This window comes from Curtobacterium oceanosedimentum (assembly GCF_040545555.1).
Taxonomy (GTDB): Bacteria; Actinomycetota; Actinomycetes; order Actinomycetales; family Microbacteriaceae; genus Curtobacterium.
In genome coordinates, this window is sequence record NZ_JBEPMD010000005.1 from 1 (window position 1) to 115343 (window position 115343).

103 protein-coding genes (1 of these 103 running past the window's edge) are annotated in these 115343 nt (G+C 71.1%); 67 read left to right on the plus strand and 36 right to left on the minus strand.

Annotated elements, in window-relative coordinates; translation table 11 throughout:
• Positions 1 to 1950: hypothetical protein (locus ABIC52_RS06525; RefSeq protein WP_354026911.1), on the minus strand; the 1950-nt coding region annotated here is incomplete at its 3' end.
• A gap of 254 nt (positions 1951 to 2204) precedes the next feature.
• Between ABIC52_RS06525 and dnaK the strand changes: the two genes are divergently transcribed.
• The 4 genes from dnaK (at position 2205) to ABIC52_RS06545 (ending at position 6283) form a co-directional block, all read left to right on the plus strand.
• Complete coding sequence (gene dnaK / locus ABIC52_RS06530; RefSeq protein ID WP_354026912.1) at positions 2205 to 4070, plus strand: molecular chaperone DnaK; 1866 nt, start codon at positions 2205 to 2207, stop codon at positions 4068 to 4070.
• A gap of 2 nt (positions 4071 to 4072) precedes the next feature.
• Complete coding sequence (locus ABIC52_RS06535) at positions 4073 to 4720, plus strand: nucleotide exchange factor GrpE (RefSeq protein WP_354026913.1); 648 nt, start codon at positions 4073 to 4075, stop codon at positions 4718 to 4720.
• A 24-nt stretch (positions 4721 to 4744) separates the two neighbouring features.
• On the plus strand, positions 4745 to 5749 hold the full coding sequence (locus ABIC52_RS06540; RefSeq protein ID WP_209825215.1) for a DnaJ C-terminal domain-containing protein: 1005 nt from the start codon (positions 4745 to 4747) through the stop codon (positions 5747 to 5749).
• 123 nt (positions 5750 to 5872) lie between these two features.
• Entirely contained in the window at positions 5873 to 6283 is a 411-nt protein-coding gene (locus tag ABIC52_RS06545) for a heat shock protein transcriptional repressor HspR (RefSeq protein ID WP_126891319.1), read from the plus strand.
• A gap of 153 nt (positions 6284 to 6436) precedes the next feature.
• Here the strand turns inward: ABIC52_RS06545 and ABIC52_RS06550 are convergent, their stop codons facing one another.
• Complete coding sequence (locus ABIC52_RS06550) at positions 6437 to 7093, minus strand: GntR family transcriptional regulator (RefSeq protein WP_354026914.1); 657 nt, start codon at positions 7091 to 7093, stop codon at positions 6437 to 6439.
• 146 nt (positions 7094 to 7239) lie between these two features.
• Between ABIC52_RS06550 and ABIC52_RS06555 the strand changes: the two genes are divergently transcribed.
• Positions 7240 to 8388 (plus strand): class I SAM-dependent methyltransferase, encoded by a 1149-nt coding sequence (locus ABIC52_RS06555; RefSeq protein ID WP_354026915.1) that lies wholly within the window; start codon positions 7240 to 7242, stop codon positions 8386 to 8388.
• A gap of 51 nt (positions 8389 to 8439) precedes the next feature.
• On the opposite strand, the gene ABIC52_RS06560 is transcribed toward ABIC52_RS06555, so the two are convergent.
• From ABIC52_RS06560 to ABIC52_RS06570, 3 genes are all read right to left on the minus strand, one after another.
• The gene (locus ABIC52_RS06560) at positions 8440 to 10446 is read right to left on the minus strand and encodes an Ig-like domain-containing protein (protein WP_354026916.1); all 2007 of its coding nucleotides are present in this window, start codon (positions 10444 to 10446) and stop codon (positions 8440 to 8442) included.
• Positions 10447 to 10589: 143 nt separating this feature from the next.
• Complete coding sequence (locus ABIC52_RS06565) at positions 10590 to 11420, minus strand: aldo/keto reductase (protein WP_354026917.1); 831 nt, start codon at positions 11418 to 11420, stop codon at positions 10590 to 10592.
• A gap of 80 nt (positions 11421 to 11500) precedes the next feature.
• A complete protein-coding gene (locus ABIC52_RS06570; RefSeq protein ID WP_126891309.1) occupies positions 11501 to 11899 on the minus strand; it encodes a pilus assembly protein CpaE in 399 nt (132 codons plus the stop codon).
• A 319-nt stretch (positions 11900 to 12218) separates the two neighbouring features.
• Here ABIC52_RS06570 and ABIC52_RS06575 point away from each other — a divergent pair, with 319 nt between their 5' ends.
• The 3 genes from ABIC52_RS06575 to tatA all read left to right on the plus strand — a co-directional run bounded on the left by ABIC52_RS06575 (position 12219) and on the right by tatA (position 17053).
• Positions 12219 to 14963, plus strand: coding sequence for a glycoside hydrolase family 2 protein (locus tag ABIC52_RS06575; protein WP_354026918.1), 2745 nt, complete (start codon positions 12219 to 12221; stop codon positions 14961 to 14963).
• A 72-nt stretch (positions 14964 to 15035) separates the two neighbouring features.
• Positions 15036 to 16502: a sugar transferase gene (locus tag ABIC52_RS06580; RefSeq protein ID WP_126891307.1), complete on the plus strand. Its 1467-nt coding sequence runs from the start codon at positions 15036 to 15038 to the stop codon at positions 16500 to 16502.
• A gap of 260 nt (positions 16503 to 16762) precedes the next feature.
• Complete coding sequence (gene tatA / locus ABIC52_RS06585) at positions 16763 to 17053, plus strand: twin-arginine translocase TatA/TatE family subunit (RefSeq protein WP_374109354.1); 291 nt, start codon at positions 16763 to 16765, stop codon at positions 17051 to 17053.
• A gap of 84 nt (positions 17054 to 17137) precedes the next feature.
• On the opposite strand, the gene ABIC52_RS06590 is transcribed toward tatA, so the two are convergent.
• Positions 17138 to 18319: an acyltransferase family protein gene (locus tag ABIC52_RS06590; RefSeq protein WP_354026919.1), complete on the minus strand. Its 1182-nt coding sequence runs from the start codon at positions 18317 to 18319 to the stop codon at positions 17138 to 17140.
• Positions 18320 to 18395: 76 nt separating this feature from the next.
• On the opposite strand from ABIC52_RS06590, the gene ABIC52_RS06595 reads away from it, so the two are divergent.
• The 14 genes from ABIC52_RS06595 (at position 18396) to ABIC52_RS06660 (ending at position 33976) form a co-directional block, all read left to right on the plus strand.
• Positions 18396 to 19790, plus strand: a complete 1395-nt coding sequence (locus ABIC52_RS06595) for an MFS transporter (RefSeq protein WP_126891305.1) — start codon at positions 18396 to 18398, stop codon at positions 19788 to 19790.
• Positions 19791 to 19843: 53 nt separating this feature from the next.
• On the plus strand, positions 19844 to 22012 hold the full coding sequence (locus tag ABIC52_RS06600) for an ATP-dependent Clp protease ATP-binding subunit (protein ID WP_126891304.1): 2169 nt from the start codon (positions 19844 to 19846) through the stop codon (positions 22010 to 22012).
• A 171-nt stretch (positions 22013 to 22183) separates the two neighbouring features.
• Positions 22184 to 22837 (plus strand): response regulator, encoded by a 654-nt coding sequence (locus ABIC52_RS06605; protein WP_194074867.1) that lies wholly within the window; start codon positions 22184 to 22186, stop codon positions 22835 to 22837.
• Positions 22834 to 24027 (plus strand): sensor histidine kinase, encoded by a 1194-nt coding sequence (locus ABIC52_RS06610; protein WP_354026920.1) that lies wholly within the window; start codon positions 22834 to 22836, stop codon positions 24025 to 24027. The genes ABIC52_RS06605 and ABIC52_RS06610 overlap by 4 nt, the downstream gene beginning before the upstream one ends.
• Positions 24024 to 24530, plus strand: a complete 507-nt coding sequence (locus tag ABIC52_RS06615; RefSeq protein WP_354026921.1) for a hypothetical protein — start codon at positions 24024 to 24026, stop codon at positions 24528 to 24530. Before ABIC52_RS06610 ends, ABIC52_RS06615 begins: the two co-directional genes overlap by 4 nt.
• Before the next feature lie 29 nt (positions 24531 to 24559).
• Entirely contained in the window at positions 24560 to 25033 is a 474-nt protein-coding gene (locus ABIC52_RS06620; RefSeq protein ID WP_354026922.1) for a hypothetical protein, read from the plus strand.
• Positions 25030 to 26070 carry an efflux RND transporter periplasmic adaptor subunit gene (locus tag ABIC52_RS06625; RefSeq protein ID WP_126891299.1) on the plus strand — a complete coding sequence of 347 codons (1041 nt, stop codon included), beginning with the start codon at positions 25030 to 25032 and terminating at the stop codon, positions 26068 to 26070. Before ABIC52_RS06620 ends, ABIC52_RS06625 begins: the two co-directional genes overlap by 4 nt.
• Positions 26067 to 26849, plus strand: coding sequence for an ABC transporter ATP-binding protein (locus tag ABIC52_RS06630; protein WP_354026923.1), 783 nt, complete (start codon positions 26067 to 26069; stop codon positions 26847 to 26849). The genes ABIC52_RS06625 and ABIC52_RS06630 overlap by 4 nt, the downstream gene beginning before the upstream one ends.
• On the plus strand, positions 26846 to 28030 hold the full coding sequence (locus ABIC52_RS06635) for an ABC transporter permease (RefSeq protein ID WP_209676436.1): 1185 nt from the start codon (positions 26846 to 26848) through the stop codon (positions 28028 to 28030). The genes ABIC52_RS06630 and ABIC52_RS06635 overlap by 4 nt, the downstream gene beginning before the upstream one ends.
• Positions 28031 to 28121: 91 nt before the next feature.
• Positions 28122 to 28676 carry a DUF2231 domain-containing protein gene (locus tag ABIC52_RS06640; protein ID WP_209676438.1) on the plus strand — a complete coding sequence of 185 codons (555 nt, stop codon included), beginning with the start codon at positions 28122 to 28124 and terminating at the stop codon, positions 28674 to 28676.
• Between the two features lie 164 nt (positions 28677 to 28840).
• Positions 28841 to 29629, plus strand: a complete 789-nt coding sequence (locus ABIC52_RS06645) for a DeoR/GlpR family DNA-binding transcription regulator (RefSeq protein ID WP_354026924.1) — start codon at positions 28841 to 28843, stop codon at positions 29627 to 29629.
• The gene (locus ABIC52_RS06650; protein ID WP_354026925.1) at positions 29626 to 30651 is read left to right on the plus strand and encodes a 1-phosphofructokinase family hexose kinase; all 1026 of its coding nucleotides are present in this window, start codon (positions 29626 to 29628) and stop codon (positions 30649 to 30651) included. Before ABIC52_RS06645 ends, ABIC52_RS06650 begins: the two co-directional genes overlap by 4 nt.
• A 93-nt stretch (positions 30652 to 30744) precedes the next feature.
• Complete coding sequence (locus ABIC52_RS06655; protein ID WP_209825231.1) at positions 30745 to 32874, plus strand: PTS fructose transporter subunit IIABC; 2130 nt, start codon at positions 30745 to 30747, stop codon at positions 32872 to 32874.
• Positions 32875 to 33187: 313 nt separating this feature from the next.
• Positions 33188 to 33976, plus strand: a complete 789-nt coding sequence (locus tag ABIC52_RS06660) for a DedA family protein (protein WP_354026926.1) — start codon at positions 33188 to 33190, stop codon at positions 33974 to 33976.
• 4 nt (positions 33977 to 33980) lie between these two features.
• On the opposite strand, the gene ABIC52_RS06665 is transcribed toward ABIC52_RS06660, so the two are convergent.
• The gene (locus tag ABIC52_RS06665; RefSeq protein WP_058729617.1) at positions 33981 to 34184 is read right to left on the minus strand and encodes a hypervirulence associated TUDOR domain-containing protein; all 204 of its coding nucleotides are present in this window, start codon (positions 34182 to 34184) and stop codon (positions 33981 to 33983) included.
• 201 nt (positions 34185 to 34385) lie between these two features.
• Here ABIC52_RS06665 and ABIC52_RS06670 point away from each other — a divergent pair, with 201 nt between their 5' ends.
• Positions 34386 to 35438 (plus strand): serine/threonine-protein kinase, encoded by a 1053-nt coding sequence (locus ABIC52_RS06670; RefSeq protein WP_161972660.1) that lies wholly within the window; start codon positions 34386 to 34388, stop codon positions 35436 to 35438.
• A 42-nt stretch (positions 35439 to 35480) separates the two neighbouring features.
• Positions 35481 to 36104, plus strand: coding sequence for a phosphoribosylanthranilate isomerase (locus ABIC52_RS06675; RefSeq protein WP_354026927.1), 624 nt, complete (start codon positions 35481 to 35483; stop codon positions 36102 to 36104).
• A gap of 102 nt (positions 36105 to 36206) precedes the next feature.
• Here ABIC52_RS06675 and ABIC52_RS06680 read toward each other — a convergent pair whose 3' ends face one another.
• The 3 genes from ABIC52_RS06680 to ABIC52_RS06690 form a co-directional block, all read right to left on the minus strand.
• Positions 36207 to 36965 carry an HAD-IIB family hydrolase gene (locus ABIC52_RS06680; protein ID WP_354026928.1) on the minus strand — a complete coding sequence of 253 codons (759 nt, stop codon included), beginning with the start codon at positions 36963 to 36965 and terminating at the stop codon, positions 36207 to 36209.
• A 29-nt stretch (positions 36966 to 36994) separates the two neighbouring features.
• Positions 36995 to 37420, minus strand: a complete 426-nt coding sequence (locus tag ABIC52_RS06685) for an acyl-CoA thioesterase (RefSeq protein WP_354026929.1) — start codon at positions 37418 to 37420, stop codon at positions 36995 to 36997.
• A gap of 86 nt (positions 37421 to 37506) precedes the next feature.
• A complete protein-coding gene (locus ABIC52_RS06690; RefSeq protein ID WP_126892178.1) occupies positions 37507 to 38100 on the minus strand; it encodes a nitroreductase family protein in 594 nt (197 codons plus the stop codon).
• Between the two features lie 179 nt (positions 38101 to 38279).
• Between ABIC52_RS06690 and ABIC52_RS06695 the strand changes: the two genes are divergently transcribed.
• Positions 38280 to 39203, plus strand: coding sequence for an AEC family transporter (locus tag ABIC52_RS06695; protein ID WP_354026930.1), 924 nt, complete (start codon positions 38280 to 38282; stop codon positions 39201 to 39203).
• A gap of 228 nt (positions 39204 to 39431) precedes the next feature.
• On the opposite strand, the gene ABIC52_RS06700 is transcribed toward ABIC52_RS06695, so the two are convergent.
• The 3 genes from ABIC52_RS06700 to ABIC52_RS06710 form a co-directional block, all read right to left on the minus strand.
• Complete coding sequence (locus ABIC52_RS06700) at positions 39432 to 40268, minus strand: exodeoxyribonuclease III (RefSeq protein ID WP_126892176.1); 837 nt, start codon at positions 40266 to 40268, stop codon at positions 39432 to 39434.
• Positions 40269 to 40319: 51 nt separating this feature from the next.
• On the minus strand, positions 40320 to 41663 hold the full coding sequence (locus ABIC52_RS06705; protein WP_126892175.1) for a M23 family metallopeptidase: 1344 nt from the start codon (positions 41661 to 41663) through the stop codon (positions 40320 to 40322).
• Between the two features lie 115 nt (positions 41664 to 41778).
• Positions 41779 to 43467 carry a hypothetical protein gene (locus ABIC52_RS06710; RefSeq protein ID WP_354026931.1) on the minus strand — a complete coding sequence of 563 codons (1689 nt, stop codon included), beginning with the start codon at positions 43465 to 43467 and terminating at the stop codon, positions 41779 to 41781.
• A 76-nt stretch (positions 43468 to 43543) separates the two neighbouring features.
• Between ABIC52_RS06710 and pyrE the strand changes: the two genes are divergently transcribed.
• Together pyrE and ABIC52_RS06720 are read left to right on the plus strand one after the other, a co-directional pair.
• Positions 43544 to 44095: an orotate phosphoribosyltransferase gene (gene pyrE, locus ABIC52_RS06715; RefSeq protein ID WP_058729844.1), complete on the plus strand. Its 552-nt coding sequence runs from the start codon at positions 43544 to 43546 to the stop codon at positions 44093 to 44095.
• Entirely contained in the window at positions 44092 to 46461 is a 2370-nt protein-coding gene (locus tag ABIC52_RS06720) for a septum formation family protein (protein WP_354026932.1), read from the plus strand. The genes pyrE and ABIC52_RS06720 overlap by 4 nt, the downstream gene beginning before the upstream one ends.
• 128 nt (positions 46462 to 46589) lie before the next feature.
• On the opposite strand, the gene ABIC52_RS06725 is transcribed toward ABIC52_RS06720, so the two are convergent.
• Positions 46590 to 47543: an aldo/keto reductase gene (locus tag ABIC52_RS06725; RefSeq protein WP_354026933.1), complete on the minus strand. Its 954-nt coding sequence runs from the start codon at positions 47541 to 47543 to the stop codon at positions 46590 to 46592.
• A gap of 91 nt (positions 47544 to 47634) precedes the next feature.
• On the opposite strand from ABIC52_RS06725, the gene ABIC52_RS06730 reads away from it, so the two are divergent.
• Together ABIC52_RS06730 and ABIC52_RS06735 are read left to right on the plus strand one after the other, a co-directional pair.
• A complete protein-coding gene (locus ABIC52_RS06730; protein WP_354026934.1) occupies positions 47635 to 48279 on the plus strand; it encodes a HEAT repeat domain-containing protein in 645 nt (214 codons plus the stop codon).
• Positions 48280 to 48629: 350 nt separating this feature from the next.
• Positions 48630 to 49946 (plus strand): calcium:cation antiporter family protein, encoded by a 1317-nt coding sequence (locus tag ABIC52_RS06735; RefSeq protein WP_354026935.1) that lies wholly within the window; start codon positions 48630 to 48632, stop codon positions 49944 to 49946.
• A gap of 349 nt (positions 49947 to 50295) precedes the next feature.
• Here the strand turns inward: ABIC52_RS06735 and ABIC52_RS06740 are convergent, their stop codons facing one another.
• Positions 50296 to 50985: a metal-dependent transcriptional regulator gene (locus ABIC52_RS06740; RefSeq protein ID WP_209825249.1), complete on the minus strand. Its 690-nt coding sequence runs from the start codon at positions 50983 to 50985 to the stop codon at positions 50296 to 50298.
• Between ABIC52_RS06740 and ABIC52_RS06745 the strand changes: the two genes are divergently transcribed.
• From ABIC52_RS06745 to ABIC52_RS06765, 5 genes are all read left to right on the plus strand, one after another.
• Complete coding sequence (locus ABIC52_RS06745) at positions 50984 to 51889, plus strand: CPBP family intramembrane glutamic endopeptidase (protein WP_354026936.1); 906 nt, start codon at positions 50984 to 50986, stop codon at positions 51887 to 51889. The genes ABIC52_RS06740 and ABIC52_RS06745 overlap by 2 nt on opposite strands.
• A 280-nt stretch (positions 51890 to 52169) precedes the next feature.
• A complete protein-coding gene (locus ABIC52_RS06750; RefSeq protein WP_354026937.1) occupies positions 52170 to 53969 on the plus strand; it encodes a phosphatase PAP2 family protein in 1800 nt (599 codons plus the stop codon).
• 143 nt (positions 53970 to 54112) lie between these two features.
• Positions 54113 to 54988 carry a L,D-transpeptidase gene (locus ABIC52_RS06755; protein WP_354026938.1) on the plus strand — a complete coding sequence of 292 codons (876 nt, stop codon included), beginning with the start codon at positions 54113 to 54115 and terminating at the stop codon, positions 54986 to 54988.
• Positions 54989 to 55117: 129 nt separating this feature from the next.
• Positions 55118 to 56014 (plus strand): UbiA family prenyltransferase, encoded by an 897-nt coding sequence (locus tag ABIC52_RS06760; RefSeq protein ID WP_354026939.1) that lies wholly within the window; start codon positions 55118 to 55120, stop codon positions 56012 to 56014.
• The gene (locus ABIC52_RS06765; protein ID WP_354026940.1) at positions 56011 to 57432 is read left to right on the plus strand and encodes a phytoene desaturase family protein; all 1422 of its coding nucleotides are present in this window, start codon (positions 56011 to 56013) and stop codon (positions 57430 to 57432) included. The genes ABIC52_RS06760 and ABIC52_RS06765 overlap by 4 nt, the downstream gene beginning before the upstream one ends.
• 83 nt (positions 57433 to 57515) lie before the next feature.
• Here the strand turns inward: ABIC52_RS06765 and ABIC52_RS06770 are convergent, their stop codons facing one another.
• Positions 57516 to 58313, minus strand: a complete 798-nt coding sequence (locus ABIC52_RS06770) for an HAD-IIA family hydrolase (protein ID WP_126890135.1) — start codon at positions 58311 to 58313, stop codon at positions 57516 to 57518.
• 137 nt (positions 58314 to 58450) lie between these two features.
• Here ABIC52_RS06770 and ABIC52_RS06775 point away from each other — a divergent pair, with 137 nt between their 5' ends.
• From ABIC52_RS06775 to ABIC52_RS06790, 4 genes are all read left to right on the plus strand, one after another.
• Complete coding sequence (locus tag ABIC52_RS06775) at positions 58451 to 59194, plus strand: TetR/AcrR family transcriptional regulator C-terminal domain-containing protein (protein WP_126890136.1); 744 nt, start codon at positions 58451 to 58453, stop codon at positions 59192 to 59194.
• Positions 59191 to 60057: a DUF3592 domain-containing protein gene (locus ABIC52_RS06780; RefSeq protein ID WP_126890137.1), complete on the plus strand. Its 867-nt coding sequence runs from the start codon at positions 59191 to 59193 to the stop codon at positions 60055 to 60057. The genes ABIC52_RS06775 and ABIC52_RS06780 overlap by 4 nt, the downstream gene beginning before the upstream one ends.
• Positions 60058 to 60115: 58 nt before the next feature.
• Positions 60116 to 60427: a DUF4190 domain-containing protein gene (locus ABIC52_RS06785; protein WP_126890138.1), complete on the plus strand. Its 312-nt coding sequence runs from the start codon at positions 60116 to 60118 to the stop codon at positions 60425 to 60427.
• A 70-nt stretch (positions 60428 to 60497) separates the two neighbouring features.
• Positions 60498 to 61199, plus strand: coding sequence for a TrmH family RNA methyltransferase (locus ABIC52_RS06790; protein ID WP_354026941.1), 702 nt, complete (start codon positions 60498 to 60500; stop codon positions 61197 to 61199).
• 34 nt (positions 61200 to 61233) lie between these two features.
• Here the strand turns inward: ABIC52_RS06790 and ABIC52_RS06795 are convergent, their stop codons facing one another.
• The gene (locus ABIC52_RS06795; protein ID WP_354026942.1) at positions 61234 to 62253 is read right to left on the minus strand and encodes a LacI family DNA-binding transcriptional regulator; all 1020 of its coding nucleotides are present in this window, start codon (positions 62251 to 62253) and stop codon (positions 61234 to 61236) included.
• A 280-nt stretch (positions 62254 to 62533) separates the two neighbouring features.
• On the opposite strand from ABIC52_RS06795, the gene ABIC52_RS06800 reads away from it, so the two are divergent.
• Positions 62534 to 63436: an endonuclease domain-containing protein gene (locus ABIC52_RS06800; RefSeq protein WP_161972546.1), complete on the plus strand. Its 903-nt coding sequence runs from the start codon at positions 62534 to 62536 to the stop codon at positions 63434 to 63436.
• Between the two features lie 191 nt (positions 63437 to 63627).
• Here ABIC52_RS06800 and ABIC52_RS06805 read toward each other — a convergent pair whose 3' ends face one another.
• Genes ABIC52_RS06805 through ABIC52_RS06815 form a run of 3 tightly spaced genes read right to left on the minus strand, consistent with a single transcriptional unit; the run spans position 63628 to position 67099 of the window.
• Positions 63628 to 65697 carry a YhgE/Pip family protein gene (locus ABIC52_RS06805; protein ID WP_354026943.1) on the minus strand — a complete coding sequence of 690 codons (2070 nt, stop codon included), beginning with the start codon at positions 65695 to 65697 and terminating at the stop codon, positions 63628 to 63630.
• Entirely contained in the window at positions 65694 to 66410 is a 717-nt protein-coding gene (locus ABIC52_RS06810) for a P-loop NTPase family protein (RefSeq protein ID WP_126890143.1), read from the minus strand. Before ABIC52_RS06810 ends, ABIC52_RS06805 begins: the two co-directional genes overlap by 4 nt.
• Positions 66407 to 67099, minus strand: a complete 693-nt coding sequence (locus tag ABIC52_RS06815) for a TetR/AcrR family transcriptional regulator (protein WP_354026944.1) — start codon at positions 67097 to 67099, stop codon at positions 66407 to 66409. Before ABIC52_RS06815 ends, ABIC52_RS06810 begins: the two co-directional genes overlap by 4 nt.
• Before the next feature lie 159 nt (positions 67100 to 67258).
• Here ABIC52_RS06815 and ABIC52_RS06820 point away from each other — a divergent pair, with 159 nt between their 5' ends.
• From ABIC52_RS06820 to ABIC52_RS06830, 3 genes are all read left to right on the plus strand, one after another.
• On the plus strand, positions 67259 to 70918 hold the full coding sequence (locus tag ABIC52_RS06820; RefSeq protein ID WP_354026945.1) for a S8 family peptidase: 3660 nt from the start codon (positions 67259 to 67261) through the stop codon (positions 70916 to 70918).
• Positions 70919 to 71055: 137 nt separating this feature from the next.
• Complete coding sequence (locus ABIC52_RS06825) at positions 71056 to 72180, plus strand: glycosyltransferase (RefSeq protein WP_354026946.1); 1125 nt, start codon at positions 71056 to 71058, stop codon at positions 72178 to 72180.
• 36 nt (positions 72181 to 72216) lie between these two features.
• Positions 72217 to 72387, plus strand: coding sequence for a hypothetical protein (locus ABIC52_RS06830; protein ID WP_153257418.1), 171 nt, complete (start codon positions 72217 to 72219; stop codon positions 72385 to 72387).
• A 79-nt stretch (positions 72388 to 72466) separates the two neighbouring features.
• On the opposite strand, the gene ABIC52_RS06835 is transcribed toward ABIC52_RS06830, so the two are convergent.
• Complete coding sequence (locus ABIC52_RS06835; protein ID WP_354026947.1) at positions 72467 to 72640, minus strand: Rv0909 family putative TA system antitoxin; 174 nt, start codon at positions 72638 to 72640, stop codon at positions 72467 to 72469.
• A 183-nt stretch (positions 72641 to 72823) separates the two neighbouring features.
• Here ABIC52_RS06835 and ABIC52_RS06840 point away from each other — a divergent pair, with 183 nt between their 5' ends.
• Positions 72824 to 74128: an adenylosuccinate synthase gene (locus ABIC52_RS06840; RefSeq protein ID WP_209680057.1), complete on the plus strand. Its 1305-nt coding sequence runs from the start codon at positions 72824 to 72826 to the stop codon at positions 74126 to 74128.
• A gap of 2 nt (positions 74129 to 74130) precedes the next feature.
• Complete coding sequence (locus tag ABIC52_RS06845; RefSeq protein ID WP_354027049.1) at positions 74131 to 74688, plus strand: arsenate reductase/protein-tyrosine-phosphatase family protein; 558 nt, start codon at positions 74131 to 74133, stop codon at positions 74686 to 74688.
• Positions 74689 to 74751: 63 nt separating this feature from the next.
• On the opposite strand, the gene ABIC52_RS06850 is transcribed toward ABIC52_RS06845, so the two are convergent.
• Positions 74752 to 75750 carry a nuclease-related domain-containing protein gene (locus tag ABIC52_RS06850; protein WP_354026948.1) on the minus strand — a complete coding sequence of 333 codons (999 nt, stop codon included), beginning with the start codon at positions 75748 to 75750 and terminating at the stop codon, positions 74752 to 74754.
• Positions 75751 to 75821: 71 nt separating this feature from the next.
• Complete coding sequence (locus ABIC52_RS06855) at positions 75822 to 76541, minus strand: CPBP family intramembrane glutamic endopeptidase (RefSeq protein WP_354026949.1); 720 nt, start codon at positions 76539 to 76541, stop codon at positions 75822 to 75824.
• Positions 76542 to 76694: 153 nt separating this feature from the next.
• Here ABIC52_RS06855 and ABIC52_RS06860 point away from each other — a divergent pair, with 153 nt between their 5' ends.
• The 9 genes from ABIC52_RS06860 to ABIC52_RS06900 are packed head-to-tail and all read left to right on the plus strand — an operon-like array spanning position 76695 to position 87637.
• The gene (locus tag ABIC52_RS06860; protein WP_126890155.1) at positions 76695 to 78143 is read left to right on the plus strand and encodes a tyrosine-protein kinase domain-containing protein; all 1449 of its coding nucleotides are present in this window, start codon (positions 76695 to 76697) and stop codon (positions 78141 to 78143) included.
• Positions 78144 to 78158: 15 nt separating this feature from the next.
• Positions 78159 to 79106 carry a hypothetical protein gene (locus ABIC52_RS06865; protein ID WP_209680044.1) on the plus strand — a complete coding sequence of 316 codons (948 nt, stop codon included), beginning with the start codon at positions 78159 to 78161 and terminating at the stop codon, positions 79104 to 79106.
• A gap of 13 nt (positions 79107 to 79119) precedes the next feature.
• Entirely contained in the window at positions 79120 to 80586 is a 1467-nt protein-coding gene (locus tag ABIC52_RS06870; RefSeq protein ID WP_354026950.1) for a sugar transferase, read from the plus strand.
• Positions 80586 to 81770: a glycosyltransferase family 4 protein gene (locus tag ABIC52_RS06875; RefSeq protein ID WP_354026951.1), complete on the plus strand. Its 1185-nt coding sequence runs from the start codon at positions 80586 to 80588 to the stop codon at positions 81768 to 81770. The genes ABIC52_RS06870 and ABIC52_RS06875 overlap by 1 nt, the downstream gene beginning before the upstream one ends.
• Positions 81760 to 82764, plus strand: coding sequence for a hypothetical protein (locus tag ABIC52_RS06880; protein WP_354026952.1), 1005 nt, complete (start codon positions 81760 to 81762; stop codon positions 82762 to 82764). The genes ABIC52_RS06875 and ABIC52_RS06880 overlap by 11 nt, the downstream gene beginning before the upstream one ends.
• A 21-nt stretch (positions 82765 to 82785) precedes the next feature.
• Positions 82786 to 84138 carry an oligosaccharide flippase family protein gene (locus tag ABIC52_RS06885; protein ID WP_354026953.1) on the plus strand — a complete coding sequence of 451 codons (1353 nt, stop codon included), beginning with the start codon at positions 82786 to 82788 and terminating at the stop codon, positions 84136 to 84138.
• A complete protein-coding gene (locus ABIC52_RS06890) occupies positions 84128 to 85393 on the plus strand; it encodes a hypothetical protein (protein ID WP_354026954.1) in 1266 nt (421 codons plus the stop codon). Before ABIC52_RS06885 ends, ABIC52_RS06890 begins: the two co-directional genes overlap by 11 nt.
• A 25-nt stretch (positions 85394 to 85418) precedes the next feature.
• Positions 85419 to 86576, plus strand: a complete 1158-nt coding sequence (locus tag ABIC52_RS06895) for a polysaccharide pyruvyl transferase family protein (RefSeq protein WP_354026955.1) — start codon at positions 85419 to 85421, stop codon at positions 86574 to 86576.
• Positions 86573 to 87637, plus strand: coding sequence for a glycosyltransferase family 4 protein (locus tag ABIC52_RS06900; RefSeq protein ID WP_354026956.1), 1065 nt, complete (start codon positions 86573 to 86575; stop codon positions 87635 to 87637). Before ABIC52_RS06895 ends, ABIC52_RS06900 begins: the two co-directional genes overlap by 4 nt.
• A 20-nt stretch (positions 87638 to 87657) precedes the next feature.
• Here the strand turns inward: ABIC52_RS06900 and ABIC52_RS06905 are convergent, their stop codons facing one another.
• Positions 87658 to 88788, minus strand: coding sequence for a glycosyltransferase (locus ABIC52_RS06905; protein ID WP_354026957.1), 1131 nt, complete (start codon positions 88786 to 88788; stop codon positions 87658 to 87660).
• On the minus strand, positions 88785 to 89348 hold the full coding sequence (locus tag ABIC52_RS06910; RefSeq protein WP_354026958.1) for an LbetaH domain-containing protein: 564 nt from the start codon (positions 89346 to 89348) through the stop codon (positions 88785 to 88787). The genes ABIC52_RS06905 and ABIC52_RS06910 overlap by 4 nt, the downstream gene beginning before the upstream one ends.
• Before the next feature lie 255 nt (positions 89349 to 89603).
• On the opposite strand from ABIC52_RS06910, the gene ABIC52_RS06915 reads away from it, so the two are divergent.
• The 5 genes from ABIC52_RS06915 (at position 89604) to ABIC52_RS06935 (ending at position 95697) form a co-directional block, all read left to right on the plus strand.
• Positions 89604 to 90854: a glycosyltransferase family 4 protein gene (locus ABIC52_RS06915; protein ID WP_354026959.1), complete on the plus strand. Its 1251-nt coding sequence runs from the start codon at positions 89604 to 89606 to the stop codon at positions 90852 to 90854.
• The gene (gene gmd, locus ABIC52_RS06920) at positions 90851 to 91879 is read left to right on the plus strand and encodes a GDP-mannose 4,6-dehydratase (RefSeq protein ID WP_354026960.1); all 1029 of its coding nucleotides are present in this window, start codon (positions 90851 to 90853) and stop codon (positions 91877 to 91879) included. The genes ABIC52_RS06915 and gmd overlap by 4 nt, the downstream gene beginning before the upstream one ends.
• On the plus strand, positions 91879 to 92850 hold the full coding sequence (locus ABIC52_RS06925; protein WP_354026961.1) for a GDP-L-fucose synthase family protein: 972 nt from the start codon (positions 91879 to 91881) through the stop codon (positions 92848 to 92850). The genes gmd and ABIC52_RS06925 overlap by 1 nt, the downstream gene beginning before the upstream one ends.
• A 111-nt stretch (positions 92851 to 92961) precedes the next feature.
• A complete protein-coding gene (locus ABIC52_RS06930) occupies positions 92962 to 94707 on the plus strand; it encodes a DUF4012 domain-containing protein (protein ID WP_354026962.1) in 1746 nt (581 codons plus the stop codon).
• A gap of 432 nt (positions 94708 to 95139) precedes the next feature.
• Positions 95140 to 95697 (plus strand): sortase, encoded by a 558-nt coding sequence (locus ABIC52_RS06935; protein ID WP_126890165.1) that lies wholly within the window; start codon positions 95140 to 95142, stop codon positions 95695 to 95697.
• 78 nt (positions 95698 to 95775) lie between these two features.
• Here ABIC52_RS06935 and ABIC52_RS06940 read toward each other — a convergent pair whose 3' ends face one another.
• Positions 95776 to 95904: a hypothetical protein gene (locus ABIC52_RS06940; RefSeq protein WP_284445394.1), complete on the minus strand. Its 129-nt coding sequence runs from the start codon at positions 95902 to 95904 to the stop codon at positions 95776 to 95778.
• Between the two features lie 52 nt (positions 95905 to 95956).
• Positions 95957 to 96847, minus strand: coding sequence for a VanZ family protein (locus ABIC52_RS06945; RefSeq protein WP_354026963.1), 891 nt, complete (start codon positions 96845 to 96847; stop codon positions 95957 to 95959).
• Between the two features lie 271 nt (positions 96848 to 97118).
• Here ABIC52_RS06945 and ABIC52_RS06950 point away from each other — a divergent pair, with 271 nt between their 5' ends.
• A complete protein-coding gene (locus tag ABIC52_RS06950; protein WP_354026964.1) occupies positions 97119 to 97445 on the plus strand; it encodes a hypothetical protein in 327 nt (108 codons plus the stop codon).
• Here ABIC52_RS06950 and ABIC52_RS06955 read toward each other — a convergent pair.
• A complete protein-coding gene (locus tag ABIC52_RS06955) occupies positions 97426 to 97572 on the minus strand; it encodes a hypothetical protein (protein ID WP_209680011.1) in 147 nt (48 codons plus the stop codon). The genes ABIC52_RS06950 and ABIC52_RS06955 overlap by 20 nt on opposite strands.
• Between ABIC52_RS06955 and ABIC52_RS06960 the strand changes: the two genes are divergently transcribed.
• Positions 97571 to 97900, plus strand: coding sequence for a hypothetical protein (locus ABIC52_RS06960; RefSeq protein ID WP_126890168.1), 330 nt, complete (start codon positions 97571 to 97573; stop codon positions 97898 to 97900). The genes ABIC52_RS06955 and ABIC52_RS06960 overlap by 2 nt on opposite strands.
• Positions 97901 to 97990: 90 nt before the next feature.
• On the opposite strand, the gene ABIC52_RS06965 is transcribed toward ABIC52_RS06960, so the two are convergent.
• Positions 97991 to 103018: an Ig-like domain-containing protein gene (locus ABIC52_RS06965; RefSeq protein ID WP_354026965.1), complete on the minus strand. Its 5028-nt coding sequence runs from the start codon at positions 103016 to 103018 to the stop codon at positions 97991 to 97993.
• Between the two features lie 134 nt (positions 103019 to 103152).
• The gene (locus ABIC52_RS06970) at positions 103153 to 103884 is read right to left on the minus strand and encodes an SOS response-associated peptidase (protein ID WP_354026966.1); all 732 of its coding nucleotides are present in this window, start codon (positions 103882 to 103884) and stop codon (positions 103153 to 103155) included.
• Positions 103885 to 103954: 70 nt separating this feature from the next.
• Between ABIC52_RS06970 and ABIC52_RS06975 the strand changes: the two genes are divergently transcribed.
• The gene (locus ABIC52_RS06975; protein ID WP_354026967.1) at positions 103955 to 104338 is read left to right on the plus strand and encodes a YchJ family protein; all 384 of its coding nucleotides are present in this window, start codon (positions 103955 to 103957) and stop codon (positions 104336 to 104338) included.
• A gap of 10 nt (positions 104339 to 104348) precedes the next feature.
• On the opposite strand, the gene ABIC52_RS06980 is transcribed toward ABIC52_RS06975, so the two are convergent.
• The gene (locus ABIC52_RS06980; protein ID WP_354026968.1) at positions 104349 to 105215 is read right to left on the minus strand and encodes a shikimate dehydrogenase family protein; all 867 of its coding nucleotides are present in this window, start codon (positions 105213 to 105215) and stop codon (positions 104349 to 104351) included.
• 58 nt (positions 105216 to 105273) lie between these two features.
• Here ABIC52_RS06980 and ABIC52_RS06985 point away from each other — a divergent pair, with 58 nt between their 5' ends.
• Positions 105274 to 106290 carry an iron-siderophore ABC transporter substrate-binding protein gene (locus ABIC52_RS06985; protein WP_354026969.1) on the plus strand — a complete coding sequence of 339 codons (1017 nt, stop codon included), beginning with the start codon at positions 105274 to 105276 and terminating at the stop codon, positions 106288 to 106290.
• A 272-nt stretch (positions 106291 to 106562) separates the two neighbouring features.
• On the opposite strand, the gene ABIC52_RS06990 is transcribed toward ABIC52_RS06985, so the two are convergent.
• Complete coding sequence (locus ABIC52_RS06990; protein WP_354026970.1) at positions 106563 to 106970, minus strand: DUF1304 domain-containing protein; 408 nt, start codon at positions 106968 to 106970, stop codon at positions 106563 to 106565.
• Positions 106971 to 107058: 88 nt separating this feature from the next.
• Here ABIC52_RS06990 and ABIC52_RS06995 point away from each other — a divergent pair, with 88 nt between their 5' ends.
• The 3 genes from ABIC52_RS06995 to ABIC52_RS07005 are packed head-to-tail and all read left to right on the plus strand — an operon-like array spanning position 107059 to position 108919.
• Positions 107059 to 107379: a chorismate mutase gene (locus ABIC52_RS06995; protein ID WP_058729807.1), complete on the plus strand. Its 321-nt coding sequence runs from the start codon at positions 107059 to 107061 to the stop codon at positions 107377 to 107379.
• Complete coding sequence (locus tag ABIC52_RS07000) at positions 107376 to 108497, plus strand: lactonase family protein (protein WP_354026971.1); 1122 nt, start codon at positions 107376 to 107378, stop codon at positions 108495 to 108497. The genes ABIC52_RS06995 and ABIC52_RS07000 overlap by 4 nt, the downstream gene beginning before the upstream one ends.
• The gene (locus ABIC52_RS07005) at positions 108494 to 108919 is read left to right on the plus strand and encodes a GNAT family N-acetyltransferase (RefSeq protein WP_126890174.1); all 426 of its coding nucleotides are present in this window, start codon (positions 108494 to 108496) and stop codon (positions 108917 to 108919) included. Before ABIC52_RS07000 ends, ABIC52_RS07005 begins: the two co-directional genes overlap by 4 nt.
• 59 nt (positions 108920 to 108978) lie before the next feature.
• Here the strand turns inward: ABIC52_RS07005 and ABIC52_RS07010 are convergent, their stop codons facing one another.
• The 4 genes from ABIC52_RS07010 to purS all read right to left on the minus strand — a co-directional run bounded on the left by ABIC52_RS07010 (position 108979) and on the right by purS (position 113442).
• On the minus strand, positions 108979 to 109899 hold the full coding sequence (locus tag ABIC52_RS07010; RefSeq protein ID WP_126890175.1) for a 2-hydroxyacid dehydrogenase: 921 nt from the start codon (positions 109897 to 109899) through the stop codon (positions 108979 to 108981).
• A 170-nt stretch (positions 109900 to 110069) separates the two neighbouring features.
• On the minus strand, positions 110070 to 112472 hold the full coding sequence (gene purL / locus ABIC52_RS07015) for a phosphoribosylformylglycinamidine synthase subunit PurL (protein WP_126890176.1): 2403 nt from the start codon (positions 112470 to 112472) through the stop codon (positions 110070 to 110072).
• Positions 112473 to 112489: 17 nt separating this feature from the next.
• Positions 112490 to 113185 carry a phosphoribosylformylglycinamidine synthase subunit PurQ gene (purQ, locus tag ABIC52_RS07020; protein WP_066657734.1) on the minus strand — a complete coding sequence of 232 codons (696 nt, stop codon included), beginning with the start codon at positions 113183 to 113185 and terminating at the stop codon, positions 112490 to 112492.
• A gap of 5 nt (positions 113186 to 113190) precedes the next feature.
• Positions 113191 to 113442, minus strand: coding sequence for a phosphoribosylformylglycinamidine synthase subunit PurS (gene purS, locus ABIC52_RS07025; protein ID WP_066652126.1), 252 nt, complete (start codon positions 113440 to 113442; stop codon positions 113191 to 113193).
• A gap of 146 nt (positions 113443 to 113588) precedes the next feature.
• Here purS and ABIC52_RS07030 point away from each other — a divergent pair, with 146 nt between their 5' ends.
• Complete coding sequence (locus ABIC52_RS07030) at positions 113589 to 114197, plus strand: PadR family transcriptional regulator (protein ID WP_354026972.1); 609 nt, start codon at positions 113589 to 113591, stop codon at positions 114195 to 114197.
• Positions 114194 to 115343: the 5' portion of a DHA2 family efflux MFS transporter permease subunit gene (locus tag ABIC52_RS07035; protein ID WP_209679997.1), read on the plus strand. 395 nt of this gene lie beyond the right edge of the window; the window shows 1150 of its 1545 coding nt (coding positions 1–1150); it begins with the start codon at positions 114194 to 114196; its stop codon lies off the right edge, out of view. Before ABIC52_RS07030 ends, ABIC52_RS07035 begins: the two co-directional genes overlap by 4 nt.

Genomic DNA, 115343 nt, shown 5'->3' on the forward strand with positions numbered 1-115343 from the left:
GACCGTGAACTGCTGCTGCCCGTAGCCGACCTTCGACGGGTCGATCGCCAGGTCGAACGTCGAACCCGTCGCGGGACCGGACGCGATCACCGTCTCGCCCTGCTTGACCGTCACGGTCGCACCAGCGGTGATGCCCTCACCCTTGATGTGCGCCCATGCGGACAGATCATCGAGGAAGTACCCCTCGACACTCGTCGGCACCCCGGGCTTCGAGGAGTCCACCACGGTGACGGAGGACTTGCCGGACGCGGTGAACGCACCGAAGTTGCTGGTGCCGCTCACGGTGAACGTGGCGTCGCCGGAGCCGGCCGCGGTGGCCTCGATCGGGAGGCTCCAGCGGGCCTTCTGGCCCGCAGCACGCGCCCAGCCGTCCTTCGTGTTCACGGTGACGGTGGCCTTCGCGCCACCGTCCTTCACGGTCACCGTCGCGGTCGAGTTGCCGTCGGTCAGCCACTGGCCGTCGCCGTCGAGGTACTGACTCGTCGAGGCGCCGTCCACGAACTTCGTGCCGGCGGGCGCGGTCACCTCGAACGTGGTGTCCTGCAGCGACGTGAGCGCATCGGTCGCCTCGAGCCCGACGAACAGGTCCTTGGTCTCGCCGACCTCCATCGCGACGTCGAACCCGAGTGCGTCGGTGGCGACACCGCCGTTCTCGACCGGTGCTGGTGGGACCTCCACGGTGATGTCACCGTGGCCGATGACCGCGGTGGTGCCCTTCGACACGATGTCGACGCTGCCGCCGGTCAGCTCGGCGCCGCCCTTCTGGCCCTCGAGGACCTGCAGCTTGAACTGGATCTTCCGGAAATTGTCCTCCCAGGTCTGGTCTCCGGCGATGGTTGCCGTCTTCCCGTCCTCTGCGACTGAACCGGACACGACGGAGCCGCTGCCGCCGGCGCCCTGGGCCGCGACGAACTTCGTGCCCTCAGGAGCGTGGAACGTTACCTCGCCCTGCTTCTTCGAGGAGATCGACCCCGACACCCAGTCGGTCGTCGAACCGACAGCAGTCTCTGGGACGTCGAAGGTGACCTTCGCGCCGGTATTCACGGAGTACGTGCCTTCCGCAGCCACTTCGTCCTGCCCGGCCTTCTTGATGGTCGCAGTCCCACCGGTGATCGTCGTGTCCGGCGCCGCGTCGTCGTTCACGCGCAGCTTGAACTGGATCTTCCGGAAGTCGTTCGCCCAGGTGTTGTCGCCCGAGAAAAACGCGGTCCGACCGCCGTCCTTGATTTCGCCCGTGATGGTCGACCCATTGTTCACACCCAGACCACGCGCTTCCGCAATGGTGGTCCCCTCCGGCGCGTTCAACTCGAGTTGGCCGACCGTTTTGGTTGAGATCGAGCCCTCGATCCAGTCCGTCGTCGTACCCGGGGCGGCCAGACGGTCGTTCTGGAACGAGAGGCTGGAAGCTTCCCCCTCTAAAGCGCCCACGAAAGGCCTGGAGGGCTTGGTCTTCGATACCACGAGATAGTCCAAACCGTACTCGATCGACTTTGTGGTCGTCAGCCAGTAGCCATGGTTGGATTTGAGATACCCGTCGACAACGGTCCAGAGCTCATCGTACAGCCCCCCCCGGTTGCAATAAATAGTGCTGATGCCTGCTACTCGGGGCGAGGTCGAACTAGAGGTGTAATTGTAGAGACACGCACCGGCGTCGTTCTGGAGCTGATAAACGGCAGTGCCGTTAGTCGTACCCTTCGGGACCTTCGTGAGGCGCGGGGCGGCGTCCTTTGCTGCTTCGTACGTAGCGAACGCCTTCACCTTGTACGCGGCGGTCCAGGCGTAGTACACCCCGTCTTCTTCCCAGACCAGCCACATTCGGTCTGCCTGAGTCGATTGCGAGATCTCGGAGTGGCGAGGCGCATCCGCCGCCTGGGCTGGTGGGGTCGTACCCACGGCGAGAGCTGAGAGAGCAACGCCGGTCGCGACGGCCCTCCGGAGGAATGACTTCATGTGAAGAGATGTCTTTCGGATCGAGGCCACGCGCGCTGGACAGCGCCGGGCACTGGTCATAGAACATAAGAAATATCACCTACTCGACTGAAGACCTTCCGAGTGTGATGACTACCCGAACCTGCGCCCACTCGACGCAACTTCTCCCTCCCGGACTTGACGCACGCGGCAGCCCGAGTAAACTTGAGTGCAGCGGACGCAACTCCGCGTAGGCTTCAGCAAGACCACGAACCCAACCGAAGGAGCACCACAACATGGGACGTGCAGTAGGCATCGACCTCGGAACCACCAACTCGGTCGTCAGCGTGCTCGAGGGTGGCGAGCCCACCGTCATCGCGAACGCCGAGGGGCTCCGCACCACGCCGTCGATCGTCGCCTTCACGAAGGACGGCGAGGTCCTCGTCGGCGAGACCGCCAAGCGCCAGGCCGTCACGAACGTCGACCGCACCATCGCGAGCGTCAAGCGCCACATCGGTACCGACTGGAAGGTCGACATCGACGGCAAGAGCTACACGCCGCAGGAGATCTCGGCCCGCACCCTCGGCAAGCTCAAGCGCGACGCCGAGCAGTACCTCGGCGAGGACGTCACCGACGCGGTCATCACCGTCCCGGCGTACTTCAACGACGCCGAGCGCCAGGCCACGAAGGACGCCGGTGAGATCGCCGGCCTCAACGTCCTCCGCATCATCAACGAGCCGACCGCTGCGGCGCTCGCCTACGGCCTCGACAAGGGCAAGGAAGACGAGCTCATCCTGGTCTTCGACCTCGGTGGCGGCACGTTCGACGTCTCCCTGCTCGAGGTGGGCAAGGACGACGACTTCTCCACGATCCAGGTCCGTGCGACCTCGGGCGACAACCGCCTCGGCGGCGACGACTGGGACCAGCGCATCGTCGACCACCTCGTCAAGAAGTTCAAGAGCGAGCACGGCGTGGACCTGTCGACCGACAAGATCGCGAAGCAGCGCCTGAAGGAAGCGGCTGAGCAGGCCAAGAAGGAGCTCTCGTCGCAGATGTCGGCGAACATCCAGCTCCCGTACCTGACGCTGACCGCTGAGGGCCCGCTGAACCTCGACGAGACCATCTCGCGCGCACAGTTCGAGCAGATGACCTCCGACCTGCTCGACCGCACGAAGAAGCCCTTCAACGACGTCATCAAGGAGGCCGGTGTCAGCGTCAACGACATCGCCCACGTGGTGCTCGTCGGTGGTTCGACCCGCATGCCCGCCGTGGCCGAGGTCGTCAAGAGCCTGACCGGTGGCAAGCAGCCGAACCAGGGTGTCAACCCGGACGAGGTCGTCGCCGTCGGCGCCGCGCTGCAGGCCGGTGTCCTGAAGGGCGAGCGCAAGGACGTCCTGCTCATCGACGTCACGCCGCTGTCCCTCGGTATCGAGACCAAGGGCGGCCTGATGACGAAGCTCATCGACCGCAACACCGCGATCCCGACCAAGCGCAGCGAGACCTTCACGACCGCTGACGACAACCAGCCGTCGGTCGCGATCCAGGTCTTCCAGGGCGAGCGTGAGTTCACCCGCGACAACAAGCCGCTCGGCACCTTCGAGCTCACCGGCATCGCGCCCGCTCCCCGTGGCGTGCCGCAGGTCGAGGTCACCTTCGACATCGACGCCAACGGCATCGTGCACGTGTCCGCGAAGGACAAGGGCACCGGCAAGGAGCAGTCGATGGTCATCTCCGGCGGCTCGTCGCTGCCGAAGGAGGACATCGAGCGCATGGTCCGCGAGGCCGAGGAGCACGCCGCCGAGGACAAGGCTCGTCGCGAGGCCAACGAGCGTCGCAACCAGGCCGAGCAGCTCGTCTACTCGATCGAGAAGCTCATCAAGGAGAACGACGAGAAGCTCCCCGCGGACGTCAAGTCCGAGGTGCAGGCGGACGTCGACTCCCTCAAGTCGGCCCTCGCGGGTGACGACGACGAGGCCGTGAAGACCGCGTTCGACAAGCTCAGCGAGTCGCAGGGCAAGCTCGGCCAGGCCATCTACAGCCAGCAGGACGCGGGCGCCGCGGCCGGTGGCGAGCAGCCGGCCGGCGACCAGCCCCAGCAGGACGACGAGGACATCGTCGACGCCGAGGTCGTGGACGACGAGGACGACAAGGACAAGAAGTAACGATGACGGATCCCAAGGACAACGTGCCCGAGGACCGCGAGCCCCAGGTCGAGGGCGACGCCACCAACGCGCAGGAGCCCGAGGACCTCATTGAGGCGGAGGGGCCGGACGTCGAGGTGCCGACGGACGCCCCCGCCGCCGGCGGCCCCGAGAGTGACCTGTCCCCGGAGGACCAGGCCCTGCTCGACGACGCGGCCCGCGGCATGGCAGAGGACGAGCTCTCGCAGGCCGACCGCAATCTCGTCGCCGACATGCGCGCCGACATGCTCCGCGCGCAGGCCGAGCTGGTGAACTTCCGGAAGCGCGTCGAGCGCGACCGCGAGGCGAACCGCGACGCCGTCATCGCCGAGGTCGTCCGCGCCCTGCTGCCGGCCCTCGACGACCTGACCCGCGCCGAGGCGCACGGTGACCTGACCGAGGGCCCCATGCAGGTCATCGGCCAGAAGATCCGCGGCGGCTTCGAGAAGTTCAAGCTGGTGCAGATCGGCGAGAAGGGCGAGCTCTTCGATCCGAACGTGCACGAGGCGATCGTGCAGCTGCCGACGCCGGGTGCGACCGACCAGACCGTGGCGGACGTCGTGGAGCCGGGCTACAAGCTCGGCGACCGCGTGCTCCGCGCGGCCAAGGTCGCCGTCGCGGTCCCCGCCTGAGGCTCGGGAAGGAGGTAGGGATTCATGGCCAGTCAGGACTGGTTCGACAAGGACTTCTACAAGGTCCTCGGCGTCGACAAGACGGCGAGCGACGCTGAGCTGAAGAAGACCTACCGGAAGCTCGCCCGGCAGTACCACCCGGACTCCAACCCGGGTGACGCTGCCGCCGAGTCCCGCTTCAAGGAGATCAGCGAGGCCTACTCGGTGCTCTCCGACAAGGAGCAGCGCGCCGAGTACGACCAGGTCCGCGCCATGGGTTCCGGCGCCCGCTTCACCGCGGGTGGCCCGGGCCAGGGCGGCGGCTTCGAGGACGTCTTCGGCGGGATGTTCGGCCAGCAGGGCGGGCAGCGTGTCCGCTTCGGCCAGGGCGGCGCCCGCGGCGGCGCCGGCGGCTTCGAGGATATCCTCGGTGGGATGTTCGGCGGCGGGCAGGGCTTCGGGCAGCCGTCCGGCGGCTTCCGCGGCTTCGGTGGACCGACGAAGGGGCGCGACGTCACAGCGTCGACGACGCTCGACTTCACCACGGCGATCGCCGGCGACACCGTCAAGCTCGCGCAGGGCAACGGCCGACCGGTGAACGTCCGCATCCCCGCGGGCGTCGCCGACGGGCAGAAGATCCGCCTGCGCGGGCGCGGCGAGCCGAGTCCGGACGGCGGAGAGGCCGGCGACCTGGTCGTCAGCGTCTCCGTGCGCAAGCACCCGGTCTTCGAGCGCGACGGGCAGCACCTCCGCGTGGACGTCCCCGTGACGTTCGTCGAGGCGGCGCTCGGCGCGACGATCCAGGTCCCCACCCTCGGTGGCGATCCGGTCAAGCTCAAGGTCGCCCCCGGCACACCGTCCGGCCGCGTCCTGCGCGTCAAGGGTCGCGGCGTCACGACCAAGAGCGGTACCGGCGACCTTCTCGCGACCGTCCAGGTGGCGGTGCCGTCGCACCTGTCGGACAAGCAGCGCGAGGCCGTCGAGGCCCTCCGCGCCGTCCTGCCCGACGAGGACCCCCGCGAGGATCTCCTCGCCAAGGCGCGCAGCTAGCGCTGCGCAACCAGCACGACAACCGGCCTGGAGGCTCGGCGCGGCTCCGTCAGGAAGTCGCACCGGGCCTCCAGGCTGGTTCTGCACCACGCGGACGACGGAAAGGAACCAGCCATGACCGACATGGACGAGAACTCGCCCGTCTTCGCGATCGCGGTGGCGGCGGAGCTCGCCGAGATGCACCCACAGACGCTGCGGCAGTACGACCGGCTCGGCCTGGTCGTGCCGGGCCGCACCCGCGGCGGCTCCCGCCGCTACTCGATGCGCGACGTCGCGCAGCTGCGCGAGATCGCGCGGCTCGGGTCCGAGGGGGTGTCGCTGGAGGGGATCCGGCGGGTGCTCGACCTCGAGAACGAGAACCAGCTCTTGCGTGACCGTGTCCGCGAGCTGGAGCGGGCGCTCGCCGATCAGCTCATCGCGCGGCCGGGCGCTCGTGTCTTCGCTGCGACGACGACCGGCGCCGCAGTGCCGTTGCGCGCCGGCATGCGACCGCAGCGGAACACCGCCGTGGTGCTGTACCGACCCCAGCGCTGACGTCAGACGTCCGGCGGATCGAAGAGGTCTCGACGGACGGCGTCGACCGCGGTGCACCGGGGGAGCGAGGGGCGGTCGCCCTCGGGGGAGCAGCGCTCAGGGCGGCGGGCGCGGACCGTCTCGATGACCGAGCGGACGCACGATGCGCACACGTCAGGACCGCCCGCGGTCGGGGTCGGGGAGCAGGTGGACCGTCCAGGTCGCCCGTTCCGCGAGTCGTCCGTCGCGGCAGTCGATCGCGACCCGGAGGGCCACGAGGCCGTTGCGGATGTGTTCCCACGGCAGCGCGGCCCGGATGTCGTCGTGCCGCAGGCGGTAGGTCAGACCGTCGAGGGTGCCGCTCAGGGCTGCCACGAGCAGGCGGTTGTCGCACGCCGCGAGGAACGTCCGGTAGACCGGGGTGATCGCGTCCGAACCCCACTGCCAGCTGGGCATCGCCATGCAGTCGAGCACGAGCCCGATGCGGCGGAAGAGCGCAGCGCGGTCGCGGTCCTCGAGGTCGCCGATCGTGGTGCGGACGACGCCTCCGAAGAGCAGGCCGAGGGTCTGCAGCGTCGGGACGAGTTCGTCGCGACGGGGGACCGTGACGCGCGTGTACCGGTTCGGGCGGAACTCGACGAGACCGAGGTGGCCGAGGTCCGACAGGGCTTCCCGCACCGGCGTCCGGGAGCATCGCAGCCGGAGTGCGAGCTGTTCGTCGTCGAGCAGGGTGCCCGGGCCGAGCGCCCCGCTCATGATCTCGTCGCGGAGGCGTTCTCGCGCCTGGTCCCGCAGCCGAGGGCGCACCCCGGCTTCTGGCGAAGCGAACATCGGCCCCTCTCGCTCGTCCTGCCGCTGCCTCGTCGTGCAACGGTCTCCTCCGAGCGTACGGGCTTGGGATACCAGCGGTACCGGTGATATACCGCTGCGGCAGCCCCGGTCTCGGATCCGCATCACCGTCTGGGTACCCTGGGGCCGTGCCATTCGACTTCGCCGACCACTTCCGGCGCTCCCCGGTCAACGACGAGCCCGACCTCGTCGCGATCGACGGCACCGACCGCTTCATGCTCGACGAGGCACCGCACGTGCACGGAGACGCGCTCCGGCAGCCCGGTGAGGTCGCCGTCGTCGACGACCGGTACGGGGTACTGACCCTCGGCGCGATGACCGTGCACGGTGCGTCGGGCATCCGCGTCGTGCAGGACTCGCTCGTCGGGGTGCGGGCGCTGCAGGCGAACGCCGGGACCTTCGGCCGCAGTGGCTTCGTGCTGACGGAGTCGCTCGAGCAGGCGTTCCGCGACGTCCGGCTCGTGCTCCTCCGGCTGTCGAAGTCGAACGACCGGCTCGACGAGCTCGCACGTGCTGTCGCACGGTGGGCGGCCCCCGACGTGGTGCTGCTCTGCGGCGGCGTCTCGAAGCACATGAACCTGTCCCAGAACGACGTCCTGCGCCGGTACTTCGGCGAGGTCACGGCGTCCCGCGGGCGCGGCAAGTCGCGGCTGCTCGTCGCCCAGGACCCGCTCCGTGCGACGGCGGTGCGCGCCGACGCCACGAACCCCTGGCCGCGCTCGGTGCACGTCGACGAGCTCGGGATGACGCTCGTCGCGCACGGCGGGGTCTTCGCGGGGACGTCACTCGACCAGGGCACCCGGGTGCTGCTCGACGTGATGGACGACGCCGTGCCGTCGGCGCGGGTCGCCGTCGACCTCGGGTGCGGGAACGGCGTCATCGCGACCGCGCTGGCGCGCCGCCGTCCGGCCGTCAAGGTGGTCGCGACCGACGTCTCGGCGATCGCCGTGGCGTCGACGCGGGCGACGGCGGTGGCGAACGGCGTCGCGGACCGGGTGACGGTCGTGCGGTCGGACGCGGGCGACGAGCTCGACGAGGGGTCCGCGAAGCTCGTGCTCTGCAACCCGCCCTTCCACGAGGGCACCACGGTGAGCACCGACGCGGCCGAGACGATGTTCCGGAACGCGGCCACGATCCTCCAGGCCGGCGGTGAACTGTGGTGCGTCTGGAACTCGCACCTGCGGTACCGACCCGTGCTCGAGCGGCTCGTCGGGCCGACCCGGCAGGTCGTGCGGACCGCGAAGTTCACGGTGACCGCCTCACGACGCGAGGCCTGACGCGGGAGAGCCCCGTCACGGGACGTGACGGGGCTCTCCGTGGGAACTGCTTCAGATGTGGACGGGCAGCTGGACGGACTTGCCGCCCGACGTGACCGTGATCACGTGGTCGCCCTTCGCGAGGCCGGTGAGGGAGAGCTTCCCCTGGCCGTCCGCCTTGATCGAGCCGACCGCGAGCTGGCGGTCGCCCTCGTGCGCCTGGAGGCCGCCGATGCCGGAGGGAAGACCCCACACGGTGATCTCCGCCGAACCGGTCAGGGCGCTGGTGCTGGTGACCGTCGCCTCGAGGGCGCTCGCGTCGTGGTCGCCGTTGCCGATGGTGAGGGTGCGCTCGACCCGCTCGCCACCGATGGTCGCCGTCGCGGTGACCGTGGTGGTGAGTCGCTCCGGGGCGGTGACGACGACGTTGCGGAGCTCCTCGTCGTCGAGCGTCACCTCCTTGCTCTCCCCGTTGGCGGTGACGGTGACCTCGGTACCTGCCGGGCCGCGGACGTCGACGCTCACGCGACCGGCGTCGATGCGGGTGGAACCGACGGTGAACGCGGTGTCGGAGGCGCCGTCACCGGGCTGCTCGGTGCCCTCGCCGGGCTGTTCGCCCTCGTTCCCACCGCCGGGCTGCTCGGTGCCGTCGCCGGGCTGCTCGCCCTCGTTGCCGTCACCGGGCTGCTCGGTGTCGCCTGCGGAGTAGGTGATCGTCCACGGTGCCGTCCGGTACTTGCCGGACTCGTCCTGGTACGACGCGACGAGCTCGTTCACGCCGGGGCGCAGGTCGCGTTCGAGGGAGAGCGTGAAGTCGCCGTCGGCGTCCGTCTTCGCGTCGCCGAGGTACTCGCCGGCATCCGGGTCGACGATCGACACGTTGCGGTACGAGCCCGGGGTGTGGCCCGTGATGGTCGGACGGGCATCGTGCACCGTCGAGCCGCTCGCCGGCGTGGTGATCTCGAAGCGCTGTGCCTGCTGCTCGTACGTCACGTCGAGCGACTGGCCACGGAGCCAGGAGCCGTCGGTCTGCTGGTACCGGAAGACGAGCTGGTTCTGCCCGGTGTTGAGTGCGCCTTCGAGCGTCACCTTCCAGTTGCCGTGCTCGTCAGCCGTGGCCGCGCCGAGAGCGGGACCGGCGGGCCCGCCGACGGACACGTGGGTGCCGGCAGGAGCCGTGCCCTCGATGGTGGGACGCGCCGTGCGCACGGTGTCGCCGTCGTGGAGGCTGGTGACCTCGCCGACGACGGTCTGGTCGCCGGGCTGCTCGCCCTGGTCGCCGCCGCCGGGCTGTTCGCCTTCGTCGCCACCGCCCGGCTGCTCGCCGCCGCCGGGCTGTTCGCCGTCGTTCCCGACCTGGGCAGCCGCCCAGTTGCTCTGCGTGAAGGCCTCGCGGTTCGGCGTGTCCAGCGGGACGGACTGGTCGACGGCCCGCACCCAGACCTCCTCAGCCGCGGCGCCGCCCGGCACCACGATCTCGAACGAGGCGTCGGTCCGCGGGGGCGCCGAGGTGACGACGTCCCGGCGGTCGAAGGACGCCTCGATCGTCGCCTCCGCGTTCGCTCGACCGCGGACCACGAGGTCGTCCCCGCGGCGCTCCGTGGACTCGATGACCGGAACGGCCGCGAAGGCGTCCAGGTGCGCTTGGGACGGCGTGCTGTACGACCCGTCCGCCCGCACGACCGCGGCGGTGACGACCTGCGGGCCGGAGACGAGCGGCGCGAGGTCGCACGAGTACCGCTTCGGGAGGGCCACCGTGGCGGTGCCCTCGCAGAGCAGACGTCCGCGCTGGTCGACGACCTTGAGCGTGCCGCCCTCGATCGAGCTGGTGGCGACCAGGCCCGGCGTCGCGAGACCGGTCTCGAAGACGGGGAGGCCCCCACGATCACCGACCGACCCGGCGCCCTGGATCGTGAAGATGCCGGTGGAGCTCGCACCGACGGGGTTCTCGGCGGTCGCGCCGGGGATCGACGGCAGGTCGGGACCGGCCGTCGCCGCGTTGGCGGCGGTGACGAACCCGGTGGAGGTGAGGACGAGTCCGAGTGCGGCTCCGGTGGCCGCACGGGTGAACTTGCGCATGATTCCTTCCTGTACCCGAACGGAGGCGTCGGGGACGGGAAGCAATGTTGTATGTTGAATACTGATTATATTCCCCATGCGAGGCGTACGAACGACGAAGCGCCCCGCCGGTCGGCGGGGCGCTTCGTCGTCGCGTCGTCGGATCAGGCCGGGACGTAGTCGAACGTGTCCGGGTCCGGGCCCGTGCGGTGGCCCTTGTCGAGCGAGGTGATCGCCGTCATGTCGTCGTCCGAGAGCTCGAAGTCGAAGATCGCGAAGTTCTCCTCGACGCGCGAGCGCGTGACCGACTTCGGGAAGACGATGTCGCCGCGCTGGATGTGCCAGCGGAGGACGACCTGCGCCGGGGTCTTGCCCGTGGCGCCGGCGATGCGGGTGATGGTCTCGTCGTCGAGCACGAGGCCTTGGGCGATCGGGGACCAGGCCTCGGTCGCGATGCCGTGCTCGGTGCCGTAGGCGCGGAGCTCGTCCTGCACGAGGTACGGGTGCACCTCGATCTGGTTGACGGCCGGGGTGATCGTCGTCTCGGCGGCGAGGCGGTTGAGGTGGTGCGCCTGGAAGTTGCTCACGCCGATCGAGCGGGCGGTGCCGGCGTGGTACAGCTCCTCCATCGCCTTCCAGGTCGGGACGAAGTCCGACACCGTCGGCAGCGGCCAGTGGATGAGGAAGAGGTCGGTGTACCCGCCGAGCAGGTCGGCCGACTTCTTGCCGTTCTCGGCGGCGAGGGCCGGGTCGTGGAAGCCGTTGTTGAGCTTCGAGGTGACGAAGATCTCCTCACGAGGGATGCCGGACGCCTCGATGGCCTCCCCGACCTCCTTCTCGTTGCCGTACATCTCGGCGGTGTCGATGTGGCGGTAGCCGACCTCGAGTGCGGTGAGGGTCGCTTCCTTCGTCTTCTCGGGTTCGATCTGGAAGACGCCGAAGCCGAGCTGCGGGATGGTCTTGCCGTCGTTCAGGGTGATGTTCGGAACGGTCATGACGCCATGCAACCAAACGCCCCTCAGGAGGCATTCCGGCAACACTCAGTCGGGCGCGCTGCGCGCGGGAACCGGACCGGTCAGGCGAGTGCCGCCTCGATGTACGCGAGCAGTGCGTCGCCGTACGCCACGGCCGCGTCGTCGCTCCGGAACTCCTGCGCGACCCCGCCGATCGTCGCCGTCACGACGAACCCCGCGGTGAGCGACACGAACGCCGACCCGAGCAGGCCGCGGAGCTGGTCCTCGCGGGGGAGCCAGAGCGACTCGGACGCCTCGACCGAGTCGAGCGCCCACTCCGTCGTGCCGTTGAACCCGAGCGAGGTGCCGCTCGGGTGGTCGTGGCGCTCGACGGTCATCTCGGACACCGTGTAGACGTCGTCGTCCACCCCCGGCTTGTCGATCACGAACCGGTCGCCCGTCGCCGGGTGCCAGCGGAGTCCGGCATCGCGCAGCGACCGGGCGAGTTCGACGGTGATCACCGCACCACCCTGCCACGCAGGACCGGAGGGCGGACGGGACCCGACGGGGTGCGTCGCCGTGAGGACACGTTCGTGCTGGCCGTCGTCGGGGACGTGGTCGTCGGCAAGGTCGACGTACTAGCATCGCCGAGCACCCCCGCGCGCGGCGAGCACTCGTCCGCGCGCGCGGACGCGACGACGCCTGGGCAACCGGTGCCGTGCCTCCCGGCCGCTCACGCGACCACGGGCGCGACCGCCGGCCGGTGTCACGGTCCCGGGGCGGCCACGAGCCGCCGCCGGGTCCTGTCCGCCCTCCCCGTCCGCCCAGCAAAGGACCCGCATGACCCTCGAGCGCGAGGAACTCCGCGACGACTGGACCGTGGCGATCGCCGGCGACCAGCTGCCGGCCGGAGCGCCGGCCGGGATCGCGGGTCGCACGATCCCCGCCACGGTGCCGGGGCAGGTGCACACGGACCTCGAACGCGAGGGCCTCGTCGCCGATCCGACCGTCGACCGCAACGAGGACGGCGCGAAGTGGGTCGGGCGGGCCGACTGGGCCTACCGGCGCACCGTCGACGTCGCACCGCGGGGGTTCGAGCGCGTCGACCTCGTCTGCGAGGGGCTCGACACGGTCGCCGAGCTGAGCCTCGACGGCGTGGTCGTCGGCACCACCCGGAACATGCACCGGCGGTACCGGTTCGACCTCAACGACGTGCCGGGTGCCGCGGGCGACCGTGAGCTCGAGCTGCTCTTCGAGTCGCCGTACCGCGAGGCCGGCCGGGTCGCCGCCCGCGCCGGCTCGATGCCGGGACCGTACGACGAACCGTTCCCGTACATCCGCAAGCAGGCGTCGAACTTCGGTTGGGACTGGGGCCTGACCGCGGTGACGAGCGGCCCGTGGCGTCCGGTCGCGATCGAACGCTGGTCGACGGCGCGGCTCGCCGAGGTGAAGCCGCTCGTCGACGTCGAGGCGGGCGAAGGCGTCCTCGACGCGCACGTCCGCGTCGAGCGGTCCGGGATGAACGACCTCGACCAGGACGGTGAGGACGACGACCTCGTGCTCGTCGTCACGGTCGCCGGCCCGACGGTGGACGGCGGGACGACCCGACAGCGTTCCCGGGCGCAGCTGACGCCGAAGGACGACGAGACGGTCGTCACGGTGCGCGTGCCCGAGGTGCGGCGCTGGTGGCCGCGCGGCTACGGCGAGCAGCCCCGCTACGACGTGACCGTCGAGCTGCAGACCGTCGACGGCGAGGTCCTGGACCGCCGGACGGCGAAGACGGGCTTCCGCTCAGCCCGGATCGACACCGCCGACGACACGATCGGCAAGCCCTTCGCCGTCGTGGTGAACAGCACCGTCATCGACGTCCGCGGCGTGAACTGGATCCCGGACGACGTCATCGTGTCGCGGGTGGACCGCGCGCGGATCGCCGACCGGCTCGGCGTCGCCGCGGACCTCGGTGTGAACCTCGTCCGCGTGTGGGGTGGCGGGGTCTACGAGTCCGACGACTTCTACGACGTCTGCGACGAGCTCGGCCTGCTCGTCTGGCAGGACTTCGCGTTCGCCTGCTCGGCCTACCCCGAGATCGAGCCGATCCGCAGCGAGGTCGTCGCCGAGGCCCGGGACAACGTCGCACGCCTGGCCGGCCACCCGTCGCTCGTGGTCTGGAACGGCAACAACGAGAACATCTGGCTGCACGACGCGGACGGCTGGGCCGACGAACTCGGCGATCGTGGCTGGGGACTCGACTACTACCTCGACCTGCTGCCGACCATCGTCGACGCGGTCGACCCGTCGCGCTTCTACACGGTCGCCTCGCCCTGGTCGGGTTCCGAGAGCCTGCCCGCGAACGACGTCGACCACGAGACGCACCACTCGTGGGACGTCTGGAACCGGCTGTCCGACGACCACTACCGCGACTCGGTGCCGCGCTTCGTCTCCGAGTTCGGGTGGCAGGCGCCGCCCGCGTGGCGCACGCTGCGCGACGCCGTCACCGACGAGCCGTTGCGCGTCGACTCGCCCGGTGTGGTGCACCACCAGAAGGCCGACGACGGCATGGGCAAGCTGGCGCGGGGAATCGAGCCGCGCTTCGGGTCCGTGGATCCGGCCGAGTTCGACCGCTGGCACTACCTGACGCAGCTGCAGCAGGCGCGGGCGATCGCCACCGGTGTCGAGCACTGGCGGACGCACTGGCCGCGGAACACCGGCGTCATCGTCTGGCAGCTGAACGACCTGTGGCCGGTGGCGTCGTGGTCGGCGATCGACTCCGCGGGACGGCTCAAGCCGCTCGCCCACGAGCTGCGTCGCCTGTACGACGACGTCCTGCTGGCGATCCGGCCCGTCGTGCGTCCGTCCGCTGACGACGACGTGGTGCCGACATCGTCCGGAGACCGGCCTGGAGGCGCGGACCGCGTCGACACGTCGGCTCCCGTCGACGGGGTGGCCCGGACCACCCCCGACACCGATACCGCCGACGGCGCCGCCGAGTCCGGTGGGCTCGTCGACACCCTGTCCCTCGGGGTGTCGCCCGGGTCGTTCGGGCACTCGCCCGTCGAGATCGCGGTGCGGTCCTCCCGCGGCGGGCGCGACAGCGTGGTGCGGGTCCGGCGCATGCACGTGTCCGGCAGGATCCTCGCCGAGGTCACGCTGCCCGTGCGGCTGTCGGAGGCCGGCGTCGCCGTCGTCGACCTCCCGGAGTCGGTCGGCGTCCTCGACGATCCGACCCGCGAGCTCGTGGTGGCGGACATGGACTGGCGTCGTGCGGTCTGGACCGCTTCGCCCGACAAGGACGTGCGGTGGGAGCCGGCGCGGTACCGCACGACGGTCGCCCCTGCTGCCGACGGCGACGGACACGACCTGGTCGTCGAGGCGGAGTCGCTCGTGCGGGACCTGCTCGTGCAGCCGGACCGCATCGCCCCGACCGGCACCGTCGACCGCGGGTTCATGACGCTGCTGCCGGGCGAGCGCGTGGGCTTCCGGGTCCGCGGGCTGTCCGACGCGGAGGCTGCTCGACTCACGGAGGGCGCAGCGCTCTGGTCCCTCACGGACGCTCTGACTCGGGTCGGATCTCGCACTTCACACTGATATACTGAACGGGTCCGGTGTGGCCGGACCCGGCACGGACCACCCCTGCCGGCCGTCGTCCGGAGGTGTTGGATGTCGCTCGCAGTGCATCGGCCGTCGGCGAGCACGCCCCGACGGAGCACCCCCGCGAGGGCCTCGCAGGGGTTCTCGCTCGTCGTCGGTGCGCTCGACCTCGGGTTGCTCGTCGTGGCGTTCGGCGTCGCACACGCGCTCCGGTTCCCGTGGGAGGGGTCCTCCCTGACGACCAACCCCGGCTGGACCGAGGTCGTGACGGCCCCCGCGATCATCCTGCTCTGGACCGCCCTGCTCTCCGGCTTCCGGACGCGCGACCCCCGCATCGCCGGCGTCGGTGGTGACGAGTACCGACGGCTCGTGACCGCGAGCCTCGTCGCCGCCGCAGCCGTGGCGGTGATCGCGTACGCGGTCCGTCTCGACATCGCGCGGGGGTACGTGGCCATCGCGTTCCCGCTCGGCCTGGTCCTGCTCGCCCTCGGGCGCAAGGTCGTCCGCACGGTCGTCGCCCGGCGGCGCGCCCAGGGACGGCAGCTGCTCGACGTCCTGCTCGTCGGCGACCTGGACGACGTCCGGTACGTCGGGCGACGCATCGCCGCCGCCCCTGCCGCCGGCTACCGGGTCGCCGCGGTCGTCACCGACTGCGCGGCCGTCGGCACGGAGGTCGCCCTCGGCGGTGGCACCTCGGAGGTCGTCGGCGGGATCGACGACGTGCTCGACGTCGCGACCTCGACCGGCGTCGCCGCCGTCGTGGTGGCCGGCGCGATCCCCGGCGGCCACGAGCGCCTGCGTCGTCTCGGCTGGCAGCTCGAGGGGTGCGGCGTCGAACTCGTCGTCTCCTCGCCCCTCGCCGACATCGCCGCGGGTCGCGTGCACGAGCGCCCCGTCGACGGGTTGCCGCTCATGCACGTCGAGACGCCCGACTACCGGTGCCGCCGGGGCAAGCGGCTGCTCGACGTGGTCGGTGCGACGATCGGCCTGGTGGTGCTCAGTCCGCTGCTCGTGGCCGTCGCCCTCGCCATCCGGCTCGACGACGGCGACCCGGTGTTCTTCCGCCAACGTCGGGTCGGCCGGGGCGGGCAGGAGTTCTCGATCCTGAAGTTCCGCACGATGTGCGTCGATGCCGAGTCCCGGGTCGCCGAACTCGCCGCTGCCAACGAGGGCTCCGGTCCGCTCTTCAAGCTGCAGCGCGACCCGCGGGTGACACGGGTCGGCGCGTTCCTCCGCCGGACGTCGCTCGACGAACTCCCGCAGCTGTGGAACGTCCTCACCGGGTCGATGAGCCTCGTCGGTCCCCGCCCCGCGCTGCCGAGCGAGGTCGCCGTGTACGAGGACTTCGCCGACCGGCGCCTGCTCGTCACGCCGGGCATGACCGGACTGTGGCAGGTCAGTGGCCGGTCCGACCTCGACTGGGTCGAGGGTGTCCGGCTCGACCTGCACTACGTCGAGAACTGGTCGTTCGTGCACGACCTCGTCATCCTCGTCAGGACGATCCCGTCCGTCCTGCGGTCCCGCGGCGCCTACTAGCCGCCTCACCGACCCCGGCCGCGCCTTGACCCGCGTCCGGAACGGCGCACCCCCGGAGAGCAGCGGCCTCCGGGGGTGCTGTCGTTCAGGTGGTCCTGCCATGTCGCCGGTCCTGCGCGTCCTGTCTGTGCGAACGGTGTCCGTTCCGGCTCCCGCCTGGGCTTCCGGTCGGGGGCGCGTTACGATGATCGGACGACGGACTTCCGCCCTCCCGGTCGACGATGACCGGTCGGGCGTCGCCAGACCCAGAACAAGGAGACATGATGCTCGGAAACCTGACGGGGATCCACCTGCTGATCATCCTCGGGATCATCATCCTGCTGTTCGGTGCGACCAAGCTCCCGGCGCTCGCGAAGGGCCTCGGCCAGTCGATCAACATCTTCAAGAAGGAGATGGGCGACGACAAGAAGAAGCACGACGACGGCACGGCGAACACCGTCGTGACCGACCCGGCCGCGCAGAGCACGGCACAGCCGACCGCGCAGCCCGTCGTGAACCCCGGCCCCTCGGTGCAGCCGAACGTGCACTCGACCGCCGAGCCCAAGAACTAGGACACCCAGCCCCGTCCTGTCGGCAGCCCCCGCGACCACCTCGGTCGCGGGGGCTTCGTCGTTCGGGTCCGGTCCTGCTCGGTGTCAGGGTGCCGTGGTCGGCGGGTCATCGAGTGCTCGGGCGGCTCGTCGGGTGAGCGCCTCGAGCGGACCCCGACGCCCGGACCGGTGCACGAGCAGCGCGGCGACGACAGCGGCCACGAGGAGGACGACGAAGGGTCCCCACCCGCCGAGGACCGGCAGTGGGTCGGGTTTGCCCGACCGGGACCACACGCCGATGACCAGGACGTGCGCGCAGTAGAGCGTCAGCGCGAGACGGCCGACGGCGCTGAGCGGGAGCAGGACCGTCGGGGAACGCCGAGCGACGAGCCCGAGGGCAGCGAGCACCGCGAGGGCGACGCCGAGGGCACCGACGAGTTCGAAGGTCGACCCGGCGTGCGGGGTCACGTCGAGCAGACGTGACCACTCGATGCTCGGGAACGGCGGGTTCTCAGCGACGACGTCGGGACCACCTGCGGGGGATGCGGGCGCCACCGGCGCGGAGCCGCTGACGCTGCCGCCGCTCGGGTCCACGGGGATCATCGTCCCGACCGGCCCGGTGATGCCGAGTGCGGCGCCGAGTGCGGCCCCGGCACCGTACCCGGCCGTGGCGAGCACGGCGCCCACCAGGAGCACCCGGCGCAGGACGTCGGTGCGGTCGAGCCCGAGTCGCGCCACGAGCACGCCCGCGAGGACGATCCCGAACCACGACACAGCGGGGTACCCGGTGAACAGCAGCCCCGCGATGCTGCTGCCACCGGTCATGTCGACGACGGCCTGCCCGACGAGGGCGAGCACGGGTCCGACGACGAGGGAGAGCGCCGCGGCGAGGACGACCCAGCGGAGTCGGAGCCGCAGGAACGGCAGCGCGGCGACGAACAGCACGGCGTAGGTCGGCAGGATGACGAGCACGCCTCCGGGCACCAGGGTCAGGAGCCCGCCGATCGCGAGGAGCGTCGCGGCGCGTGCGAGGACGTGGCGCCGGTCGCGGACCCGACCGGCCGGTCCGGGCCCGGTGGTCAGCAGGACGAGGGAGGCGCCGGCGCAGAGCGCGAACAGGATCGCGGACCGGCCGTTCACCAGGTCCGGCCAGCTCGACGGGTCCGACCAGTCGAACGCGGTGTGGGCCGCTCCGACGTGGGCGGCGAACATGCCGAGGACGGCGAGCCCACGCGCTGCGTCGAGCCCGGTGAGTCGTAGACGATGAGGTGGAGTGACGTGGTGCATGCGGTCGATGCTGGCGAGTGCGCTGTTTCGCCGGTGCAACCGGTCGCCGGGTGAGCCCGACGAGGATGATGGGCGCATGACCGCTCCGGCCGCAACGGCCCCGCTCCGTGACGACCGCCGGCTGGTGCTCGTGGTCGCGATCCTGGCGTCGTTCGTCGTCGGGCTCGACACGAGCGTGGTGAACGTGGCGCTCCCTGCGATCCGCCAGGACCTCGGCGGCGGGCTCGTCGTGCAGCAGTGGGTGGTCGACGCCTACCTCGTCACGCTCGGGTCGCTGATCCTCGTCGCGGGGTCGCTCTCGGACGTGTTCGGTCGGGTCCGCATCGTCACCTGGGGTCTGGTCGTGTTCGGCGTGGCCTCGGTCGTGTGCGCGGCAGCGCCCACCGGCGCAGTGCTCATCGTCGCCCGTGCGCTGCAGGGCGTCGGTGGCGCCCTCGTCACGCCGAGCTCGCTCGCGTTGATCATCGCCGCGTACCGGGGTCCGGCGCAGACGAAGGCGATCGGGACGTGGACGGGGTGGTCGAGCGCGGCGATGATCCTCGGACCGCTGGTCGGCGGCGTGATCGTCGACGGGCTCGGATGGCGCTGGATCTTCGTGCTCACCGCACTGCCCATCGTCGTCACGATCGTCCTGGTCGCGCGGATCACCGGCGACGTACACCCGGAGCGCCGACTGCGGATCGACGTCGTCGGCGCCGTGCTCGCAGTCCTCGGCGTGGGCGGAGTGGTCCTCGGGCTGATCGAGCAGGAGCGACTCGGTTGGTCGTCGCCGCTCGTGGTCGCAGCACTGGTGGTCGGGGCCGGCGCACTGCTCGCCTTCGTGCCGTGGGAGCGACACGTGACCCACGCAGGCAGGGCGCCGCTCGTGCCGCTCGCGCTCTTCCGGGCTCGCAACTTCACGGTCGGCAACCTGGCGACGCTCTCGATCTACGGCGCGCTCGGCATGGTGGGCTTCGTCGTGACCCTCTTCGTGCAGGAGGTCTGGGGTTTCCCGGCCTGGCTCGCCGGCCTCGCGACGCTGCCGCCGACACTCCTGCTCCTGTTCCTGTCCTCGACCGTCGGCGCCCTGGCCGGCCGGTACGGACCGCGATGGTTCATGGCCGCGGGGCCGGCGGTCGCGGCGGTCGGGGCTCTGCTCATGACCGGTGCCGGACAGGACCCCGGCGGGTACTGGTGGTCGGTGTTGCCGGGGCTGGTGCTCGTCGGCGTCGGGATCGCGACGATGGTCACGCCCCTGACGAGCGCGGTCCTCGGATCGGTGCCGGAGTCCGAGGCCGGGGTCGGCTCCGCGGTCAACAACGCCCTCGCGCGGATCGCGAGCCTGGTGATGGTGGCGCTCGCCGGGGTCGTCCTCGGTGGTGGGATGAGCACGGCGGGGTTCCACCGGGCGGCTGTCGTGATGGCCTTCCTGCTGCTCGCCGGATCGCTCGTCAGCGCGGTCGGGATCCGGAATGCACCGCTGCGCTCGTAAGTTGAGTGCAGTAGACTCAAGTACACCACCACCGCACGGAAAGGACGGACCGCATGGCGAACCTCCAGGGCGCTCCTGACTCGCAGGAACGGCAGAAGACCGCTCTCGAGCAGTACGGCGTCGACCTGACCGCGATCGCGCGGAGCGGCAAGCTCGACCCGGTGATCGGGCGCGATGCCGAGATCCGCCGCGTCTCCCAGGTGCTGACGCGCCGGACCAAGAACAACCCCGTGCTCATCGGCGAGCCCGGCGTCGGCAAGACCGCCGTGGTCGAGGGCCTGGCGCAGCGCATCGTGGCGGGTGACGTCGCCGACTCGCTGAAGGACAAGCGGCTCGTCTCGCTCGACATGTCCGCGCTCATCGCCGGCGCGAAGTACCGGGGTGAGTTCGAGGAGCGGCTGAAGGCCGTCCTCAAGGAGATCGACGACTCCGACGGCCAGGTCATCACGTTCATCGACGAGCTGCACACCCTGATGGGCGCCGGCGGCGGCGAAGGCTCCGTGGCGGCGTCGAACATGCTCAAGCCGATGCTCGCCCGCGGTGAGCTGCGGCTCATCGGCGCGACGACGCTCGACGAGTACCGCGAGTACATCGAGAAGGACGCCGCACTCGAGCGCCGCTTCCAGCAGGTGTTCGTCGGGGAGCCGAGCGTCGAGGACACCGTGGCCATCCTCCGCGGGCTCAAGGAGCGCTACGAGGCGCACCACAAGGTGACGATCAACGACTCCGCGCTGGTCGCCGCGGCGAGCCTGTCGAACCGCTACATCTCCGGTCGCCAGCTCCCCGACAAGGCGATCGACCTCATCGACGAGGCTGCCAGCCGACTGCGCATGGAGATCGACTCGAGCCCGGTCGAGATCGACGAGCTCAAGCGCAGCGTCGACCGGCTGCGCGTCGAGGAGTTCGCGCTGAAGCAGGAGAAGGACGATGCGTCGAAGGCGCGGCTGGAGACCCTGCGCGCGGAGCTCGCCGGACGCCAGGAGCGGCTCGACGAGCTCGAGCAGCGCTGGCAGGCCGAGCGGGCGAGCCTGAACCGCATCGGCGAGCTCAAGCAGCAGCTCGACGAGCTCAACATGCGCAGCCAGCGCGCGCAGCGCGAGGCGCAGTACGAGACGGTGTCGCGCATCGAGTACGGCGAGAAGCCCCGGATCGAAGCCGAGCTCGCAGCGGCCGAGCAGGCCGAGAGCGCCGACCGCATGGTGAACGACAGCGTCACCGACGAGGACATCGCCGCCGTGATCGCGCAGTGGACGGGCATCCCGATGGGACGCCTGCTGCAGGGCGAGACCGAGAAGCTCCTGCACCTGGAGTCCGAGCTCGGGCGGCGGATCATCGGGCAGCGCAGCGCCGTCGGCACCGTGTCCGAGGCCGTCCGCCGGACGCGCGCAGGCATCTCCGACCCGGACCGGCCGACCGGCTCGTTCCTGTTCCTCGGCCCCACCGGTGTCGGCAAGACTGAGTTGGCCAAGGCGCTCGCCGAGTTCCTGTTCGACGACGAGAAGGCGCTCGTCCGCATCGACATGAGCGAGTACGGCGAGAAGCACTCGGTCGCCCGGCTGATCGGCGCCCCGCCCGGCTACGTCGGGTACGAGTCTGGCGGGCAGCTCACCGAGACCGTCCGCCGTCGCCCGTACTCCGTCGTGCTGCTCGACGAGGTCGAGAAGGCGCACCCCGAGGTCTTCGACGTCCTGCTCCAGGTGCTCGACGACGGCCGCCTGACCGACGGGCAGGGCCGCACGGTCGACTTCCGGAACACGATCGTGATCCTGACGTCGAACCTCGGTTCGCAGTTCATGACCGACCTCACCCTGACGTCCGACCAGCGTGAGGAGGCGGTGCGCGAGCTCGTGCAGCAGGCCTTCCGGCCGGAGTTCGTGAACCGGCTCGACGACATCGTCGTCTTCCAAGCGCTCACGACCGAGGACCTCGGCCAGATCGTCTCGCTGTACGTCGACCGGCTGGCCCGTCGACTCTCGGACCGCCGGCTCGAGCTGGCCGTCACGCCAGCGGCGCGCAGTTGGCTCGCCGACCGCGGGTACGACCCGGTCTACGGGGCGCGGCCGCTCCGTCGCCTCATGCAGCGGCAGATCGACGACCGGCTCGCCCGGGCCATCCTGTCCGGCGACGTGCGCGACGGCGACACCGTCCGTGTCGACGTCGCCGCAGGCGGCGACGAGCTGACGGTCGAGCCCTTCGAACTCGCGGAGATCGTCGAGGAGTAGCCCGCGGCCGCCCCGCGGCACAGGTGACGCACTGGAGGCCCGGTGCCGGTCCGCGAGGCCGGCCCCGGGCCTCCGCTGCGTCGCGTCCACCGCGTCGCGCCGGCGGGCGGTGACGGTCGGCGTCCGGCTCGGTCCAGCATCTTGTCAGTGGTGGCATGTGGAATGTCAGCCATGCGTGTACTCGTGGTGGACGACGAGACCGCCCTCGCCGACGTCGTCGCGCGGGGGCTGTCCCGACAGGGCATGGCCGTCGACGTGGCGTACCGCGGCGACGAGGCGGACGAGCTCCTCGCGGTCAACGACTACGACGTCGTCGTGCTCGACCGCGACCTCCCCGGACTCCACGGTGACGAGGTCGCTCGTCGACTGGCTGAGCACGGTTCGCTCACGCGGATCCTCATGCTGACGGCAGCCACGGCGCTCACCGATCGTGTGCACGGCCTCGAGCTCGGCGCCGACGACTACCTGGCAAAGCCCTTCGAGTACCCGGAACTCGTCGCGAGGGTCCGCGCGCTGGGCCGGCGCTGCGTCGCACCGGTCCCGCCGGTGCTCGAGCGCGACGGGATCGTCGTCGACTCGAACCGACGCGTGGCGACCCGTGACGGTCGTCCGCTCGACCTGACGTCCAAGGAGCTCGGGGTGCTCGAGGTGCTGCTGCGCGCCGACGGACGCATCGTCTCGTCCGAGGAACTCCTCGAGAAGGTCTGGGACGTGAACATCGACCCGTTCACGGCGGCGGTCCGGGTGACCCTGTCGAAGCTCCGCAAGAAGCTCGGGCCGCCCGACCCGATCCGGACCGTGCCCGGGTGCGGGTACGCGCTGTGACCCGGCTGTGGAGCATCGGGACCCGGACGGCGATCGCCTTCGCGGTCTCGGCCATGGCGCTGACGACCGGGGTCCTGGTGTTCGTCAACCTCGCGTCCCAGTGGTCGTTGAGCGTCGCCCCCGACGGGTCGGGCGACGCCGGGGCGTGGAGTGGAGCGGTCAGGGTGACCACGGACACCGAGGGCGACCCCGGGGGCCCGACCGGCGCGGCCGGACGGACGATCACCCTCGTGCAGGTCGTCGCGGCGGAGCAGTGGCAGTGGTCCGCGGTCGGCATCGTGGGAGCCGGAGTGGTCGCCGGGTTCCTCGGCTGGGGGCTGAGCCGTCGCGTGCTGCGACCGATCGACCGGATCACCGCCACGGCGAACCGGATCTCGGCCTCGACCCTCCACGAACGCATCGCCCTCGACGGCCCCGACGACGAGCTCCGGCGGCTGTCGCAGACGGTGGACGCGCTGCTCGACCGTCTCGAGTCGGCCTTCGCGAGCCAGCGCCGGTTCGTCGCGCAGGCCGCCCACGAACTGCGCACCCCGCTCGCGGTGCAACGCGCCTCCTTGCAGATCGACCTGCGGGACGATGCGGACCCGAGCGAGATCGCGACCGTGCGAGCCGAGCTCCTCGAGCAGACCAGACGCACCGAGCACCTGGTGGAGTCGCTCCTGCTCCTGGCCGAGGCCGAGCGGGGCCTCGAGGAACGGACGTCGAGGATCGACCTCGCCGCGGTCGTGCGTGACGTGGTGGCACAGGTCGCCGCCGACGCGTGCCGTGCCGGTGTCACGGTCCACGTCGAGGCCGGCCCGAGCGCCCCCGGACTCACCGGCGAGCCGCTGCTGGTCCGGCAGCTCGTGGCCAACCTGGTCGACAACGCCGTCGAGTACAACCGTCCGGGCGGGGACATCTGGGTCCGGATCGATCCGCACGGCCTCCGCGTCGAGAACACCGGCGCGGTCGTCGACCCCGCCGAGGTCGGGACGCTGGTCGAACCCTTCCGCCGGGGTGGTCAGGCGGGGACGAAGCGGCACAGCGGGCTCGGTCTGTCGATCGTCAGCGCCATCGCCCACGCACACGGCTGGCAGGTGCACCTCGAGCCGCGGCCCTCGGGCGGGCTGCGCGTCGACGTCGGTGTTTCGTCCGTGCAACCGACGACGACACCCTCGCGAAACACCCCACCCGGTGCACTGGTGTCATGACGAACACGACACTTCCCCGCCAGCTCGTCCGGGTCGCCGCAGCGCTGGCCATCGTCGCCGCGCCCCTCGCGCTCGCCGGGTGCTCCGCAACCCCGGCCGCCTCCACGCAGGACAGCACGTCCGCCGTCTCCCTCGGGTCGCGGTGGGGTGACTGCATGCGCGACGCGGGGTTCGATGTGGAGGACCCGTCGGACGACCAGGTCCGCAGCGGAACCGTCGTCGCGCCGTCCGGCGTCGACCGGGAACGCTTCGACCGCGCCGCGCAGCACTGCGGTGCCGAGCTCGGCGTGAAGCCGGCCGACACGGCGCAGCAGGACAAGTGGAAGCGCCAGTACGCAGCCGTCGACTCGTGTGTCCGCGAGCGGTACCCCGACGCCCCGGAACAGCGGCCGGGGGTCGTCGACTACAGCGGCTACCCGCGCGCGCAGGAGCCCGAGTTCGACGAGACGCTCTCGGCCTGCATCGCGGAGCACGCGCCGGACACCCGACAGCTCGACCACTGACCGCCCCCACCGAGAAGGAGACCCCACCCATGCCCAAGCGCACCACCCTCACCGGCATCGCCGCTGCACTCCTGCTGGTCCCGGTCCTGCTGACCGGCTGTTCGGCCACCGGACCCGCCTCGCAGCCGACGGCGAGCCACGAGCCCTCACAGCGCGAGATGTTGGCGAAGCTGACGTCCTGTCTGCGCGACAAGGGGTACGACGTGGGAGAGAAGGACGTGCTCCCACCGAAGGGCGTCGACGAGGACGCGTACTACCGCGACTCGGACGAGTGCATGAAGGGACTCGGCATGCCTGCGGCGCAGGAGGCGAAGGCCAGCGACCCCGGGATGGCGGAGTACGCCCGCAAGCTCGCCGCGTGCATGCGGAAGGAGGGGTTCTCCGACTACCCGGACGACTTCGATGCACAGGGCGAGTACAAGCCGGCGGGTGACGAGCAGGCCTTCCTCGAGGCCGACGAGCGCTGCGCGGGTGCCGAGGGCGTGCAGGGGTTCTCGAAGTGAGCCCGACCACGAAGCGTGCCACGATCGCCGGAGCCTGCATCGTCGCGGTGCTGGCTGCCGGCCTCGGTACCTGGGCGGTCGTCGGCGGCCCACACCAGGAGTCCTCCGCCGCTGAGACCCGCCACCACCGTGCGACCGCCCCCGTGACGAAGGGCGACCTGGTCGACTCGAAGGTCTTCGCCGGGTCGCTCGGGTACGGCGCCGCCGTCGGCGTCCCCGGCGCCGCGTCCGGCACGATCACCTGGTTGCCGCAGCCCGGTCAGGTCATCGAGCGCGACCGACCGCTCTACGAGGTCGACGAGCGGCCGGTCCGCGCGATGTACGGCACCACCCCGCTGTGGCGCACCCTGCAGGAGGGGGAGCGCGGCGCGGACGTCCGGCAGCTCAACGAGAACCTCGCCGCGCTCGGGTACGACCTGTCCGTCGACGAGGTGTTCGGTCGCCGCACCCTCGCTGCGGTCAAGCGCTGGCAGAAGGACCGCGGGCTCGACGTCACCGGGACCGTGACGGCGAACGACGTCGTCTTCGTCGACGGCGCCGTGCGGGTCGAGTCCGTCGCGGCGAAGCTCGGCCAACCCGCGGGCGGTGACGTCCTGCAGGTGACGAGCACGAAGCGCGTGGTCAACACCACGGTGTCCCAGGCCGACGCGATGCGCTTCGCGGTCGGCACCACCGTGCAGGTCCGGGTGAACGGCGGCGACCCCGCCGAGGGGAAGGTCGTCGACGTCGAGACGGAGAAGTCACCGGACGGCAAGACGGAGACGGTCGTCACCGTCTCGTTCGACGCGGGCGACCAGGACGTGCCCGAGTCGGCGTCCGTTCAGGTCGTCGCCGCGGGACAGACCGCTCGCGACGTGCTCTCCGTACCCGTGCAGGCGCTCGTCGCGACCGGTGACGGCGGCAGCTACGGCGTCGACGTCGTCCGGCGCGACGGTGCGACCGAGCGGGTGCGCGTCGAGGTCGGGCTCGTGGCCGACGGCCGGGCCGCGGTCACGGGTGATCTGCACGAGGGCGACGAGGTCGTGGTGCCGTCGTGAGCGCCGCGACGCTCTCGGGCGCGGTGCCGCGCGGCGCCGGGCCGGACGACGCCGTGGTCCGCCTCCGGGACGTCACCAAGTCCTACGGCGACGTCCACGCCCTCCGCGGTGTGTCGCTCGACGTCACCGCCGGCGAGCTCGTCGCGGTCGTCGGGCCGTCGGGTTCGGGCAAGTCGACGATGCTCAACACCATCGGTACGCTCGACCGGCCCTCGTCCGGTTCCGTCACGATCGCCGGGCACGACGTCGGTGCGATGCGCGACGACGACCTGTCCCGTCTCCGCGCGGAGCACATCGGTTTCGTGTTCCAGCACTTCCACCTGCAGCCGGGCGCGACGGCGGCCGAGAACGTCGCCGACGGGCTGCTCTACTCCGGTGTGCCTCGACGGACGAGGCTCCGGCGCGCGGAGGACGCACTGGGTCGGGTCGGGCTCGGCCACCGCACGGGCCACCGTCCGCACGAGCTCTCCGGTGGCGAGAAGCAGCGTGTCGCCATCGCCCGCGCGATCGTCGGTGACCCCACGATCCTGCTGGCAGACGAACCCACGGGGGCACTCGACACCACGAGCGGCCGGAACGTCGTGGCGCTGCTCCGCGAGCTCAACGCAGCGGGGACGACGGTGGTCGTGATCACCCACGACCTCGACCTGGCCGCCTCGTTGCCACGGCGGGTGCGGATGCGGGACGGCCTGGTGGAGGACGACGACCGTGATGCGCTCCCCGACGACCGCCTCCGACACGACCGCGACGCCCCCGCGCCGGCCGAGGTCGGCCGGTGAGCGCGCGATCGGTCGGCGCCGGGGACCTGCTCCGCCTCGGCGTGTTCGGGCTGCGCACCCGCCCTGGCCGCGTGGTGCTGTCCGCGCTCGGCATCGCGATCGGCATCGCGGCGATGATCGCCGTCGTGGGCATCTCGTCGTCGAGCAAGGCTGCGCTCGACCGGGTCCTCGACGCACTCGGGACGAACGTCCTGACGGTCACGAAGGCCCAGGGGTTCGGCGACCCTCCGCCCCTGCCGACCACGGCCGTGGCGTCGGCGCTCCGACAGCCCGTCGTCCAGCGCGCCGCCGCCGTCGGCGAGGCCGAGGCCGGCCGTGTCTTCCGCAGTCCGTTCGTGCCGACCGCCGAGACGAAGGGCATCGGCGTGATGGCCGTGTGGGGCGACGTCCCCGGCGTGCTCGGCGGCTCGCTCGCGGCCGGTCACTGGGTCGACCCGTCCCCGCACGCGCCCCCGCAGGTCGTGCTCGGTGCGTCCGCCGCGCACAACCTGGGCATCGATCGACTCCGTGCGGACTCGGCGGTCTGGATCGGTGGTCGGTCGGTCCAGGTCGTCGGGGTCCTCGCGCCCCTGCAGCTCGCGCCGGACCTCGACAACCAGGTGTTCGTCCCGCAGGACACGGCCGCGGAGCTGGGCTTCGACGGACACCCGACCGCGGTCTACACGCGGGTGGACCCGGAGCGCGTGGCCGACGCACGCAAGGTCCTGGCCCACTCGATCCGCCCCGACCGACCCCAGGACGTCGGGGTCACCCGCCCGTCGGACGCCCTGGCGGCGAAGAACGCGACGGACGACTCCTACACCGGGCTCCTCGTCGGCATCGGCGGGGTCGCCCTGCTGGTCGGCGGGATCGGGGTCGCGAACACCATGGTGATCACGGTGCTCGAGCGACGAGCGGAGGTCGGCGTCCGACGCGCACTCGGCGCCCGCAGACGGAACATCCGCGACCAGTTCCTGGTCGAGTCGCTCCTGCTGTCGTTCCTCGGCGGCGTCGCGGGTGTCGTGATCGGGGTGGGGGTGACGATCGTCTTCGCCGTCGCGCAGGGGTGGCCGGTGACGATCCCGCTGTGGGCGGTCGGGGGCGGACTCGCCGCGACGGTGGTGATCGGCGGTGTCTCGGGTCTGTACCCGGCGGCACGCGCCGCGCGCATCCCACCCACCTCGGCGCTCGCCGCGGTCTGACCGGTCGCGTGATCCGCCGGGCGCACCGGTCGGGAGGCCCGGTGCCGGTTCCTGGAACCGGCACCGGGCCCGGCGGCCTAGCGTCCAGGGCATGCCAGAGCTGCCGATCATCCGTCGCCTCACCGACTCCATCGAGCACGCCAGCGTGCTCGACAAGGCCGTCGACCTCGACACGCGCGTCGTGCGTGCGGTCGCGAAGCCGAAGGCCCTGCGGCAGCTGCTGCACGGTGTGCCGTTCGGACACCCCCTCCACCCGCTGATGGTGCAGGTGCCGCTCGGCGCCTGGATCTCGGCGGCCGTCCTCGACCTGATCGGCGGGAAGGGGAACGCCCGCGCGGCGCAGACCCTGACCGGGGTGGGGATCGCGTCGGCGGGCAGCGCCTCGGTCGCCGGGTACGTCGACTGGGCGGAGCTCTCGCTCGAGCAGCGCCGCACGGGGTGGGTGCACCAGGCCGTCAACTGGGTCGGCATCACGTTCTTCGGGCTGTCGTGGTGGCAGCGACGGAAGGGCAACACCGCGGCGGGCAAGGCCCTCGGCTTCGTCGGGCTCACCGTCGTGAGCGTCGGCGGGTACCTCGGCGGGCACCTGTCGTACCGGCAGCGTGCGGGCGTCGGGTCGAGCGACCGGGTGCCGTTCGACGACTGACGCCCCACGCAGCCCCTGCGGGAACGCCCGATCTGCACCGGCAGGTCGGGCGTTGCTGCGTCCCGAGTTCCTGCGTTCGTGTTGGTTCTGTGACGGAACGGTTGCGTTCGTGTGGCTTTCGGACGTACAGTTCCTGAAACCAACGGGAACGAAGGAGTTCGGGCATGTACGCAACGGAGCGGCAAGACGCGATCGCCGCCGCGCTGCAGTCCGCCGGACGGGTGTCCGTCGCCGACCTCGCCGAGCACTTCGACGTCACCACCGAGACCGTCCGCCGCGACCTCGACGCCCTCGAGACCGCTGGTGTCCTGCGCCGCGTGCACGGGGGAGCGGTGCCGGCCGGGCGCTCCAGCGTCGTCGAGCTGAGCGTCGCCGAGCGCGAGGGCCAGCACGGCACCGCGAAGACCGCGATCGCCCGCGCCGCGATGCACCTGGTGCCGGCGACATTCACCGGCTCGATCGCCCTCGACGCCGGTACCACCTGCGCCGCCGTCGCCGCCGAACTCGTCCGGTGGGAGCCGGCGACCCCCGGCGCGACCCTGACCGTCGTCACGAACTCGGTGCCGATCGCCGCCACCCTGCAGCACAGCGAGCACGTCGAGCTGCACCTGCTCGGCGGCCGGGTGCGCGGGGTCACGAGCGCCGCCGTCGGCACGGCCACCGTCCAGCAGATCGGTGCGCTCCGCCCGGACATCGCCTTCGTCGGGACGAACGGCCTGTCCGCGGGCTTCGGCCTGAGCACGCCCGACGAGTACGAGGCCGCTGTGAAGGGCGCCTACGTGCTCGCCGCCCGCCGCAGCGTGGTGCTCGCCGACGCCGCGAAGCACGGGGTCGAGGCGCTCATGCGCTTCGCCCGCCTCGACGAGGTCGACACCCTCGTCACCAACCAGGAGCCCCCGGCAGACCTCGCCGGCGCGCTCACCGACGCCGACGTGGAGGTCGTGGTCGCATGAGACCCGAGAACGGCACCGTCCAGCACAGCACCCGCATCGTCACCGTGACGCCGAACCCGTCCCTCGACCGCACGATCGAGCTCGCCGGCGAACTCCAGCGCGGCGCCGTGCAGCGTGCCGTCCGCACCACGGCCGAGCCCGGCGGCAAGGGCGTCAACGTCTCCCGGGTCGTCGTCGCGAGCGGTGGGGACACCCTCGCGGTGCTGCCCGGCGACGAGCTCGACCCCGTCCTGCTCGGCCTCGCGACCCGGGGCATCCCGACCGCCGCCCTGCCGATCGGGGCCCCGCTCCGCTCGAACGTCACCGTCACCGAGCCGACCGGCACGACGACGAAGCTCAACGAGCCCGGCCCCTCGCTCGCCGGACGCATGGACGACCTCGCCGCGCTCGTCGCCGACGCCGCCGGTCCCACCCCGACCGGCCCGGCCGCCCGCTGGGTGGTGTTCGCCGGGTCCCTGCCGCCCGGGCTGCCCGACGACGCGCTCGCCGTGCTCGTCCGCGCGGTGCGTTCGCGCCACGGTGACGACGTCCGGATCGCCGTGGACTCGTCCGGCGTCCCGTTCACCGCACTGCTGCAGTCGGGGGAGCGGATCGACCTGGTCAAGCCGAACGCCGAGGAGCTCGCCGAGGTCGTCGGCGGCGACCCCGAGGTGTACGAGCAGGACCTGGAGGCAGCGGTCGCCGCCGCGCACCGCCTGCGCGACAAGCACGTCGACACCGTCCTGCTCACCCTGGGCAGCGCGGGTGCCGTGCTCGTCTCCGGTGCGGGCAGCCACGTCGCCGCCGCACCGCGGATCACCGCCCGATCGACCGTCGGCGCCGGCGACTCGTCCCTGGCGGGCTACCTGCTCGCCGAGGTGGCGGGTGCCTCGGCAGCCGAGCGGCTCGCCCAGGCCGTCGCCACCGGAGCCGCCGCAGCCGCACTGCCCGGCAGCGACGTCCCCGCCCTCGACCACACCGACCCCGGCAGCGTGACCGTCCGGACCCTGCACACGACGCAGGTCCCGGCACCGATCGCCTGACCGGACCCCACCGCACCACTGCACGACCCCCGCAGCACCACCCCTCGAACCAGCACTGCCCGCGCCACGGCGCCACTGCAAAGGAGCAACCCCATGTCCGCAGACACGACGCAGCGCCTCATCAGCGCCGAGCTCGTCGGCCTCGACGAGGACCTCGGCGCGACGTCGTCCGACGTCATCCGCGTGCTCGCCGACCGCGTCGCCGCGACCGGCCGCGCGGCCGACGGCGCCACCCTGGCCGAGGACGCCATCAAGCGCGAGGCGAGCGTCGGCACCGGTGTGCCCGGCGGCATCGCGATCCCGCACGCCCGGTCGGCCTCGGTGTCGAGCCCGACCCTGGCGTTCTCGCGCCTCGCCCGGAAGGTGCCGTTCGGTGCGCCGGACGGGGACGCCGACGTCGTCTTCATGATCGCCGTGCCCGAGGGTGCCGACAAGGACCACCTCACCGTCCTGTCGACCCTCGCCCGGGCGCTCATCCGCGAGGACTTCACCGCCGCGCTCCGCGCCGCCTCGACCCCGCAGGAGGTCGTCGACCTGGTGCAGCGCGAGGTTGGCGGCGAGGTCGCCGCAGCCGGTGTCGGGAACGCGAGCAGCGCCTCCCGTCCGACCGCGACGCAGCCCGCGCAGGCCGCAGCAGCCGGCGGCGCGACCGGCGGCGCCACCGGCGCACGCAAGGTCATCGTCGGCGTCACCGCCTGCCCGACCGGCATCGCGCACACCTACATGGCGGCCGACGCCCTCGTCGCCGCCGCCGAGCGCGCCGGCGCCGAGATGCACGTCGAGACCCAGGGCTCCTCGCAGGTCGAGCCGCTCGACCCGGCGCTCATCGCCCGCGCCGACGCCGTCGTGTTCGCGGTGGACGTGGACGTCCGCGACCGCAGCCGCTTCGCCGGCAAGCCGCTCGTCTCCGGGCCGGTCAAGCGCGGTGTCGACGAGCCCGACGCGATGATCGCCGAGGCCATCCGCGCCGCCGACGACCCGCACGCCGCCCGCGTGCAGGGCGGCGCCGCGACCGCCTCCGAGTCGAACAAGGCCGACGAGCACTTCGGCCAGGCGCTCAAGCGCTGGCTGCTGACCGGCGTGAGCTACATGATCCCGTTCGTCGCCGGCGGTGGACTCCTCATCGCCCTCGGCTTCCTGCTCTCGGGCTACGGCATCGCGCTGCAGCACGGTGACTCCGGGCAGAACAACGCTGTCTACACGCTGACGAACTACACGCTGCTGAACCTGCCGCCGGAGGGCCTCGGCTACTACCTCGGCGCCGCCGCGTTCCAGATCGGCGGGGTGTCCCTCGGGTTCCTCGTCGCCGCCCTCGCCGGGTACATCGCCTACGCGATCGCCGACCGACCCGGCATCGCGCCGGGCTTCGTCGCCGGGTCGATCGCCGTGTTCATGAACGCCGGCTTCCTCGGCGGACTCGTCGGTGGTCTCATCGCCGGTGCGGCCGCGTACTGGATCGGCCGCATCCCGACCTGGCGCTGGCTCCGTGGCCTGATGCCGGTCGTGATCATCCCGCTGTTCGCGTCGATCATCGCCTCCGGCCTCATGCTCCTCGTGCTCGGCGGCCCGATCGCCTGGCTCATGACCCAGCTCACCGACTGGCTCAACTCGCTCAACGGCGCCTCGGTCATCCTGCTCGGCATCATCCTCGGCCTGATGATGGCGTTCGACCTCGGCGGTCCGGTCAACAAGGTGGCGTACTCGTTCGCCGTCGCCGGGCTCGGTGCCGGCACGGCGAGCAACGTCGTGCCGTTCGAGATCATGGCCGCCGTCATGGCAGCCGGCATGGTCCCGCCGCTGGCCCTGGCCCTCGCGTCGACCGTGCTCTACCGCAAGGGCTTCACGAAGCCGGAGCGCGAGAACGGCAAGGCCGCGTGGCTCCTCGGTGCCTCGTTCATCTCCGAGGGTGCGATCCCGTTCGCCGCGGCCGACCCGCTGCGCGTCATCCCGGCGTCGATGGTCGGTGCCGCGGTCACGGGTGCGATCTCGATGGCGGCCGGTGTGACCTCGCGTGCTCCGCACGGCGGCATCTTCGTCTTCTTCGCCATCGGGAACATCGCGATGTTCGTCATCGCGATCCTGGCCGGCACGGTCGTCTCCGCGCTGGTCCTGGTCGCCCTGAAGAAGTGGGTGCGCAAGTCGCCCGCCGCCGAGTCCGTGGCCGCGGAGCAGGCAGCGGTGGCCGGCGAGACGGTCGGGCAGCGCGCGCCGGCCGCCGTGTAGCGGTCGTCACCACCTGGGACGGGAGGCTCGGTGCCAGCTGGCACCGGGCCTCCCGTCCGTCGTCGGGGCGGGTCTGGCCCTGCGGCCGACGTCTCCGCAAGACGCCGGCGTCTCCTCGAGAGGCCGGCCTGCTGCCGAGACGCCGCGGAATCCGGGGGAGTCTCGGCGGGGACGAGGCGTCTCGGTCCGACGCCGGCGTCTCGGGAGCGGCACCGACGACGGCCGGACAGGGGCGTCTCGGCGAGACGCCGGCGTCCGACGCTTGCGCGGACGCGCACCGCGATCTGTCAGGACGCTCAGGGAGACTCGTGGCATGACGACCGCCCTCACGCTGCCGCCGACCCTGACCGTGACCACCGCTGCCGCGGGCTCCCGGCCGGAGGGCACCGAGGACCTCGGTGGCCTGTCGGGCTTCGTGCTGCAGCTCATCGACGCGCTGGGGGAGTGGGGCGTCGCACTGATGCTCTTCGTCGAGACGGTGTTCCCGCCGATCCCGTCCGAGGTCATCCTGCCCCTCGCGGGCTTCCTGGCCGGCGCCGGGCAGATGAACCTCGTGCTCGTGCTGGTGCTGGCGACGCTCGGGTCGTACCTCGGCGCGCTCGTCCTCTACTGGCTCGGCGCGGTGATCGGGTTCGAGCGGACCGTGCGGCTGCTCGGACGGCTGCCGCTCGTCGACGAGGACGACTTCCGCAAGGCGGCGGACTGGTTCCACCGCCACGGCAAGAGCGCCGTCTTCTTCGGCCGCTTCGTGCCGATCGTCCGCAGCCTGATCTCGCTGCCCGCCGGTGCGGACCGGATGCACCTGGTGCCGTTCTCGGCCTTCACGATCATCGCCAGCGGCATCTGGAACAGCGCGCTCGTGCTGCTCGGTGCCGCGTTCGGCACGCAGTACGACAAGGTCGAGCAGTACACCGAGTGGATCGACCGCGTGCTCTACGTGGCGATCGCTGTCGTGGTCGTCACCTTCGTGGTCCGACGCATCCGCCGAGTCCGCGCCGAGCGGGCAGAGCGGCGATCGACGGAGCGGCGGTCGGCGGGGCAGGACGCGCAGACGACCGGAGCCGCCCGCGGACGCCGTCGTGCGACGTCCGCGAACGACTGACGGGTCACTTCTTCGTGAGGGCCGACTCCTTGTGGGCGGCCTTGTTGCCGGACTTCTCCGACTCGATGATCCAGTACGGGTCGTCGTCCGTCGGCTTGAAGTCCTGACCGTCGAACGTGAAGTCCTTCGTCTTCTTCTCGACGAGCTTGCCGGTCGTCTTGCCCTGCGAGGTGTTCCAGTGCACCTCGTCGCCCTTCGACAGCGCCACGATGTCCTCCTTGCGTAGTCGGTGTGGTTGCGTGGACCCGGACGCTACCCCCGGAGATCCGCGGATCCACGGGCATCTGTCCCCCATCACGATGTCGTAACGCCCCTGCGGGATCGAGGTGGGACGCGTACCGTTGACCGCGAGTCAGTTCGCCGGCGTGTGCCGCGGTCCCCGATGGCTCCAGACGGAACGACGTGCAGCATGACCCTGGTCGACAGCGCACGAGCCGACACGGTCCTCTCCGGCCGCTACCGGCTCGTCAGGCTCATCGGTACCGGTGGCATGGGGTCCGTGTACGAGGCCCGCGACGAGCACACCTACCGGCTCGTCGCCGTGAAGCTCTTCGCGACGCCGGACTCGATGACGACGGCCGACCGCGTCCGCCAGGAGCGCGAGATCCGCCTGCTCAGCATGCTCTCGCACCCGGGGCTCGTGCCGCTCTACGACGCCGGGACCCACGAGTTCGAGGACGGGCCGCACCGCTTCATCGTGATGGAGCTCATCGCCGACACGACGCTGCTCCGGCGGCTCGCGGGCGGTGCGCTGCACAACTACGAGGTCGCCGACCTCGGTGCGCAGCTCGCCGACGCCCTGGCGTACGTGCACTCGCGCGGCATCGTGCACCGCGACGTCAAGCCGGCGAACATCCTGATCAACGACGAGGGCGCGTCCGGCTTCGCCCGTTCGGTCAAGCTCACCGACTTCGGCGTCGCACACTTCGTCGACGGCTCCCGCCTGACCAACGACGGCACGATCATCGGCACCGCGGCGTACCTCAGCCCCGAGCAGGTCGCGGGTGAGCCGATCGGGTTCGCCACCGACGTCTACTCGCTCGGCCTGGTGCTGCTCGAGTCGCTGACCGGCAAGCAGGAGTACTCCGGCACGCTCATCGAGGCGGCCCTCGCGCGGCTCCGGAACGACCCGCAGGTCCCCGCGGAGGTCGGTGCCGAGTGGAAGGACCTGCTCGCCAAGATGACCCACCGCGACCCGGCCAGGCGCCCGACGGCCGTGGCGATCGCGAACGCGCTGCGCGGTGGGTCGACGCAGGTCACCGGCCCGGTCCCGCTCGGTCCGGAGCGCACGAAGCACAAGCGCGACCACAAGCTGCACCGCGCGGCGCACAAGCACGCCAAGCGTGGCACCTTCACCGCGGTGCGACGCTGGCGTCGTCGGAACGTGCTCGTGGGCTCGTTCGCGACGTTCGGCGTGCTCGCCGCGTGCGCCGCCGCCTACGTCGCGGGAACCCTGCACTGAGCGCGTCCGTCCGGGGACGGCGGTCCCTGGCAGGATGGTGACATGACCGACCAGCGCTGGATCAAGATCTGCGGCCTGTCGACGCCCGAGACCGTGGACGCCGCCGTGGACGCCGGTGCCGACGCGGTCGGGTTCGTCTTCGCCGCCGGCAGCCCCAGGACCGTGACGGCCGACCTCGCGAAGGAGCTCGTCGAGCGGGTGCCCGAGGGCATCGACGCCGTCGGCGTCTTCCGCGACCAGCAGATCGACGAGGTCGTGGGCATCGCGTCCGAGGTCGGGCTCACCACCCTGCAGCTGCACGGCCGTGAGTCGGTCAGCGACTTCGCCCGCGCCCGTGACGCCGGGTTCTTCACCATCCGCGCCGTCTCCGCCGACGACTACCTGCGCGAGACCGTCGAGCAGCGCGCGGAGTACGACCACGACCTGCTGCTGCTCGACGCCGCGGTGCCGGGCAGCGGGACGCTGGTCGATCCGTCGACGCTCGCAGGCCGCGTGGACGAGGCCTGGATCCTCGCCGGCGGTCTGACGCCCGCCAACGTCGTCGCCGCCGTGCAGGCCCTCGACCCGGACGGGGTCGACGTGTCGAGCGGCGTCGAGTCGGAGCGCGGCGTCAAGGACGCCGCGAAGATCCGCTCCTTCGTCGAGGCGGTCCGCAGCATCCCCTGACGCGCACGCGCACGCGCGACGTCACCACGACACGGACGGGAGGCCCGGTGCCAGCTGGCACCGGGCCTCCCGTCCGTCCGTGAGCGCGTCAGCGCAGGGGGCTCACTGCAGGGTGGGGATGAGCTCCGTGAGGAACGCGTCCGTGTCCTCCCAGCCCTCCACCGCGTGGCAGGGGACCCCGAGCGCCTTCACCGGGTAGTCGTTGCCCTCCGGGTCGAGCCGGTCGCCGACGAACAGCATGTCGTCGAGCGCGATGCCGGTCAGCTCGGCGAGGCGGCGCATGCCGTACGCCTTGTCGATGCCCTTGCGGGTGATGTCGACGCTGGTCGACCCGCCGGAGCGGACCTCGAGGTCGGGGAGCTCGGCCTGGACGAGGCGGCGCAGGTGGTCCTTCTTCTCGCCGGTCGGGTCCCAGCGCTTCTTGACGTCCACCGGAGCAGCCTGGCCGAGCGCCGAGAACGTGATCTGCGAGCCGCGGTCCTCGAGGATCTCGCCCCAGGTCTCGGACTCCCAGTAGCCGGCCTCCTTCGCCTGCGCCTCGACCGCGGCGAGGGCGCGGGCCTTCTCGTCGTCCGTCAGGTCCTCGGCGTACTGCAGCGCCCAGTCCGACCCCGACCAGCGGTAGTACGCCGTGCCGCAGGTCGGCAGCAGGTGCAGGTCGTCGAGCACGAGGCCCGCACGCTCGCGGAGCGGGAGCACGAGCTGCTGCTCGAACTGCTGGAAGTTGCCGCCCGAGATGACCGCGACCGGCACGGTGGCGAGCAGCTCGGCGAACGTCTCGAGCATGCGCGGGTCGAGCGGGGACTTCGACGGGGCGAGGGTGTCGTCGAGGTCGAAGGCGACGAGGCGGGGCGTGGTCATGCCCCCGATTCTGTCAGCTGCCGCCTCCGTCAGGCGCGGTGTGCGGCGGGGACGCGGTCGCGGGCGTAGGTGATGTCCGTCCAGCCGTGCGGCGCCGGGTTGCCGTCGTCGTCGAGGTTCACGAAGACGATCTCGTCGATGGTCACGATGCTGCGGTGCGTGAAGAGGTTCCGTGCCTCGGCCCGCATCGTCAACGAGGTGCGGCCGAACCGGGTCGCGACGAGGCCGATCTCGACGATGTCGCCCTCGCGCGCCGCCGACACGAAGACGATCTCGGACATGTACTTCGTGACGACCTTGCCGTTGCCCAGCTGGATGATCGCGTAGACGGCGGCCTCTTCGTCGATCCAGCGGAGCAGGCTGCCGCCGAACAGCGTGCCGTTCGCGTTGAGGTCCTCGGGGCGGACCCACTTGCGGGTGGTGAAGTTCATCTCGGGCTGCTGCTGCTGATCCATGTCCGTACATGGTACGACGGCCGGGTCCCGTCGGGATCCGGCCGTCGTGCGGCGCTGCTGCGCGGTGGGGCGCTGCTGCGTCCTCGTCACTCCTTGACGAGGACGACCTCGTCGAGGGGCAGGCGGGTGCGCGGGGCGACCTCGCGCTCGGCAGCCTTGTCGTCGAGCTGCGACGGGTCGGCCACCGTCCCGATCGCCGTCACCGTGTAGGGCAGGAAGCGCTCGGGCAGGTCGAAGGCGGCGCGCAGGCCCTCGGCGTCGATGCCGGCCATCTGGTGGACGTGGAGGCCCTCGGCGTGCGCCTGGACGGTCAGCGCTGTGAGGGACTGTCCGAGGTCGTACTGGGCGAACGGGCGCTCCTCGCCGTCCTCGGTCGTGGTCTCGAGGATGCCGACGACCAGGGCGCTGGCGCGGAAGGCCCACGCGGCGTTGAAGCCGAGCAGGTTGTCGTTGATCTTCGCGAAGGTGTCGGTCCCGCGGCGGCCGGCGATGAAGCGGCGCGGCTGGTGGTTCATCGCGGACGCGGCCCAGCGAGCGGCCTCGAGGACGGCGTCGAGCTGGGCGTCGGTCACGGTCGCGGTGTCGTCGTAGGAGCGCGGGCTCCAGCGCTCCTCGAGCAGCGGCACGAGCGGCTGGCTGGAGTCGGTCGAACGGGTGAGCGTCTCGGGCGTCGAGGTCATGGTGGCTGCAACGGTAGTCGATGCGTACGCATTTCCGTCCTGAGTGACGTCACATGTGGGCGGGGGCGGGGCAGGGGCGTGGGCGCTCGCGTGCTCGCGCGTGCGGCTGCGCGGCTCGTGCTGCACGTGTTGCCGTCCTGGTCGCCGACCGCGGCTCCGGGCTGCGAGGATGGGACGCGATGGGTGGCGTGTTGACGGGGTTCGCGATCATCGGCGCGATCATCGCCGCCGGGTACCTGGTCGGCCGCGTCCGCCTGCTCGGACCGCACGCACAGTTCGTGATGAGCCGTCTCGCGTTCTTCGTGCTCATGCCGTGCCTGCTCTTCCACACCATCGCCACGGCGCACATCGAGTCGCTCGTGTCACCGATGCTGTGGGTGTCGCTCGTCAGTGCCGTGACGGTCGGGCTCGTCGCCGTCGTGCTGTTCCGGCTGGTGCTCCGGCGGTCGGTCGCGACGACCACGGTCGGTGCGCTGGCCTCCGGCTACGTCAACGCCAACAACATCGGCCTGCCGGTCGCGGTCTACGTGCTCGGCCAGGCCACCGCGGTCGTGCCCGTCATCCTGTTGCAGCTCGTCGTGCTGGCCCCACTCGCGCTGACCGTGCTCGACGCGGCCACGTCGGGCGGTGGCGGGTGGCGGTCACGGGTCGCCGGACCCTTCCGGAACCCGATCATCATCGCCTCGCTCGCCGGGCTCGTGTGCTCCGCGCTGCGGCTCGAGATCCCGGAGCCCGTGCTCGAGCCGTTCTCGCTCGTCGGCGCCGCTGCGGTACCGGTCGTGCTGCTGTCCTTCGGCCTGAGCCTGCACGGAGCGACGCCGCTGCGGGACCGTGCCACCCGGCCGGACGTGCTCGTGGCCTCTGCGCTGAAGCTGCTCGTGATGCCGGCTGTGGCGTTCGTCGTCGCCCGGTTCGTCTTCGGGCTCGGCGACCAGGACGTGTTCGTCCTGACCACCCTCGGTGCGCTGCCGGCGGCCCAGAACGTGTTCAACTACGCGCAGCGCTACCAGGCGGCCGTCGCGGTCGCGCGTGACGTGGTGCTCGTCTCGACGATCGGTGCCGTGCCGGTCCTGGTCGTCATCGCCGCGCTCCTGCACCCGTAGCAGCGGGCGGGGCGACCGGGTCCCGCGTGACGGAGGAGCGGCGGGAGTGCCGAGCGGGCCACTCCTGTGACGCTCGACGGCTTCGAGCGACCGATCGAGCCCGACGGGTGACCGGCGCGCGGCATGTCGTACCCGCTCGGCGCAGCTGCGCCCGTGCGCCCAGGGCCCTCGCGGCGCGCCGATGTCCGGCCGGAGCCGTCCCGACGTGCGGCCGGAGCCGCGCCGGCGTCAGAAGATCATCGGGCGGTCGTCGTCGAGCGAGGTCTCCAGGTCCAGGTCGACCGACACGGGGACGTGGTCGCTCGGGGCGTCGCCCTTCCGCTCGTCGCGGTGGATCGTCGCGCCGACCGTGACGTCCGCGAACGCCTGCGAACCGAGGACGAAGTCGATGCGCATGCCCTCGTTGCGGGGGAAGCGGAGCGACTTGTAGTCCCAGTACGTGTAGCCCTCGGGCACCAGCGGGCGGACGACGTCCTGCAGGCCGCGGGCCTCGAACTCCCGGAAGGCGTCGCGCTCCGGTTCGCTGACGTGCGTGGCGCCCTCGAACACCCGGACGTCCCAGACGTCCTGGTCGAGCGGTGCGACGTTCCAGTCGCCCATCAGCGCGAGCGGGGTGTCCGGTTCGGCCTCGAGCCACTCGGTCGTGCGGTCGGCCAGCTGCGCGAGCCAGTCGAGCTTGTACGTGTAGTGCGGGTCGCCGAGCTCGCGGCCGTTGGGGACGTAGAGGCTCCAGAGTCGGACGCCGTCGACGGTGACACCCATCGCGCGGGCCTCGACTGGCAGGTCCGGCCCCTCGTGACCCTTGAGGAACCCGGGCTGGCCGGGGAAGTCGCGGGTGACGTCCTCCATGGGCAGGCGGCTGGCGAACGCGACCCCGTTCCACTGGTTCAGCCCGTGTGCCTCGACCTGGTACCCGGCGGCCTCGAACGCCTCGACCGGGAACTGCTCCGGCTTGCACTTGATCTCCTGCATGCCGAGGACGTCGACGTCCTCGCGCACCAGCCAGTCCACGATCCGGCCCACTCGGGTGCGGACGGAGTTCACGTTCCAGGTCGCGACGCGCATGGGATCGAACCTACCGGTGGCGGCTGGCACGCTGCTCGCGCGCCCTCCCGCCTAGAAGCGGACGCCGCGCGCCGCCATGAACGGCGCGGGGTCGGTCGTGGCGCCGTTGATGTGGACCTCGTAGTGCAGGTGGCACCCGGTCGAGTTGCCCGTCGAGCCGACCAGGGCGATGAGCTGCCCGGCGGAGACCCGCTGGCCGGGCGACACCCGGAAGCCACCGTTCACGATGTGGCCGTAGGCCGTCGCGACGCCGCCGCCGTGGTTGATCCGGACGTAGTTGCCGTACCCGCCGTACCAGCCGACGTACTCGACCGTGCCCGCCGAGGCCGCGACGATCGCCGTCGAGCAGCCGCTCGTCAGGTCGAGGCCGTCGTGCTTCGTGACGCGACCGGTGATCGGGTGGACGCGGTACCCGTACGGGCTGATGACGTACCCGCCGCCGGGGCGGACCCAGCCGGTGCCGGAGCCGGAACCGACCCCGCCGCCACCGCCACCGCCGGCAGCCGGAGCAGGCGCCCCGCCACCGCCGCCGCCGCGGTTGGCTGCGGCTGCAGCCTGACGCTGGATCTCGCGCTGTCGCGCAGCCTCGGCCTCTTGCCGGGCCTTCTCCTCAGCCGCCTTGCGCACCGCCTCGCCCTCGGCGAACTCGGCCTCGGTGCGCACACGGCCCGAGGTCAGGGTCGCGAGCTGGGCGTCGAGTCGCGCCTTGTTCTCCTGCTGCTCGTCGTACGCGGCCTGGACCTTGTCGGCAGCGGCCTGGGCGGCCTGCATCGTGCGCTCGGCCTCGGCAGCGCGCTCCTCGAGCGCCTGCGACGCCCGGTCGGCCTGCGCGGTCAGCGACCGGGCGACCGAGGCATCGGCACTCGCGGCGGCCTCGACCCGCTCGGCCTGCTCCGAGAGCTTGCTCAGCGCACCGAGGTCGTAGAGCAGGTCGCGGGCTCCCTCGCCCTCGGCCAGGACCGACGCCGTCACGTCCGCACCGCCGTGTCGTGCCATCTGCGCCGCGAACTGCCCCGCCTGCGACGCGCTGCGCTCGGCGATCTCGGCGTGCTCGTCGGCCTCGGCGCGGAGCTTCTGCTCGGTCTCGGCGGCTTCCTGCGCCTTGCCCTGCGCCGCGAAGAAGTCGTCACCGAGGCGTTTCGCCTCGGCCTCGGCAGCCTGCACCTGGTCCGACAGGCCGGAGATGATGCCGCGGATCTGCGTGATCTGCTCCTGCTTCGCGGACTCCTGGCCCCGTGCTGCCAGGACCTCGTCCCACGAGGGGTACTTCGCGGCGCTCGCGCTCGGCGCGTCGACGAGCACCGTCGCGAGCAGGCCGGCCAGGGCGAGGCCGGTGGCAGCGATGCGGAGACGGAGAGCGGGGCGCGGGACGCGGTGGCTGGTGGAGCGAGTCACGGGGTCGAGCCTATACATCCGTACAGCCGACTCGACACGCCGCCGCGCCGCCTGTGGAGAACTCCCGACGGCTCCGGGTGCCGCGATCCGCCCTGGAGGAGCCCCCGTTCGCGCCTCAGAAGCCCCGTTCGCGTCGGATCGCGTCCGCGCTGCCCACCACGTCACGCTGCAGCAGTGCCGCGCCGACCGTGCCCGCGTAGTCGTAGACGTCGAACCCGGTGCAGTGCGTGATGGTCGCCGGGGCACCGAGCGAGTCCTCGACCGCGGTGGTCCAGACGTCGTTCGCACCGATCACCACGAAGGTCGGCTCCGCGTCCCGGTAGGCACCGAGGTCGACGAGCCACGGGTAGGTCTCGAAGGTGTCCCGGACCTGCAGGAGCTCGACGTCGTCCGACGCGTACGCGGCCAGGGGCCGGACCGTCCAGAACTGCCCGACGCCGGTGACCTTCCGTCCGTCCGCCCAGCGGTCGAGGCACGCCGCCGGCGCGTACCGGGCCGATGCGACGGCACCGACCGTGCTCGGTGCCACGGTCGCCCCGCCGAGCAGGACGACCGCCGCCGCGAGCGCCACGGCGAGCTGCACGCCGCGACGAGGCCGGTGGACCCGGGTCCGGCGGACGGCGGAGCGCACGAGCTCCGCGACCGCGACGAGGGCCAGGAGCGGCGCGGTCACGATCGGCTCCAGGTACCGCGGGGTCTGCGAGCCGGCGACGACCACACCGACGGACACCGCCACGACCGTCACGAGCGGCAGCACCGTCGCGACGAGCACGGTCCGCGCCGTCCGCACGCGCCAGGCCCAGACCGTGCCGCCGACCGCGAGCACGACACCGGCGAAGAGCAGCAGCAGCTCGGCGTCGCCACGGGCCGACGCGGCGCGGTCGTCGGTCAGCGCCGCGAAGAAGGCGAGCGTCCGCCCGGCCTGCTCCGGGTGGACGTACGTCGACGGGTCGAGCGACACGAACGGCGCGAGCGGGATCCGGAGCAGGTACCCCACGACGGACCCCGCGACGAGGGTGCCCGACATCCACACCGTCGGGCGCCACGGGACACGGCGCGCGAGCGAGAGCAGCACGAGGGTCACGACGACGGGTGCCGCCGACCACGGCACGTAGAGCGGGTTCGACGCCGTGGTGCACGCCGCGACGAGCCCGGTGACGACGAGGACGGTCGCGGAGGCCCGGCCGGTCCGCACGGCACGGAGCGCCAGGACCGCGGTCCCGAGCATCGCGAGCAGTGCACCGTAGTAGTAGGTCGTCGTCAGCAGCAGGGAACCCAGTTCGAGCGAGGTCGCGGTGGCGGTGTACTCCGTCAGCACGATCGCGGTCACGAACCCGAGCGCGAGGGCGGACACCGTGATCCGGGCCGATCGTCGGGCTGCGGGCATGAGCTCGTTCGCCGCGGCCCGCACCAGCGCGTACACGGCGAGCAGCACGAGCACGCCGTTGAGTGCCAGGGCCTGCTGCGGGGTCGCCGTGACGAGGGAGCAGAGCAGGTAGACGGGCAGCTCCGGGAAGAAGAACAGCGCCGGCGACATCGCCCACTCGAACGGCTGCCCGAGGCGGATCGACCGCTCGACGAGCGGCAGCAGGACGGAGTCGCCGTCGTACCAGAGCAGGGCGACCCGCTCGGTGACCAGGACGTGTCCGAGGGCGATGACGGACAGGGCGAGCGCGACGGCGGCGCCCAGTGCCTCCCGGCCGACCGCTGCCCACCGACGGCGGGACGGCGGACGTGGGGCGGCGATCTCGACCGGCTCCGGGGCCGCAGCGCGGCCGGACGGACCGGGCGCGACGGGGGACATGAGCGGAGCGTACCGAGCGAGCCGTGACGCCGCCTGGCGATGGCGTTCCGGGGCCGAGCGACTACCCTTGTGGGCTGTGACCGACACGCGCGACCAGCTGATCCAGCACATCTCCGCAGACGCGGTGTTCCACGGCGACTTCACGCTCACCAGCGGCAAGCAGGCGTCGTACTACATCGACCTGCGCAAGGTCAGCCTCGACCACCGGGTCGCTCCGCTGATCGGCCAGGTCATGACGGACCTGCTGCAGCAGGTGCCGGACGTGGACGCTGTGGGAGGCCTCACGATGGGCGCCGACCCGATCGCGAGCGCCGTGCTGCACCAGGCCGCGGCGCGCGGGCTCGCCTACGACGCGTTCGTCGTGCGCAAGGAGCCGAAGGACCACGGCCGCGGCCGTCAGGTCGAGGGGCCCGACGTCCGCGGCAAGCGCGTCGTCGTCCTCGAGGACACCTCCACCACGGGCGGCTCGCCGCTGAAGGCCGCCGAGGCGCTCGAGCGCGAGGGCGCGATCATCGCCGCCGTGGCCGTCGTCGTCGACCGCGACACCGGCGCGAAGGAGCGCATCGAGGCGGCCGGCTACCCGTACTTCGCGGCGATCGGGCTGGCCGACCTGGGGCTGAGCGCGTGACCGGGGAGCGTCCGGACGACGCGCGCGACCCCGACGGTACGTCCGGCCCGGCAGACGGGGCGGACGACCGGGAGGCCCTGCGCGCGTCCGCCCCGGACGCTCCGTTCCGCGGTCTGCGCAGTGCCGCAGACATCTTCGGTGCTCCGCGCGCCGCCGACGAGTGGCCCTCGCGCCGCGAGCGGCGCGAGGCGGAGCGGGCCGCGCGCGAGACCGGTGCGCCGCTGCCGGAGCCGTTCGAGCCGGCACCGAGCGAGCCGGCCACCGCCGCCGAGGCGGCCCCGGTGGCAACAGGGACGGAACCCGACGACGCCGGGGCGACCCAGGCGATCCGGATGGACACCGAGCTCCGCGAGCCCTCCGAGAACCCGCAGGCGACGGTCGAGCACGAACGCGAGACGCTGGGGGAGCGGATCCCGCCCGCAGCGCCGGTCCCGCCGACGAGCACGGTCGCGCACCCGTCCTCGATCTCGCTGCCGACCGCGATGCGCCACCGCGACGAGCGCGCCGCCGAGAACCGCTCCGTCGACGAGGAGCGTCGGCGAGCGGACCCGTTCGGCCAGGGACGCAGCGACGTCGACTGGCTCGGCCGCGCCACCGGCTCGCAGGCACCGGCTCCGGCGCCGAGCCCGACCGGTCCCGTCGCGCAGCCCCTCGGGGTCGGGAACGTCCTGCCGCCGGCACCGGCCGCGCCGACCAACGAGCCGCCGAGCTTCACCGAGCTGCTCCGCCTGCAGGGTGCAGAGGATTCCGCGTCGACCGGCGCGACGGAGCGTCCGTTCGACTGGGCGATCCGGGACGACGAGACCGGTGAGGTCCCGACGACGCTGACGACCGACCGGTTCGACACGACGGCCTTCGGCGGTGGGTCGTGGTCGCTCGCGGACGAGTCGGACGACGACGTCGTGTCGGGCGAGGTCGACACCCCGGCCGGAGGGCTCCCGAGCGGGCTGCTCGCGGCACCGGCGCCGGTGCCGACGGTCGCGCCGGTCCCCGTTCCGGCGACCGACCCGGCTCCTGCTGCCGACGTGGCTGCGGACCACGCTGCGGACGACGACACCCGCACGACGGCGCTGCCGGCCGTGCAGGCCGAGCGGCACGAGGATCACGTCGACGATGCCCGCACGACGGCACTGCCGGCTGTGCAGGCCGACGACCGACCCGACACGGACGACGCCGGGCAGGACGACGCTGAACCGGACGACGCCGGCTCGGCCGACACCGGCCCGGGTCTCCCGCGACCGGTCGCGGCGGCAGCCACCCCCTGGTGGGCGGAGCCGGACACCACCGTGCCCCCGACGGCAGCCCCGCCGCTGGTCGAACCGTCGCCGTCGGACGGCGCAGCGGCGTACCCGGCGCATCTGCCGCCCTCGGTCGGCCAGGACCTGCGCGGGCTGACCGGCGCAGCCGAGGACCAGCACCACGACCGCCGCGAGGACCAGGACGACCAGGTCGTCGAACGCCTGCCCGCTGCGGCTCCGGACGACCTCGACCAGGACGAGTGGGACGGCCGCGAGACGAGCGACACGAGCGTCATCAAGGACCTGTTCGGCACGGCGGCGGTCGGGCAGCTCGGCGGCACCGGGTACGACCCCGAGGACCCGGGAACACGCATGATGCCCGCGGTCCCGGCTCCGGCCGCCACCACGCCCCGGACCCCTGGTCGTGACGCGACGACCGGCGCTCCGGCGGCAGGCGACGCCGGCGGCCGGGACAACTTCATCAACGAAGGCTTCGGCCGGCTCGCCGGCGAGGGCAAGCGGGGCAAGCAGCTGCTCGTCATCGGTGCCGTGGTGCTCATCGTGGTGCTGCTCGTGGCGGTCTTCGGGCTCACCCGCTGGATCCTCGGGAACTCGATCAGCGAGGAGACCGCTCCGGCGGCGACCGCGACGTCGGCGGCTGCGTCGGCGGCTCCGTCGGACGAGCCCTCGGCCGAGCAGTCCACCGAGGCAGCCGCCGCCCCGGCGCAGCCGCTGCAGTTCGCGACGACGCAGGCGACACCGGGCGAGCACGCGTGGACCGAGCTCGCGGGCGGCGAGTGCCTGTCGCCCTTCACCGACGCCTGGGCGCAGACCTTCACGGTCGTGGACTGCTCGGCGGCGCACACCGCGCAGCTGACCGCTCGCATCCAGGTCGAGGCGGGGGCGTGGCCCGGGCCGGAGGACCTCGCGGCCCAGGCTGCGAAGGTGTGCCAGACGTCGCAGGCGATCGACACCGCGGCGGCGGCGGACTACGGCGACGTGCAGGTGCAGGGCTCCTACGCGCCGGACCAGGAGACCTGGGACCGCGGCAACACCTTCATCTCGTGCTTCGCGACCCGCTCGTCCGGCGGGCAGCTGACGGGTTCGCTCGCTCCCGACGGAGCCTGACCGCCCGTCCGCCAGGTTCCTCCTCCGCAGGACGCAACGTCGGCGGCTGTTCGCAGCGCTCTCCCGCTGCGAGGAACCGCCGACGTTGCGTTTCGCGAGAGCGCCTGACCGCCCGCCCGCCCGCCGGGTCAGGACGCGGCGGGGACCTTCGCGGACGCCTCGTCCAGGGTGCGGAGCTCCTCGGCGCTGAGCTCCAGGTCCGCGGACGCCAGCAGCGCCGGCAGCTGCTCGGTGTTGCGGGCACTGGCGATCGGCGCGACGACGTCCGGCTGTGCCTGCAGCCACGCGAGGGCGACCGATGCGATCTCGGCCTCGTGCGCCTCGGCGATGCGGGAGAGTGCATCGACCACCGCGAGCCCCTCGTCCGAGAAGTAGCCCGACACCTGCCCCTCGCGGTCCTTGCCGGCGAAGTCGTCCTTCGTCCGGTACTTGCCGGTCAGGAACCCGGCGGCCAGGGCGAAGTACGGCACGACGCCCAGCCCCTCGGACGCCGCGAGCGGAGCGATGTCCGACTCGTAGGGCTCACGGTTCACGAGGTTGTAGTGCGGCTGGATCGCGACCGGGAGCGCCAGCCCGTTCTCCTTCGCGATGCGGATCCACTCCTCGGCACGCGACCGGGAGTAGTTCGAGATCGCGGTGTACCGGACGAGGCCCTCCTGCACGAGCTGGTCGAACGCGCGCACGGTCTCCTCGAGCGGGGTGTCCTGGTCGTCGAAGTGCGCGTAGTACAGGTCGATGCGGTCGGTCCCGAGTCGTTCGAGGCTCGCACGGGCGGCCGCCGCGACGTTCGACGCCGACAGGCCGCTGTACTGCGGGTGCTGCGAGACCTTCGTCGCGACCACGACGTCGTCACGCTTCCCGGACGCGCGGAGCCACGAGCCGATGACGCGCTCCGACTCGCCGCCCTCGTTGCCCGGCGCCCACGCCGAGTACACGTCCGCGGTGTCGACGAAGTCGCCGCCGGCCGAGGTGTACGCGTCGAGCACGCGGTGCGAGGTCTGCTCGTCGGCGGTCCAGCCGAAGACGTTGCCACCGAGGGCGAGGGGGAACACGTGCAGGTCACTGGTTCCGATGCGGGGCATGACGATTCCTTCCGGTGCGGTACGGGTCGCGTCCACGCTATGCCCCGGCAGCGTGCACGTGGCCAGCGGGTTCCCGGTGTTGCATGAGGGGATGACCACCCTCGCCGACGACCTCACCGATCCCCGCTCGTCCGTCCGCCTCCGCGCCGTGATGGCCGCCGGCACCGAGGCGCGCGACGAGGACCTCGAGGTGCTCGTCGACCACTGCGCCGTCGAGCCGGACCTGCAGGTGCGCGAGGCCCTGACGTGGGCACTCGTCAGGCTGCCCGCGGAGACCGTCGTGCCGCGGCTGCTCGACGAGCTGCACCGTCGGGAGGCGCAGGCGCGCTCGCAGGCGCTCCACACCCTGTCGAAGATCCGCGACGGGTCCGTGTACCCCGAGGTCGCCGAGCGGCTCGGGGACGACGACCCCGGTGTACGTCGGACGGCCTGGCGCGCAGCCGTCCTGCTCGCTCCGGCCGACGAGGGACCCGCCCTCGCCCGACGGCTGGCACGCGAGCTCGGCCAGGGCGACCGGGAGACCCGACTCGCGCTGAGCCGGGCGCTCGTCACCCTCGGCGAGGAGGTCGTCGGCCCCGTCCTGACGGACGCCGCGGAGCGCCGTGGCGAGGCCGTCCGAGAGCATGTCACCGAGACCGAGCGCCTGCTCGCCGACCCCGACGCCGGGTCGGCCCTCGCGCTCGAGCGCGCCCGACGCGAGATGGCGCTCGGACGCGGCAAGCGCGCCTCGGGGTGACCACCTGACGGACGGGAGGCTCGTGGCCGTGTCCGCCACGAGCCTCCCGTCCGTCCCAGGGCGCGCCGAGCACGTGTCCCGTCGTTCCGGGTCGGGTCGCGGAAGACCCGGATTCGGGCCGACGAACAGGCCCGATCGGCTTGCGCGCGCCGATCGGAGCGCGACAAGGTGGGTGTCGAAGGGGAGTAGCTCCCAGCGCGTGCATCGACACACTGGCCATCACGACGATCGGCCCGGTGCACCACCTGCCGGTCCCACCCGGCGGGCGAGCGAGACCTTCGGCCGTTCTGCCGTGCCGAAGCGCTCCCCACCCCTGCGCGATCGGTGCGGCCCGACCAAGGGACCACCCCGTGATCGACACCTCACCCGTCCGCGTCGTCGAGGCCGGCGCACCGACCGCCCGCATGGGCCGCAGCGCCTGGGGGCGCATCGCGATCTGCATCGTGATCGCCCTGCCCGCCGTCGCCCTGGCTGCTGACAGGCACTGGCGCCTCACCGGCTCCGCACCGAACCCCGTCGTCGACCTGCTCGTCTTCGGCGGTGCCGTCGTCGCCGCCTCGTTCCTGCTCGCCTGGGCCGCCGAGGCCGCGCAGAAGGACATCTCCGGTGCCCTCGCGATCGCGATCCTCGCGCTCATCGCGGTCCTGCCCGAGTACGCCGTCGACCTGTACTACGCGTTCCGCTCCGGGTACGACCCGTCGTACGAGCAGTTCGCCGCCGCCAACATGACCGGGTCGAACCGGCTGCTGCTCGGGTTCGGCTGGCCCCTCGTCGTGGTGATCTCGCTGCTCGTCGCCCGCCGGTACGTCCGCGCCGGCACCCTGCCCCCGTCGGCCACGAAGGTGCTGCAGCTCGAGCAGTCGTCGCGGCTCGACATCGGGTTCCTGGCGCTCCTGGCGGTCGTCGCGTTCCTCATCCCGCTGATGGGCACGATCCCGCTGTGGTTCGGCTTCGTGCTGCTCGCCGCGTTCGTCGCCTACCTGTGGCGGGCGTCGCAGGCGCCGGACGACGGCGGCGACGACGAGGAGATGGTCGGCATGGCGGGCAACATCGCCTCGATGCCGCAGCGTGCGCGCCGGTGGACGATCGTCGCGCTGTTCGTCGTGGCCGCCGCCGTCATCCTGTCGTCGGCAGAACCGTTCGCCGAGGCCCTCGTCGCCTCGGGCAGCGCGCTCGGCATCGACAGTTACTTCCTCGTGCAGTGGCTCGCGCCGCTCGCGACCGAGGCGCCCGAGTTCATCGTCGCCGCGCTCTTCGCACTGCGGGGCATGGGCGGCGCGGCGATCGGCACGCTCATCGCGTCGAAGGTGAACCAGTGGTCGCTGCTCGTCGGCTCGCTGCCGATCGCGCACGTGCTGGGCGGTGGGACCTCGGGCGGGCTGCCGCTCGACGGCCGGCAGGTCGAGGAGTTCGTGCTCACCGCGTCGCAGACCGTGCTGGGCGTGGCGATCATCATCGCGCTGCGCTTCCACCGGTGGTCGGCGATCGCGCTCGTGGCGCTGTTCGCGGTGCAGTTCGTCGTGACGGACACCAGCGGACGGTGGGTGTTGAGCGGCGTGCACGTGGTCGTGGCGCTCGTGGTGCTGTGGGTCAACCGGAAGGACGTCGTGCCGACGCTGCGGGCCCCGTTCCGGCGGCCCGTGGTCGCCGGCGCTCCGGCCGCGTAGGCGGCGGCGCCGCGGGGCGGGCTTGCATCGCACCGCGCCCGCCGAGCGGGCAGGACACGCCGCGTGCGTTCCGACGTGTGCGCAGGATCCGTCGCCTACGGCCGTCGAGCGTGACGGAACGGGCTCGCTCGGGCCAGCGCACGGACGGGAGGCGCGGGGCGGGCTGGCACCGCGCCTCCCGTCCGTCCGTGGGCACCAGCCGCACCGAACGGGCAGGACATGCCGCGTGCATGCCGGCGGGCGGGCGGGATCCGTCGGCAGCAGCCGCCGAGTGTGACAGGAAGTGCCCGCTCGAGAAACGGGCGGGTGGGCGGGCGGGCGGTCCGGCGGGCCCGTGCGGCGGGCGTCGTCAGTCGGCGTCGGGGGCGAGCCAGATGGCCGAGGCTGCGGCGGCGGGCAGGTCGACGAGGGACTCCTCGCCGTCGGGCGTCCGGCGCGCGACGGCGATCACCCCCGCGTAGTCACGGACGCGCTCCACCCGCAGGTGGGTCCCCAGTGCGACGCCGAGCTCGTCGAAGTACCGCAGCAGGGCCGGGTCGTCGTCGGACACCCGGTCGACGATCCCGCACGCGCCGGGCTCGATCGACCCGAGCAGTGTTCCGGGCGACGACGGGACCGAGCCGTCCGCCGCCGGGATCGGGTCGCCGTGCGGGTCGTGCGTCGGGTGGCCCAGGTCGGCGTCGACCCGGTCGAGGAAGGTCTCGGACACCGCGTGCTCGAGCGCTTCGGCCTCGGTGTGGACCTCGTCCCACGAGTAGCCGAGCCGCTGCACGAGGTAGGTCTCGATGAGTCGGTGCCGGCGGACCATCGCCACGGCGACCTGCTGCCCGAGCGGGGTGAGCACGACGCCGTAGTAGGGGGTGTGCTCGATGAGGCCGTCGCGGTCGAGCTTCCGGAGGTTGCCCGACACCGTCGACGCCGAGACCCCGAGCGCCGCCGCGATGTCCCGCGTCGCGAGCCCCTCGCCGCCACGCTCGCCGGCCTTCCACACGAGCTTCACGTAGTCCTCTGCCATGGTGGAGAGGGAGGGCAGGCGCATGCGTCAATGGTACGGACGACAGGCGACCACGACGGCACCCGTCCGGCGCCGCCGCTGGCCGGTGCCCCCGTCGATCCTGCTCGGCCTGTTGCCGCTCGTCGCCTTCGCCGCCGTCAGCGCCTGGCGCTCACGGCCGAGCGACGACTACGGCACGCTCGGGCAGACGGTCGAGAGCGTCGTCGGGGCACTCGTGCTGCCCGAGGGCATCGCGGTGCTCGTGCTCTGCGCCTACGTCACCGCCCTCGGGTGGTGGCCGATCGCGACCGTGGACCGACGCCGCGCGACACTGCGCTGGACGCTCATCGCGCCGGCCCTGATCGCCGCTGTCTGCCTGGCGCGACTGCCGCTCGTCGAGTGGGACGCGCAGCCGGTGCGGTACTTCGTGCTGCTCGGGGTCGGGGTCCTCTTCGTCGGGGTGTTCGAGGAGCTGCTCACGCGCGGCGTCCTGCTCGTCGGGCTCCGACGGCGGCTGCCCGAGTTCGGGGTGTGGATCGTGTCGTGCGCGCTGTTCGGGCTGCTGCACTTCCTCAACGTCCTCGCGGGTGCCGGGGTCGGCGTGACCGTCGTGCAGGTCGTGTTCGCAGCATCGTTCGGGTCGACGCTGTACCTGGCCCGGCGGCTGACCGGGAACCTGCTCGCGCCCGTGCTGCTGCACGCCGCCTGGGACTTCGGGTCGATCGCGGTGTCGGCGACCGTGCCGACGGAGGACCTGGCGCGGATGGCGCCCGCCGGGTTCATCGGGCTGTTCGCCTTCGCGGTGCTCGCCCTCGGGCTGGCCGCCGGCGGCGTGGTCGCGTGGCGGGACGACCGGGCCCGTCGCCTCGGGCGCCGGTGGCGGACGGTCCCGCGCATGGGGGCGCTCGCGGTGCAGGTGGACGAGCCGCGCCTCCCGTCCGCGGTCTGACCCGGCAGCCGCCCGCGGGCCGGTCTCCCCCGCGAGAGCGACAGGCTGCCGCGAACAGTTGCGCGCGTTCTGTCGCTTTCGCGGACAACCCGCCCGCGCCCCCGCCCGCGCCCCCGCCCGCGCCCCCGCCCGCGGGCGCTGCGAATGCGCACAGCCTGAGGCCCGGTTCACCCCCGGGTGGGGGACCGTTCGCCGTCCGGCAACCACCCGTCCCTAGGTTCGGCCTGTTTCCACACCGGTACAACAGGAAGGGGCGTCGCCCCCGGGCGACCACCACCACATGCGCAGATCCGCCGTCCGCGGAGTGACCGTCGCCACCGTCGCGACCGCACTCGTGCTCGGGTCACCGCTCGCCGCCCAGGCCGCGACGTACCCGAGCGACTCCACCAAGCCCGACCTCGTGTCGCTGCTGAACGGGTACGACCAGTACTGGACGTCGAGTGGGAAGAACGACCTGCACGGCACGGTGAACGACCCGGCGACGCTGGCGAAGAACGACCAGCTGACGTCGTGGATCAACCAGCACGCCACGACGGCGCAGCAGTTCCGGGCGCTGCAGGACGCCGAGTACAACAACGCCACGAACACCGCCTACGACCAGTCGTTCACGGTGTCGCAGGGCCTCGGTGACACGCTGGGCAAGCTGCTCGTCCAGGGACGCAACACCGGCGCACTCCCGCTCACGAGCGCCCTGATCAACTCGTCGAACGGCACCAGCGGCGCCTACGTCGGCACCGGTGACGCGAAGGCGCACTACAGCTACCCGCGGCCCTACCTGCCGTCCGACACCGCGGCGACGCTGCCCGCCGGCGACGACACCGCGAACTGCAACCCGGCGACCGTCAACGCGTCGTCGCTCGCGGCGAACCGCACCGGCAAGGCCTGGGCGGACGCGAAGGGCAACCTCACGATCACACGGGTGCCGGCCACGACCGACACCACGCACGAGTTCTCGCCGAACGACGTCGTGCTCGACGCCGGCTACGGCCAGAAGGGCATCTGCACCGGCGGCTCGTACCCGTCCGGGCACACCACCACGGCGTACCAGGCGGGCATCACCCTCGCCACGCTCGTGCCCGAGCTCGCACCGGAGATCCTCGCCCGCACGTCCGAGGCCGGCAACGACCGCATCGTCCTCGGCGTCCACTACCCGCTCGACATCATGGGCGGACGCATCGACGGCGAGGCAGCCCTGGCCGCCCGCTGGTCCGACACGCAGTACCGCACCGAGGTCCTCGAGCCGGCCCGCGCCGAGCTCACGAAGTACCTCGAAGCGGAGTGCGGCGACACCCTCGCGAACTGCATCGCGGCGGAGCAGCCCTACACCGACGACCCCTACGGCGGCCAGGCGATGCCCGGCGGCACCGCGCAGGCCGTCACCGACCGCGCCTCGGCCGCGCAGGTCTACCGCGAGCGCATGACCTACGGCTTCGCGCAGACCGGGACCGCTGGTCTCGCCCCGTCGGTCCCGACCGGCGCGTCGAACCTGCTCCTGTCGACCTTCCCGACCCTGACCGACACGCAGCGCGAGCAGGTGCTCGCGCAGACCGAGATCGCGTCGGGGTACCCCCTCGACCAGTCCGGCACCGCGAACGGTTCGTGGGAGCGGCTCGACCTCGCGGCCGCGACGAGCGCGACCGTCGCCGTCGGTGCGGACGGCACCGCGAAGGTCGTCTCGACCGGTGGTCAGGCGCGCGTCGTCTCCGGTGTGCTGACCGCCCCGGAGGGCACCACGGTGCAGGCCGGGGAGGCCCTCGCCCTCGCCGGCACCGGCCTCCCCGCCGGCGCCACGCTGCAGGTCGTGCTGCACTCCGACCCGGTCGTGGTCGGCACGCTCACGGTGGGCGCGGACGGCACCGCGACCGGCTCGGTCGTGATCCCCGCGGACGCCGCGGTCGGCGCGCACACGCTCGACCTGGTCGACGCGTCGGGTACCTCGGTGCTCGTGTCGCCGCTCGCGATCACCGTGACCGCGGCGCCGAGCGCGGGTGGCTCGACCGGCGGCACCGGCACGGCGAGCGGCACCGGCGCCACCGGGACGGTCCCCGCCGGCGTGCACCTGCCGGTCGTCAGCGGCTGACCCACCCGACGGGAGGCGCGCGACCGGACCGTCACGTGCCTCCCGTCCGCACCCATCCGACGGGAGGCGCGGGACCGGACCGTCACGTGCCTCCCGTCCGTCGCCCCTGACCCCCACTTCCCCCTCGCCCCACCGGAGGCCCCGTGCCGTACCCCAAGACCTGGACCACCGTCGGCATCGCCGCCGTCGTGGTCGCCGCCGCCGCGATCGCCGTCCCGGTGCTGACCGGCGCGACCAGCGGCGACGCCGTCCCCACCGCGGCGGACCGCACCCCCACGGCCACCGCACGCCCGGCGCCGGACGTGCCCGCGGTCGACGCAGCGGCGCTCGCCGCACTGCCCGAGGCCCGCTACTCGGCCGTGGTCGGCGGCCTGCTGCCCGTCGACCGGACCGTGTCGTCCGCCGAGGTCTTCCGACTCCGCGCCGACGCCCCGCTCTTCGGTGCGGACCGGCAGCACCCCGTCGCGCGCTTCGCTGCCGCCGACTTCCTCGGCCAGCCGACGACGGTCGTGGGGCTGCGGCACGAGGGGGCGTGGGAGCTCGTCCTCACGCCGGCGCGGCAGGAGCTGCCCTCGGCGGCCGGCGGGCACGCCGCCGCGCAGACCGCCGCCTGGGTGCCGCGGGATGCGCTCGTGCAGCAGGCGGCGCCGACGTCGCACGTGGTCATCTCGACTGCCGACCAGTCGGTGTCGATCGTGTCGTCGTCCGGGCAGGTCTCCCGGAGCTTCCCCGCCGGGATCGGCACGTCGGACACCCCGACGCCGACCGGGGTGACGGGCTACCTGGAGCAGCGGTACGTCGACCCCGCGCAGGGGACGGGTGACCACCCGATCCAGCTGACGTCGCTGCACTCGAGCGCCGCCGACGAACCGTACGGCGGCTCGGACGGCGGGCTCATCGGCCTGCACTGGAACGCCGCCGCCGCGGGTGCGGTGTCCCACGGGTGCGTCCGGCTCTCGGCCGACGGGGTCGCGGCGATCGACGCGCTGCCGCTCGGGACGCTCGTCACGGTGGAGTAGGCCGGTGCCGGTGCCGGTGCCGGTGCCGGTGCCGGTGCCGGTGCCGGTGCCGGTGCCGGTGCCGGTGCCGGTGCCGGTGCCGGTGCGCACCCCGGCCCGCGGTCGGGCGCTCCGGGTACGCTCGGGCCGGTGACCGACGGGACCGGACAGTTGCCCAGGACCGTGCCGTCCGGGGCCGGTGCCACCGTGCGTCGACTGGTCCACATCTCGCGGCCGGTCCTGTGGATCAACACGATCGGCTCGGGGTTCGTCGCGGTGTGGCTGACCGGCGCGCTGTTCGACCTCCGGGCGCTGCCGATCCTGATCTGGCTGACCCTGCCGTTCAACCTGCTCATCTACGGCGTCAACGACGTCTTCGACCAGGACACCGACGCCGCCAACCCCCGCAAGGGGTCGATCGAGGGCGCCAGGATCCGGCAGTCCGAGGTCCGGCTCATCGTCTGGGCCGTCGCCGTGGTCAACGTGCCGTTCCTCGTCGCGTTCCTGCTGACCCTGCCGCCGCTCGCGAACGTCGCGATCCTGCTCTACGCCGCCGTCTTCGTCGGCTACTCGGCGCCGCCACTGCGGTTCAAGGCCCGGCCGTACCTCGACTCGCTGAGCAACGCGGCGTACGCGCTGCCGCTCGTCATCGTGCCGTACGCCCTCGGGGACGAGCCGGTGTGGCCGGCCGCGGTCGGGCTGATGGCCTGGAGCGTCGCCAAGCACGCCTTCGACGCCGTGCAGGACATCGTCGAGGACCGTGACGCCGGAATCACCACGACCGCGGTGCGACTCGGACCCCGGGGGACCGCGCTGTGGAGCGGCGCCTGGTGGATCGTCTCGACGGTTTTGTTCGCCGTGGTGAGCCTCCCGGTGGCCGCCGTCAACTTGCTCATCGCGGGCGTCCTCGTCGTGAGCCTGCTCCGTGCACCGACCCCGGAGACCGGCCACCGCCTGTACCGACTGTCCGTCGCCTTCCCGTACATCGCGGGGTCCTTCGCCGGGGTACTGCTCCTGGTGTCCATCGTGCTCGGAGGTACGCAGTGAGTCGTGTCGTCGTCGTCGGAGGCGGGATCGGTGGCCTCACCGCCGCCGCCCTGCTCGCCCGTGCGGGGCACCGGGTGACCCTGCTCGAGGCCTCGGACCGGCTCGGTGGCAAGAGCCGGCGCATCCAGCTCGGGTCGGACCGGATCGACACCGGGCCGTCGCTCGTCACCTTCCCGGCGGTGTGGGACGAGCTGCTGCGGCGACTCGGCGGCCGCTCCGGCGAGGACGGGCACCTCGACCTGGTGCGCATGCCCGAGGTGGGGCGGTACTTCCACCGGGGCGAGGAGACCGCGCTGCCGGTGGCCCCCGACCACCCCTGGTACCCGGCGTGGCGACGGTTCGCCGACCTGCACGCGCCGCTCGCAGACGACGTGACCCGGCTCCTGCTCGCCGACCCGCTCGACCGCGCCGCCCTGCCGGCCGTCCGACGTCTGCTCTCGGTGTACGGCTCGCGGCTCACCACGCGCGCCTACCTCGACGGGCTGCCCTGGCTGCCGGACGGGCTGCGGGAGATCATCGCGATCCACACCCTGAACGCGGGGGTCTCACCCGCACGCACCCCGGCGCTCTACGCGAGCATGCCGGCGATCATGGCGGAGACCGGCGCGTGGGTGCCGGACGGCGGCGTGTACGAGGTCGTGCTCGCCCTGCAACGCCTGGCCGAGGCAGCGGGTGTCGACGTCCGCACCGGCGAGGCCGTCACCCACATCGACCGCGGTGGGGTCACCACCGAGGGCGGACTCCACCCCGCCGACCTCGTGGTCAGCGCGCTCGACGCCGACCGGCTGGCCGCGCTGACCGGGCCGTCCCCGATGCCCGCGCTGCCGCGTCCACGCTCCCGGCCCCGGGCGCTCTCCTGCTCCGCCGTCGCGCTGTACGGCGTGCTGCGCGAGGAACTGCCGGCGGGCCTCGCGACGCACAGCGTGGTGCTGCCGACGAAGCCGGACGCACTGCACCGGAGCCTCGAGGCGGGGGACGAGCCGGCGGACACCATGGTGTTCGTCAACCACTACCGCGCGGGGGAGCTCTCGCCGAACCCGCACGGCACCGTGGGGGTGCTGCTCACCGCGCCGGCTGACGGCGGGCACTACGACATCGACCACCCCTTCGTGCGGCGCGAGGTCGAACGGGTCTCGGCGGCGCTCGGCCTCGACGGTCCGATCACGGACCTGCTCGACGACCACGTGGTCCTCGACCCGGAGTACTACGGCACCGGGGGCGAACCGCACGGGGCGCTCTACGGGGCCGCGCGTCCGCCGTGGCAGAGCGGCCCGTTCCACCGGCCCTCGTACAACGACCGGTGGCGGCCCTGGCTCTGGCGGGTGGGCGCATCCGTGCACCCCGGTGGCGGGATCCCGGCGGTCGTCGGCGGAGCGATGATCGCAACGGCACGGCTGCTCCGGTCGACCCCGGCCTGAGCGCGCCCGCGCCGTAGCGCGCCCGCGCCCTCGCGCCCTCGCGCTCGCGCCCTCGCGCTCGCGCCGTCGCGCCCGCGCCCTCGCTACATCTCGACCTCGATCGGGTCGGCACGGACGAGCTCGTGCACGCCCGCGATCACCTCGCTCGGGCGGAACGGGTAGCGGTCGATCTCGGCCTGGTCGCTGATGCCCGTCATCACGAGGACGGTGTGGAGCCCGGCCTCGATGCCCGCCTGCACGTCGGTGTCCATGCGGTCGCCGATCATGCCGGTGTTCTCGGAGTGCGCCCCGATCCGGTTCATCGCCGACCGGAACATCATCGGGTTCGGCTTGCCGACGACGTACGGCTGCTTGCCGGTGGCCTTCTCGATCATCGCGGCGATCGCCCCGGTCGCGGGCAGGACACCCTCGGCGCTCGGCCCGGTCGCGTCGGGGTTCGTCACGATGAACCGCGCGCCGTCGCGGATGAGCCGGACGGCCTTGGTGATCGCCTCGAACGAGTAGTTGCGGGTCTCGCCGACGACGACGTAGTCCGGAGCCGTCTCGGTCATGATGAAGCCGGCCTCGTGCAGCGCCGTCGTCATGCCGGCCTCGCCGATCACGAACGCCGACCCACCGGGCATCTGCGAGCGGCAGAAGTCCGCCGTGGCGAGCGCCGACGTCCAGATGCGTTCCTCGGGCACCTCGAGCCCGGACCAGCGGAGCCGCGCGCTGAGGTCACGGGGCGTGAAGATCGAGTTGTTCGTCAGGACGAGGAACTCGGTCCCCTCGTCCAGCCACTGCTGGATGAGCTCGGGAGCCCCTGGCAGGGCCTGGTTCTCGTGGACGAGCACGCCGTCCATGTCGGTCAGCCAGCACTCGACTTCGTCGCGGGTCGCCATGGCCTCAGCGTACTGGGGCTGCCTCGCGCCGGACCCGGTGGTCACCCGGCTGTGGAGAACTGGCCGACCGGACACCGAGCGGCGTTCGGCTTTGGGCTACGATTTTCGGGACACGTACCGGATCAAGGAGGCCCCCTGTGCTCGTCGACCCCGGCAACCCGACCGTCCAGCCGCGGACCACTGCCGACCCCACCCTGCGCGCGCAACCGCAGAGCGGCGCCGAGTCGGCACCGACGCCGGCTGCCGCCACCGCGCCCCGTCGCCGCCGCGGCCGCCCGAACGTCCTGAGCCGCGAGCAGGTGGTCGACGCCGCCACCACCATCGCGAACGAGGAGGGCCTCGATCGCCTGTCCTTCCGCGCACTCGGCGCGAAGCTCGGCGTCGCGCCGATGACCGTCCACCGCACCATCGGCGGCCTCGACGACCTGCACGCCGAGCTCGTGCGCCGCACCGTCGACGAGTTCACCGCGACCTTCGTCTGGCCGGACGACTGGCGCTCCGTCCTCCACGTCTTCGCGTGCACCTTCCGCGACCTCATGCGCACCCACCCCCTCGTGCTCGAGTCGCACAGCCAGCGCGCCCCGCTCGCGTCCACCGAGTCCGACGCCGTCGTGGCGAAGGTCGTCGGTGCCCTGCAGCAGGCCGGGCTGCCCGAGCGTGAGGCCATGTACGCCTTCTTCGTGGTCTACGACTTCGTGGTCGGGCACGCCGGCGTGCAGGTCGGCCGCGGCGACTCCGAGACCGGGCGCCCCGAGCGGCACCGCGTCGTCGGCGAGATCCTCGGCGAGCACTCCTACGACGAGCGCTTCACCCTCGGGCTCGAGATCATCACCGCCGGCATCGAGGCCCGTGTCCGCGCGCACGGCACCGCGACGTCGTGAGCACCGTCGACCCGCAGCAGGCGCGACGCGAGCGCGAGGCCCGGTACCGCGGCTCGACCACTGCCCTGACGATGACCGTCGTCGGCGCGCTGCTGGTCGTCGCCGCGGGCGTGATCGGTGGGCTCGCGGTGTCGGACTTCGTCCTGCGCTTCCGGATGATGACGGTCAACAGCATCTTCTCCGACAGCCCCGACCCGGAGACGCACCTGTGGGCGGCCCCGGGCGCGGTCTTCGGCACGCTGGTGGCCATCGGCTGGTACACGAGGTGGAACCACCGCTGGTCCGGACGCACCACCGACCTGGTCGGGATCGGACCACTGCCGCTGTGGCTGGTCGGTGCCACCCTGTACGCGTGGTGGGCGACGACCACGCAGTGGCCCGCGCCGGACCGCGTCGGCGTGGCCGTCGACCCGACGTTCGGACACGACGAGACGTGGGGCATCGGCGCCTGGATCTGGTACACCTCCGTGTGGTGGCTGCCGGGGCTCCTCACCGTCGTGACCGCCCTCGCGCTCGTGGCCGGCGGTGCGACGCGGGTCGGCCGCGGGAACCGTCGCGCCCGGCTCACCGACGTCATGGCGAACGGTCGACGCACGACGGGTGAGGTCACCGCCATCAGCGGCGGCACGAGCCCGGACGCGTCGCGCACGCTGCTGCGGTGGACGTTCTCGTTCGTGGACCTGCACGGCGTCCGGCGCTGGGTCGAGCGGACCGAGGGCTTCACGCACGGCGCGGCACCGGTGCTCGGCGGGACGGTCACCGTGCTCTACGACCCGGCCCGCCCCGGCGACCGGAAGCGCATCTTCACTACGACCGGGAGCGGCGACGAGCCCGAGGGCTTCCTGCGCCCCGGCACGACGTGACGCCGGTCGAAAGTTGGCACTTCTCCACGAAAACGCGGCGCTCCTAGGCTCGTCAGCCGTGTCAGAACAGAACGCCCAGACCCCGCAGGACCAGTACCAGCCGTACGCAGCGGCGCCAGCCTCCCCGCAACGCACGAACACCCTCGCGATCATCGCGCTCGTGGCGGCGTTCGTCGCGCCGATCGTCGGGTTCGTCCTCGGCTTCGTCGCGATGTCCCAGACGAAGAAGCGTGGCGAGGGCGGCCGTGGCCTGGCGCTCGCCGCGGTCATCGTCGGCGGGGTGATCACGGTCTTCTACGCCGTGCTCTTCATCGCGCTCGTCGCGGTCGCGATGTCCGAGCCGTCGGTCACGTACCCGACGTCGTACTGACCCCACCCGGCCGTCGGCTGACGACGGTCGCCGGACGGGAGGCACGGGGCACGCGCCCTACGCTGGTCACGTGACCGAGCGCCTCCCGTCCGACCCCGCGGTCCCGTCGGGACCGTCCCGCCCCACCGGTACCGCTCCGGAGCTCCCGCCGACGCACGAGGCCACCACCAACGGCGTCGGGCCCCACCCCGAGCCGTGGCCGGACGACCCGCGGCTCGACCCGGAACTGCTCGCGGCGGGGGACACCCGGAACGTCGTCGATCGCTTCCGGTACTGGTCGATGGACGCGATCGTCGCCGAGCTCGACACCCGCCGGCACGCCTTCGACGTCGCGATCGAGAACTGGCAGCACGACCTGAACATCGGGTCGATCGTGCGGAGCGCCAACGCGTTCCTCGCCGGCACCGTGCACATCATCGGACGGCGTCGCTGGAACAAGCGCGGGGCGATGGTCACCGACCGCTACCAGCACGTGCGGTACCACCCGGACGTCGACGCGTTCCTGGCCGCGATGCACGAGGAGGGCCGGCCGGTCGTCGCCGTCGACAACACCCCGGGGGCCGAACGCATCGAGACCGCGGCGATCCCGGAGCGCTGCGTGTTCCTGTTCGGGCAGGAGGGGCCGGGGCTCACCGACGAGGCCGTCGCCGGAGCCGACGCGCACCTCGAGATCACGCAGTTCGGGTCGACGCGGAGCATCAACGCCTCGGCCGCGGCGGCGATCGTCATGCACGCCTGGGTCGTCCAGCACGCGGTCCTGCCCACGGACTGACCCGCGAACGGCGCGGGCGGTCCCGGCGTGCGCGTCAGCGGGCGGCGGTCGTGCGGCGGGCGACGAGCCGGGGCTCGACCAGGGTCTCCTGCCCGGGAGCGCCCGGGTCGGCGATGCGCGCGAGCAGACGCTCGCCGGCGCCGCGGCCGATCTCCACACTGCGGTCGTCGATGCTCGTCAGGCCGACGTAGGAGGACGCCGCGAGCGGGGTGTCGTCGTAGCCCATCACCGACACGTCCTCGGGCACCCGCAGCCCACGCGCGGCGAGCCCGGACATCGCGCCGAGCGCCATCACGTCGTTCGCGGCGAACACAGCAGTCACATCGGGGTGGGCGTCGAGCAGGTGTCCGACGGCCTCGGCCCCGGCCTCCTCGGTGGGCTCCACGGGCATGACGTGCGTGACGAGGGAGGCGGGCGACGGGGCGGAGGTGATCCGTGCCTCCAGGCCGGTGAGCCGTTCCGCGGACGCAGCCGAGCGTCCGCCGACGAAGCCGATGCGCGTGTGCCCGAGCGCGAGCAGGTGGTCGGCTGCCATCCGGCCGCCGGCACGGTCGTCGTTCGCGACGGTGTCGGCGCGGGGGAGCATCGCGCGACCGCCGGCGACCACGACGGGCATGCTCGCCGGGATCGCGAGGTCCGTGTCGGGCTCGCCGGCGATGACGATGCCCTCGACGCGCATGGACAGGAAGCCCTCCACCGGCGAGACGTCGAGCCCCGTGTTGAGGAAGCGGTCGGCGACCACGAGCCGGTGCCCCTGGTCCTGCAGTGCCTCGCGCAGGCCGGTGAGCAGGTCGACGAACCACTGGTTGCGGAAGTCGTCGAGCACCACGCCGATCGTGCGACTGCGGGTGCCGGCGAGGGAGACGGCGGCGGTGCTCGGCCGGTAGTCGAGTTCCTGGATGGCGCGGAGGACCGCCTCGCGGCGCTGGTCACTGACCTTGGGGGAGCGCTGGAGCACGAGCGAGACGAGGGACTTCGAGACGCCTGCGCGTGCGGCGACGTCGTAGATGGTCGCCGGTTTGCCGTCTGCGGTGGCGGACCTGCCGTCTCCCATGATCTCCCTCGACCGGTAGTGGTGTCCCTCGATGGTAGCGGGCCGGACGCGCGCGGTTGTCAGGACATGAGGCGGTGCTCGCGGGATGGGGGTGGCACGTGCATTCACGCGCCGCCCATAGTCGATGGAGCAGTAATCGTCGAGTACGACGGCTCCATTCGACGTTTCCTGCTCCATCAAAGGTGGCATGAGTCCTGCACAGGGCAACTCGTGCGCTGTGCTGTGCACAGGATCGGTGAGCAGCTCGGCTCGACCAACGCAACGCACCCATGCTCGGAGCGTGCGACCACGACCGCTGCCGAAGAGCCTGTCCGTGCGGAGCTTCGACGTCCGCTCTGCAGACCGCGCAGGTGTGCACCGCGAGCGACTCCGTCGGTCGGACCTGGTGCGACCGACGCGGTCGATCCGGTGGCACCGGCATCGGCCCCCGACCGGGATCGACCGCATCCGTGCCTTCCGGCCCGTGCTCGGCTCGGGCCAGTTCGTCAGCCACCTGTCCGCGGCGGTCCTGTGGGGCCTCCCGCTGCCGCGCGAGCACCCCGGCGACGATCCTGTCCACGTGACGAGCATCCGGCCGGCCGCCCAGATGCGGCGCCAGGGTGTCGTCGGGCACCGGACCACGGACGATCGTGCCGCGGTACTGACCCGGTGGGGGATGCCGACGAGTGCTCCGGCGGCCGCGTGGGTGGAGAGCGGGTCGCTGCTCGGTCTCGACGACCTCGTCGTCCTGGGTGATGCGGTGCTGTCGAGCCGAGCGTGCGCGACGACGACGGACGCGCTGGCAGCCGCGTTGGCAGCACGGGGCCGCTGCCCTGGCGCGCGGAAGCTCCGGGCGGCGCTCGGCCTGGTCCGCAAGGGGAGCGGATCGCCGCAGGAGACCCGGGCGCGGTTGGGCATCCTCCGTGCCGGGATCGCCGAGCCCGAGCTGCAGGTCGAGATCCACGACGAACACGGGCGGTTCGTCGGTCGCGCGGACTTCGCGTACCGACGCGAGCGCATCATTATCGAGTACGAGGGCGACCACCACCGGACCGACTCCGCGCAGTGGCAGTCCGACCTGCGGCGCTACCGGGCCTTCGAGCGTCTCGGGTGGGCGGTGCTGCGGTGGAGTCGGAGTGACCTGACGACCCACCGGACGGCGGCGCTCGAAGAGCTGGCAGGGCTGCTGCGGCGCCGGACGTAGCGTCCGCCGCAGGGCGACGCTGCTGCTGACCGGCGCTGCTGGCCGGACCGGAACCGCGCTCGGTCGGGCGTTGCGCGCGCCCGGACCGGTCGACGGTGCCGGGGGATGCCCCTCGGTGGAGCAGAAGACGTCGGGTACGTCACCGCTACCCGACGTCTTCTGCTCCATGAATGCCCCGCCGCGCCCGCCCGCTACCCGATCAGGCTCGGCCGCAGGTCGCGTAGCGTCCGCGAGCGGGTCTGCCGCGCGGTGACGACGTACGACACGAGCAGCGCGCCGAGCAGCCAGCACGCGAGCACTCCCGCGTCGGACCACACCGCCGCGAAGGACCCGCCGTACATCGTCTGCCGGATCGCGTCGACGGAGTAGGTCATCGGCAGCGCGAAGTGCAGCGCTGCCAACGGCCCCGGCAGCGTCTGCCACGGGAAGGTCCCGCCGGCCGTGACGAGCTGCACGAGCATGAGCACCAGGCCGAGGAACTGTCCGACCGAGCCGAGCAGCACGTTCAGCGCCATGATGATCGCCGCGAAGGTCGCCGAGGCGAGCACCATGATCGCCACCGTCGGCCCGGCGTGCACCACGTCGAGGTCGAGCGCGAACCGCACGATCAGGAACAGCGCCGCCATCTGCACGAGCCCGAGGAGCGCCGGGGTGAGCCATCCGCCGAGCACCACCCGCAGCGGCTTCTTCACGGCGGTGATCGCCCGCTTGGAGATCGGCTTGAGGATGAGGAACAGCGCGTACATGCCGATCCAGGCCGCGAGCGAGATGAAGAACGGCGCGAGGCCGGCACCGTAGTTTGACGCCGCGGCGACGTTGTCGTCGCCGACCTTCACGGGGTCCGAGATGACGGACGCCTGCGAGGAACGCTGCGACGCCGTGGAGGCCGGGATCTTCGTGCGGCCCTGGTCGAGCTTCGTGGCGAGCTCCTTCGAGCCGTCCTCGAGCGACTGCAGCCCGGTGGACAGCGAAGCGGCGCCCGACGTCGCCGACGCCGCTCCGCTCGCGAGCGAGGACGCGCCGGAGGACAGCGTCGGTGCCGCGGCGGCGAGCTTCGACGTGCCCGCGGCGACCTGCGACGAGCCCGACGCCAGCTGTGACGCGCCGGTCGAGGCCGACGCGATGCCGTCCGCCAGCTGCGGCGACGCCGAGGCGAGCGCCGACGTGCCGGCCGCGACCTGCGCCGACCCGTCGCGGAGTTGGTCGACGGCGGACTTCGTCGCCGCGTAGGTCTGCTTGGCCGAGGCGCCGGCGCTGTTGACGTCGCCGACCGCCTTCGCGATCGCCTCCTGCTGCGAGGGGGTCAGCGTCGCGCCCTCGGGCAGGTTCGCGGTGATCTGCGCGAGCAGCGCGTCGGCGTCGATCGGCTGCACCGCGTCGACGCCGGGGCTGACCGAGTCGACCTTGTCGGCCAGCGCGGCGTTCCCCGCGGCGACCCGCTGCGCGCCGTCGTTCAGCTGCGCGGTCTGCGCCGGCAGCGACGCGGTCTGCTGCTGGGCGGACTGCAGCCCGGACGCCAGGGTCGAGGCGCCCGACGCGACCTGCTGGGCGCCGTCGTTCAGCTGCGCCGTCTGCGACGGCAACGAGGCGGTGCCGGAGGCGAGCTGCGACGCACCGGCCGACAGCTGCTGGGTCCCGGTCGCGAGCGACGCCGCACCGTCGGCCGCCGTGGTCGCACCCGAGGCGAGCTGACCGGCCCCGTCGACGGCGTCGCCCAGGCTGTCGCGCACGTCGGCGAGTCCGACGAGCAGCGTCTTCGCGGCCTGCTTGCCGACCCGCTCGGCAACGGCCGTGCGCATGGTCTTGCCCGCCTGCTCCGCGATCGTCGAGGCCAGGTACGAGTTCGTGTCCGCGGTGGTCATGACGAGTTCGGCCCGCTTCGGGTCGTCGCCCTGCGCCGACACCAGGGACTCGGAGAAGTCGTGCGGGATCGTCACGACGAAGTCGTACGTCCCGTTCCGCACACCAGAGCGCGCGTCGGCCGCGGTCGTCTTCGTCCACTTGAAGTCGGCGCCGTCGATCGCCTCCTTCGTGACGTCCTTCCCGTAGTCGACCCGGTCGCCGTCGAGCGTCGCGCCGGCGTCCTGGTCGACGATGGCGGCCGGGATCTGGTCGAGCTTGGCGTAGGGGTCGCGGTTCGCCCAGAGGTAGGCACCGCCGTAGAGCAGCGGCACCACCATGAGGGCGACGAACGCCAGCCGGGCGAGCGGCGTGGCGGTGAGGCGCGCCAGTTCGGCGCGGATGAGCGAGGGGATGGTCACGCGGGTGCCTCCGTCGGGACGGTTGCGGGAGTTTCGGGGTCGGGACGGTCGGACTGGAGGCTCTGGTCGCCCCCGTCTGTCCGGGTCGCGTCGTCGGGACCCTCGGTCTGGATCGTGTCGAGCAGGTGCTCGACGGTGGCTGCGGCGGCCTTCGACGTCACGAGGACGACGGTCACGCCCCGGCGGGCGACGTCGCGCACCACCGCGAACCAGTCGGCCACGGCGCCCCCGTGTCGCTCGGGTGCGGTGAGCACGATGCCCGTGACCCCGTCCCGCAGCAGCGCGAGCTCCACGAGCAGCCGGACCCGCACGTCGGTCGGGACCCGCTGCACGTGCGTGTCGGCGTGGTCCCGCATCCCGAGCTCGTCGAGCACGGTGTCGACGTGCTCGCGGGAGGGACGCTGCCCGGCGAATGCGAGCTCCTCGCGCACGATCTTCCGGAGCGACATGACCGGGAACGGCTCGGCGACCCCGGGGGTGTCCACGAGCGCGAACGCCGAGCGGATCGCAGCGGCGTCCTCGTGCCCGTCGAGCAGCACTCGTCCGGTGTCGGGACGCATCCGCCCACCGGCGACGAGCGAGGCGAGCACGGGTGCCTGCTCGGTCTCGACGGCGACGACGCCGGGCCGCCCGGGAGCGGCGACGGCGGAGACGACGGGCAGCGCGGCGCCGGGCTCGTCGCCGATGCCGACGTGGTCGAGTTCGAGCGTCATGCGCGGGTCTCCTGCTCGGTCTGCGGTGCGGGGGCGGGGGCGACCGGGGCTGCCGGTTCGGACAGCAGCGCCGTGCGCCAGTCGATGCCGGCGGTGCCGAGCGCGGAGAGCACGACCGTGCGCCGACCCGCCTCGTCGCTCGTGCCGGAGCGGGTGGCCTCGTCGAGCACGGCGATGCACGCGGCCTCGACGAGCCGAGCCAGCGACGCGGCGTCGACGTCGTCGCGCATCGAGCCGTCCTCGATGCCGAGCGCGCATGCCTGCCGGACCTGGGCGCGCAGCGGTGCGAAGACCTCGGCCACCGCCTCGGCGAAGGGGCTGCGGACGGCGACGCGCGCCATCGGGCGGACGTGCGACACCTCGGACCACAGCGCGACCGCGAGGGCGGCGAGTCGAGCGGCCGGCGGCAGGGCAGCGAGTGCTGACGAGTCGGGCATGGCTGCGGCGATCCGTGCGGCGCCGGCGGTCACGACCTCGCGCACGAGGTCGTCGCGGGAGGGGAAGTGTCCGTAGACCGCACGCCGCGAGAGTCCGGCGGCGGTCGCGATGGTCTCGAGCCCGGCGTCCGGGTCCTGCTGCAGGACGCGCTTCGCCGCCTCGATCAGGGCAGCGCGGTTCTCGGCGGCGTCCCGTCGGGGAGCGCGCCCGGGCTGCTCGGTGGCGGTCCCGCCACTGGTCGTACTGGTCACGGCATCCAGCGTAATAACCTGCACACCCCTGTGCAAGTTATCGGGTTCCGTACCCCCGAACGAGGGACAGTCCCCCAAAGTGCGGACTGTTCCACCTGTGAACGAGCGCATAACTTCACAGAAATTCCCACCACGGACAGAGCCCGAGGAGTGCGCCCTGTGACACGTGCAACACCCAACCGTGCAGTACCCGAGCAACCACCCATCACGGAGCGCACCACGCGGTCACGCGTCGCACGCCTCCTGACCGCCGGGATCGCCGCCGTCGCCCTGTCCTGCGGCGGCCTCGCCGTCGGCGGAGCGGCGAACGCGGCGCCGACCGGTCTCTCCCCGGCCGACCTCAAGCTCGCCGCGCCCCTGCGCGACGCCAAGCCCCAGAAGACGGTCGCCGCGTTCGTGCGCACGACGGGCCAGGGTGCGCTCGAGGTCGACGCGAAGGCGAAGGGCGGCGACCTGACGAAGTCGAAGGCGCCGTCGTCCGCCGCGCAGGAGCGCGTCCAGGCGATCACGTCGACCGTCGACGCCGTCCGTGCTGCGGTCAAGCGCTCCGACGCCAAGGCGACGGAGCTGTACTCGACCGAGTACACCGTCCCCGGTGTCGCGGTCGTCGCCGACGTCGACGCGCTGCGCGACATCGCGAGCCGCTCGGACGTCGAGAGCATCATCCCGCTCACCCCGAAGAAGATCGTCGACCCGACCCCGGGCGACTCGTCGAAGGCCCCGAGCGGTGTCGACCCCGACCTGGTGCAGCCGGGCGCGGACGGCGTCAGCCCGAAGAACGCGGCGAGCGACGTCTACACGCGTTCCCTCGACGCGTGGCAGCAGACCGGCCGCACCGGCAAGGGCGTCAACGTCGCCGTCCTCGACACCGGCCTCGACTACACGCAGGCCGACTTCGGCGGCCCGGGCACCACGGCCGCGTACGAGCAGGCCCTGGCGAGCACGAGCGCACCGGACCCCAGCTGGTACGACGCAGGGAAGTACCTCGGCGGCTACGACTTCGCCGGCCCCACCTACAACGCGGACTCCTCGAGCGCGGCATACGACCCGACCCCCAAGCCGGACGCCAACCCGATCGACGGCAAGGGTGGCGACCACGGCACGCACGTGTCCGGCACCGCCGCGGGCTACGGCCTGACCGCGGACAAGAAGACGTTCCGCGGCGACTACACGAAGCTCACGAACCAGTCCGTCCAGGACATGTGGATCGGTCCGGGCACCGCGCCCGAGGCCGGCCTCTACGCCCTCAAGGTGTTCGGTGACGGCGGCGGCTCGACCGACCTGACCGGTGCCGCGCTCGACTGGGTCGGCCAGGCGCTGACCGAGGGCAAGGACATCAACGTCCTGAACCTGTCGCTCGGCTCCGACTACGGCGCACCGGACGACCCCGACAACGCGAAGATCGACGCGCTCACCGCCCGCGGTGTCCTCCCCGTGATCGCCTCGGGCAACGCCGACGACTTCACCGACATCGGCGGCTCGCCGGGCAACGCCGAGGGCGCCCTGACCGTCGCCGCGAGCGCCACCGGCCAGTCGCTGTTCGACGGCGTGAAGGCCACCGCGCCGTCCGACGTCGCGGGCACCTACCGCGCGCAGTACTCGCAGAACTACCAGGGCACCCTGCCGGTCGAGGGCGACGTCGTCGTGCCGACCACGAACATCGACGGCTGCCAGGCGTTCAGCGCCGACGAGGCCGCGAAGGTCACGGGCAAGGTCGTCTGGCTGAAGTGGACCGACGGCGCGCTCGAGTGCGGCTCCGGTGTGCGTTTCAACAACGTGCAGGCGGCCGGCGGCGTCGGCGTCCTGCTCGCCGGGACGGTGACGAGCTTCGACTCGGGCGTCGCGGGGAACGCGACCATCCCGGGGGCCGAGCTGACCTCGGACAGTGCTGCGAGCCTCCAGGCCGCCGCGCAGGCCGGGACCCTGCACGTGCAGTTCGCACAGGAGCTCAAGGGCTTCCAGCTGGCGACCGACCAGGCGAACGTGAACACGCTCGCTCCGTTCACCAGCCGTGGCGTCCACGGCTCGTTCGGCGACATCGTCAAGCCGGACGTCGCCGGCCCCGGGGTCAACGTGATCTCCGCGGCCAACGGCACCGGTGACGGCCGCATGTCGATGAGCGGCACCTCGATGGCGACCCCGCACGTGGCCGGCATCGTCGCGCTGACCTTCCAGTCGCACCCCTCGTGGACGGCACCGCAGGTCAAGGCCGCCGTGATGAACACCGCGACGCACGACGTGCGCCAGGGTGACCGGAACGCCACGCTGCTCCGCCAGGGCACCGGCCGCGTCGACGCACTGCAGGCGGTCACCGCCGGCACCACGGTGCGCAGCATCGAGAACGACCAGCTCGTCACCGCCTCGTACGGTGTCGTCGAGGTCAGCGGGAAGACCACCGAGTCGCGCACCCTGCAGATCCAGAACACCGACGGCCGTCCGCACACGTACGACGTGGCGTACCAGGCCCAGGTGGACCAGCCGGGTGTCGCCTTCGCGCTGAGCACGAAGCGGGTCACCGCTCCGGCGCACGGCACCGCGACCGTCAAGCTGACGTTCACGATCGCCGACCCGACGCAGCTGCGTCGCGTCATCGACCCCACGCAGGAGTCGGTGCAGTCCGGCTACCAGCGTGAGTTCGTCGCCGCGGCGTCCGGCATCGTGTCCTTCACGCCGACCGACACGAAGCTGAACCCGATGCGCCTCGGTGCGTACGTCGCACCGAAGCCGGTCAGCGCCGTGCACGGGAAGGGCATCGCGTTCTCGGGCTCGACCACGACCGCGGAGCTCGCGCTCACCGGCCGCTCGGTCGACCAGGGCGACGCCGTCACCGGGTACCACTCGGTCGTCGCACCGTTCGTCCTGGGCGGGACTGACCCGCAGGAGCCGCTGCCCGCCGGTTCGGCGCAGCAGTCCCTGCAGGCCGCCGACATCCGGGCCTACGGCGCGAACTACGACAAGGCGTCCGACACCCTCGCCTTCGGCGTCCAGACCGCCGGTGCCGACGCGAACCCCGGCGCGGTGACCAACGTCGAGGTCCTCATCGACACGAACCGCGACGGTGAGCCGGACTTCCTGGTGTACGACGCCAAGTCGACCACCATCGACGCGACGCTCGCCACCACGGTGGACCTGGCGACCGGCAAGACGGTCGACGCGCAGCCGCTCAACGGCGGCACCGCGGGGCAGGACGTCAACACGTTCGACAGTGCCGTCAAGGTGCTGACGGTGTCGGCGTCGACCATCGGCGCGACCGGTGCGTTCGACTACTCGGTGCTCACCGAGTCGGCGTACGCCCCGGCCCTGGCCACCAGCGGCTCGAACGTCGTGGACGAGACCGAGTCGGCCACGTACGACCCGTCGAAGCCGGCGCTCGCCTTCGCGCAGGGCACCACCACCGGTGTGCTCTACGCCGACACGGGCTCGCTGCAGGTCACGCGACAGGCCGACGCCACCAACGCCCGTGTCCTGCTGCTCCACCTCGGCAACGCGGTGGGCGACCAGGCGGACGTGCTCCAGGCCGCGCAGACCGCGCCGACGCTCACCCTCCGCGAGGGCAGCGCCGTCACGATCTCGGGCACCCCGAAGGTCGGGAAGTCGCTCAAGGCGAACCCGGGCTCGTGGGACGGCAAGAAGGTCTCGTACTCGTACCAGTGGCTCCGTGACGGTGTCGCGGTGCAGGGTGCGACCGACCGGCGCTACACGCTCGGCACGACGGACGCGGGTCACCGCTTCTCCGTCACGGTGACGGCGAAGGCGACGGGCTACCAGGACGGGACGGCGACCTCCGCCGAGACCGCGAAGGTGGCGCCCCGCAAGTAGTCATCGACACGGACGCCCCGCCACACCATACCGGTGCGGCGGGGCGTTCGTCGTTCCCCTGGCCACCCTCGAAGCATCTGGTATTCTGAAATTCTGCATCCGAACCGGTGCAGACGGGGACCAGACGGGATCGAGACATGCAGCAGAGCTGGACGGTGGCGCACGACTTCTTCTTCCAGGCGGGGGGAGCGGAGCGCGTCACGGCGGACCTCGTCTCGGCCGTCGGGGCTGATCGCGTCCTCGCCCTCGGTGGCGACCCGCAGGTCGAACGCAGCCTGGGACTCCGCGAGGTGTCGCACCGACTCCCCGGGACGACGACGCGCAACCACCGGTACCTGGCTCTGGGGTTCCCCGCGTTGAGTGCCGCGCTCCCCGCGGTCCAGGGGAACCTGCTCTCGTCTTCCTACGCGTTCGCCCACCACATGCGGGCACGGGGGACCCACCTCGTCTACTGCCACTCGCCGTTGCGACAGGTCTGGAGCGGACGGGACATGTACTCGTCAGGCCTCTCGCGGGTGATCAGTGGGATCCCGGTCGGAGTCCTCCGTCGTGTCGACCGGCATGCTGCGCTCCGGGCCGACGGCTACATCGCGACCAACACGATCGTGGCGGACCGTGTCCGTCGGTACTACGGCCTGGAGCCGGTGGGCATCATCCCGCCGCCCATCGACGATGCGTTCTTCCGCGCTGAGCCGCGACGGCGGGACCTCGACCTGCTGTGGGTCGGGCGGATCGTCGAGCCGTACAAGAACCTCGGGGTCCTCCTCGAGGCGATGCGTCTGCGACCCGACCGGCAGCTCACCGTGGTCGGTGACGGCCGCGACCGGTGCCGCCTCGAGCAGGGTGCACCGGCGAACGTGCGGTTCATCGGTTCGCGGTCGACGTCGGAGCTCGCCGACCTGTACTCCCGCGCCCAGGCGCTCGTGTTCCCGAGCGAGGACGACTTCGGGATGGTCCCGGTCGAAGCGATGGCCACGGGGCTGCCCGTGCTCGCGCTCCGTGCGGGCGGTGCCACCGAGACCGTGTCCGACGGGCTCACCGGAGCGTTCTTCGACCGTGCGACGCCGGCCGGCATCGCTGCGAGTTTCGACGCCGCTGATGCGGGCGCCTGGGATCACTGCGCGATCCGTCGCCACGCGGAGTGCTTCTCGCGCGAGCGCTTCGTCCGGCGCATCCGGACCCTCATCGGAACGGCACCGGTCGAGAACGCCCCCGCCGATCTGGTCTCCGCGGGAGGCGGAGTGCGGCAAAGGGACATGTAGTTAGGCGAACTAGGGAATGGGTGCGAGAGTGAGGCCATGCGATCCCACACCTCCCTGATGCAGCTCCGGGCCAACCCGATGGAGTGGCGGCGCCGTGGGCTGACCCCGCCCGATGCACTCCAGGCCATGGTCGAGGAACGCCTCGCGCAGCCGGGTCACGCCCAGCCCGTGGGGGACCCGTCGTACCAGGACTTCTTCCGCGCCTGATCGCGGAACGTCACCACCTGACGGACGGGAGGCGCGGTGCCAGCTGGCACCGCGCCTCCCGTCCGTTCTGCTGAGCGGTCTACTCGCCGATCTTGTCGTCGGCGGCCTGCTCGGCCTTGTCGACCTGGTCGCCGTGGCCACCGCCGGTGGCCTTGTCGGCCGCGCCGGCGGCCTTGCCGAGACCGGCGTCCGTCGCCTGCTCGCCCTTGTCGCTGTTCGCGAAGTCCTTGGCCTTGTCACCGAGGTCACTCATGTGGTGCTCCCTTGCTCGTCGGATCTGACGTGGACGAGGCTGCGCCGGTGGAGCCGGACGGGCTCCCAGGTGCGGAACCGGTCCTCACAGGCGGGTGGCGTGCAGGTGGACAGCCGATAGACTCGGGTGGACCATCGGCCCAGCCCGCCGGTGCGGTCCTCCGCCAACGTGAGGAGAACCTCCATGCCCGCAGCAGTCATCATCGGTGCCCAGTGGGGTGACGAGGGCAAGGGGAAGGCAACCGACCTCCTCGGCTCGCGCATCGACTACGTCGTGAAGTTCAACGGTGGCAACAACGCCGGCCACACCGTCGTCGTCGGCGGCGAGAAGTACGCGCTGCACCTGCTGCCGTCCGGCATCCTGACGCCCGGCGTGACCCCGATCATCGGAAACGGCGTCGTCGTCGACCTCGAGGTCCTGTTCCAGGAGCTCGACGCGCTCCGCGCCCGTGGTGTCGACGTCTCGAAGCTCCTGGTGTCCGCGAACGCGCACGTCATCACGCACTACCACCGCACCGTCGACAAGGTGACCGAGCGGTTCCTCGGCAAGCGCCAGATCGGCACCACCGGCCGCGGCATCGGTCCGACCTACGCGGACAAGATCAACCGCGTCGGCATCCGCATCCAGGACATCTTCGACGAGAACATCCTGCGGCAGAAGGTCGAGGCGGCCCTCGACCAGAAGAACCACCTGCTGGTCAAGGTCTTCAACCGCCGCGCGATCGACGCGGACGAGGTCGTCGAGTCGCTGCTGTCCTTCGCCGAGCGTCTTCGCCCGATGGTCGCCGACACCGCGCTCGAGATCCACCGCGCGCTCGAGCGGGGCGACACCGTCCTGTTCGAGGCCGGCCAGGCCACGATGCTCGACGTCGACCACGGCACCTACCCGTTCGTGACGTCGTCGTCGGCGACCGCCGGTGGCGCCGCGACCGGTTCGGGCATCGGCCCGGGCAAGCTCGAGCGCATCATCGGCATCGTCAAGGCGTACACGACCCGCGTCGGTGCCGGTCCGTTCCCGACCGAGCTGTTCGACGAGTCGGGGGAGTTCCTCCGCGCCAACGGCTTCGAGTTCGGCACGACGACCGGTCGTCCGCGTCGCTGCGGCTGGTACGACGCCCCGATCGCCCGGTACACAGCGCGCATCAACGGTGTGACCGACTTCGTGCTGACGAAGCTCGACGTGCTGACCGGCCTCGAGACCATCCCGGTCTGCGTCGCGTACGAGGTCGACGGCCAGCGCGTGGACGAGGTCCCCGTGAACCAGTCGGACTTCCACCACGCGAAGCCGATCTACGAGGAGTTCCCCGGCTGGACCGAGGACATCACCGGCGCCCGCTCGTTCGACGACCTGCCGAAGACCGCGCAGGACTACGTGCTCGCGGTCGAGGCGATGTCGGGCGCGCGGATCTCGGCGATCGGCGTCGGCCCGGGCCGTGACGCGATCGTGGTCCGCCACGACCTGCTCGGCACCGGCGAGACTGCTGCGTGAGCATGCGGATCCTGTTCGTCTGCAGCGGCAACATCTGCCGCTCGCCCCTCGGTGCCCAGGTGCTCGAGGCTCGGCTCGGCCCGGACGCCCCGGCGTTCACGGTCGAGTCGGCCGGCACCATCGCCGACGACGGCGCCCTGATGGACGAGACGGCTGCGGCGCAGTCCGCCCGACTCGGCGGTGACCCCACGACGCACCGGTCGCGCTACCTGACCGAGGAGATCGCGGCGTCGGCCGACCTCGTGCTCACCGCGGAGCGCTCGCACCGAGCGGCCGTGGTGTCGCTCGCGCCGCGGGCAGCGAAGCGGGCGTTCACGATCAAGCAGTTCGCGCGGGTGCTCGACGGGCTCGAGCCGGGCGACCTGGCCGGCATCGAGACCGCGCAGGACCTGGTCGACCGGGTCGCTCGACTCCGGGGGACCGTGCTGCCGCCCGCCGACCCCGCGGACGACGACGTGGACGACCCCTACCGTCGGTCCGAGGACACGCACGTGCGGGTCGCCGACGAGATCGACGCGGCGCTCACGCCCATCGCGGACGCCCTGCGCGCGCTGCGCTGACCCCGCCCCACTCCGGGAACGACGAAGCCCCCGCCTCGGTGGCGGGGGCTTCGTCGCGTCTGCTCACGCCTCCGGCAGGCGGTACGTCCCGACGGTGATCGTGTGCGCGCCCTGGCTGGCCAGCTGTCGCACGACGGCGTCGGTGCGTGCCCGGTTCGGCACGGCGTGCTTCCGGGCGAGGTCGGTCACGAGGCCACGCAGCTCGTTGTCGTTCGTCACCACGGCCGTCGTCGCCGAGCGTCCGGTCGGTGTCGTGCTCGTGCTGCGGTCCTCCGGGTTGACGTACGCCGCGGCGTCGCCGGAGTAGAACACGCACGAGTCGACCCACTGCGGCCCGTTGCCGTCCGCGTCGGCCAGGAACCGCTGCAGGCGTCGGGCCTGCTGCCGGACCTGCCGGGTCGGGGCGTTCCCACCGGACTGCACGCGGACCTGCCACCAGTGCTCGACGTCGTCGGCGTGGTCGAGGACACGACGACTGCGCACCTGGATCGCGAAGGACCCGGTCAGCGACGACTCGTCGAGCAGGTTGCGGAAGGCGTGGTGCACGGCGCTCGGCTTCCGGCCGTCGAACACGATGCCGTTCCACCGCTTGTTCTCGATGACCAGCACGTGCCCGGACTCGAACACGAGCACGTGGTCGAGCTGAGCGGCGTAGCTGCGGTCGCGGTCCCGCTCGCCCTGGGCCACCGGCACGAAGACGACGTTGGTGAGCAGCGCGCCGTTGATCCCGGCGGCCTTGCAGACCTCGATGATCGTGCGCTGCGAGGCCTCCTCCCACCGCATGCCCGTCCGGGCGAGGGCACGACCGGCCTCGGCCTCGGCGAGGGCCTGCTGCCGGGCGGCCTCGGCACCGGCGAGCTGGCGGCCGTGCTCGGCCTCGGCGGCGGCGGTCTGCTCGCGGTGTTCCCGCTCGAGGGTGCCGGTGCGGTGGTCCAGCCGGACCTCGGCGTCGGAGAGGGCGGCACGGTTGGAGGACTGGGTCCGCCGCAGGACGATCACCAGGACGACCACGACGATCGCGAGCCCCCCGGCAACCACCCACGGCACGAGGTCGCTGGTCATGGGACCACCTCACCACGACGCAGCGCGCGCGGGGTCGCGGGCTGCGGCGAGTCCGGCAGGACGCCGTTCGGTCAGCGCGGCCAGGTCGCGACGACCGCCACCGCGTTGAACAGCACGTGCGCCACGATCGCGCCCCCGATGCGGTTCGTCATCGCGACCAGGGTGCCCGTGAGCAGCCCGAGCACGAAGGTCGTCAGGAACACCTGCACCCCGCCGAGCGACGTCGTCGCCGACCCCAGGAACAGGTGCGCCAGCGCGAACAGGAACGCCGTCACGAGCACGGCGAGCCACCGCGTCCGCGGTGTGAGCTCGGCGGCGAGCAGGCGCTGGAACAGCCCGCGGAAGAACAGTTCCTCGAGCACGGGGCTGATCAGCACGATGCCGACCGCCGACACGAGCAGCAGCCCGACGTCCGGGGGCCCGAACGACGGCCCGGGCTGCAGTCCGGTCGTGCCGGAGAACGACAGGGACAGCACGGCGTCGAACACCCGCGCCAGGATGACGATCCCGAGTGCGAACACGAGGTCGCCGAGCTCGATGCGGAACCGTCCGAACAGGTCGCGGCCCGTGCGACGAACGACCCAGATGATGCCGAAGACCAGCGGTACCCAGACCGCGACGTTGCCGAGCAGCACCTGCAGCACCGGGCCGGGGACGGCTCCGCGCAGCGTCAGGTTGCTGACGATCCGGGCGAGCACGACGGCCACGACGAGGGCGATCAGCAGGGCGACGAGGTCGCGTTGCCGGGCGGTCGAGGGCTCGGTGGCGGCCGCTTCCGGCTCGGAGGTCATGGGGCGAGCGTAGAGGACGACCGACGCAGATCGGCGAGAACAGCCGAGCAGACCTCATCCGTGTGACACTATTCACTAGCCGACTGCTGGGAGAACCCCTGCGGAGCCTGTGCGGGACCACGGGAACGGCCAGGATCGGGGAAGGCGGGCCGCGTGGAACTGCGCGACTACATCACTGTGCTCCGCAAGGGGTGGGTGCTCATCGTGGTGCTCGCCCTGGTGGGCGTCGCGGCGGCTGCAGGGTTCTCCCTGCTGAAGAAGCCGGTCTACTCCGCCTCGGCACAGGTGTTCGTCTCCACCGAGACATCGGGCAGCGCGAGCGACCTGGCGCAGGGCAACACGTTCACGCAGCAGCGCGTGCTGACGTACTCGAACCTGGTGCAGACGCCGATCGTCCTCCTGCCGGTCATCTCGTCGCTCGGGCTCGACATGAACGCCGACCAGCTGGCGACGATGGTCTCGGCGACGGCGCCGACGAGCACCACGCTCATCTCGATCACCGTGCAGGGCACCGACCCGGTGCAGGCGACCGAGATCGCCAACGCGACCTCGCAGAGCCTGACGAACGTGGTGCAGGACATCGAGGCCACGGACGCGAACGGCACGAGCACCGTCAAGCTCACCCGCGTGAAGCAGGCCGACGTGCCGCTCAAGCCGGTCAGCCCCAACGTCCCCGTGAACATCGCCCTCGGTCTGCTCGTCGGTCTGGCGCTCGGCGTCGGCATCGCCGTGCTGCGCGAGACGCTCGACAACCGCGTCCGCGTCGAGACCGACGTCGAGAAGATCAGCGACAAGCCGGTCGTCGGCGGCATCGCGTTCGACAGCAAGGCATCCGAGCGGCCCCTGATCGTGCAGGTCGACCCGCGCAGCCCGCGTGCCGAGTCCTTCCGCACGCTCCGCACGAACCTGCAGTTCCTCGACCTCGGCACCGGCTCGCGCACGTTCGTCATGACGTCGTCGATGCAGTCCGAGGGCAAGAGCACCACGGTCGCGAACCTGGCGATCGCGCTCGACAGCGCCGGCTTCAAGGTCATCCTGATCGACGCCGACCTCCGCCGCCCCCGCGTCGGCGAGTACATGGAGGTCGACAGTGCTGTCGGCCTGACCGACGTGCTCATCGGTCGTGCGACCCTCGAGGACGTCGCACAGCCCTGGGGCCGTGGCAACCTGGTCGTGCTCCCCGCCGGTCAGATCCCGCCGAACCCGTCGGAGCTCCTCGGCTCGAAGGCCATGCAGGACCTCATCACGACGCTCGAGCAGCAGTTCGACTACGTGCTGTTCGACGCACCGCCGCTGCTGCCCGTCACCGACGCCGCGATCCTGTCGAAGAAGGCGTCCGGCGCCATCCTCGCGGTCGCGTCCGGCAAGACCCACAAGGGCCAGCTCGCCGCTGCGGTCGCGTCGCTCGAGAACGTCGGCGCCCCGATCGCCGGCTTCGTCATCACGATGATGCCGGTCAAGGGCCCGGGCGCGTACGGCTACGGCCGGTACGGCTACGGCTACGGGTACGGCCTGGACGAGGCGGAGCCGCCCCAGCCGACCACCAAGGCGCCGAAGAAGGCGCGGGGCAAGCTCGGCACGCTGCGCCGAGCCGACCGCTGAGACCAGGGGGACGACATGCGTGCAGGCCGGGGGGCCCGAGGCCTCGGCGACACCACGAGACGCAACACCCTGATCGGCGCCGCCGTCGCGGTGGTGCTGCTCGTCGTGGTCGACGTCGTGCTCGTCGCGATGGCGCTCGGCCACACCACGCCCGGAGCCGTCGGCACACCCCGTCCCGCCCCCACGTTCGGGGTGTCGCCCGAGGGGACGCCGTCGGCGTCCCCCACCCCGTCGCCGAGCGCGACCGCACAGGGCGAGGCGGCGGGGGAGAGCCGCCGCCTGCTGTCCGCAGTGGACGGACGGGAGGCATGGCGCGCCTCCAGTGCGACCTGTCCCGTCGCGCAGGTGGTGCTGGAGCACACCGTCGACGGGGGAGCGACGTGGACGCCCGTCACGCTCGGTGAGGACGTGCGCGCCCTGTGGGGCATGCGTGCGACGACCGACGGGCTGTCGCTGCTCGAGGCCGTCGGTGACGACTGCGCGCCGACGGAGCGGACGACCACGGACGACGGTGCGACCTGGAAGGCGGCCGCTGCCGGCGCGGCAGGCGCCGGCATCACGCCGGACGGCGTGCGACTCGGCAGCACCACGGTGGCGAACCCGTGCCCGCAGCCGCTCGACGCGTTCCAGGGCACCACCACCACGGTCGTCGTCTGCGACGGCCAGGTGGAGTGGCGGACCGGGACCGCGGCGTGGGTGGACGTGCCGCTCGGCGGCGTCCGCGGTGTCGCGGTCGACGGGAGCTCGTACACGCTCGCGCGCATCGGGAACCCGGAGTGCGACGGCGTGCAGTTCGAGACGATGACGGCGGTCGGCGTGACGCCGGCGACGCCGACCACCCCGGTCGGGTGCAGTGACGCGCGGACCGAGGGGCCGATCGCGATCGACCGCGCCGGTCAGGCCGTCTGGATCTGGGCGGGTGACGAGGTGCTCGTGTCCACGGACGGCGGCAAGACGTGGTGAGCCGGAGGTCCTGGTGACCGTGCAGGGCGAGCGCGCCGCGACCACTCCGGCGAGCACGCTGGAGTGGAGCCGTCGGTACTCGCGCCGCGTGCTGGTCACCGACCTGCTCGCCCTGATCTGGGTCGTCTTCGGCGTGCAGATCGCCTGGCTCGGCTTCAGCTCGAACCTCACGACCAACACCGCCGACCTGCGCTTGAGCTACTTCGCGATCTCGATCGTCGTCATCGCCGTGTGGATGACCGGCCTGGCCGTCTACGACACCCGAGGGCCGCGAGTCATCGGTGTGGGCAGCACGGAGTACCGCCTGGTCGCCGACGCCAGCGTGCGCGTCTTCGGTTTCATCGCCATCGCGGCGTACCTGCTCCGCGTCGACCTGGCCCGTGGGTACGTCCTCATCGCGTTCCCCGTCGGCATCCTCGTCCTGCTGCTGTCCCGCTGGATGTGGCGCCAGTGGCTCGTGGCCGAGCGGAAGCACGGCGGGTACTCCGCCAGGGTGCTGCTCGTCGGCTCGACCGCGAGCGTCCTGCACATCGGCCGCGAGCTCGCACGCTCACCGGAGGCCGGCTACCGCGTGGTCGGCGCTGCCGTGGCCAGCGGCACGAGGGGCGTGCTGCCCGGCTCCACCATCGAGAGCCACGGTGGCATCGACGACGTCGCCGAGGCCCTCGCGGCCACCGGCGCCGACACGGTCGTCATCACCAGCTCCGACGACCTGCCGCCGGAGCGCGTGCGGCAGCTCAGCTGGTCGCTCGAGCCCGGCCGGCAGCACCTGGTGGTCGCACCGAGCCTGACGGACATCGGTGGTCCCCGCATCCACACCCGCCCGGTGCAGGGTCTGCCCCTCATCCACGTCGAGACACCGACCTACTCCGGCCGGAAGCTCTACACGAAGCGTGCCTTCGACCTGGTCGGCTCGGCGCTGCTCATCATCGTGCTCTCCCCGGTCCTGATCCTGCTCGCGATCCTGGTGAAGGCCGGCTCTCCAGGGCCCGTCTTCTTCCGCCAGGAACGTGTCGGGCTCAACGGTGGGACCTTCCACATGATCAAGTTCCGCTCCATGGTGGTCGACGCCGAGGCCCGCCTGCAGGAACTCAGCGCGCTCGACCGAGCAGAGGGCAACACCGTCCTCTTCAAGATGAAGAACGACCCGCGCGTCACCCGTGTCGGTGCGTTCATGCGGCGGTACAGCCTGGACGAAGTGCCGCAGCTGTTCAACGTCCTGCTCGGCAACATGTCGCTCGTCGGGCCCCGCCCGCCGCTCGCCAGCGAGGTCGAGCGGTACGACTCCCACGTCCATCGGCGCTTCCTCGTGAAGCCGGGAATGACGGGGCTGTGGCAGGTCAGCGGACGGTCGGACCTGTCGTGGGAGGACTCGGTGCGGTTGGACCTCTACTACGTGGAGAACTGGTCGCTGGTCAGTGATCTGATCATCCTCTGGAGAACGGCGCGTGCTGTCACCCGTTCGGAGGGGGCCTACTGATGCACGGCTCCGGAACGGATGAGCAGGCGACCACGGGCCGCAGCGCGAGCCGGAGGATTCTCGTGGTTTCGCCGTGGGGACTTCGCGGGCAGTACAGCGGGCCGGTGACGCTCATGAATCGGCTCTTCGGAGCGTTGAAAGATCTCGGCGGGTTCGAGATCGATGTGGTCCACCGTGATCGGGGCCGGGAGTCCGACGCACCCTGGGCACATCGCACCTTCGCGTTGTTACGAACGCCGGTCGGGCAATTTTCGAGGGTCGATCAGTTGCGTTGGGCCCTTCGGGCCCGCCGCTTTCTGCGCCGACATGCACAGGAATACGATCTCGTTCACCTTCAGGGCGCATACCTGGCCAACGTGCTCGCCGTTCCGTCGAAGGTACGAGGCAAGGTCGTGCTTCTTCCCGTCCTGGAAGATGGTGACCTCGCCACCGGGACGCGGTTCTCTGCTGTCAAAGTTGCTGTCTACCGAAGGGTCATCGGTGAATCACACCTTGGTCTCGCACTGTCGACCGGAATAGCAGAAGCTCTGATCGGTCTCGGACTTCCGCGGAAGCGAGTGATGCTGATCGACAATCCAGCAGGCGGGGACCGGCGAGGTGCTCCCCGCCGCCAGCGCGACGATGCTCCGTTCACTGTTGGCTTCGTGGGCAAGATCGGGCCGAACAAGAACCCCCACCTCGTACTCGATGCGATCGCGGCTCTTCGTGAACAGGGTGTGGAGGCGCACGCACTGTTCGTCGGTCCCTTCGCGAACGCCTCCTTTGAAGATTCGTTCCGCTCCCGCGCTGGCGAACTCCACCTCGAAGACAAAGTCACCTTCACCGGCTTCACCGATGACGTGGTCACGCAGTTCGGGGAGATGGACGTGTTCGTGCTCCCGTCCCGCCACGAGGGAATGCCCGGCGCGCTGGCAGAAGCGTTGACTGCGGGACTTCCTGCTGTCGTCTCAGACGTCGGTCAGATGGGCGATCACGTGCGCGGGGCTCACGCGGGTTTCGTCGTGCGCGCTGACGTCAGTTCTGTGCTCGAGGCGCTGCTCGAGCTCCAGGACAAGGAGGTGCGGCAGCGCTTCGGGCGCAACGCACGCGAGTACGGCGCGAAGCACTTCACCGCAGCTGGCATTGCCGCGACCGTGCGCGACAAGTTGGACGAACTCGAGGAAGAACGATCACATGAAGCCTGAGCCCTGCCCTTCCCTGCCGGGCCTCGAAGAGTTGGAGCCCTACCTGGAGCCTCTTCAGGGAACGAGGGCTTGGGTCGTGCCGATGACCGGCCGGTCCGGGAAGCTCTTGGGGAACAACGGTGATGCGCTCATGCACGCCGTGTTCCTCCGCATCCTGGCGTCGTTCTCGATAGAAACGGTCGATGACCAGCGCGACGCGCAGGTCGTCGTCGTCCCACCTTCCGGAGCGCTGCTCGAGAGTTACGCGTTTCCTGACCTGCTCGCTGAGCGCATCCGCGGGAGTGAAGGTCTTCCGCTCATCGTGTTCCCCTCCTCTGCCTTGTTCCCGACACGGGATCCATCGTTCATGTTCGAGGATCGGACCGCTCCGACGACGTGGATGCTACGAGAGCTCCCATCGATGACGCACTTGAGCGAGCAGTGGGGCACGCAGCTCAGCGGCGTCGGGGTCCAACTGGTGCTCCTCCACGATGTCGTCGCCCTCGGCCATTCCTTCGTCTCGGAGATCGTCGGCCCGCGGGTGCGTTCGCCGAAGACTCTGCTGATCGCTCCCCGAGCCGACCGCGAACGGACGTCCGCGATCGGGACTTCCGCTCCGCGAGTGGGGGCGTCCTCGCGGATGGACGAACTCGTGCACCTCGCGCGGAGCAGCGGCGTAGGACGCCGTGTCATCCGGTTCGTCCGTAGGCGTCGCACGGCTGCCCTGGCCGAGCGGCTGGCGGGACAGATCGATACAAGCGCGTGGAGTGTTGTTCGTCGGCGTACCCGTCGGACAGTGCGACTCGACCTCAGTTCAACGCAGTTCTGTTCGTTCGACGAGTACGCGCGGACTCTCAGAGCAGCCGAAGTGGTGATCACCGACCGACTACACGTCGCGCTGCCGGCGGCGATCCTCGGCGCCGAGGTCTACGTGGCGGAAGCTGGGTACCACAAGCTGCGTGGTGTCTACGAGAACTCGCTACGGGGGATGACCAATGTCACCTTGGTGGGCTGAGAGCGGCAGTTCGGAGCTGCCTTGCTGAAGGGCATCCTGGGGCTCTCGATCGGCACTGTTGTCACACGTGCGTTGGCGGCAGTGAGCCAGCTCGTCCTGGCATTGTGGCTGGCGCCCTCTGACTTTGGAGCTTGGGCCGCTGCGACCTCGCTCGTGTCCGTCCTGACCGGCCTCGCAAACTTCGGCGAGGTGAACGGCTACCTCAGTGGAAAAGGCGGCACATACCGGCGCGTGAGACGAGTGACCCGAGTTCAGAACTCGGTACTTGCGGCGCTCGGTCTCGGTCTCGCTTCCACGTACTTCCTTCGTGGTGAGGAAGAGATCGGTTGGCTTGCGGTCATCGTTGCGTTGACCATCCCGCTGGTCGGCGACGCGGAACGTATGTACTCAACTGGTGTGAAGTATCGCGCCTACCGAGCCGTCGTGGCGGCACAGACGACCGCTGCGCTCGTCAAGATCGCTTGCGGAATACTGATCGCAGCGGTTGGTGGAGGCTCGCTCGCCCTAGCGGCGTCGACCCTGCTGTTCTACGTCGCCATGGACCTGGTCATCAGCGTCGCCGTTCGCAAGCGTGTCCGGGTCGACGTGGATGGAGCGGGACGCGTGTCCGTGCGAGACCGTTTCAAGTGGGCGATCAACTCTCTCTTCGTCACCCTGCCGCTGCAAGCCGGCTTCATCGTCGCCCAGTTCGTCACGAGCCCTCACGTGCTGGGGTTGTACTACTTCGCGTACCAGGTGACTACTGGGATCAGCGGCCTGGTGTCGGTGCCACTCTCCCGCGTGAGCCTCGCTCGCTTCGCGGAGTTGTCGGGGTCGGACCGCGGAGCCGCCGCGCGAAAGCTTGCGACGGTCTTCGGTGGCCTGACACTGGTCGCGGCAGCCCTGATGGCGCTCATCCTGCCCATCCTCGAACCGCTGCTCCGATCGCAGTGGGTCGAAGCGATACCAGCCGTCGTGCTGTTGAGTGCGAGTCTGCCCGCACGCATGATGGGGCCAGTCATGGACGCTCTTCAGCAGGCGCGCGATCGATGGTGGCAAAGTACCGGGTTCAACGCCCTCGATGCCGTCGGCACAGCCGCGGCCGCGTGCACCGCCGTTTGGGGAGACGTCCTCGTCCTCGCGGCGGCGCTCAGCGCTTGGAAGATCGCCTTGAGCCTGCTCCGGACGTGGATCGTACTCCGGGACCAGGGCCTGTTGCACCGGATCACGCTCACGGTGCCCGTGACGCTCGGGGCCGCGCTCGTCATGGCTTCGCAGTTCTTCGTGGGACCGGCCGCGGTGCTGGCCGCCGTGATCGCGGGCGTCCTCGGGGGCGCCTGGATCGCTTCGCAGCTCTCAGGAAGGAAGGTCACGGAGGTGTCTCGTGTTCGTTGAGTCGAAGTGGGCGCTGGCCCGGGTCGTGCTGTTCTCACTCGGGTACGTCCTGCTCTTCCAGTCCGACTCGAGCGTGGCGGGCTCGAAGGAAGCTTTCGCCGCCATATCGGTGGTGTTTGCCGTCATCGGCGCCTTCCGCCTGCGGAAGCTTGAGGACCAACGCATCCCTCGCGGCATCTTCCTGGCCGTCGGCATCATGCTGGTGCTCCTCCTCGCATGGGTGGCGCGCATCGCAGGGGGTGGTGTCGGACTGGACGATTGGATCCGGGACTCCCTGAACTACATCCTGTTCCCGGTGGCGATGCTGATCGGCGCCGATGCCGGAACGAGTGTCTCGCGAGCGATTCTCGGGCGATTGGTCGTCGTGATCGGTGTGTTCGGCGCGATCACGTTCATGTCCACTTGGCTGGCTCGCCGCAGCGGGGCACTGTTCGGGGCAGAGCAAGTCGGATTGGCTTCGAGCTTCGTGCCGCTGACCAGCATTGCGCTGTGCCTCGCGATCTTCTTCGCGGGGGACCGGTGGCGCGGCGGAGCGCTCATCATCGGCCTCGGTCAGATGGTGTTGCTTGCGGTGTCCGGGGGCCGTTCGGTCTGGATCTACTGCCTCGCGGCTCTGATCGCGGCGTTCTTGAGCGCTGGGGTGCCCCTCGGCGCCCGTATCGGTCGTGCCACCGTCGCGCTCGCGGCCGCCGGCTTCGGCGCAGCGCTGGTGTTCTCACTGTCCACCGCCATCGGAGGCGGCATCGCGGTTACGCGCTTCACTCGGTTCCGGTCGCTCGCCGAGGGCGGGCTCGACTCGATCTTCTCGGACGCTTCGGCGATCGAGCGCATCCGCGCTTACGAGTGGACGACCCTGATCTGGCACAACAACGTGCTGTTCGGGCGAGGCCTCGGCTTCACGTTCCCATCGGTCACGACCGGGAACGTCAATGCCGGCATCTACACACTCGACACTCCCGTCATAGCGCTGGCAAAGTTCGGGATCATCGGCACGCTGATGATCCTCGCGGCCCTGGTCATCCTCTGGTGGACGCTCTGGTCGGCTTCCCGGGGCGACCGGGTCGCGCGCTGCGTCCTGGTGACTCTGACCGGCGCCGTGATCGTGCTGCTTCCGAACGGGTTCCCGATCGAGAATCGCGGCTTTGACCTCCTCGTGTGTCTCGCAGTCGCGTACGTGATTGCCGCGGGGGCCGCAGTAGCAAGGAAAAGTTCGGCGTCGGTCGCCGAGCAGGAACGGAAGGAACCCGTTGGTTGAACGAACCCTAGGTCGTTGTCTGATCGTGAACGCCTACTCGTATCGGAATGCTGGCGATGCAGCGATCATGTTGTCGACGGCCCGACTTGTACGCGACCTCGGCGCAACTTCGGTTGCCATAGCATCTCGCTACGAAGACGGCACCGCCTACGGCGCGTTCGGACTGCGAACAGTCCCTCCCATCATCCCGTTCCCGTCCACAGGAGACGGCTCACGACTGCGACGAGGTGCGGTACTCGCACTGGGGTCAGTGCGGTCCTTGGTGAGCATTGCCACACACGGTCGCATCGGTGCAAAACGTCTCCGCGCCGAGTACGACTCGGTGGTGATTGCTGGTGGTGGCTACATGTACTCATCGAAGCGGCGGGTGAACATGAGTCTGTGGCACAGCCTGCTGTCCGCCAAGTTGGGGAGTGCGGTCCTCGGGCGGACATTGATGATGCCTCAGAGCGTCGGACCCATCAATCGGCGGATCGATCGCGCGATCCTCGAATGGGCATTACGCGAGGTCCCGGTGGTTGTCAGGGAGACCCAGTCGCTCGACGCATCCCACTTCCGACCACGGCTGAAGGGGGAACGGGTGATAGCTGATGTGGCTTTCTACCCAGGCGTCGACATTCCGCCGCACGATGCGCCTTCCAGTCGCGTTCTCCGACTGGTTGCCATGGACTGGACTTGGTCGACCTCAGTCGAGGCAGACCGGTTCGACGACTACTTGCGCAGGATGGCAGAACTCGTCGACCTTGCCGTAGACGCGGGATTCCGGGTCGTGCTTGGCGGACACTCGTCCTTGGACGAACATGATCAGGACGACATCCGCGTCGCCGAGCAGATCCGGGGTCTGGCTCGTAGACAGGTGCAGGTCGATTCGAACGCCGACGTTGCGCATCTGTACGGCGAGTACCAGGGCTCGACGGTCGTCGTCGGGACGCGGCTCCACTCTTGCATCATGGCGCTCTCTGTGGGGACACCAGCAATCGGACTGTCCTACCAAGAGAAGACCGTCGGCGTGCTCGAAGGAGTCGGTCACGGCGCGTACGTCCACAAGGTCGACGATTTCGATCCGGAAGTCGTCATGGGGCAGGTCCTCGAACTTGCATCCTCGGAGTCCGACACCTGGGCTGCGCTCGCGAAGCGAACGAAGGACGCCATCCGAGATGGATATGAGGAGCTCGCCCGATGACTGAGGTCGTGTTCTGGCTGCCGGCCGTCAACCCCTACTGGAGAGATCGCTTCAACGCGCTCGCGGCTGACGGAGAAGTGGACTTCGAGTGCTGGTTCAACCGCCATCTGGACCCCCAGCGCAGCTGGGAAGTCGACCCGAGCTCCCTGCACTTCCGACACTCGTTCCTCGCGGGGGACAGCAAGAGAGCATTCCTGAGAGATGCGCGGCGCTCTTACCGGAGTGCGCGGCCTCGCATCATCTTCACCTTCCATCACGAACCGAAGCTCTGGCTGGTGTGGTTGCACCGACTCCGTGGTGGGCATGTCGCGCTGTACGCTCTTATGACCTGGGATTCGTGGGTCACCCGGAGCAAGGCGAAGGAAATCGCAAAGCGCATATTCTTCACGAGCGCGTCGTCCACGCTCACCCCCGGACCTCAGTCGGACGAGTACATCCGAAAGTACGGCGCGCGCCGGATCTCTCGACTTCATCACGCGGTCGACGCCGACGGACTGCGGTCAGCCTCGGATGATCGAAAGGGCTCGCGTGAACTTCGACTCCTCTACATCGGTCGGATGATCGAGGGCAAGGGGCTGCGGATGCTCATGCGAGCCTTGGAACCGATGCTCGCTCGCCACAAGGACACCAGGGTTCGGTTCGTCGGAGACGGGCCGCTCCAGGGCGAGGTCCGGTCCTGGGCTGCGTCGATCGGAGATCAGGTTGAGGTCTCCGACTTCGTTCAGGCTGACAGGATCAGCGAGGTCTACCGGGATTCGGACGTGATGCTCTTCCCGACGGAAGGAGACCCGTACGGCTTGGTCGTCGATGAGGCACTGGCTGCTGGCGTACCGGTCGTTGCAAGTGATCGAGCGGGGGACATCTCGTGGCGTCTCGAGGACGGACGCGGGTGGATTCTGCCCTTCGATGACGTTGGAGCGTGGACCCGGACACTAGACGAACTCGCCGCGGATCGTTCTCTTCTGCCGGAGATGTCCGCCGCTGCCCTCCGCTACAGCGCGGGGCATGACCTCGGCCGGTGGGTCGCCGAGCTGAAGTCGTGGTTGCACACGACCGGGTGACGCCTGCAGCGCTTGGAGCGTCAGCTTCGGGTGCCGTAGAGGTGCTCGAGGGTGCGGGCCACGGCGGCAGAACTGAACTGCGCATCGATGATCCGGCGTCCGGCTGCGGAAAGTTCCCGGCGACGCGGCTCGGAGTTGAGGACCTCCCGCAATGCCTGCGCGAGCGCTGACGGGCTTTCGTCGACCACGAGGGCGGCGTCGTGCTCGCGCAGGATGCCGGCAAGCCCGTTGCTCTCGGTGATCAGGGTCGGTGTTCCGACGGCGAGCGCCTCGAGAACACTCATGGGTACGACTTCGCCAACGCTCGGGAGCACGTACACCGTCGCCTTCGCAATTCGCGCAGGTGCGGCTCCGGGACTGACTGATCCTTCGTACTGAATCCGATCCCCCAGGTGCCGATCGGAGATGAACGTTCGAAGCGATTCGAGGTCACCTTCATCGGGACCGACGACCGCGAAACGCGCCTCGGGTAGGCTCTCGGCCACTGACGCGGCAGCCTCGGCGAAGACGAGGACTCGCTTCCGAGGGTGCAGGCGAGCGAGGAACAGCACCTCGAGCTTCCGGCCGTCCTCGTTCGGGTGCGGCACGACGTGCGGAACGGTCACTCCGTTCGTGACTCGGTCGATCGTCGCCTGTCCACGAGCAACTTCCGCAACGCCGGCTTCCTCCTCTGGAGTCAGCACGAGAACACTTGCAGCTCTGGTGAGGGCCCGTCGGATGAAGAGGCGGTCGAAGACCGCGGCGCGAAGTCGTTGGTCGGGTGCCACCATGCCGTGGGTTTGCACGAACACGGCGGTAGTACTCCGCGCGGCTCGTCGCGCGACCGGCGCCGTCACGAGATCACGGCCGAGGTGAACGTGCACGACGTCGCGCTTCCGCAGCGTCGTGCTGAGATGGTGCTGCAAGGCCGGCGAGAAGAATCCACTGAACCCAGCTCGAGGCACCTTCCTCACGGGAAAGAGTCGGACCTGCACGCCGGGAACGTCGACCCCGACCTTGCCGTCCCAGCCCATGACCAGTTCGACTTCGTGACCGAGCGCGGCGAGCGCTTGCGTCTGTTCGATGGCCACCGCGAGCGGGCCGCCGAAGGCGCCGTCCTCCGAGGCATAGGTGACCACGTGGGTGATCTTGAGTGGCTTCGTCCGGGTCATCGGAACCTCGGCCCGCGTAGGCGCAGTTCCTGTCCGACGGCTTCCGAACCAGCAGGCACGTCGACGCTCACGACGGTCATCGGGGCGATGCGAGCCGATCGGCCGATGGTGACGCCACCGGTGATGAGGCAGCGCGAAGTGATCCAGGCGCCGTCTTCCACGATGATCGGCCGAGTCACGAGCGCCATGTCCTTCCGGTGGCGGTGGCTCCCGGTCGTGAGCATCGTCTGCTGAGACACGACGACGTCGTGACCGATCTCGATCCGGTCCTGGTTGTGGAACCAGACACCCTCACCCACCCAGCAGTCGTCACCGATCTTGAGGTTCCAGGGGAATTTGACTCGGGTGTCCGGGCGGAAGACGACGCCTCGGCCGATCTCAGCACCGAACTTGCGCAGCGCCCAGACGCGGAGACGTGACGAGACCTGCCAAGGATTGCGGACCAGGAGAAGTTCGACTGCGGCCCAAGCGAACACCACTCGCGCCGGTTTCCCCCACGCGGCGCGTTCGCCTGGCGCTTCCCGAAGCGGAATGACGGGTACTTGAGGTTCAGGGTTCATCTCGGCACGCTCGTTCAATCTGTTGGTGGTGGATTCTTCCGAGGTTCGCGCTTCGTTGGCGGTGTAGCCACGGCCATAGGTAGCCGACCTACCGAGTCAGATCACGTGAGTCCGCTCGGTCATTCTCGTCCGAGCGTTGTCGTCGATTCCACCCGTCCCATGTTGCGATCCTAGGGGAGGCGACCCACCCCGCTTCAAAAACGCAATCGTAAAAATGAGGGCCTGTTACCATCGCGTGTGCAGAGATCCAGATCCGTGGCGATCGTAGGACTCAACTACGCCCCCGAGTCAACGGGGATTGCCCCGTACACCGCCGGGTTGGCAAGGGAACTGGCGTCCCGGTCGTGGCGGGTTCGGGTGTTGAGTGGTTTCCCGCACTACCCGCAGTGGCGCTTCGTTGACGGGCCGATCCCGCGTTCGCGAACCTCTGTCGAGGACGGGGTGATGGTGGTCAGACGTCGTCATCGCCTCCCGGCGAAGCCCGGTGGCATGGCCCGTGCGCTCTCCGAACTGTCCTTCGGCGTCGCGGCGGTCTCGACACCCTTCGGGCGGCCAGACGTCGTCGTCCTGGTGTCACCAGCGCTCATCTCGTCCGCGGTCGCGTTGGTGAAGGCGCGTCTCGTGACCCGGCGTCCGGTGGTGGTGTGGGTGCAGGACTTGTACACCCTCGGCCTTCGAGAGCTCGGTGGCGGAGGTTCGAGCCTCTCGAGCCGGGTCGTCGCCGCGATCGAGAGATGGACACTGCGCTCTGCCGACTCCGTCGTCGTCATCCATGAGCGGTTCCGCGACACCATCGTCGAGGAACTCGGTGTTCGTCGTGCCTCCGTCGCAGTCGTCCGGAACTGGTCCCACCTCGACGACGACTGGCAGGTCGATCGCGACGCGTCACGCGCAGCTCTCGGTTGGGGGCCGTCAGAGTTCGTCGTGCTGCATGCCGGGAACATGGGCGTGAAGCAAGGGCTCGAGAACGTCGTGGAAGCAGCACGTCTGGCCGCTGCGATCGGTGCGAAGGTGCGCTTCGTCCTGCTCGGAGATGGGAACCAGCGGTCGGCCCTCGCTGAACTCGCTGCCGGAGTTCCGAACCTGGAGATGATCGGATCGCTCCCCGATGATGAGTTCCGCGATGCGCTGGCATCGGCGAACGCACTGTTGGTGAACGAGCGTGCTGGTGTGGCAGGGATGGCCGTTCCGAGCAAGCTCACCTCGTACTTCAGCACGGGGCTGCCTGTCATCGCCGCCACCGATTCCGGCAGCGTCACCGAGAGCGAGGTCCTCCTCGCGGGAGCCGGGCCGATCGTGCCCGCCGGAGATCCCCAAGCTCTGCTCGACGCTGCGCTGGCGCTTGCCGGTGACGCTCAGCGAGCCGGGGCGATGGGGGAAGCCGGGCGACGGTTCCGGGCAGAGCGCCTGACGGCGGCGGCCTCATTCGATACATTTGCTCAGCTGTTGAAGACGCTGGCGAACGGCCGCCGTTCAACCGCGACTAGGGAATCGGGGACTGCTTGACCAAGCGCGCACTCATCACGGGCATCACCGGACAGGACGGGTCGTACCTGGCCGAACTGCTCCTCCGCAAGGGGTACGAGGTGCACGGGGTCATCCGTCGCGCGTCCACCTTCAACACCTCGCGGATCGACCACCTCTACGTCGACCCACACAACCCGGACGCGAAGCTCTTCCTGCACTACGGGGATCTCGGTGACGGGGCGCGACTCGTCAGCCTCCTCGGTGAGCTGAAGCCGGACGAGGTCTACAACCTCGCGGCGCAGTCGCACGTCCGCGTGTCCTTCGACGAGCCGGAGCACACCGGTGACGTGACGGGAGTCGGCTCGATGCGCATGCTCGAGGCTGTCCGCATGTCCGGCATCCACACGCGCTTCTACCAGGCGTCGTCGTCTGAGATGTTCGGAGCGACCCCGCCGCCGCAGAACGAGGAGACGCCGTTCTGGCCGCGCTCGCCTTACGGCGCCGCAAAGGTCTACAGCTACTGGGTGACCCGCAACTACCGCGAGGCCTACGGGATGTACGCGGTGAACGGCATCCTGTTCAACCACGAGTCGCCTCGACGCGGTGAGACCTTCGTGACCAGGAAGATCACCCGGGCTGTGGCCCGAATCAAGGCCGGCCTCGAGGACCACCTGTACCTCGGCAACCTCGACTCAGTGCGCGACTGGGGCTACGCGGCCGAGTACGTCGAGGGCATGTGGCGCATGCTGCAAGCCGACGAGCCGGACGACTTCGTGCTGGCCACCGGTGGGAACTTCACGGTCCGCGACTTCCTCGAGACCGCCTTCTCGCACACCGGCCTGAACTGGGAGGAGCACGTCCGGTTCGACGAGCGCTACCTCCGCCCCAGCGAGGTCGACGCGCTCGTCGGCGACGCTTCGAAGGCCAAGGAGAAGCTCGGGTGGGAGGCGACCGTCGACACCGCCGAGCTCGCTCGCATCATGGTCGACGCCGACATCGAAGCGCTCGAGCACGAGGGCCGGCCGTGGATCGACACCGTCAAGCTCGCGAGCTGGGAGTCCTGATGACCGACGTCACCTTCGAGCCCGGGCCGCTCGACCGATCAGACCGTGTCTACATTGCCGGTCACCGTGGCCTGGTCGGGTCCGCGGTCCAGCGGAAGTTCGAGGCCGAGGGGTTCTCGGACATCGTCGGTCGGACCTCTGCGGAACTCGATCTGAAGGACCGCGGAGCGGTGTTCGACTTCTTCGCGCGGGAACGCCCGAAGCACGTCGTCCTCGCCGCCGCGAAGGTCGGCGGCATCCTCGCGAACAACACCTACCCGCACGACTTCCTCAGCGAGAACCTGCAGATCCAGGTCAACGTCATGGACGCCGCGGTCGAACACGGTGTCGAGCGCCTCGTGTTCCTCGGGTCGTCCTGCATCTACCCGAAGATGGCCGATCAGCCGATCCACGAGGATGCGCTGCTCACCGGGCACCTCGAACCGACGAACGACGCGTACGCCATCGCCAAGATCGCCGGCATCCTGCAGGTGCAAGCGGTCCGACGACAGCACGGACTCCCGTGGATCTCCGCGATGCCCACGAACCTCTACGGCCCAGGCGACAACTTTTCGCCGAAGGGCTCCCACGTCCTGCCGGCGCTCATCCGTCGGTACGACGAGGCAGTGAAGAACGGTGTCGATCGAGTCGAGAACTGGGGCACGGGGACGCCTCGGCGCGAGTTCCTGCACGTCGACGACATGGCCGCTGCTGTGTTCCACCTCATCGAGCACTACGACGGTCCGGACCAGGTCAACGTCGGGACCGGTTCCGACGTGACCATCCGCGAGATCGCGGAGACCATCGCGAAGGTCGTCGGCTTCGAGGGTGAGACCGTGTGGGACACGTCGAAGCCGGATGGCACACCGCAGAAGCTGCTCGACGTGTCCAAGCTCGCCGAGGCGGGGTGGACAGCGCAGATCGGGCTCGAGGACGGGCTGCGTAGCACGATCGACTGGTTCCACGAGAACGCTGACTCGATCCGTCAGTGACTGACTGCGGACATGAGGGACCGTAAGCTTGCCCTCATGTCCGACCTGCCCGAGTCGCGACGTACTGCTTCACGCCGGGGGAACAGGGCCCGGACCGTGCTGTGGATCGTCTTGGCCATCGTCTTGCTCGTCATCCTCGCCGTCGCTTGGGTGGGGGTGCGTGGTGTGCTCGCGAAGGGCCACTTGGAGAACGCCGTCGCCGACGTCCAGACGCTTCGTGCCCAGCTGACGGGCGGCGACACCGCGAGCGCGGAGAACACGGCGGCGCACCTGGAGGACGAGGCCGGCGCGGCCCGCTCGTTGACCGGCGACCCGATCTGGCGCGCGTCCGAGCACGTCCCCTTCTTCGGCACCAATCTGCGTGCGGTCCGTCAGATCGCTGGCGTGGTCGACGATGTGTCGCAGGACGCGGTCACCCCGGTCGCGAGCGTCGTCGGCAAGCTCGGTACGGACTCGTTCGCGCCGAAGAACGGGAAGGTCGACCTGCAGCCCCTTGTGCAGGCGCAGGCACCGGTCGCCAGGGCGACCGCGACGATCGACAAGGCCGTCAAGAACGCCGACGCGATCGACACGGCGAACACGCTCTCCCCGGTGACGTCCGCGGTGAACCAGCTCCGGAACGCCCTCACCTCCGTGCACGGTCAGGTCGACGCCGCCAACCGCGTTGTGCAGCTCGCCCCGGCGATGCTCGGTGCCGACAGCGACCGCCAGTACCTGCTGCTCTTCCAGAACAACGCCGAGCTCCGTGCGGGCGGTGGGATCCCCGGTGCTGTGGCGCTCCTCAACGTGAGCGATGGCTCTGCCGGCCTCGGTGACCAGCGATCGGGCTCTTCGTTCGGCCCGTACCCCGAGCCGGTCCTCCCGCTCGACGACGGCACGAAGGGGTTGTACGGCGACATCACCGGGCAGTACATGCAGAACGTCACGTTGACTCCTCGCTTCGATGTCTCCGGCAAGCTCGCGCAGGCGATGTGGCAGCGCGAAACGGGGCAACAAGTCGACGGCGTGATTGCGATCGATCCGGTGACGCTCGGGTACCTGCTCAAGGCGACTGGCCCGGTGCCGCTCGCGACCGGTGACACGCTCACGTCCGACAACGCCGTCAAGCTCCTCCTGAGCGACGCGTACGCAAAGTACTCCGACCCGAAGATGCAGGACGCGTTCTTCGCTTCGGCGGCCAGCGCAGTGTTCGAGAAGGTCTCGAGCGGTGGTTTCGACGCGAAGCAGTTCGTCGCGGCCCTGACGCGTTCCGCGGGGGAGGGGCGGCTCCGTCTCTGGAGTGCCGACGGGGCAGAGGAGCAGCTCATCGACGGCACGGCCGTCTCAGGCACGCTTCCGACTGCGAATGCGGAGACCCGGCAGTTCGGCGTCTACCTGAACGACGGCACCGGCTCGAAGATGGACTACTACCTCGAGAAGACCGTCTCGGTCGGTTCGTCGGTCTGCCGGCAGGACGGTCTGCCGACCTCCGCGGTGGAGGTCACGATCACGAACACCGCGCCTGCTGATGCCGCGACGAGCCTGCCGAAGTACGTCACCGGTGGCGGTTCGTTCGGGACCGAGCCCGGCAAGATCAAGACGCTCATCGCCGTGTACGCGCCGAAGGACGCGATCTTCCTCGGCGCCTCGCAGGACGGGAAGGCGGTCGGCGTGCAGACGGCGATCGACGACGGACACCCGGTCGCGCAGCTCCGGACAGTGCTGGCCCCGGGCGAGAGCGCGACGTTCCGGGTCGCCTTCCTCGGTGAAGCGAAGAACGCGCACGCCGGTACCGAGGTCGTCTCGACCCCGGGGGTCGAGCAGACGAAGACCTTGCCGCTCCGGTTCGACTGCACGAAGCCGATCCCTGTGGGCTGAGCGCGAACTGTAGACCCGTCACCCCTGTCTCGAGGGGACCGTTCGTCGTGTTGCGCCGCAAGACGCGGTCCGACGCGTCCCCAGAACAGGGGGCACGATGCGCGGCTGCGTGCGTCCGAACCACTGCACAGTGCATGCCCAGGGGCCCCGCGAGCGGTCGAGTAGGAGCAGAAAGCTCCTTCTGATCTGGGCTTCCCGTCATGCACCGCGAGGTTCACCGCGCTCCGGCGGGCCCTGGTCGACGTCCACCGCGTTGTCCTCGTTGCGTTACATCTATCGAAACTTTTCAATCCGGTGGCAAAAACCTGAGGATTCCCGCTAGATTGAGGGAACTTCGCCATCGCAACTGTGTGCAGCACGGGTCTTGCGAGCGGTGTACGGGCTCTGGGTGTCAGGGTCTGACGGATCAGATCACTAGGGGAAAACACTTCTATGAAGAAGCTCATCGCCGCTGCCCTCCTCGCGGGCGCAGCCTTCATCGCGGTTCCGACCGCCGCCAACGCTGCCGGGTACACGCCGGACTCGGACATCTCGGTTTCCGGCAACTACGTCGCGGGCGGCACTGCTGTCGTCAGCTTCACTCCGGGCGCCTTCATCGATGGCGAGACCGTTCGTGTCCAGGTCACCGGTGCCGGTGCGGTCACGCTCGGTGCCCTGCCGACGACCACCGTCTCGAAGGACTACACCGCGAACGCCGATGGCTCGCTCGCCGTGCGCGTCACGTTCCCGGCCGGCGGCTCGGGTACCTACAACCTGACCGCGACCGGTGCAAGCTCCGGTGTCACCGGCCGCGCCGACTTCACCATCGCGCCGGCTGGCACGGCGGGCACCGTCGGCTCGACGGGCAACTCCGGCACCCCCGGCCAGCTCGCCTTCACCGGTGGCACCATCTCGACGCTCGGCCTCTGGGCTGCCGGCGGCGCCATCGTCCTCGGTGGTGGCCTCCTGGTCGTCCGCAAGTCGGTCCGTCGTCAGCACGACGCCGCCTGAGCTCAGCTCGACTGAACGAGGCCCCCGGCACTTCGGTGCCGGGGGCCTCGTTGCGTCGTCAGCGGGCGACGGGGCGGGTCAGGTGACGATCAGCGCGATGGCCACGACGGCGATCACGGCGAGCGGCGCGACGACCCACAGCCACCAGGGGAACATCGAGGGTCGCCGGTAGGGGCGCGGTTGCTTCCGATTCGGGTTCGGGTCCATGTGCTGACAGTAGGTCGCAGTGTGCCGGGGCGGCTCGAATGTCTCCAGATCTTCATGCAGCGGCGCGTGGATGTCCCTGAGCCGCACTCACGCGGGCGTGACCGAGTACCACGATCCCCACCAGCACCCCGAGCACCGCCCCCGAGGTGTTCGCCAGCACGTCGTCCACCGACGCGAACCGCGCCGGCAGGAACAGCGCCTGCACCGTCTCGATCGCGCAGCTCGCCAGGAACCCGCCCAGCGTGCCGACCCACCAGGCCCGCGCCCCGAAGAGCAGCAGCACGAAGAACCCGAACGGCACGAAGAAGACCACGTTCGCCGTGAACTCGACCGCGTCGTACCCGAGCCACCCCGGCGCTCCGAGTCTGTGCCCCGCCGCGATCGCCCGCACCAGCCAGGGGTGGATCCCGCCGTCGACGGGGGAGCCTGCCGTGGCCACCAGCACCACGACGAGCGCGTAGGCCGCCGCGAGCGACCACGCCACCCGCCTGGTGCGCCCCGACGCGTGCGCGGCCCGGCGGCGTACGTGCCAGGCCGCGTCGGCGAGCGACCCGATCGCCACGCCGACGAAGCCGGCGAGCACGACGGACCGGAAGCGCACACCCGGCGTGGCGGACTGCGCCGCCAAGACGGCGGCGGCCACCAGCACGACGACCGCGCTCACCAGCGCGCGCCGGAGGACCCCGTCCGGCCGGGAGGCCCGGCTCGCCCCCGCCAGCAGCGCCGGCAGCAGGGCCGTCACCAGGGACACCGCGATCGCCGTCACGAACCCGTCACCGAGCGTCAGGGTGCCGTGCCCGACCGCGCGCAGCGCGCCCACGACGTGGAGCAGAGCGGACCGCACCCGGTCGGCGAGACCGGGCACCAGGAGCACCACGGCCACGAGCGCGACCGCAGCCAGCATCCCGCTGCGCACGATGGTGGTCCTGGTCGTGGTGGTCATCGGGAACGACGGTAGTGGGCCGTGCCTCCCGGCCGGGCAGGACGCGAGGGTGCCTCGAGAAGCTGTGGAAACCAGTTCATCCACGAAACGAGTACCCCGATCGTCCCCCTGTACCCCGATCTCGTGTCCCCCTGGCCCGGAAATCCGGGGGTGTACCCCGACGCGTATGCACGGAACCCGTGAAAGGGCGGGCATCGCTGGCGAGGCCGGGGGACGCTCTCGTACGGTTGTCCCAACAGCAGATGTACCCCGGATCGCGAAGGAGAGCGACATGAGCACCACGGTCACCACCGACACCCGCGAGGTCACCCTCGACACCGACACGGTCGACGTCATCGCGATCCTCGAGGCCGAGGCAGAGCACTCGGGCCGCGCCGCACGTGCCAAGACCACCTGGACGCAGGAGGACGACGGCGAGTGGATCGCCAACTACGGCGGCTACTTCGGCGGCAGCGTCGACAAGCGCGACGGCCGCTACGTCGCCTCGGACACCTTCGGACTCGTGGTCGGCGACTTCGCCACCCTCGAAGAGGCCCAGACGAAGCTCTCGGACCAGCTCCACGTGATGCTGCCGTCCGTCATCCGCCCGATCGCGTAGTGCCCGACGACCATCCGGCACTGACCGCGGCCAGACCCACCAGCAAGACCTGGAGCACCAGCATCACCAGCACGATCAGCGCCACCAGCACCGTCCAGCACCACAGCAGCACGAGGAGCACCACCATGAGCACCAGCGTCGCCAACAGCCAGCAGGCCGAGGTGACCGTGGACACGGCGACCATCGAGGTCATCACCGGCATCGCAGCCGGCGTCGTGTCCCCCGATGCACCGGCCCGGGCGCACGTCGTCTGGTCCGAGGCCGACTCGGGGCTCTGGGCCGCGAACTACGGCGGCTACTACGGCGGTGTGATCGACCAGCAGGGCGCGCACTACTTCGTGTCCGACACCTACGGGCAGTACGTCGGCGACTTCCGCTCGCTGCACGAGGCGCAGGACCGCCTGGCCGAGCGCCTGCACGACCTGCTGCCGGACGTGCGCCGCACGCTCGACTGACCTGCTCCGACGAACCGCTCGGAACGGCGGAGGGCCGGGACACCGTCTGGTGTCCCGGCCCTCCGCCGTTGTGGGTCAGCCCCTCGGGGGTCAGCGTTCCTGCGCCGTACGGCGGCGGTGCACCAGGACCATGCCCAGGCCGATCGCCATCAGGACGAACGAGGCGCCGAGGCCGGGCCACAGCACGTCACTGCCCGTGAAGGCCAGCCGGTCGCCGCTCGGGGTGGTGACGATGACGCCGCCGCCCTTCGCCGGGTTCTGCGTGACGCCGGGCACGACCGGGATCGTGACCGAGACCGTCGCGGTGGCGCGGCTCCCGTCCTCGCCCGCGACCGAGTAGTCGACGTGCGCGGTGCCGGCGTAGCCGCCGACCGGGACGAAGGTGACCGTGCCGGAGCCCTGAACCGTGAAGGTACCCTCGCCGGCGATCGTCACCGTCTCGACGAGCTTGCCGGTCCTCGGCTCGACCAGGCGGACCGACGCGGGGTCGATCGGCGCAGTGCCGGCGCTGTCGTTGCCCAGGACGTCGACGACGGTGGCGGCGCCGGGCTCGCCGTCCCGGTGGTCGGCCTCCGCGGTCGGCGGGGTGCCGACGACGACGGTCATGACCGCGTCACTCGTGTTCCCGTCGGTGTCCGTGATCCGGTAGTTCCCCTTCGTCGGACCCGAGAACCCCGGCTCCGGCGTGAAGGTCACCGTCCCGTCCGCGTCGTCCACCGACCAGACACCGTTCCGCGGAACCGCGATGCGGGAGACCGCTGCCCCCGAGCCGTCGAGCAGCCGCACGGTGGTCCGGACGATCGGCGTCGCGGCGTTCCCGGCGTCGTCGTTGCCCAGGACCGACATCGTCACCGGGGTGTTCGTCGCAGTGCTGGCCCAGTCGTCGTGCGCGAGGGGGACGACCGAGGTGACCGTCACGGTGATCGTCGCCGTCGCGGTGACCCCGCCGGTGTCGGCGACCTGGTAGGTCACCGCCGCCGCGGTGCCGGTGAAGCCCTGGGCGGGGGTGAACGTCACCGTTCTGGTGGTCGGGTCGACCGCGTACGTGCCCTGGCCGGCGACGACCAGCTGCCGTCCGTCCGTGCTGACCGTGGCGTCGCTCGGCTGGCCGGTCGCCGGGAAGACGACGCTCGCGGGGTCGAGCGGCGTGCCGCCCGCGACGCCGGGTGAATCGTTGCGCAGGACCTCGATCGACACCGGGGTGTTCTGCTCCGTCGTCGCGTCGTCGTCCTTCGCTGCCGGACCGACGGGCGTGACGGTCGCGGTGATCGTCGCGGTCGTCGTGGTGCCGTCGGTGTCGGCGACCTGGTACGTCACCGACGACGTGGTGCCGCGGAACGTCGGCTCCGGGGTGAACGTGACCGCACCGGAGTCCGGGTCGATCACGTACGTGCCCTGGCCGGGCACGGTGAGCTGCTCCGCGTGCTCGGTGGCGAAGGCGCCCGCGGGCTGACCGGCGGCCGGGAAGACGACGCTGGTCGGGTCGAGCGGGGTCGCCGCGTTGCCGCCGTGGTCGTTGCCGAGCACGTCGATCGTCGCGGACTCACCCTGCGCGATCGTGGTGGCGTCCGGCTCTGCGGTGGGGGACACCGCGGTGACCGTGGTGGTCAGCTGACCGGTCGAGCTCTGCCCACCGGTGTCGCTCACCTGGTACGTGACCGGGGTGGTCGTGCCGGAGAACCCTGGCGCGGGGGTGAAGGTCACCACACCGGTCTTCGGGTCCACCGTGTACACACCTTCACCGCGGACGGTGAGCTGCTTGCCGTCGGCCGACACCGTGGTGCCGGAGGGCTGGCCGTCCCTGGGGAACACGACGCTCGCCGGGTCGACCGGTGTGCCGCTCTGGACACCGGGGCTCGCTGCTCCGGCGACGTCGAACGTGGCCGGGGTGTTCTGCGACGTGGTGGCTGCGGTGTCCTTCGCGACCTTCGGGGCGACGGGCTTCGCCGTGACGGTGATCGTCGCCGAGGCGGTCGTGCCGTCGCGGTCCGTGACCTGGTACGTCACCGGAGTGGCGGCACCGCGGAAGGTGGCCTCGGGCGTGACGGTGACCTTCCCGGTGGTCGGGTCGATCGTGTACGTGCCCTCGCCCGGGACGGTCAGCTGCTTGCCGTCGGTCGAGACCTGTGCGCCCTTCGGCTGGCCGGTCGTCGGGAAGACGACGCTGCTCGGCGTGAGCGGGGTCTGCGCGTTGCCGGCGGTGTCGTTCGCCAGGACGTCGACCGTGGTCGCGCTGCCCTGGTCGATCGTCGCGGCGTCGTCCTGCGCGGTCGGGCGGACGGCCGCGACCGTGACGCTGATCGTCGCGGTCCCCGTCGCTCCGCCGCTGTCGGCGACCTGGTACGTCACCGGCGTGGTCGTGCCGGTGAAGCCCTGCGCCGGGGTGGCGGTGACCTTCCCGGTGCTCGGCTCGATCGCGTACGTGGCCTCGCCGGGGACGGAGAGCTGCCTGCCGTCCTTCGACACGGTGGCGCCGGTCGGCTGGCCGGTGGTCGGGAAGACCACGCTGGTCGGGTCGATCGGGGTGCCGTTCGCGACGCCGGGCCGGTCGTTCGCGGTGACGTCGACCACGATCGGGGTGTTCTGCTCGGTCTTCGCGGTGTCGTCCTCGGACGCCGGGCCGACCGGGGTGACCGTGGCCGTGATCGTCGCGGTCGCGGTGTGCCCGTCGACGTCCGCGACCCGGTAGGTCACGGGCGTCGCGGGGCCGCGGAAGGTCGGCTCGGGCGTGAAGGTGACCTTCCCGGACTTCGGGTCGATCGCGTACGAGCCCTCGCCCGGGACGGTGAGCTGCTTCGTGCCGTTGCCGGCGAACGTGACGGTGGTGGGGTCGAGCGGCGTCGCCGTGTTGCCCGGGGTGTCGTTGCCGAGGACGTCGACCGTGGCCGCGTCGCCCTGCACGAGCGTGACGGTGTCGTCCTTCGCGGTCGGGGTGACGGCCGTGACCGTGACGGTCAGCGTGCCGGTGCCGGTCGCGCCGCCGGTGTCGCCGACCCGGTAGGTGACGGGGGTGGTGGTGCCGGTGAAGGCCTGCGCCGGGGCGAAGGTGATCGTCCCGGAGGTCGGGTCAGCGGTGTACGTGCCCTGTCCGGGAACGGTCAGCTGGCGGCCGTCGGTGCTCGTCGTGGCGCCGGCCGGCTGGCCGTCCTCGGGGAAGGCGACCTTCGTCGGGTCGACGGGGGTCCCGCCCTGCACGCCCGGAGCGGCGTCGCGGACGACGTCGACCGTGGTCGGGGTGTTCTGCTGCGTCGTGACGGTCTCGTCGTGCGCCGTCGGGCCGACCGCGGCGACGGCGACCGTGATCGTTGCCGTGGACGTCGCGCTGTCGGCGTCGGCGACCTGGTACGACACGGGCGATGCGGTGCCGCGGAACGCCGGGTCGGGAGTGAACGTGACCTTCCCGGTGCTCGGGTCGATCGTGTACGTGCCCTCGCCCGGGACCGTCAGCTGCTTGCCGTCCGCGGAGACCTGCGCGCCCTTCGGCTGACCGGAGGTCGGGAAGACGACGCTCGAGGCGACGGTGCCGCCCTGGTCGTTCGCCAGGACGTCGACCGTCACGGCCGTGCCCTGGGTGGTCTTCGCGGTGTCGGGCTGCGCGTTCCCCTTGTACGTCACGGCGATCTGCCCGGACGCCTGGTTGCCGCGGGTGTCGGCGACCGTGTCGGTGACCGGGGTCGGGTTCTTCGTGGAGTCGCTCTCCGGCGTGAAGGTGACCTTGCCCGACTGCGGGTCGACGGTCCAGGTGCCCTCACCGGGGACGGTGAGCTGCTTGCCGCCGTTCGACACGGTCGAGTCCGGCGTGTTCGGGGCCAGCGTGACGGTCGTCGGGTCGATGGTGCCCGTGGAACCCGCGAGCGGGTCGACGGTCGCCGGCTGCCCGGGGGTGTTGCCCGTCGACGAGGTGTTCGCGACGGTCGGCTTGACGGGGTTCGTGAACACGCACTGCACGTCTCCACCACCCGCGGGGACGGTGAACGACGCCGAGGTGCCCTTGCCCTGCTTGACGACGGTCCCGTCGACCAGGTTGGTGCAGACGTAGCTCGTGTCGTAGGCGTTCGGATCGGTCGTGGTGTTCCCGGGGGTCTGGTCGACCTGGTACGTCTTGCCGGGCAGCAGGATGATCGGGCCCACGGTGACGGTGTCCTTGCCGGGGGCGGTCGTCCCGCTCACCGGGTCCGGGATGCCGCCGCCGCTGATCGTCGTCGTGAGCTCGTCGCTCGGCTTCGCGCGGCCGTCGGTGAAGCCGCCCTGCGACTGCCCCGTCGAGGGGAGTGCGCGCGAACCGAGGTCGTACACGTTCAGCGCCGTGCCGCCGGAGCGGATCGACTTCGCCGTGCCGACGGCACCGGTGACCGGGTCCACCTGCATGTAGGTGTTCGCGCCGGATCCGCTGATGTAGATGTACCCGTCGTCGCCGAACGCCAGCGAGGTCAGGTTCACGGACGTACCGATCGCCGGTCCGACCGGCGTCGCGGTCGTGCTGCCGCCGCCGAGGTCCGCGGCGTTCACGCGGTAGACCTGGGCCGACCTCGTGCTGCTCGAGATGAAGTACATGTTGCCCTGGCGGTCGAACGCCAGGTCACCGGCTCCGCCCGGAGGGGTCGACTTCGGCGTGACCGACACGGCCTTCGTCGAGACGGCCCCCGTCGCCGGGTCGTAGTAGAGGAAGGTGAAGAGGTTCGACGTCGTGTCCAGACCGCCGAAGTAGAACCGGCCCGTCTTGGGGTCGACGCCACCCATCTGGGTCGCCACGGTCGGGGAGCTCGGCCGGGCGATGGTTTTGAACGTCTCGGTCGATGCCGTCCACTCGAAGACGTTCGAGCCGTTCGTGAAGAACATCTTGCCGCCGTCACCGGAGATGCCGAGCTGGTTCAGCCCGGTCACGTTCCCGGGGGAGCTGATGAACGGCGTGGCCGCGCCGGTCGCGCGGTCCACCGAGTAGATCGTCGAGTCGCCGTTCACGGTGGCGTACAGGCCGGAGACGGGCAGGTTGGCCATCGCGGAGGCCGTCAGCGGGCTCAGGAGGGCGAGGCCTCCGGCGACGATCGTGGTGATGGTCGTCGCAGCCAGGACGCGCAGAGCGCGACGGCGCGGACGAACACGGTGTGTGGGAGACACAGAGTTCCTTCGTGCTGCATGGTCGTGTCGGGTACGCGACCGTTCATCACAGTAGGGGGTACACGTGTTCTCAGCTGCGACTCAGACGGGAGGTTCGTGTCCCCAAACAGGGGGACCGAGCCGTCCCGCGTGGACTAGCGCACCGGCTCGATGAGCTGCGGGCCCTCGTTGCGCACGCTGTTCACCGCGCGCGACACCTCGTACTGCTCGAGCCCCGCCGCGACCGCGAGCGACTCGTGGTCGAGCAGCGCGAGCAGGTCGTCCGAGCCCAGGTCGCCGTCGAGCCAGTCGTCGTACCCGTCGGGGGTGAGGAACGCCGGCATCCGGTCGTGGACCTCGCCAGGCGCGACGTGCGCGTCGCGGGTGATGATCGCGAGCGACAGCCGCCACTTGTCCGGGTCGTCCTCGGGCTTCGTCGGGTCCGGCCAGGCGCTCACGATGCCCGCCATCGCCAGCGCGCCACCGGGTTCGTGGACGAAGTGGGGTTCCTTGCCGTCCTCGCGGACGACCCACTCGTAGTAGCCGAGGGCGGGCACGATGCAGCGGTTCGTCGCGAAGGCCCGCTTGAACATCCCGCTCGTCGCCACCGTCTCGATGCGGGCGTTGATCGGCTTCGGCCGCTGCTTCCGGAAGTCCTTCGCCCAGCTCGGCACGAAGCCCCAGCTGACCTGCGGGAGCTCGCGCTGCCCGTGGCGCTGTCGGACGGCGTACACGGGGTCGGTCGGCGCGACGTTCCAGCTCGGGGCGAGGCCGGCGTGCACCTCGCCGGTGTCCTCGTCGACGTGCTCGGTGCGCGCGGCGAGCTCACCCACGAGCTCGGGCAGCAGATCGGCCGTGGTGTCGGAGACGACGAACCTTCCACACATGCGCCCAGTGTGCCCGGCGCTGCCGACAGTGGTGCAGCACGGCCTGCACGGCCGCTGCTACCGTGCCCGGGTGGACGACGAACAGCGCTGCCCCTGCCTGAGCGGCAACCCCTACGGCGAGTGCTGCGGACCCCTGCACGCGGGCGCCGCGGCCCCGACCGCCGAGCGGCTCATGCGCTCCCGGTTCAGTGCGTTCGCCCTCGGGTTGCCGGAGTACCTGCTGCTCACCTGGCACCCGCGCACCCGGCCGTCCGAGCTGACGCTCGACCCGACGCAGCGCTGGACACGGCTCGACATCGTGTCGACCCGGTCGGGAGGCCCGTTCGACTCCGCAGGACAGGTCGCCTTCCGCGCGTGGTGGCGGTCCGACGACGACCGCGGGACGCTGGAGGAGACCAGCGACTTCGTCCGCGAGCAGGGCCGGTGGTTCTACCTCGACGGCGTCGTCGCCTGACCGCCGACCGTCAGCCGCTGATGGTGTCCGGGAGCCCGACCGACCGCCGCATCGCCCGCCGGACCTCGGCCTCGTCCGGCAGCAGCTCGCTGTCGTCACCGCTCACGAAGAACCGGATCTGCCCGATCGCCTGCTCCGTGAGCATGTCGAGCCCGTTGAGCACGCGGCCGCCTGCCGCCGCCCAGCGTCCGGCCGCCGCCGTCGGCCACGGCTCGTAGGCGACGTCGAAGAGCACGGCATCCGACCCCGAGGGCACCAGCTCGAGCGAGTCCGCCGCACCACCGGGCAGCGTCGAGACGACGAACCCGTGCCGGGTCCCGGGCAGCGAGTCGACCGGCAGCACCTCGAGCGTCACGCCGAGTCGCACGGCCAGCTCCACGAGCGGCCCTGCCTTCCCGGTGTCGCGGAGGAACAGCCGCACGTCGACGGCCCCGAGTCGCACGGCAGCCGCGAGGGCGCTCGCCGCGGTGGCCCCACCGCCGACGATGGTGGCTTCGCCCGGCAGGTGCCCGAGTGCCTCGACCGGACGGACGATGCCCTCGACGTCGGTGTTCGCGCCGGCCAGGACGACCCGGTCGCCCTCCTGCCGGAACGCCACGGTGTTCGCCACCCCGAGCTCGTCGACGAGCGGGGTGGTGCGGTCGAGCATCGGCAGCACGTCGCGCTTGAGCGGCATGGTCAGGCTGAGCCCGCGCCAGTCGGGAGCCAGCCCCGCGACGAACGCGTCGAGCCCACCGGAGGCGACCTCGTGCCTCCCGTACGTGAACGGCAGTCCGAGCACGTCGTAGGCCGCCGCGTGCAGCGTGGGGGAGAGCGAGTGCGAGATGGGGGAGCCCAGCACGGCCAGCCGGGTCCGGTCGGGGTCGGTGAACTCCACGTCCGGAGCCTAGCCGCTCGACGTCCACGAGAGGAGTGCTTAGGGTAGCCTTACCTGTGTGATCCGAACCTCCCCCTCAGCGCGCCGCGTCCGCCGCGTGCTCGCGGCCGCCGGCGCTGTCGTCGCCGCGTCCCTCGTCCTCGCCGGGTGCAGCTCCGGCTCCTCGTCGCCCGCCGCGTCCGACGACGCCTCGGGCTCGGGCGGCGCGTTCCCCGTCTCGATCCAGACCGCGCTCGGCACGACCGAGATCCCCTCGCAGCCGAAGCGCGTCGTCGCCCTCGGTTGGGGTGACGCGGAGACGGCACTCGAGCTCGGTGTGCAGCCCGTCGGTGCGAGCGACTGGCTCGGCTTCGGTGGCGACGGTGTCGGGCCCTGGCTCAAGGACGCGTACACGAAGAAGCCGACGATGATCCAGACGCTCGAGCCCAGCTACGAGCAGATCCTCAAGCTCAAGCCGGACCTGATCCTCGACACCAAGAGCTCGGGCGACAAGGACCGCTACGCCAAGCTCTCGGCCATCGCGCCGACCGTGGCGATCCCGAAGGGCGGCGAGAACTACCTCACCACCACCGAGCAGCAGGTCGACCTCGTGTCGCGCGCGCTCGGCAAGGAGTCCGAGGGCAAGAAGCTGCTGACCGACCTCGACGACGCGTACGCCGCGGCGCGGAAGGCGCACCCCGAGTTCGACGGCAAGACCGCCGTCGTCGGGTCGTACACCGCGGACGGCTTCGGTGCGTACGCCTCGAAGGACAGCCGCTCCACCTTCATGCAGCAGCTCGGCTTCACCATCCCGAAGAACGTCGACCAGCAGGCCGGCGACGCCTTCTCGGTGAGCCTGTCGAACGAGAACCTCGACCTGCTCGATGCCGACCTGACCGTCGTCCTGCCGATCTTCGTCGACGCGTCCAAGGCGGAGTCGGACCCGCTGTTCCAGAAGGTCCCGTCGGTGCAGGCCGGGCACTCGATCGTGGTCGACGACGCTGACGTGTCGAACGCGTTCTCGCTCGGCACGACCGCCGCCATCGAGTGGGCGCTCGACCGTCTGCCGGACGAGTTCGCGAAGAAGGTCGGCTGACCGACAGCCGCAGGGGGAGTACGGCAGACGCCGGGTCGCGAGTCGCGACCCGGCGTCTCGCGTTGCGCGCGGGGGTGCGGTGACCGGCCGTCGGACGGGAGGCGCGGTGCGGGCTGGCGCCGCGCCTCCCGTCCGGCGTCTGGTGCCGTTCCGCGCGTAGGGGGCTGTTCCGCGCGAAGGAGGCAGGTCCTTCCTGCTTCCCACGCGCGGATCGTCATCCCATTGCACGCGTGATGGGCTCGAACGCCGCGCTTCGGGAGAAAGCGGCGGGGCTACGCGGCGGTGAAGGTGGAGCCGATGAACGCGAAGAGCAGGGTGATCAGCGGCAGCGAGCCCTGCACGAAGGCCGAGTTGAGGTAGCGGCGACCCGTGCCGGCCAGGACGACCGCGGCGCCGAGCATGCTCGCGGTCGAGAACACGACGAGGGTCCAGCCGTTGGCGCCGTTGCCCGCGAGCACCAGGACGACACCGAGGATCGCACCGATGGCGAGGAACAGGTTGTAGAAGCCCTGGTTGAAGGCGAGGGTGCGGGTGGCCTGCGCCTCGGACTCCGAGGCGATGCCGAAGGCGCGGCGCACGCGAGGACTCGTCCACGCAACGGACTCGAGGAAGAAGATGTACACGTGCACGAGGCCCGCGAGGACCGCACACACGCCCGAGATCACGAGCAGGACCGACATGGCCTCCATTCTCGCAGCCCCGGAGCGGTGCTCGTGTCCGTCCGTCACGCAACCCCGGCGGCGGGGGTACGGCCAGTAGGCTCGGGCCATGAGTGCCGACGAGTCCACGCCCGTCCACGACGATGCGGTCGCCGAGCTGGCGAGCATCCGGCAGAGCATCGACAACATCGACGCCGCCGTGATCCACATGCTCGCCGAGCGCTTCAAGTACACCCAGCGGGTCGGTTACCTGAAGGCAGGCGCGGGGATGCCGGCCGCCGACCCCGGTCGTGAGCAGGTGCAGGTCGCGCGGCTCCGACAGCTCGCGGCCGAGTCGCACCTCGACCCGGCGTTCGCGGAGAAGTTCCTGAACTTCATCGTCGCCGAGGTCATCCACCACCACGAGCGCATCGCCGGCGGCGAGCGGTGAGCGGCGCTGCCGCCGGGCTCCCGGCCGACGGCTTCCCGCAGGACCTCGCCGACCTGCACCTGCTCGTCGGGTCCTACACCGCGACGGGCGGCGGGAACGCGACCGGCATCTCGGTCGTGCACGGATCGACCGCGACCACCGTCGCCGTGATCGACGACCCCTCGTTCCTCGCGCTGTCCGGCGACCGGGTCTACGCCGTGTCCGAGACCGCGGACGGCAGCGTCTCGGCCTTCCGGTACGCCGGCGGCTCGCTCGAGCACCGGTGGGACGCAGACGCCGGCGGTGACGCCCCCTGTCACGTGCGCGTCGACCCCTCCGGCGCACTCGTCGTCACGAACTACGTCTCCGGCACCGTGACCGCGGTGTCGCTCGAAGCCGCGGAGTCGCACGCCGCGTCCGTGTCGGCCAGCGACGGTGTCGTCGGAGCACACGGCAGCCGGGACCGGGTCGTCGTCCCCGACACAGCGGTCGTCACCGGCGTGCTGCCCGACGTCGAGGGGCCCGTCGAGGACCGGCAGGAAGGGCCGCACGCCCACCAGTCGATCGCGACGCCCGACGGCACGGTGCTCGTCGCGGACCTCGGCGGCGATGCGCTCCACGAGTTCCGGGTGTCGGCGGACCCGGCGATCGACCTCGTCCGCGTCCACCACCTCGGGCCCGGGGTCGGGCCGCGGCACATGGCCTGGCTCGGCACCGGGGCGGACGCCGACCTCGTCGTCGCCGGGGAGCTCGACGGGCGCGTGTACCGCCTGCGCCGCGACGAGTCCGGGACGCTGCAGCCGATCGCCTCGACCCCGGCGTTCGAGGGTGAGGTGGGGGAGTCGCTCCTCAGCCACGTCGAGGTCGACCGGGCCGGACGCGTCGTCGTCGCGGTGCGTGGTCGCGACCTGGTCGTGGTGCTCGACACCGCGGACGATGGGCTGACGGTCGTCGGGTCCGCGTCGTGCGGTGGGGTCTGGCCCCGGCACTTCGCGCAGGTGCCCGGGTACCTGCTGGTGGCCAACCAGATGTCCGACGCCATCGCCGTGCTGCCCGTCGGGGCGGACGGCGTGCCGGGCGAGTCCGTGGCGCAGATCGCCGTCGGGTCGCCCGCGTGCATCGTGCCGGTGCTGTCGTGACGGAGTCGCTCGCCGACGGGTACCGGCTCGTGGTCGGGCCGCCGCCGCTGGACGACTACCTGCGCCTGCGGCGGGACTCCGGCCTGTCCCCGAAGAACGCGGAGCAGGGCGCGGGCGCGATCGCGGGCAGCTGGTCTGCCGTGCACGTGGTCGACGGTCAGGACGTGCCCGTCGCGATGGGCCGCACGATCGGCGACGGCGGGTGGTACTTCCACATCGCGGACATCGCCACCGACCCGGGTCACCAGCGCCGGGGGCTCGGCAGGGTCGTCGTCGAGTGGCTCGTGGCGGACATCCGGGCGCGGGCGCCCGAGGGGGCCTACATCACGCTCGTCGGGGATCCGCCCGGGCAGCGGCTGTACCGGTCACTCGGGTTCGAGGACGTCGCACCGAGCCTGGGGATGGCGCTGCCGCTGCGCTGACGGTCGAGCGTCCGGCGCTGCTGCTGTCGCGTGTGTTCGTGTGGGCGTGCCGGTGAGGGTCAGCCGTGCACGACGTTGGCGAACGGCCGACCCGCTGCCAGCGCGGACACCTGCCCCCGCACGAGCTCGAGGGTCCGCGGCACGCTGAGGTCCGTGTTCCCGCCGACGTGCGGCGTCAGCACGGTGTTCGGGGTCGTCCAGAGCGGATGCCCGGCGGGGAGCGGCTCCGGGTCGGTGACGTCGAGCGCTGCCGACAGTCGGCCGCGCTGGAGTTCCGCCACGAGGGCATCGGTGTCGACGACCCGCCCACGGGCGACGTTCACCACGAGGGCGCCGTCGGGCAGTGCCGCGAGCAGATCGGCGTCGACCAGGTGCTCGGTCTCGTCGGTGAGCGGCGTGATGAGCACGAGGACGTCCGTCCGGGCCGCGAGTCCCGGGAGGTCCCCGAAGGCGTGCACGTGTCGACCGTCCTGCTCCCGCGCGGTGCGGGCCACGACGGTGACGTCGCACCGCAACGCCTCGAAGCGCGTGGCGATCGCAGCTCCGATCGCGCCGTACCCGACGACCGTCACCCGACGGTCGGCGAGCGACCGGGTGGTGCGGGCGTCCCACACGCCGGCGGCGCGGTCGGTCTGGAACGTGTGGATCTCGCGGAGCGACGTCAACGCGAGTCCGACCGCGAGCTCGGCCGTCTCGTCGTCGTGGATGCCCCGGCCGTTCGCGACCTGCGCGTGCGCCGGAGCGTGCGGCAGCGCGTGCTCGTACCCGGCGCTCGGCAGTTGCAGGAGCCGGAGGTTCGGCAGGTCGTGCACGTACTGCCACCGGTGGCGACCCGCGAAGTAGAACGGCAGCAGCGTGATCGCCACGTCACCGGGCCGGTCGTACGGGCCTTCGACGTCCCAGACGTCGAGCTCGACGCCGTCCGGCACGGGGCCGAACCGCTCGACGAGCTCCGCGAAGGGCAGGGTCACGATCGGCATGGGTGCGTGGTGCTCCTGAGGTGTCGGGACCCGTCGACGGCGGTCAGCTCGCGCTGGCCGCCGTCGGCGGGTGCTCTCGGCCTGTCGGCCTGTCGGCCTGTCTGCCTGTCGGCCTGTCTGCCTGTCGGCCCGTCCCCTGTCGCCAGGGTGTCAGCCGTCGGCGGGCGGTGTCAGCTGTCGGTGCGCGGCGAGAACGAGCCGTGGTCGTCGAGCGGCCCGCGCCCGACGTAGCCCTCGATGACGTCCTCGACGATCACGTCACCGAAGCGAGCCGGCAGCGTCGCGCCGTGCGTCCCACGGAGCTCGTCGATCGACGCCTCGAACGCGCCCTGCACCTCGAGCGTGCCGGACGAGGCGTCCGTCACACCGATGCGCAGCACCGGGAAGCCCCGGCCGTCGCACAGGCCCTGGAAGCGCACGTCGTCCTCGCGGCGCACGGTCACGATGACACGGCCCGTCGACTCGGAGAACAGTGCGGTCGCCGTGTCGACGCCGTCGCGCTCCTCGAGCTCGTCGAGCACCACGCGGACGCCGATGCCGAAGCGCAGCACCGACTCGGCGAGGGACTGGCCGAGGCCGCCGTCCGCCAGGTCGTGGGCGCTCGTGAGCAGCTGCTCGCCCGACGCTGCCTGCAGGAGCTCGGCCAGGGCCTTCTCCTGCGCGAGGTCGACCGCCGGCGGACGGCCGCCGAGGTGCCCGTGCACGGTGCCGGCCCACGCGGAGCCGTCGAGCTCGAGGCTCGTCGTGCCCAGCAGGTACACGTTGTGGCCGTCGTCCTGCCAGCCCGACGGCACGCGCAAGGCGACGTCGTCGATGATGCCGAGCACGCCGACCACGGGGGTCGGGTGGATCGGGGTCGTGCCGGTCTGGTTGTAGAACGACACGTTGCCGCCGGTGACCGGGATCCCGAGCTCCATGCAGCCGTCCGCCAGGCCCTCGACGGCCTCGGAGAACTGCCACATGACCTCGGGGTTCTCCGGCGAGCCGAAGTTCAGGCAGTCCGTGACCGCGGCGGGGACGGCGCCGGTGACGGCGACGTTCCGGTACGCCTCGGCCAGCGCCAGGCGCGCGCCCTGCTTCGGGTCGAGCTGGCAGTAGCGGCCGTTCGCGTCGGTCGCGACGGTGACGCCGAGCCCGGTCTCCTCGTCGACGCGGATCATGCCGCCGTCGTCGGGGAAGGAGAGCGCCGTGTTGCCGAGCACGTAGGTGTCGTACTGGTTCGTGACCCAGTTCTTCGACGCCAGGTTCGGCGAACCGAGGAGCTGCAGGAACTGTGCCTTGAGCGCAGGGCCGTCGGCCGGACGCTCGAGCGAGGCGGCGGTGTCGGCCTGCAGCGCGTCGATCCAGGACGGATAGGCGACCGGGCGGTCGTACACCGGGCCGTCGACGGCGACCGTGCGCGGGTCGACGTTCACGATCTCCTGGCCCTGCCAGTCGATGACGAGGCGACCGGTGCCGGTGACCTCGCCCAGGACGCTGGTCTCGACCTCCCACTTGCCGACCACCGCGAGGAACTCGTCGAGCTTCTCGGGGCGGACGACCGCCATCATGCGCTCCTGGCTCTCGGACATGAGGATCTCCTCTGCCGTGAGCGTGGGGTCGCGCAGGAGGACGTCGTCGAGCGAGATGTGCATGCCGCCGTCACCGTTGGACGCCAGCTCGCTCGTCGCGCAGGAGATGCCCGCGGCGCCGAGGTCCTGGATGCCCTCGACCAGTTCCTCCTGGAACAGCTCGAGGCAGCACTCGATGAGGACCTTCTCGGCGAACGGGTCGCCGACCTGCACCGCCGGACGCTTGGTCGGCCCGCCCTCGGTGAAGGTGTCGGACGCCAGGATCGACGCACCGCCGATGCCGTCGCCACCGGTCCGGGCACCGAAGAGCACGACCTTGTTGCCGGCACCGGAGGCGTTCGCCAGGTGCAGGTCCTCGTGACGCAGGACACCGACCGCGAGCGCGTTGACCAGGGGGTTGCCCTGGTACACCGGGTCGAAGTAGGTCTCACCACCGATGTTCGGCAGGCCCAGGCAGTTGCCGTAGAACGAGATGCCGCCGACGACGCCGTGCACGACGCGTGCCGTGTCCTCGTGGTCGATCGCGCCGAAGCGGAGCTGGTCCATCACGGCGACCGGGCGAGCGCCCATCGAGATGATGTCGCGGACGATGCCGCCGACGCCGGTCGCGGCACCCTGGTACGGCTCGACGTAGGACGGGTGGTTGTGCGACTCGACCTTGAAGGTCACCGCCCAACCGTTGCCGACGTCGACGACACCGGCGTTCTCGCCCATGCCGACCATCAGGTTCTTCGTCATCTCCGGCGTGACCTTCTTGCCGAACTGACGCAGGTAGTTCTTGCTCGACTTGTACGAGCAGTGCTCCGACCACATCACGGAGTACATCGCGAGCTCGCCCGAGGTGGGGCGGCGGCCGAGGATCTCGCGGATCTTCGCGTACTCGTCGGCCTTGAGCCCGAGCGCCTCGTACGGCTGCTCCTTGTCGGGCGTCGCGGCGGCGTCCTGCACGGTGTCGGGCTTCGGGCGAACGTGGGTCGTCACGGTGTTGTCGTTCCCTGTCACTGGAGTCGTGTCCGTCGTCACTTGACGAGCGTCGACTCGATCACGGAGGTGAAGAAGGTGAGGCCGTCCGTGCCGGAGGCCATCGCCGCGGGGGTGTCCGGGCCGAAGCCGGGCTCCGTCGCGTGCTCGGGGTGCGGCATGAGCCCGACGACGTTGCCGCGCTCGTTCGAGACGCCGGCGATGTCGTCGATCGACCCGTTCGGGTTCACGCCGACGTAGCGGAACACGACCTGGCCGTTGTCCTCGATGCGCTTGATCTCGTCGGCGTCGGCGACGAAGCGGCCGTCGGCGTTCTTGAGCGGGATCGTGATCTCCTGCCCGGCGCTGAACCCGGAGGTCCAGGCTGTGCCGGCGGTCTCGACGCGGAGCTTCTGGTCGCGGCGGATGAACTGCTGGTGCGCGTTGCGGGTGTGCGCGCCCGGGACGAGGCGGGCCTCGGCGAGCATCTGGAACCCGTTGCAGATGCCGAGCACGGGCATCCCCTTGCCGGCGGCGTCGATGACCTCGGCCATGATCGGGGCCTTTGCCGCGATGGCGCCGGCACGGAGGTAGTCGCCGTACGAGAACCCGCCGGGGAGCACGATCGCGTCGACCCCCTGCAGGTCGTGGTCGCCGTGCCAGAGCGCGACGGGGTCGGCTCCCGCCAGGCGGACCGCGCGCTGGGCGTCGCGGTCGTCGAGCGAGCCCGGGAACGTGATGACGCCGATGCGCATCCGCGTCACGCGTCCTGCACGGTGACGGAGACGACGTCCTCGATCACGGCGTTCGAGAAGACGTCGGCCGCGATGTCGCGGACCTCGGCCAGCTTCGCGTCGTCGACCGGGCCGTCGACGGCGATCTCGAAGCGCTTGCCGATGCGGACGTCGGTCAGGTCGGCCTTGCCGAGACGGGCGAGGGCGTTGCCCACCGCCTTGCCCTGGGGGTCGAGGATTTCTGCCTTGGGCATGACCTCGACGACGATGGTTGGCACGTGTTCACTCCAGCGCTTGGGTGGGTTGGGTGGGACGGCACCAGTCTACGGGCCGCGCGCGGCGCGCCGGGCCGCTTGTGGAGAAGTCGTCGAAAGCGTATGTTCCAAGTCGAATAATCGCTCGGGAACACGGTCTGGAGGCACGGATGGCGTCGCTCACGCCCCTCGCGTTCGCCGCGCTCGGCCTGCTCGCCGAGGCGCCCATGCACCCGTACGAGATGTTCCAGACGATGCTCCACCGGCACGAGGACCAGAACGTCAAGGTCCGGCCGAGCACGCTGTACCACCAGATCGGGCGGCTCGTGGACCTCGGGTACGCCGAGGCCCTCGGGACCGCGCGCGAGGGCAACCGGCCCGAGCGCACCACGTACGCCATCACCGACCACGGTCGTGCGGAGCTCGACGCCGGGCTCCGGCGCATGATCGCCGAGCCCGCCGACGAGTACCCCGAGTTCCAGCTCGCGGTCTCCCACGTCGACAACCTGACCGCGACGGATGCGGCGACCGCGCTGCGCGCCCGCGCCGAGGCGCTCCGTGCGGAACGCGCGGGGTACGACGAAGCCGCCACGGGCCTCCAGGCCAAGCAGCTCGCCGAGCGCTACTGGCTCGACGTGTCGTACGTCCGTGGCATGCTCACCGCGCAGATCGAGTGGCTGACCGCCACCGCCGACCGCATCGCGAGCGGCGACATCCCCTGGGACGGCCCCGCCGTCCCCGACCCAGCACCACAGAAGGACCAGGACACCACTCGATGACCTCCACCACGTCCGCCGACCTGCAGCACGGGCAGAAGCCGTGGCCCGCGCTCTGGGCACTCGTCGTCGGCTTCTTCATGATCCTCGTCGACTCGACCATCGTGTCGGTCGCGACGCCCACGATCGCGCAGGCGCTCGACGCCGACATCAACGCCGTGATCTGGGTCACCAGCGCGTACCTGCTCGCCTACGCCGTGCCGCTGCTCATCACCGGGCGGCTCGGTGACCGCTTCGGCCCCAAGGTGCTGTACCAGGCGGGTCTCGTGGTGTTCACCCTCGCGAGCCTGTGGTGCGGTCTGGCCGGTTCCATCGAGGTGCTCATCGTCGCCCGCGTCGTGCAGGGCCTCGGTGCCGCGATGATGACCCCGCAGACGATGGCGGTCATCACGCGCATCTTCCCGCCGCAGAACCGTGGTGCAGCCATGGGCCTGTGGGGCGCCGTCGCCGGTGTCGCGTCGCTCGTCGGGCCGATCGTCGGCGGGCTGCTCGTCGACGGCTTCGGCTGGGAGTGGATCTTCTTCGTGAACGTCCCCGTCGGTGTCGTCGCGTTCGTGCTCGCGCAGCGCTTCGTCCCCCGCTTCGAGCGCCACGGACACCGGTTCGACTACCTGGGCATCGTCCTCAGCGCCGCCGGCATGTTCCTGCTCGTGTTCGGCATCCAGGAGGGCGAGACCTACGACTGGGGCACCATCACCGGCCCGATCTCGGTCTGGTCGCTGATCATCACCGGCATCGTCGTGCTCGCCGCCTTCGTGGTGTGGCAGGGCGTGCAGAAGGGCGAGCCGCTGCTGCCGCTCGGCCTGTTCAAGGACCGCAACTTCACGCTCGCGAACATCGCCATCACGGCGGTCGGCGTGGCGATCTCGTCGTTCGCGCTGCCGATCATGCTCTGGGCGCAGGACGTGCTGCGCTTCTCGCCGACCCAGGCCGCGCTGCTGCTCGTGCCGCAGGCCGTGCTGTCCGCCGCGCTCGCACCGCTCGTCGGCAAGAACCTCAACAAGTGGAACCCGCGGTGGGTCGGCTCGTTCGGCCTCGCGTGCTTCTCCGGCGGACTGTTCTGGTTCGGCGCACTGCTCTGGTCGGGTGCCGGCTGGGGCTGGACGTTGCTGCCGAGCGCGCTCCTCGGGCTCGCCAACGCCTGCATGT

Coding starts and splice junctions, on each gene's coding strand:
- ABIC52_RS06650 (WP_354026925.1), top strand. CDS start 29,626: ATGAGACCCGAGAACGGCACCGTCCAGCACAGCACCCGCATCGTCACC.
- ABIC52_RS06840 (WP_209680057.1), top strand. CDS start 72,824: ATGCCCGCAGCAGTCATCATCGGTGCCCAGTGGGGTGACGAGGGCAAG.
- ABIC52_RS06660 (WP_354026926.1), top strand. CDS start 33,188: ATGACGACCGCCCTCACGCTGCCGCCGACCCTGACCGTGACCACCGCT.
- ABIC52_RS06670 (WP_161972660.1), top strand. CDS start 34,386: ATGACCCTGGTCGACAGCGCACGAGCCGACACGGTCCTCTCCGGCCGC.
- ABIC52_RS06880 (WP_354026952.1), top strand. CDS start 81,760: ATGAAGCCTGAGCCCTGCCCTTCCCTGCCGGGCCTCGAAGAGTTGGAG.
- ABIC52_RS06740 (WP_209825249.1), bottom strand. CDS start 50,985: ATGCGCCTGCCCTCCCTCTCCACCATGGCAGAGGACTACGTGAAGCTC.
- ABIC52_RS06745 (WP_354026936.1), top strand. CDS start 50,984: ATGCGTCAATGGTACGGACGACAGGCGACCACGACGGCACCCGTCCGG.
- ABIC52_RS06830 (WP_153257418.1), top strand. CDS start 72,217: ATGCGATCCCACACCTCCCTGATGCAGCTCCGGGCCAACCCGATGGAG.
- ABIC52_RS06990 (WP_354026970.1), bottom strand. CDS start 106,970: ATGTCGGTCCTGCTCGTGATCTCGGGCGTGTGTGCGGTCCTCGCGGGC.
- ABIC52_RS06955 (WP_209680011.1), bottom strand. CDS start 97,572: ATGGTGGTGCTCCTCGTGCTGCTGTGGTGCTGGACGGTGCTGGTGGCG.
- ABIC52_RS06560 (WP_354026916.1), bottom strand. CDS start 10,446: ATGCGCAAGTTCACCCGTGCGGCCACCGGAGCCGCACTCGGACTCGTC.
- ABIC52_RS06565 (WP_354026917.1), bottom strand. CDS start 11,420: ATGACCGTTCCGAACATCACCCTGAACGACGGCAAGACCATCCCGCAG.
- ABIC52_RS06935 (WP_126890165.1), top strand. CDS start 95,140: ATGAAGAAGCTCATCGCCGCTGCCCTCCTCGCGGGCGCAGCCTTCATC.
- ABIC52_RS06680 (WP_354026928.1), bottom strand. CDS start 36,965: ATGACCACGCCCCGCCTCGTCGCCTTCGACCTCGACGACACCCTCGCC.
- tatA (WP_374109354.1), top strand. CDS start 16,763: ATGATGCTCGGAAACCTGACGGGGATCCACCTGCTGATCATCCTCGGG.
- ABIC52_RS06725 (WP_354026933.1), bottom strand. CDS start 47,543: ATGCCCCGCATCGGAACCAGTGACCTGCACGTGTTCCCCCTCGCCCTC.
- ABIC52_RS06700 (WP_126892176.1), bottom strand. CDS start 40,268: ATGCGCGTCGCGACCTGGAACGTGAACTCCGTCCGCACCCGAGTGGGC.
- dnaK (WP_354026912.1), top strand. CDS start 2,205: ATGGGACGTGCAGTAGGCATCGACCTCGGAACCACCAACTCGGTCGTC.
- ABIC52_RS06810 (WP_126890143.1), bottom strand. CDS start 66,410: ATGACGCTCGAACTCGACCACGTCGGCATCGGCGACGAGCCCGGCGCC.
- purQ (WP_066657734.1), bottom strand. CDS start 113,185: ATGCGCATCGGCGTCATCACGTTCCCGGGCTCGCTCGACGACCGCGAC.
- ABIC52_RS06590 (WP_354026919.1), bottom strand. CDS start 18,319: ATGCACCACGTCACTCCACCTCATCGTCTACGACTCACCGGGCTCGAC.
- ABIC52_RS06900 (WP_354026956.1), top strand. CDS start 86,573: ATGACTGAGGTCGTGTTCTGGCTGCCGGCCGTCAACCCCTACTGGAGA.
- ABIC52_RS06595 (WP_126891305.1), top strand. CDS start 18,396: ATGACCGCTCCGGCCGCAACGGCCCCGCTCCGTGACGACCGCCGGCTG.
- ABIC52_RS06750 (WP_354026937.1), top strand. CDS start 52,170: ATGCGCAGATCCGCCGTCCGCGGAGTGACCGTCGCCACCGTCGCGACC.
- ABIC52_RS06865 (WP_209680044.1), top strand. CDS start 78,159: ATGCGTGCAGGCCGGGGGGCCCGAGGCCTCGGCGACACCACGAGACGC.
- ABIC52_RS06695 (WP_354026930.1), top strand. CDS start 38,280: ATGGGTGGCGTGTTGACGGGGTTCGCGATCATCGGCGCGATCATCGCC.
- ABIC52_RS06910 (WP_354026958.1), bottom strand. CDS start 89,348: ATGAACCCTGAACCTCAAGTACCCGTCATTCCGCTTCGGGAAGCGCCA.
- ABIC52_RS06945 (WP_354026963.1), bottom strand. CDS start 96,847: ATGACCACCACGACCAGGACCACCATCGTGCGCAGCGGGATGCTGGCT.
- ABIC52_RS06540 (WP_209825215.1), top strand. CDS start 4,745: ATGGCCAGTCAGGACTGGTTCGACAAGGACTTCTACAAGGTCCTCGGC.
- ABIC52_RS06645 (WP_354026924.1), top strand. CDS start 28,841: ATGTACGCAACGGAGCGGCAAGACGCGATCGCCGCCGCGCTGCAGTCC.
- ABIC52_RS06770 (WP_126890135.1), bottom strand. CDS start 58,313: ATGGCGACCCGCGACGAAGTCGAGTGCTGGCTGACCGACATGGACGGC.
- ABIC52_RS06845 (WP_354027049.1), top strand. CDS start 74,131: ATGCGGATCCTGTTCGTCTGCAGCGGCAACATCTGCCGCTCGCCCCTC.
- ABIC52_RS06970 (WP_354026966.1), bottom strand. CDS start 103,884: ATGTGTGGAAGGTTCGTCGTCTCCGACACCACGGCCGATCTGCTGCCC.
- ABIC52_RS06960 (WP_126890168.1), top strand. CDS start 97,571: ATGAGCACCAGCGTCGCCAACAGCCAGCAGGCCGAGGTGACCGTGGAC.
- ABIC52_RS06875 (WP_354026951.1), top strand. CDS start 80,586: ATGCACGGCTCCGGAACGGATGAGCAGGCGACCACGGGCCGCAGCGCG.
- ABIC52_RS06685 (WP_354026929.1), bottom strand. CDS start 37,420: ATGGATCAGCAGCAGCAGCCCGAGATGAACTTCACCACCCGCAAGTGG.
- ABIC52_RS06615 (WP_354026921.1), top strand. CDS start 24,024: ATGACGAACACGACACTTCCCCGCCAGCTCGTCCGGGTCGCCGCAGCG.
- ABIC52_RS06795 (WP_354026942.1), bottom strand. CDS start 62,253: ATGGGAGACGGCAGGTCCGCCACCGCAGACGGCAAACCGGCGACCATC.
- ABIC52_RS06905 (WP_354026957.1), bottom strand. CDS start 88,788: ATGACCCGGACGAAGCCACTCAAGATCACCCACGTGGTCACCTATGCC.
- ABIC52_RS06550 (WP_354026914.1), bottom strand. CDS start 7,093: ATGTTCGCTTCGCCAGAAGCCGGGGTGCGCCCTCGGCTGCGGGACCAG.
- ABIC52_RS06825 (WP_354026946.1), top strand. CDS start 71,056: ATGCAGCAGAGCTGGACGGTGGCGCACGACTTCTTCTTCCAGGCGGGG.
- ABIC52_RS06850 (WP_354026948.1), bottom strand. CDS start 75,750: ATGACCAGCGACCTCGTGCCGTGGGTGGTTGCCGGGGGGCTCGCGATC.
- ABIC52_RS06925 (WP_354026961.1), top strand. CDS start 91,879: ATGACCGACGTCACCTTCGAGCCCGGGCCGCTCGACCGATCAGACCGT.
- ABIC52_RS06690 (WP_126892178.1), bottom strand. CDS start 38,100: ATGACCTCGACGCCCGAGACGCTCACCCGTTCGACCGACTCCAGCCAG.
- ABIC52_RS06675 (WP_354026927.1), top strand. CDS start 35,481: ATGACCGACCAGCGCTGGATCAAGATCTGCGGCCTGTCGACGCCCGAG.
- ABIC52_RS06710 (WP_354026931.1), bottom strand. CDS start 43,467: ATGTCCCCCGTCGCGCCCGGTCCGTCCGGCCGCGCTGCGGCCCCGGAG.
- ABIC52_RS06600 (WP_126891304.1), top strand. CDS start 19,844: ATGGCGAACCTCCAGGGCGCTCCTGACTCGCAGGAACGGCAGAAGACC.
- ABIC52_RS06580 (WP_126891307.1), top strand. CDS start 15,036: ATGTCGCTCGCAGTGCATCGGCCGTCGGCGAGCACGCCCCGACGGAGC.
- ABIC52_RS07030 (WP_354026972.1), top strand. CDS start 113,589: ATGGCGTCGCTCACGCCCCTCGCGTTCGCCGCGCTCGGCCTGCTCGCC.
- ABIC52_RS06835 (WP_354026947.1), bottom strand. CDS start 72,640: ATGAGTGACCTCGGTGACAAGGCCAAGGACTTCGCGAACAGCGACAAG.
- ABIC52_RS06995 (WP_058729807.1), top strand. CDS start 107,059: ATGAGTGCCGACGAGTCCACGCCCGTCCACGACGATGCGGTCGCCGAG.
- ABIC52_RS06730 (WP_354026934.1), top strand. CDS start 47,635: ATGACCACCCTCGCCGACGACCTCACCGATCCCCGCTCGTCCGTCCGC.
- ABIC52_RS06620 (WP_354026922.1), top strand. CDS start 24,560: ATGCCCAAGCGCACCACCCTCACCGGCATCGCCGCTGCACTCCTGCTG.
- ABIC52_RS06535 (WP_354026913.1), top strand. CDS start 4,073: ATGACGGATCCCAAGGACAACGTGCCCGAGGACCGCGAGCCCCAGGTC.
- ABIC52_RS06950 (WP_354026964.1), top strand. CDS start 97,119: ATGAGCACCACGGTCACCACCGACACCCGCGAGGTCACCCTCGACACC.
- ABIC52_RS06855 (WP_354026949.1), bottom strand. CDS start 76,541: ATGACCTCCGAGCCGGAAGCGGCCGCCACCGAGCCCTCGACCGCCCGG.
- ABIC52_RS06575 (WP_354026918.1), top strand. CDS start 12,219: ATGACCCTCGAGCGCGAGGAACTCCGCGACGACTGGACCGTGGCGATC.
- ABIC52_RS06545 (WP_126891319.1), top strand. CDS start 5,873: ATGGACGAGAACTCGCCCGTCTTCGCGATCGCGGTGGCGGCGGAGCTC.
- ABIC52_RS07010 (WP_126890175.1), bottom strand. CDS start 109,899: ATGCCGATCGTGACCCTGCCCTTCGCGGAGCTCGTCGAGCGGTTCGGC.
- ABIC52_RS06940 (WP_284445394.1), bottom strand. CDS start 95,904: ATGGACCCGAACCCGAATCGGAAGCAACCGCGCCCCTACCGGCGACCC.
- ABIC52_RS06640 (WP_209676438.1), top strand. CDS start 28,122: ATGCCAGAGCTGCCGATCATCCGTCGCCTCACCGACTCCATCGAGCAC.
- ABIC52_RS06655 (WP_209825231.1), top strand. CDS start 30,745: ATGTCCGCAGACACGACGCAGCGCCTCATCAGCGCCGAGCTCGTCGGC.
- ABIC52_RS06605 (WP_194074867.1), top strand. CDS start 22,184: ATGCGTGTACTCGTGGTGGACGACGAGACCGCCCTCGCCGACGTCGTC.